This is a genomic window from Serratia sp. AKBS12, assembly GCF_024793895.1.
In the GTDB taxonomy this organism is placed as follows: Bacteria; Pseudomonadota; Gammaproteobacteria; order Enterobacterales; family Enterobacteriaceae; genus Serratia_F.
The window spans coordinates 1,431,745-1,546,607 of the sequence record NZ_JANUSB010000015.1; the positions used below are offsets into that span (position 1 = coordinate 1,431,745).

Consider the following 114,863-nt stretch of genomic DNA (forward strand, 5'->3'; position numbering starts at 1 on the left):
ATGGTCAGTTCACCTGACTCTCCCCGTTCCAAACGCGCCGCTTTTTCCGCAGCGCGATTCACCTGATCGACCACCTGCCAGGCTTCCTTGAGAAACATTTCTCCGGCCTGCGTCAGGCTGACGTTGCGATTATTGCGGGCCAGCAGCCGTGCGCCGACCATGTCTTCCAGCGCCTGAATCTGTTGGCTCAAGGGCGGTTGCGAGATCCGCAGCCGCTGTGCCGCACGGCCAAAATGCAGCTCTTCTGCAACGGCAATAAAATAGCGCAAATGGCGTAGCTCAATATTCATATGTTTAACGTCTTAATTGGAATTATTAATATATTAGACAAAAAACTGGCTTCTCCCTATGATTTTATAAAGCAACGATATGCTTGTTAAATCACCCGCTCCCCGGTAAGGAATATCTGTGAACACCCCGATGCGTTCAGCGGCCGATACGCCGTCGACGCGGGCGGCCAACGATTCGCTGGCCGCCGCTGCGCCTAAAAACCAACCCTCTACTTTAAATAAACGCCCTTATATCGAACGCGGTACGCCGCAATTCATGCGCGTCACGCTGGCACTGTTTACTGCTGGGCTGGCCACCTTTGCGCTGCTGTATTGCGTGCAGCCGATCCTGCCGGTGCTGTCGCAGGACTTTGGCGTATCACCGGCGCAAAGCAGCCTGTCATTGTCCTTTTCAACCGGTTTGCTGGCGATTGGTCTGTTATTTACCGGCCCGCTGTCCGACGCCATCGGCCGCAAATCGGTGATGGTAATCTCATTGTTGCTGGCAGCGGTCTGCACGCTGATCTGCGTATTTATGACCAGCTGGCACGGCATTCTATTGATGCGCGCACTGATCGGTCTTTCCCTTAGCGGCCTTGCCGCCGTCGGCATGACTTATCTGAGTGAAGAGATCCACCCCAGCTTTGTGGCGTTCTCAATGGGGCTGTATATCAGTGGCAACTCGATCGGCGGCATGAGCGGCCGCTTGGTCACCGGCGTATTAACCGACTTCTTTTCCTGGCGCGTTTCACTGGCGGTAATCGGTTTGTTCGCGCTGATAGCGGCATTCGTGTTCTGGCGTATCCTGCCGGCGTCAAGGCACTTCCGCGCCAGTTCGCTGCGACCGCGCACCCTGCTGATCAACTTCAAACTGCATTGGCACGACCAGGGACTGCCATTACTGTTTGCCGAGGGTTTCCTGCTGATGGGCAGTTTTGTCACCATGTTCAACTACATCGGTTACCGCCTGCTGGCCGACCCCTACCATCTTAGCCAGGCAATTGTCGGTTTATTGTCAGTGGTCTACCTCACCGGTTCTTACAGTTCGCCAAAAGCCGGAGCCATGACGTCACGTTTCGGTCGCGGGCCGGTACTGCTGTTTGCCATTATGATTATGCTGACCGGGATTCTTATTACTCTCCTGGCTCCGGTCACGCTGATTTTCATCGGCATGATGCTGTTCACCGGCGGTTTTTTTGCCGCACATTCGGTCGCCAGCAGCTGGATCGGCCGCCGCGCACGGCGTGCCAAAGGGCAAGCGTCCTCACTCTACCTGTTCTGCTATTACGCCGGTTCCAGCGTTGCCGGCACGCTCGGCGGCGTATTTTGGCACAGCTTTGGCTGGACTGGCGTCGTCGCCTTTATCAGCACCATGCTGTTGTTGGCGCTGTGGGTAGTACGTACGCTGAAACAGTTGCCGGAAGCGACACGCCTGTAATCCTCAACTCAGACGCGGCAACCTGCCGCGCCTGTTCCCCTGCCAGGCCTGGACTGCGATTGACTGTCAGGGTCCACCGTTGCTGATGTTGTCCCCCTGGTTGTTCTGCACTACAATGTATGTTGTAACTAAAATACGAGGTTGCGATGAACAGATACGATCTGATTGGCCGAATGAACCAGCGTTTTAACCAGCTAGAAGCCGAACTGGGACAACTCCAGCAGCAAATTCTACCGTTGCGGCTACTAGCGGCGCGGGTATTCAGCCTGCCTGACATCGCCAAAGGCAACGAACATCAGCCGATTGAACAGATCGCCGTGCAGCAGCATCTCGGCCAGGCGGCACGCGATATGGCGCTGGAACATTATCAACGACTGTTCATTCACCATAACAGGCAGCACGTCAGCAGCAAGGCGGCGGTACGCCTGCCCGGCGTGATTTGCCTGGCGGTTGAGCGCCAGCAGTACCTGGCGCTGCAACGGCAGGTGCAGCAAATCAATCAATTGAAAGCGGAACTGGAGCATATTATTACCGTGGAATCCGGCCTGGCGCCGGAACAGCGCTTTGAATTCGTGCACGCCCAGCTGCATGGCCTGATTACCCTGAGCGCCTATCGCGCCATCACCCTGCTGACCAACCCCGATTCGGTACGCTTTGGCTGGGCGAACAAACACATCATCAAAAACGTCAAGCGCGACGATATTCTGCAGGCGCTGGAAAAAAGCCTGAAGGCCGGCCGCGCGGTGCCGCCCTATAACCGCCAGCAGTGGGCCGAGCTGGTGAGTCGGGAAATTGATGACGTTAGCCGCCTGCCGCAGGCGGCTACCTTGAAAATCAAGCGACCGGTCAAAGTGCAACCCATCGCTCGGGTGTGGTATCAGCAACAGCAAAAGCAGGTGCAGCACCCCTGCCCACTGCCGCTGATGGCGCTATGTCAGATCGAGAGCGGCGCGCAGGTACCAAAGATTGGCGAGCTGCTTAACTATGACGCCAGCGCGGTGAAGCATAAATACAAGCCGCAGGCCAAACCGCTGCGTCTATTGGTGAAACGGCTGCATCTGTATACCGACGCGCCTAGCGATTGAGGGTATACACCCGCAGTCGATGCCCGTCGGGATCGCATGCCACAAACGAGTAGCCGAACGCCAACTGCAACGGCCGCTGGCAAATCTCGAACTGCCAGTCACGCCACTGACGGTATAATGCATCAACCTGTTCTGGCTGTTCGCACAGAAATCCCAATTCGCCTCCCCCTCCGCTGGCCGCGGGGGCCGGCTGTACGCTGTGTTTCGACCACAAGGCCAGCCTGAAGCCGTTATGGCCCACCCAGAGGGCAAAGGTGGCGGAGAGTTCGACCGGCGGTATCCCGAGCAAACGGCTGTAAAACTGCGCGCTCGATTCTGGTTGGTCAACATATAGTATGGTGATGTCTGGTGCGATCATGGCTAGCTCCCGGTGATGAGGAACCTCGATAGGTTCCGATGACCACAGCCTAACCGCCACCACTGTCAGATTTTGGCAGTAGCATCGCCAATACCGGTACTGTCCCGCCACTGTTTTATCAACGCCCGGCGACCACGCGGATAACGCTGTGCCAGGGGAGAAATAGCGCTGATACGATCGAGACGAAAATGGCGCAATCCCTGACGCAGTTCGCACCAGGCCAGCAACACCTGCACCTGTTCAAAGTAGCCGAGACCAAACGGCCACAGCCTGCGCTGTGAAACCACACCGGCGGCATCCTGGTAGGCAATGTCGATTTTGCATTCGCTACGGATGGTGTCGCGTATCGTCGAGCGCAACGCGTCGGACACCGGCACGCTATCCACCGGGCCGATCAGTAGCGTGTTGGCCTCCAGTTCCTCGCGCAGCGCGGCGGGCAGCACCGCGGCAATTTTTGCCAACGCCCGATCTGCCGCAGCGACCAGTTGGCTGTCGCCACGCCGTGTCACCCAGCGCATTCCCAATACCAGAGCCTCGATTTCCTGCGTTGAAAACATCAGCGGCGGCAACGTGAATCCCGGCCGTAACACATAGCCGACGCCCGCTTCGCCGACAATTTCGGCGCCCTGCAGCTGTAAGGTGGCAATATCGCGATATAGCGTGCGCATGCTGATACCCAGCCGTTGCGCCAGTGCGTGCCCGGCAAGCGGATAACGATGCTGACGCAGGATCTGCATCAGTTCCAACAGCCGTTGAGTGCGTGACATAACGCGATTTTCCTTATAAAAAAGGGCCTACCTGCGTAAGCCCCAGCGCTGACCAACAGGTAACGCTTATTTCTTCATACTACCAACCATATCTTCCGGTCGAACCCATTCGTCAAATTGCTGTTCCGTCAGGTAGCCCAATTTCAGCGCCGATGCCTTCAGCGTCAACCCTTGCTTGTGCGCCTGCTTGGCGATTTCCGCCGCCTTGTCGTAGCCAATATGGGTATTCAAGGCGGTAACCAACATCAGCGATTCATTCAGCAGTTGCGAAATACGATCGCGATTCGGTTCGATGCCTACCGCACAATGCGCGTTGAAGCCGTTGATACCGTCCGCCAGCAGGCGAATCGATTGCAGATAGTTATGGATCACCATCGGGCGGAATACGTTCAGTTCAAAGTTGCCGGAAGCGCCGCCGATATTCAGCGCCACGTCGTTGCCCAGCACCTGTGCGCAGAGCATGGTCATCGCCTCACATTGCGTCGGATTGACCTTGCCCGGCATGATCGAACTGCCCGGCTCGTTTTCCGGAATGGAGATTTCACCGATACCGCAGCGCGGACCTGAGGCCAGCCAGCGCACATCGTTGGCGATTTTCATCAGCGACGCCGCCAGCCCCTTCAGCGCGCCGTGGCCATGCACCAGCGCGTCACAGGTAGCCAGCGCTTCAAATTTGTTCGGTGCCGTCACGAACGGCTGGCCGGTTGAATCCGCCAACGCTTTTGCTACCCGCACCGCGTATTCCGGGTGAGTATTCAGGCCGGTGCCGACCGCGGTGCCACCCAACGCCAGTTCACACAGGTGCGGTACGCTGGCCTCGATATGGCGCAGGCTGTGTTGCAACATTGCCGCCCAGCCGGAAATTTCCTGGCCCAGCGTCAGCGGCGTAGCATCCTGCAAATGGGTGCGGCCGATTTTCACGATGTCACGGAAGGCGTCGGCTTTTTCGTTCAGCGTCTGGTGCAGCTGGTGCAGTTCGGGGATCAGGTGCTGGCGCAGCGCAATCACCGCCGCCACGTGCATGGCGGTCGGGAATACGTCATTGGAGCTCTGGCTTTTGTTGACGTCGTCGTTCGGATGCACCAGGCGCCCTTCGCCACGCTCGCCGCCCAGCAGCTCACTGGCGCGGTTGGCCAACACCTCGTTGATATTCATGTTGGTCTGGGTGCCAGAGCCGGTTTGCCAGACCGAAAGAGGGAATTCGTTGGCGTGTTTATCCGCCAGCACTTCATCTGCCGCCTGAATAATCGCCTTGCCCCGCTCCGCCGGCAGCAGGCCAAGATCGACATTGACGCTAGCGGCGGCGCGCTTGGTCAGCGCCAACGCGTGGATCAGCGCGGTCGGCATTTTTTCGCTGGAAATACGGAAGTGTTCGAGGGAGCGCTGCGTTTGCGCCCCCCACAACCGATCGGCCGGTACTTCGATGGGGCCCATAGAGTCTTTTTCAATACGAATGGCTGCCATCACTGTCTCCTTAGCACAATTCCTAAAAGTAAGATGTCCACGCCGCCACGGCGCGAACCTGTTTACAGGCACATCCAGTATAGTGACATAATAACTATTCGCATTAAGAGTCTGCGTTTATCCCTGCCGGCACCGGTTTCACCTGGCGGCAAACGGCGGGTGCCGCAGAACCGCCCGCCGTGCGCCGGGTGGCAAGATGGCGACACGCCCACTGTCAAGGATAATGACATTTTTAGATTTCTCCGCTTGCAAGCACCCTCGGTGCATTGTTTACTTGGCGGTAATTCCTTTATAAAGCAGGTAGTAATCATGCAAAAAATGACCAATGCGGTGCAAAATTACGCATGGGGTAGCCACGAGGCACTAACCAAACTGTACGGCATCGCCAATCCGCATGGAAAACCCATGGCAGAACTGTGGATGGGCGCTCATCCCAAAAGCAGTTCACAGGTGCCTGACGCCAATGGCGATCTGCATTCATTGCGCGACGTGATTAATCAGGATCAGCCAAAACAGCTCGGGCAGGACGTCGCCGCTCGCTTTGGCGAGCTGCCGTTTCTGTTCAAAGTGCTGTGCGCCGATCAGCCGCTGTCGATTCAGGTTCACCCAAGCAAGTCCGCAGCAGAAGTGGGTTATGCCCGGGAAAATGCCGCCGGTATCCCGCTGGACGCCGCCGAGCGCAATTACAAGGATCCCAACCACAAGCCGGAACTGGTGTTTGCCCTCACGCCGTTCCTGGCAATGAACGGCTTCCGTGAGCTGGCCGACATCGTGTCGTTACTGCAACCGATCGCCGGCGCGCATCACGACATCGCCGCCTTCTTGCAGCAGCCGGATACCGAACGCCTGGCAAAACTGTTTGCCAGCCTGCTCGGCATGAGCGGCGAACAGAAATCTCTGGCGCTCGGCGTTCTGAAGGCAGCGTTGAATAACCAACAGGGTGAGCCATGGGACACCGTACGCTTCATTGCCGGTTTCTACCCGGAAGACAGCGGCCTGTTCTCACCGCTGCTGCTCAACGTGGTAAAACTGGCTCCGGGCGAAGCGATGTTCCTGTACGCCGAAACCCCGCACGCCTATCTGAAAGGCGTTGCGCTGGAGGTTATGGCCAACTCGGACAACGTGCTGCGCGCCGGCCTGACACCGAAGTTCATCGATATCCCTGAACTGCTGGCCAACCTGCAATTCCGCCCGCAGCCGGCGTCCGGTTTGCTGACACAGCCGGAAAAGCGTGGCGATGAGCTGTTCTTCCCCATCCCGGTAGAGGATTTCGCCTTCTCGCTGCATGACCTTTCCAGCGCAGCGCAAAGTCTGGCACAACAGAGCGCGGCCATCGTGTTCTGCGTAGAGGGCGAAGCCCGACTGGAGAAACAGGGCCAGCAGATTACGCTGCATCCGGGCGAGTCCTGCTTTATCGGCGCGTTTGAATCGCCGGTCAGCGTCAGCGGCAGCGGCCGTATCGCACGGGTCTACAATCAACTGTCGTAACGCGGTGCATCGCTGAACTGCGCAAGCTGTGACAAGGAGTCGCGGCTTGCGCGATATGAGTATAAAGTTCAGTAAATTAGTTGCTAAAGTGCCGGGGTTACCGTCACAATTAAACGCCTGCGGGCGTTTTTTGTTGGCCCAATTTGCCTACCCATCTGCCAGCGTCGGATGGTTTATGAAAGGATGATAGAACGATGAAAAAATCATTAGTCGCCGTTGGCGTCATTGTGGTTCTAGGCGCAGCATGGACCGGGGCTTCATGGTATACCGGCAAACTGATCGAACAGCGGATGGGCGAAGTGGTAGCGAACGCCAACACGCAATTGAAAGCCTATCTGCCAAAAGCCGGCGTCAAGCTGGGTTACGAAAACTACCAACGTGGCCTGTTCAGCAGCCAGGTACGTTACGTTTTGCGTGCTGACGGCACCATTACCGGCGACGATGCCGCATTACAGCCGGGTGACGAATTGGCATTCCTGGAAACCATCGATCACGGTCCCTTCCCGTTCGCCCAGTTGAAGAAGTTCAATCTGATACCCAGTATGGCGTCGGTGCATACCGAACTGGAAAACACCCCGGCGGCCAAAACCCTGTTTGACATCACCAAAGGCAAGTCGCTGTTCAGCGCCGATTCGCGCATTGCCTATAATGGCGACACCTCCAGCGCCATCGAGGTGATCCCGGTCGACTACCAGAAAGACGGTTCTTCGCTGAAGTTCTCCGGCGCAACCATCAATGCCGACATTGCCCGCGATCTGAAAGCAATACAGCTCGACGGCAGCAGCGACAGTGCGGTGATTACCGGCCCGAACCAGTTTGGCCAGAACGAGCAGATTTCCCTGCAGGGCCTAAGCCTGAAAACCGATACCCACGCCGGCAAGTTCGATCTTAGCCTGGGCAATCAGACGCTGGCGGTGAAACAGTTGAAAGTAACGGTGGACCAGAAGGACACCCTGACGCTGGACGGTTTCAACCTGGCGAGCCAGTTTGGCGAAACCGACAGTAACCTGAACGGCCAGATTGACTACACCATGGACGCACTGAAAATTCAGGATCGCGATTTTGGTGCCGGCAAACTGTCGCTGAAGATCGACAAGCTGGACGCGCAGTCGCTGAAGGAGTTCGCCGACCGCTACAACCAGCAGGTCATGGCCATGATGCAGCAAGGAGAAACACTGGATGCCGAAGCCTATCAACAGCAGACCACGGAAATTCTGCTGCAAAACCTGCCATTGCTACTCAAAGGCAATCCAACCATCAGCATCGCGCCGCTGAGCTGGAAAAACGCCAAAGGCGAAAGTACCTTTACGCTGAATCTGGATCTGCTTGATCCGGCCAAGGCCGGCACACCGGCTGAATCGGTTGATCAACTGCTGTCCCGTTCGGTGAAGCAACTGGATGCCAACCTGAGCATTCCAGTACCAATGGCGATGGAAACCACCGCACAAACCGCCATGCTGCAGGGCTACAACGCCGAAGAAGCGCAAAAACTGGCGCAGCAGCAAGTGCAGGGCCTGGCGGCCATGGGCCAGATGTTCAAACTGACCACCATGAAAGACAACGTGATTGGCACCCGCTTCCACTATGCCGACAACCAGGTTGATCTGAACGGGAACAAAATGAGCCTGCAGGAGTTCCTTGGCCTGTTCGGCATGCTGGCCGGTCCGGCAGAGCAAGGCGTTCCGCCAGCCCCGACGCCAATGCCGGCTCCGGTGCCTGCACCGGCGCAATAACGCCGTCATCAGGGGCGCCTTTAGCGCCCCTCAGACTGATGACCAACCTCATTTCTGCTCAGAACCAGCAGAGGTCAATAAATAAAAAATCAGGAAAATCAATTTATTGCTTTTCGGCTGCTCGCCACAAAGCAGGCAAAACCACGCTTTTTCCTGCTTTGTCAGCAATCTGCGCCCCTTTCTATGCCGCGCCAAGGCAGCTCAGGCCCGGTACACCGCGTCGCGGATTTCGCCCGGAAATACCCCACTCATGCCCTCATACGCCGTGTTGGTCAATGCCACCACGCTCAGCGCCGATTGTCGATCGCAGAACCAGCTGTGACCGTAGGCACCGCCCCATTGCAGCGTACCGTTGCACTGCGGCGTCGCCGCCAAGGTCGCATCCAGCAATAATGCTCCGCCAAAACCGAAGCCCCAGCCCGGCCCCTGCGTTTCAGCTGCGGCGCTGACGTGTGGCTGATGCATCAGCGCCACCGTTTCCGGGCGCAGGTAACCGTTGGCACCGCCACGCATCGCCTCCAGCAGTTTCAGCACATCATCGGCACTGCCGACCATGCCGGCACCGCCGGAAGGGTAAGCGTCGACGTCCAGCGCGCGCGTTGGCGCGAAATCGATTTGGTAGCCGAATTCCGGCGGCAGCGTTAACTGCAAACCATCGTACATCGGTTCAGGCCGCGTTGCGCCGTTATAATAGGCCGTCGCCAGGTTGTCGGGGGTGGCGCTGCCGAAGCCGGTGGCACACAAACCGAGCGGCTGTGCCACCAAGTGGTCAAACAGTTGCGGTAATGGCCGTTCGGCGACCTGCTCCAGCACCGCCCCCAGTACGTCGATCGACAGCGAGTAATTGAATCTGCTGCCCGGCTCGGCGATCAGCGGCGCGTCCGCCAGCCGACGCAGATTCTGCTGCAGCGTGCCGCTGGCGCGTTCCAGTCCATCCTGGATCCCCAGGCGATGATAGGGTTGCGACGGCCGTTGCTTGAAACGGTAATCCAGGCCAGCGCTATGCGTCAGTAATTGCCGCAGGGTTATCGGCGGTATCCGCCCGTCGGCCAGCGCCGGCGTAAACCATGGCAACCAGCGGCTGACCGTATCATCCAATTGCAGCTTGCCTTGCTCCAGCAGGCGCATTGCCGCCAGCGTAACAAAGGGTTTGGATACCGAAGCCAGCCTGAATTGCGTAGTGCGCCGCATCGGTTTGCGCCACTCGCGGTCGGCATCTCCGCCCGTTTCGGCACAGATTAGCTCGCCGCCGTGCGCCACCAATACCACGCTGCCGACGATCCTTTTCTGCTCTATTGCCCGCTGTATCACTGCCTGCACACGCTTTGCTACTGACTGATTCACTGCTGCCATGTTCTGCTGCTCCAGTATTTATGAGTGAAATCAGTCTAAAGCGCCAATCGTGAAATAAAATAGGCTAAAATTTAATGCACCATTAAGTCAGGGTTAACGATAAATGAGTTCACTGTTGCAGCTATTGCCCTTTTTCGAAGCGGTCGCCCGGCTTGGCAGTTTTACCCGCGCAGCCAGCCAACTGGGCGTCACGCCACCGGCGGTATCACAGAATATCCAGACCCTGGAGGCCCGGTTGGGTATTCGTCTGTTCAACCGCACCAGTCGTTCGGTGCGGCTGAGTGACGAAGGCAAGCTGTTCTATCAGAGCGTGGCCCCGGCGATGAACCAGATCGATGTCGCAGCCGAAAATATCCGCGCGCTGCGCAGTCGCCCCTCGGGTCAGTTACGCATCACCCTGCCACAGCTGGCCGCTTCGCTGCTGGTGATGCCTTTTTTAACCGACTTCCATGCACGCTATCCGGAAATTCAGCTGGAGCTGTTTACCGACGATCGCTTCGCCGATCTGGTGCTGGATCATTTTGATGCTGGCATCCGCATGCATGCGGTGCTGCAAAAGGACATGATCGCGGTACCTATCGACAACGGCCAGCAACGGGTGATCGTCGCCGCCCCGCGCTATCTGGCACAGCACGGTGTGCCGACCACGCCGGAGGCGTTGCGCCAGCATAACTGCCTGCGCTATCGCTTTCCCGGCAGTGGCAAACTCGAACCGTGGTTTTTGACCCACGGCGGCCGGCATTTGGCGCTGGAGGTGAGCGGCTCGATGATTTTTAATGAGGATCTGCTGCTGAAGGGGGCCGCGCTGGCCGGTCTGGGGCTGACGCAGCGTTTTCGCGGTACCGTAGAACAAGAGTTGGCCAATGGAAGCCTGGTTGAAGTAATGGCGGATCACACCAGCGACGCCGCCGGCTTCTTTATCTATTTCCCCGCCAATCGACACATGCCGCTAAAGCTGCGGGTCTTTATCGATTTCCTGCAACAACAACGCCAGCGCGCCAATGCGCTTAAACCGAACCGCGCGGGATCAGGCTCGGCGGCAAAATGACGTCCTGCGGCGGCAGATCCCTGTGCTGGATGCGTTGCAACAGTCGCGACGCCGCGCTGCGCCCCACTTCGCGTGCGGAGCTGGAAACGAAGGTCAGCGGCGGCTGCGTTAACGCCGCTTCGGGCACATCGCCGAAACCAATCAGGGCCACCTGCTGGCCATAAAAGCTGTCCATCCCCTCAGAACCGATACTACGCCCACTGCGCACGATGCCAAAGTAGGCGCCAAGTGCCACCGAGGCTTTATGACAGACCAATGCGCTGATGTTCGGATGTTGTCGCAATAGCTGCTCCGCCGCCTGTGCCGCCGCCTGCTGTTGGCAGTCGCATTCGACTATCCATTCGGAACGAAACGGTAAACCGTATTGCACCAGGGTGGCGCAAAAACCGCCAAGTCGTTCTGCGCGGGTCAGCGAGTCACCTTGGCCGCCAAGATAGGCAATCTGGCTATGGCCGCGCTTAATCAGCAGTTCGGTGGCCATTTTTGCCGCCTGCATGTTATCCGGCCGCACCACGTCCACCCCTTCCAGACCATTGGAGCGAGCGGCACACACCAGCGGCACCCCCTGTTCGTCGGCCTTCTCGCGCAAACCGCTGACCGAACGCAGGCCGCCGGCCAAGACCATGCCGTCAACGCCGTGTTGCAGCAAGGTGTCAAAACAACGCATCAACCCCTGGCCATCGCGACCGCTTTGCGTCAGAAACAGCACCTTGCCGTTGGCCTCCAGCACTTCGCTCAGCCCGGCGGTCATTTCCGCATAAAACGGCTCGCAAATATCACGCAAGATCAGGCCAATCACCCCGGAATCGCCACCGCGCAGCGTTGCCGCCTGGCGATTGCGTACGTAGCCAAGCCGTTCGATCGCCCGATTGACCCGCTCCACGGTAGTGGCCGAAATGCGCCCTTTGCCGCTGAGAACCAGGGACACCGTAGTGACAGAAACGCCAGCCTGTAGCGCGACATCGGTAATGGTGATCTTTTTGATTGTTTTAACCTCGGTGCGATAAAGCGCCGCGGTAGCGGCAAGGCAAATGTTATACCGAATGTGGTTATTCAGTAAAACGTTTTACTGTCTCAGCTATTGTTGCGGAAAAAGCTGCATGTAAATTGTGATAAACGGCGCATTTTTCATAGGTAAAACGTTTTATCTTATTTTTACCTTAGATCGGTACATTCCTTTTTTGTTCGCCTTTTCGCCAGGAGTTCCCGTTTATGCCAGCGGTTAAAAAACCAAAAATCACGCTTTGGGAGTTTTTCCAGAGTCTGGGCAAAACCTTTATGTTGCCCGTCGCGCTCCTCTCTTTCTGCGGCATTATGCTGGGGATCGGCAGCTCGCTCAGCAGTCGCGATGTCATTACCCTGCTGCCGTTCCTCGGCCAGCCGATTTTTCAGTTGCTGTTCACCTGGATGAGCAAGATCGGCTCGTTTGCCTTCAGCTTTTTGCCGGTGATGTTCGCCATTGCCATCCCACTTGGCATGGCACGCGAGAATAAAGGCGTCGCGGCCTTCTCCGGCTTTGTCGGCTTTGCGGTGCTGAATCTGGCGACCAATTTTTATCTCACCAGCGCCGCTATCTTGCCAACCGTCGATCCGGTGGTGTTGAAGGCCAACAATATTCAGAACATTCTCGGCATTCAGTCGATCGATACCGGTATTCTCGGCGCGGTGATCGTCGGCATTATCGTCTATTTGCTACATGAGCGTTTTAACACCATCCGTCTGCCGGACGCACTGGCGTTCTTTGGCGGTACGCGTTTCGTGCCGATCGTTACCACCGTGGTACTCGGGCTGTGCGGGCTGGTGATCCCGCTGATTTGGCCGTGGTTTGCCGCTGGTATCAATGGCCTCGGCTGGGTTATCAACGGTGCCGGCGCCTTTGGCCCGATGATTTTCGGCACTGGCGAACGCCTGCTGTTGCCGTTTGGCTTACATCATATTCTGGTGGCGCTGATCCGTTTTACTGAAGCAGGCGGTACCCTGGATGTCTGCGGCCACAGCGTCAGCGGCGCGTTGACCATCTTCCAGGCACAGCTCTCCTGCCCGACCACCCACGGCTTTGCGGAAAGCGCCACGCGCTTCCTGTCACAGGGTAAAATGCCGGCGTTTCTCGGTGGTCTGCCGGGGGCAGCACTGGCGATGTACCACTGCGCCAAACCAGAAAATCGGCATAAGATCAAAGGGCTGTTGATTTCTGGCGTGGTAGCCTGCGTGGTGGGCGGCACCACCGAACCGATTGAATTCCTGTTCCTGTTTGTCGCACCATTCCTGTATCTGATCCACGCGGTCCTCACCGGATTGGGCTTCACCGTGATGGCGTTGCTGGGGGTCACCATCGGCAATACCGACGGCAATATCATTGATTTCGTGGTCTTTGGCATATTGCACGGCACCGCCACCAAATGGTATCTGGTACCGTTGGTGGCCGCCGTCTGGTTTGCCGCCTACTATGCCATTTTCCGCTTTTCCATTCTGCGCTTTAATATCAAAACACCGGGTCGCGAGAACGACAGCCCGGTTCCCTCCGGCACGCCTATCGGTGCCGTCGGCAAGTCCGGCTACAACGTACCGGCCATTCTGGCGGCGCTGGGCGGCGGCGAGAATATCGTCTCGCTGGATAACTGTATCACCCGTCTGCGCCTGTCGGTCAACGACATGAGCAAGGTGGACGATGCCGTGCTGAAGGCCAACCGTGCCATTGGCGTCGTGCATCTGAATGAACATAATCTGCAAGTGGTTATCGGACCGCAGGTGCAATCGGTGAAGGATGAATTAGACTCACTGATAAACCGTATCCCCCCCGTTACGCCATTGCAGGGAGCGTCTCATGTTTGATTTTTCTACCCCAGTCGATCGCCACGGCACCTGGTGCACTCAATGGGATTACATTGCCGACCGCTTTGGCGCCGCCGATTTACTGCCGTTCACCATCTCGGATATGGACTTTGCCACCGCCCCCTGCATTCTGGATGCCTTGCAGCAACGTTTGCAGCATGGCGTGCTGGGCTACAGCCGCTGGCAACATGAGGATTTTCTTGGCGCAGTGCGCCATTGGTATCAGCAACGTTTTCAAACGCCGATCGACACGGCTATGGCGGTGTATGGTCCGTCGGTGATTTACATGGCGGCGCAGCTGATCCGCCAGTGGTCGGCGCCGGGCGAGTGCGTGGTCACCCATACGCCGGCCTACGATGCCTTTTACAAAGTGGTGCTGGGCAACCAGCGCCAACTGTTGCCCTGCCCGCTGCAGAAGGTGGATAACCAGTGGCGCTGCGACATGGCACATCTGGAAGCGCTGCTGGCACGACCGCAAACCCGCATCCTGTTGCTGTGCAGCCCGCACAACCCTACCGGCAAAGTGTGGAGCCTCGACGAACTGCGGCAAATGGCCGAATTGTGCGAACGTCATGAGGTGCGGGTGATCAGCGACGAGATCCACATGGACATGACCTGGGACTCGCAGCCGCATGTGCCATGGAGCCAGGTGGCCACTGCGCCGTGGGCTTTGCTGACATCCGCCTCTAAAAGCTTCAATATTCCGGCCTTGACCGGGGCATTCGGCTTTATCAGCGACGACGCGTCGCGTGAAAGCTATCTGCAAACGCTGAAGGGCCGCGACGGGCTCTCCTCCCCGGCAGTGCTGGCGGTGGTAGCGCATATTGCCGCCTATCGTCACGGCGCGCCGTGGCTGGATCAACTGCGCGACTATCTGCGCGCCAACCTGCATTATGTGGCGCAGCGGTTGAATCAGGCCTTCCCCCAGCTCGACTGGCAGCCGCCGCAGGCCACCTATCTGGCCTGGATCGATCTGCGGCCGCTGAACATTGACGATCGTGAATTGCAGCAGGTGCTGATCGAACGCGAAAAGGTAGCGATCATGCCGGGCTTTACCTACGGCGAAGAGGGGCGCGGTTTTGTGCGCTTGAACGCTGGCTGTCCGCGCAGCAAGCTGGAAACCGGCCTTGACCGACTGATCGCCGGCCTGAAATTCACGCTGGGTGACGACTAATGCACCACGGCAGGCCTGCGCCTGCCGTTCGTTTCACCCGGCGTCGGGAATATCTTCAAGACGGTAATAGACCTTCAATCCCAGCGCATGCGCTACTTCGATATCCTTATCCGCTCCGCGCGACGCCCCTTCAATGCGGTAAATACCCTGACAGCGGCCAATCAGCCGATGGGCAACCGGATACAGATAAGCTTCGCCGATCTCATCCCCCAACTGCTGCGACCCTGCCGCTGCCGCCAGTGGCAACGCCAGCCATTCGCCAATCACCGGCAGATGCCCACGCTGATATACTGCCAGCGCCGCCTGTTCCAGGCGCTGCAGATTGGCAGCTATTTTTTCTGCATCACCGTCAGTGCCGCTGCGGTAAGGGCCAGCGATCAAAATCTGTTGTACCGTCATTCTTTGTTCTCCTGAATCGGGTTAAGGGCAATGTATTGCAGTAACATGATGGTTTTGGCGTCGACGATCACCCCCTGGCGGATTGCCAGCAGCGCATCATTCAGCGTCATTTCCAGCACGTCCAGGTCTTCGCCCTCGTCGACAACCCCCCCGCCGGCATGGACACGGTCGGACGCCTGATATTCACCAATAAAGAAATGCAGTTTTTCGGTCACCGAACCGGGACTCATGTACGCTTCGAACACTTTTTGCACTTTTTGCACGATATAGCCGGTTTCTTCTTCGGCTTCTGCACGAATGCGCTGTTCCGGCGAGGCGTTGTCCAACAGGCCGGCCGCCGCTTCTATCAGCATGCCATCATGACCGTTGACGAACGCCGGATAGCGAAATTGCCGCGTCAGAATCACCGTGTTGGCCTGGCGATTCAGCAGCAGGATCGCTGCACCATCGCCACGGTCATAGGTTTCACGGCTTTGCCGTTGCCAGCTGCCATCGCGGCGCAGAAAATCAAAGGTGGTTTTTTTCAGTAGATACCAATCGTCCGACAGCACCTGTGTGCTGACGATACGGACGCGATCCTGAGTGGCGATCATTGATCGGCTCCTAGAGTCAGTGGATAAGCATTGATACTAACGTGCAGTTTCGTGCATTATCAAGATAATTCGTGCAAAATGATTTAATGGGGTTTTATGCTCACCAGTCAACGCAAAAAATTGATCCTCGAAAAACTCGCGCAAGAGGGCCAGGTGCTGGCCAAACAGCTAAGCGAGATGTTTGGGCTGTCAGAAGATACTATCCGGCGGGATTTACGCGAACTGGACAGCGAAGGCTTGCTGCAACGGGTACACGGCGGCGCGCTGCCGGTATCGTCCGCCATTGCGCCGTTTGCCGAACGCAATACGCTGGAATCGGCGGCGAAGCGCGCCATTGCCGGTGCCGCTGCCGCCATGATCCTGCCAGGTCAGGTCGCTATCGTCGATGGCGGCACCACGTCGGCCGCGCTGGTAAAGCAACTGCCCGCTTCGTTGCATGCCACCATCGTTACCCATAGCCCCAGCGTGGCAGTCGATCTGGTGGAACATCCCAATATCGAGGTGATCCTGATCGGTGGCAGGCTGTTCAAGCATTCGATTGTCAGCGTCGGTGCCGCCGCCGTAGAAGCCATGTCACACATCCGAGCCGACATCTACTTTATGGGCGTCACCGGCGTGCACCCCACCGCCGGCCTCAGCACCGGCGATCTGGAAGAGGCCTACATCAAGCGCGCCCTGGCGGCACGCGCCGCGGAAACCGTGGTACTGGCATCCGCCGCCAAGCTGAATGCCGCATCGCAGTATGCCATCGGCGACGTTACGCTGGCGCAAACCATCATTGTCGAGCACGCCACCGACGACGCACTGATCGCGCCTTTGCAACAGGCTGGCGTCAGCGTAATCAAGGCCTGAGTCTCACCCTGACCGCATGCCGTGGGGGGCAAAACGTCCCCCTACGGCGTTGCGACCGCATAACGCCCCAAGAAAATGCGATGAAAATCACATTTACGCCAACTTTTTCCTCCCCGCCGATCGGCGTTTGTCGCCTTTCCCTCCCCTTGGCGGCCATATAGATACAACTCTTTGAATTTAAAACTTAAACGGTTGGCTTTGTCGTTTGTCGCACATCGAGACTTTGTGATTTACTTCGCAAAAAACGACCAATAACAACGGTAGTCAAGGTTATTGGAAACTATTTTTGTGATTATTTTGTGAGGTCTATTGCAAATTTGACCCACACCAAAATTTAACAATGAGCTCACGGCAACCAACGGGAGTCATTGAGATGAAAATCGGTGTGGTGATAAGCGGCGGTGATGTTACAGGCATTAATAACTTTATTTTCCAGATTGCCAATCTGACGCAGGCGGAAATCGTATTGTTTAACGGTGGTATTCCCGGTTTGCTGGAACATCGCCATCAATCGATTAGTCACCGCGATCTGATTGATTATGCCATTGCCGCACTGCCGGTTATTTCCTCTGGCCGCACGGCAAGGAAATTGTCCAGAGTAGAATATGACAAAATCGCCAGGCAGCTTAAATCCCTGCATATCGACGTGCTTATTATGGCGGGTGGCGACGGGTCGCTACAATTTTTAAATACCCTGAGCGAATTCGGTATTAATTGCTTTGGCGTTGGCATGACGATCGATAATGACGTGTTTGGCAGTCATTATACCATCGGATTTTCCACCGCCTGCGAGCAAATATTGAAAGAGGTCGCCAAATTACGTAATACCGGACGTGCGTTACCAGGCCGAGTATTTATGGTCGAACTGCTGGGTGGCTACTGCGGTGAATTAACCTTGCAATCGGCGATTAAATCCAATGCCGACTTTGCATTAATCCCTGAGTGCCAACAGCCATTAAGCAGCCTGGCGGATAAAGTCAAACGGCGGCTTGAACGGCAAAACAGCGTGATCATTTTATGCTCGGAGGGCTACACAAAAGAATATTCTCCGGGTTTTCAAGGTGCTATCGATACCATGATCGCCCAATTGGAACCCCGGATCGGCGTTCGTATTCGTAAAACCATTGTCGGTTACGGGCTGCGCAATGGCGAACCTACCTGTGAGGAAATTTATCAGGGCACCCTGATGGCGAGCGAGGTGGTGCGTTGCATTCAATCCGGAATGAAAAACAAAGCCGTCATTATCAATGCCAGTAATCAGGCTATTCCAATTGATTTAATCAGCATGAAGAAACGGCTGGTTGATCTCGAAGGGCACCATTACAAACTGGCCAAACAGTTAAATATCATTTGAGGAGAATACCCATGTTAAAAATACTCTGTGTATGCGGCTGTGGTTTGGGTTCAAGTTTTGCAATTGAAATGAGTGCCAGGGCGGTACTTAAAAAGCTGGATATTGACGCGGATATTGATCACACCACAATTTCCGAAGCCAGTGCCTTTAAATCCGATATTATTCTGACGCAAAAAACCTTTGCCGACATCCTGAATGCCGATGCCAGCGATGAAGAGAAAAAACGGGTCATTATTCTTAACAAGCTGACGGACAAGGTCGAGATTGAGCAAAAGATCGTCGCCTTTCTGAAAGAACGTAATATGCAAGGGATCCCATCATGAACAGCGTGATAGATTTCATTGTCAGAGACCTGCTCGGACAAGCGTCGATATTAATTGCCTTTATAGCCATGCTGGGATTATTACTGCAAAAGAAATCCACCGGCAAAGTGGCAGAAGGCACCTTCAAGACGCTATTGGGTTTTTTAATCATGATGGCCGGCATTAATATTATTGTCGACACCCTCACCTACCTGAACAGTATTTTCACCCACGGTTTCGGCATGACCGGCTATATCACCGACGTAGCGGCGATCGCCGGGCTGGCAAACCGTGAGCTTGGCTCGGAAGTGGCACTGACGCTGATGGTGATTTTTGCCGTAAACATTCTGATCGCCCGGCTCACGCCGTTCAAATATATCTTTCTTACCGGACAGGCGATGCTGTGGATGGCCACCATTGGCGCGGTAATCGGCTACAAGGCCGGGTTGAGCGGATTGCCGCTGATCCTTACCGGCGGCGTCTTCGGCGGCGTCATGGCGGTGGTGATGCCGGCGCTGGCACAGCCGGCGGTGCGCAGGATCACCGGCTCAGACGAGGTGGCGCTGGGACATTTTTGCACCATCGGCTATCTGGTGCAGGCGGCGGTGGCCAAGGTGATCGGCAAGGGATCGCGCTCCACCGAAGATCTGCAATTGCCGGACAACTTCAAATTCCTGCAAGACACCTATCTGTCGATGGCGGTGGTGATGATCCCGATGTATCTGATCCCGGCGCTGGCGGCTGGCCCGCAGTATATCGCGCAGTACGCCAACGGCATGAACTACCTGATGTACTCCTTTATGCAGGCGATTCAGTTCGTTGCCGGGGTGTTCATTCTGTATAGCGGCGTGCGGTTACTGCTCAACGAGCTGGTGCCGGCGTTTCGCGGCATCGCCATGCGCATCGTGCCAGATGCCAAACCGGCGCTCGATTGTCCGGTGCTGTTCCCCTACGCCCCCAATGCGGTGATCGTCGGCTTCCTGGCCACCACCCTCGGTTCGGTGATCGGCATGATCGTCTTCCCGATGTTTGGCCTGGCGATGATCCTGCCTGGGCTGCTGACCAACTTTTTTGCCGGCGGCACCGCCGGGATCTTTGGCAACGCGCTGGGCGGTCGGCGCGGGGCAATGATCGGCGGCGTGGTGCATGGCCTGTTCATTACCTTCCTGCCGGCGATTCTGGTGCCGATGCTGGAAAGCTACGGCTTCGTCGGCGTGACCTTCAGCGATTCCGATGTCATCAGCAGTGGTTTGGTGCTGGGCCATGCCTTGCAGAACAACTGGCTGTTTGTCGGGCTGTTCATTGCTTTTGTCACGCTTCTGGCGTGGTTCGTCAACGGTAAATCAACCAAGCATCATGAGGAAAAGATCCATGAAACTCTATAATTTCCCCGAACTGTCGCAGGTAGCCAAAGCGCGCGGCTTCAAGGCTATCGGCTCGTTTAACCTGCACTGTCTGGAAATGCTGCCGGCCTTTTTCCGCGCGGCCAAACAGACCAACAGTCCGTTGATGATCCAGATCTCCACCGGTACCGCCGACTATCTCGGCCACAAATTGCTGGTTGACGCCGTCAGCTCGCTGGCGTCCAGCGAACAGGTGCCGACCTGCCTGCACCTGGATCACTGTTCGGATCCGCTGGCCATTCGCACGGCGATTGACGCTGGTTTCAGTTCGGTGATGTACGACGGCTCGCACCTCAATATTGAAGAAAATATTGCCAATACCCGGCAGGTGATCGCTATCGCCCATCCGCGCGGCGTGTCGGTGGAGGCCGAACTGGGCGCCATTGGCGGCGCCGAAGACGGCAAGATGGTGGCGGCAGAAGACATCAGCTTCACCACAGTCGAAGATGCCAAACGATTTGTTGACGAAACCGGCGTCGACATGCTGGCCGTGTCGGTCGGCACAGTGCATGGCCTGTACACCGGCAAGGCGAAGATCCAGCATCGGCGACTGGCGGAAATCACCGCGGCCACCGGCACCCCGCTGGTATTGCATGGCGGCACCGGCGTCAGCGATGAAGACCTGCGGCTGGCAGTGGCTGGCGGTATTGAAAAGGTCAACGTTGGCACCGAAATGAACGTGCAATGGGTCGGTCGCTGCAAGGAGATGTTTGAAAAAGGCAAAGTCAGCGACAGCGTGCGCAAATTCCTGATCCCGGCCAATGATGCGGTCACCCAGGTATTAGCCGAAAAGATCGGTTTATTTAAATAAACGCCATTTTATTCTCACCTGGCAATAATAACCCTGGCGCCCCGGCGCGAGTCGGGGCTGGAGACGATGATGTTTGAATTTATCAAACGCCGTCGGCAGGAAACCCCTGTCGATGCGGCAGAAAACCACGCCGAAGCCGCGCGAGCCGCGGAAACCATTGCCCAATGGGAACAGCGGTTGGCGAATAATCCGCAGGACGGCGAAATACAAAAGCAGTTAATGCTGGAATATAACCGGGCGTTGAAAATATATGCCAAAAGCAAACGACATCGCGACCAGCTTGATTTACTGTTTGTCAAAATCGACGAGTTGCGCAATATCACAAGGAAGACCATCTGAGGGGAATTTATGTCGATAAAACAACTGCTGATCGAAGCAAATGCCATTCAGGTCGGGGTGCGGGAAGACGACTGGCAACGGGTGATAGCCCTGGCGGCGCAGCCGCTGGTCAAGCAGGGATATATCCACCAGTCCTATTATCAGGCAGTGATTGACAACACGCTGACCCACGGCGCGTATTACGTTTTTGACGAAGGTATCGCCATTCCTCATGCACGGCCGGAATGCGGGGTAATTAAAAACTGCTTCAGTCTGGTATTGCTCGAGCAGCCGATTGCCTTTGGCGACGGCGAAAAGGCCGACATCGTTATTTTATTCGGCGCAACCGACGGTCAGGGACATATTCAGGACGGCATTCGCGCCATCGTCGAATTACTGGATAATCCGCAGATCATGCAACAACTGCGCGCAGCAAAACAATGGCAAGACGTGGTGGATATATTATGAATCAGACACTCGGCACGGTTGGCGAAAAAACCGTTATTCTGGTCAACGGCGTACCCGCATCAGGCAAAAGCAGCGTCGCCGTGCGGCTGTCACACCATTTTGCCTTGCCCTACCTGACCGTCGACGGTATCAAAGAGCCATTTATGCACTGTTTTCCCCAGCTTGATCGCCAGCTTAACCGCACGTTGGGGCGTGCAGCCTACCAGGCAATTTGGGCGATCGTCGCCCAGGCACCGGCGCAGTGCGTTTACGTTATTGACGCCTGGTTTGGTTTTCAACCGAAAGATGACCTTCGCCGTTATCTGCAACAGGCCGGCGTTACGCAGGTGGTGGAGATCTGGAACCAGGTTTCCGGTGAACTGGCGGCGGCGCGCTACGCCGCACGGTTGCATCAGCGCGCCAAGGGACACCCCGGCGCAGAATATCTGCCGGAATTGCGTGAGTTGGCCAGACGGGCCACGCCGATGGCGTTGGGGCCGGTGTTGCGGGTCGATCAGTCTCAGCCGCTGGATATGCCGCGGATTATCACCTGGCTGCAAAGCGCGCTGAGCGCCAGCGTCAGCACCGACTCACGCAGTAGCGCCGCGAACTCCACCACCGATAGCTCCTATCGCCTGGCGTCACGCTGAGCGTACAATGGCGGGGAATTACCCTGCCATTACTTGAAATCGCCGCCAACCCGGCATTTAATGTGATCAAAATCACTTTTTTTTGCAACATCATGGATATTTTCATCAGTTTGTTTTTATACTGATATGCACTTTACCTACAACAAAAAGACGAGTGCACATCATGATAGATCCCCGCCTACCGCTTACCGATATCCATCGCCACCTTGACGGCAACATACGTGCGCAAACCATTCTCGACCTGGGTCGCCAGTTCAATCTCCAACTGCCGGCCAACGAGCTCGAAGCGCTGCGTCCGCACGTGCAGATCACCCACGCCGAACCCGATCTGGTCAGCTTCCTGCAAAAACTGGATTGGGGCGTGGCGGTATTGGGCGATCTGGAGGCCTGCCGCCGTGTGGCCTATGAAAACGTTGAAGATGCGGTCAACGCCGGGTTGCATTACGCCGAGCTGCGCTTTTCACCGTATTACATGGCAATGAAGCATGGCTTGCCGGTTGCCGGCGTGGTGGAGGCGGTGGTTGACGGCGTGCGCAGCGGCTGCCGCGATCGTGGCATCGACGTGCGGCTGATTGGCATCATGAGCCGCACCTTTGGTGAAGACGCCTGTCTGAAAGAGCTGGAAGGTCTGTTGGCGCACCGCGACAGCATCACCGCGCTGGATCTGGCCGGCGACGAGCTCGGCTTTCCCGGCAGTCTGTTCCTCAGCCACTTTAACCGCGCGCGCGACGCCGGCCTGCGCATCACCGTGCACGCCGGTGAGGCCGCCGGGCCGGAAAGCATCTGGCAGGCGATTCGCGAACTGGGCGCCGAACGGATCGGCCACGGCGTCAAGGCAGTAGAAGATCCGGCGCTGATGGATTTCCTGGCAGAACATGGCATCGGTATTGAATCCTGTCTGACCTCCAACATCCAGACCAGCACCGTGCCCTCGTTGGCACAGCATCCGCTTGCCACCTTTCTGCGCCACGGCGTACTGGCGTCAATCAACACCGACGATCCGGCGGTTCAGGGCATCGAGATTGCACATGAGTACAACGTGGCGGCGCCACAGGCCGGTTTGACGCCGGACGAGATCCGCCGCGCGCAGCATAACGGCCTGACCATGGCATTTCTTGACGAACGGGAAAAACAGGCGCTGCGCGATAAAGTCGGCGCTTGAACGATACGGGCGCAGTGACTGCGCCCGCAAATATGACGCTATTTGCTCGCCACAACCGCCTGCTGCCGGGCAGTTTTGCGCGCATAGCGCTGCGCCAGCACTGCGCAGACCATCAGCTGAATCTGGTGGAAAATCATCAACGGCAGCACCATCGCCCCGACCGCCGCCGCCGGGAACAGTACGTTGGCCATCGGAATGCCGTTCGCCAGGCTTTTCTTCGAGCCGCAGAACACGATGGTGATCTCATCGGCGGTATCAAAGCCCAGCAGACGCGCGGCGTAGGTGTTGATCACCAGCACCACGGTCAATAGCACCAGCGACATCAGCACAATCACCAACAGCGACCAACCGTCAATCCGCTGCCAAATGCCTTCCACCACCGCCGCACTGAAAGCGGTATACACCACCAGCAGAATCGATGAGCGGTCAGTGAGGTTGATCAGTTTGCGATGGCGATCAACCCATCTGCCGATCAGCGGCCGCGCCAGATGACCGAGGATAAACGGCACCATCAGTTGCACAATGATCGAACCGATGGCGTGCAACACATCGGTATTGCCACCCTGGGTATGCATCAGCGCCCCCACCAGCAATGGCGACAGAAACACCCCGAGAATGCTCGACGCCGACGCGCTGCAAATCGCCGCCGCGACGTTGCCGCCGGCCGCCGAGGTAAATGCGATGGCAGACTGCACGGTAGCCGGCAGCGCACATAAATACAGGAAACCCAGGTAGACGGTCGGCGTCATTACGCCGGGCACCAGCAGGTTCATCGCCAATCCGAGCAGCGGAAACAGCGCAAAGGTGCTGAGGAAAACCAGTAAATGCAGTTTCCAGTGGCTCATGCCGGCGACGATCGCATCGCGCGACAGCTTGGCGCCATGCATAAAGAACAGCAACGCGATGGCGGCGGTGGTCAGACGTTCGAAAAAGACTTTCCACACCCCTTCACACGGCAACAGTGATGCAACGATCACCACCAGAATCAAAACCAGCAAAAATTTATCAATGCGCAGGCGCTGCAACCAGGACATGAGACAGAATTCCTTGCAAAAAAGCGGGTTCAGCGGCTGAACCCGTAATATCAATCAGGATAGTTTTGTCGACCGTAACGCAGGCACTCAAGTCACCGGCAGCGCTTTCTGCTGTGCTGCCGACGCCATGCCCAGTTCGATCATTTCCATCACCGCGATCGCCTCGCTGGCAGGCACCGGGTTTGCTGCGCTGCCGTTGATGGCATCGCGAATGGCGGCATAATAGGCCGGATAGTTGCCCGGCAAGGTCAACAGCGGTTTCTCTGCCAGCAAACCATCACGTGACAACGTCACCACGCCGTCACGCATATCATAGCCCCAATCGGCCTGCGGCAGGCGTTCGCCAGCTTTCAGCCGATCTTCCTGCGGATCCAGCCCGAACTTGACGAAGCTGCCTTGGGTGCCATGCACGATATAACGCGCGCTTTCCGCCGCCGCCAGCACCGTGCCATGCAGTACCACCCGGCGTTTGGCGTAGTGCAATACCGCGTGGAAATAGTCAACGGATTGCGAACCCGGACGCAGCTCGGCCATATCGACAAACAGGGAGTCCGGCTTGCCGAACAGCTGCAGAGCCTGGTCGATCAGATGCGGGCCAAGATCGTACCAGATGCCGCTACCGATGCCACCCTGCTCACGCCAGCGCTGACGCACTTCGGGGCGGTAGCGATCGAAGTGCGATTCAAAGTACACCACCTCGCCAAGCGTTTGTTCCTGCAACAATGCCTTAAGCGTCAGAAAATCGCTGTCCCAGCGGCGGTTATGAAACACCGACAGCAGTAACCCGCTTTGTTTGGCCTGCTGATCGAGCTGCTGTGCCTGTGACAACGTCACGGTAAACGGTTTGTCTACCACCACGTGCTTGCCGGCGGCCAATGCCTGCTGCGCCAGCGGGAAGTGGGTGTCGTTCGGGGTGGGAATGACGATCAGATCGAGTGACGGATCGTTGAACAGCGCCTGTGGATCGCTGACTACCGACAGGGTTGGCCAGTCGGCGTGCACTTTGCCGGCATCGCTGCTCGATACCGCCGCCAGCTCGACGCCGGGCGTGCCGACGATCAACGGCGCATGAAACGTTTTACTGGCATAACCGTAGCCAACCAGTCCAACACGTAATTTTTCAGCCATGGTGTTTCCTCTGACAAGGCTTATCTAGACCTCTCCGATTTGACACCATGACGCCGGCTACCACAAGAAGTAAATTAAATGTTAACGCCACTAGCGAGACGAGGCAGCAGCCTCCTGCACCGGCCACGGCTGCTCGCGCAGGTTCTTCGCCGGGTAGTTTATTTCCAGACTGCGGCGGCGGAAATCACTGGGGCTGACCCCCACGCGTTTGCGGAACACTCGGGAAAAATACAGCTGATCGTCATAGCCGACCACCCGTCCGATGGTGGCGATGGATTCCTGGGTAGTCTGCAACAGCAGCTTGGCGCGGATCACCCGCTGGTCCTCACGCCAGCGCAAGATGTTGATCCCCACCTGTTCGCGAAACAGATGGGCCAACCGCGACGGTGACAGGCAAACGTGGCGCGCCACTTCATCAATGCGCAGCTCGCCGGCCAGATTGCCGGTGATGTACTGACAGGCTTCAATCACTCGCGGATCCATGATTTTCTGCGGGCTGAGCGGATCTTCTTCCATCGCCCGCAGCAGCAGGCGCTCCAGCAGATTCATGCCCATTTCTTCCGCAAAGCGTCGGCCGGAGCGCTGGGTTTGTTCAATGTTGGCAAATAACCGATCAAACTCCAGCAGCAGGTTGTTGTTCGGCAACGACAGGCGCCCAACCTCATGGGTTTTGCTGTGCCACTCCAGCCAGTCGGCCCAATAGGCACGCGGACGGAAGTAGACCCAGCGGTGGTACCAGCAATCGCTTTCCGGCGACCGGCCATAATAGTGCGCCGCTTTTGGCGGAAACAGCAGCAGATCGCCGGGGTTGCAGTAGAAAGTGTCTTCACCGTCAAATACCTTGCCCTGGCCTTTGATGGTGAGGTTGAGTATGTAGCCCTTCATGCCGCCAGGGCGATCGATAAAGAAATCCAGCGGCCCGTCCGCCATGATCGGCGTCAGCCCGGCAACCAGGTAGGCATTAAAGGTGTAACCCGGCAACAGCGGGTTCGGCTGGGGTTCCTGAACCATGCGATGATACATCTAGCCTCCAAAATTCGCGTTCACCCCGCCCGCTTTGCGCCGACGACGCCACTGCGAGGTACCTGTGTTTAGTTTACCGGCCCGCCAGATAACTGCGCGGGCCGGTGGCAGAACTGTGAAGCCGGCGAACTTTTCCCTAGGCCGTACGTTTCGCCTTCTGTTTGTAACGGTCGAAAATCACCGCCGCCAGCAGGATCAGCCCGCGTACCACATACTGTGAGAACGGCGAGATGTTCAACAGGTTCATCGCGTTTTCCACCGTGCCGAGGATGAGAATGCCGGCGATCACATAGGAAATCTTGCCGATACCGCCCTTCAGCGACACACCGCCCAATACGCAGGCGGAAATCACGATCAGTTCATAGCCGATGGAGGTCATCGGCTGGCCGCTGGTCATACGCGAAGCCAGGATGATGCCCGCCGCCGCCGAGACCAGACCGGACAGCACGAAGATGATGATTTTGGTGCGTACCACCGGCACGCCGGCCAGACGCGCCGCCTCTTCGTTGCCACCAATCGCCAGCGTGTTGCGGCCAAAGGTGGTTTTGTTGAGCAAAAAGCCAAACAGCGCCAGACAGCCGATGGTGATCCAGATCGGCGCCGGCAGCCCCCACCAGTTGGCATAGCCGAGGGCGAAGAAACGCTCATCTTCGATGCCCACCGCTTTACCGTCGGAAATGATATACGCCAGCCCACGGAAGATTTGCATGGTCGCAAGCGTAGTGATCAGCGCGTTGATCTTCAGGCGTGCAATGACAAAGCCGTTGATCAGCCCCGAGGCCATGCCCAGCAGCAGACCAGCGCCGACGCCAATCCACAGGCTTTCGCTCATGTTGATCACCACCGCGGTGGTTACCCCAGCACAGGCGATTACCGACGCCACCGACAGGTCGAAGTCACCGGACGCCAGGCAGAACAGCATGCCGCAGGCCACCATGCCGGACATGGAAATTGCCAGCCCCAGCCCTTTCATATTGATGAACGAGCCGAAGTTGGGCACAAACACCATGCAGGCGATAAACAGCACCGCAAACACCACCAGCATGCCGTAGCTGTCCCAGATACGCGTCAGCCCCTGGCCGCCGCGGCTTTTTACAGAATTATTGGTTGTCATGGTCGACATCTCTTTCTCCTTCACAGTCAGGCCACCGCGCTGGCGGCTTCAGGGGCAATTTCGGGGGTGCGTAACATTGCCAGGCTGAGAGCCTTTTCCTCGCTGGCCTGGTCATGCAGCAACTCACCGGAGATGGCGCCTTCGCGCATCACGATGATCCGGTCAGCCAGCCCAAGCACTTCAGGCAGATCGCTGGAGGCAAACAGCACCGCAATGCCCTGCTGCGCCAATTGATAAATGACGTTGTAGATTTCATGTTTGGCGCCAACGTCAATGCCACGCGTTGGCTCATCAAGCATGATCACTTTCATCTCCTCCGACAGCCAACGCCCGAGGATCGCCTTCTGCTGATTGCCGCCGGACAGGTTCATAATCAGCTGTTCGGCGCTCGGGGTTTTGATATTGAGCGCGCGAATATGGTGCGCCGCATTGCTGGTTTCCCAGGCGTTGTTGATCAGGCAACCGGCCTTGATACTTTTACGCCGCGCGCTGATGTTGATATTGTCGCGTACCGAATGCACCGGGATAATGCCATCGGCCTTGCGATCCTCCGGACACAGCATGATGCCGGCGCGAATGGCGTCAATGGGCGACCCAATGCGGATTTTCTCGCCGTCGAGTGACAGCTGACCGCCGGCGATACGCGTGGCGCCGAAGATCCCCTTCATCAATTCGCTGCGCCCGGCTCCCACCAGGCCAAACAGGCCGACGATCTCTCCGGCGCGTACGCTGAGGCTGATCGGCGTTTTCACGCCGCTGGCCTGCAGCTCCTCCAGTTGCAAGCGTACCGCGCCATGCTCACGCGGCTGGTAACCATATACATCACCCAGATCGCGCCCGACCATCGCCTGCACCAGCTGCTCGTTATTCACCTGGCTCATATCGTCGAAAGTGCGCACGTAGCGCCCATCCTTGAACACCGTGATGGCGTCGCTCAGGGCAAAGATTTCCTCCATGCGGTGCGACACGTACAGAATCACCCGGCCCTCGGCACGCAGTTCGCGGATCACACGGAACAGCTGCTCGATTTCACGCGCCGACAGCGAACTGGTCGGCTCGTCAAAGGCAATCACTTTGGCATTGCGCGCCAGCGCCTTGGCGATTTCCACCATCTGCCACTGGCCGATGGACAGGTACTTCAGCGGCGTATCCGGATCAATGTCCAACCCAAGATGCTCAAGCTGCAAACGTGCTTCATAACGCAACAGTTTGCGATCGACCAACCCGCGCTTGGTCGGCAACTGACCGAGATAGATGTTTTCTGCAACCGTCATTTCCGGTACCAGGTGCAGTTCCTGATAAATGATCGCCACGCCGGCGTCCAGCGCGTCGGTGGTGGCATTAAAGCGCACCGGCTGACCCTTGAGATGGATTTCGCCCTTGGTCGGCGCATAGTTGCCGCTGAGGATCTTCAACAGCGTCGATTTACCGGCGCCGTTTTCTCCCATCAGCGCGTGGATCTGCCCGGCCTGGCAGCTAAAACTGATATCGTCCAGCGCCTTGACCCCCGGAAAGGTTTTTCCGATGCCCTTGAAAGCCAGATACGGCGTGGTGGCTGTCATAGTGCTTTCCTCATGCTTGTCTGAAAACGCCGCTCGCCGGCAAACGCCGTGGCAACCGATGGCTGTCACGGCATTCGCACTGGGCGAGCGGGCAATGCAAAGGGTTACATCAAGCCTTTTTTCTGCAGTTCGGCTTTGAAGTTGTCACGAGTGATCAGCACCACGTCGGTAACTTCGGTGAATTTCGGCGGTTCGGCGCCCTTTTCAACCCAGTCATGCAGCATCTGAATGCTCTTGTAGCCATGGATGTCCGGGCTTGGCAGCAGCGAGCCGTAGAAGCCGGTGGCCTGCCCCTTGGACAGTTCGCTCACCGCGTCAACGCCGTTGATGCCGATGCCGATCACGTTCGGTGCTTTAAAGCCCTGGCCTTCGGTGGCACGCACGCCGCCCAGCACGGTGTTGTCGTTCATGCCGACAATCAGCCAGTTCTTCACCCCGGGATGCTGCACCAGCATCGAGTTGGCGGCGTCAAACGCCCCTGGAATGTCGTTGGATTTGGTGGGTACCTTATAGATTTGCTTTTCCGGGAAGCCGGCGGCCTTCAGTGCATCCATCGAACCGCTGGTGCGGCGGCGGGCGGTGTCCAGCTCATCGGCGGTGATCGCCATTACGCCGGTTTCTTCCACTTTCCAGCCGCGCTTGGTCATTTCCTTCCACAGCTCTTGCCCCTGACGCTCGCCGATTTTGGTCGCCGCCATCATCACCAGTGGCACGCTGTCCATCGGTTTGCCTTTGGCGGTGACGAACTGATCGTCAACCGCAATCACTTTCAGATCGTAACTGCGCGCCTTGGCGACGATCGCCGAGCCGAGTTTCGGATCCGGCGTACAGATAACAAAGCCTTTGGCGCCGCTGGCCGCCAGGCTGTCGATGGCGTTGAGGGTTTTTTCGCCGTCCGGCACGGCGATTTTGATCACTTCAAAGCCGAGGTCTTTACCGGCCTTGTCTGCAAACTTCCATTCGGTCTGGAACCAGGGCTCCTCCGGTTGCTTGACCAGAAAACCCAGCTTCATGGTTTCGGCGATAGCCGATTGTGACATAACCGCTGCCAGGCCAATCGCCGCCAGTGCCTTAGTGAATTTATGCATGATGCTCTCCGCTGTGTTGTTCTCCCCGGCGCTAAAACCACCGCGCAGTGAAAACGCTTTCATTAGGGTAGTGATACGGTTTTCGATAAAGAGAAACGCTTATTTATGCGCCTTCGTTCCTCATCGACTTTCAGACCGGGTTAGTTTTAGCGGGTATTTGTTGCTGAAATGTAGAGCGCTATCACATCCAGAGATTACAGCAGATATGTACATATATTTAGCAAATTTAGCCAATGATTAACTTTTGACTGCCATCACAAAATCACTGCAGGAAGCAGGAAAGTGCATACTTCCAGCTAACCGCTCCTCACTGCCCCGCAACACACGCTCCTATGGTTATAGCCATCTTTCACGATGCAGATGCGTTGACGGCGCGTGCTCGCCCGTCAGTGGCCGGGGCTGTCCCCGGCAACCGGCCCAGCTCGGCGCCTGCACCCTGAAACCTATCGGGAATCCGCCATAACAGATTAATAATGAGGGTCAACATCATGACGGCAGGCGCAATCGCCCTGGGATTGGACTTCGGCAGCGACTCGGTGAGGGTACTGGCGGTGGAGTGCCATAACGGCAATGAGCTGGACACCGAGGTGGTTTACTACCCCCGCTGGCAACGCGGCGAATTTTGCCATGCGGCTGAAAACCAGTTCCGCCACCATCCGCTCGATTATATCGAGGCGATGGAACAGGCGATCGTGGCGGTGGTGCAGCGTATGAGCGAGCAACAGCGCCAGCAGGTAATTGGCATCGGCGTGGATTCCACCGGCTCAACGCCGGCGCCAATTGATGAAAACGGCGATGTACTGGCGTTGCGTCCCGAGTTCGCCAATAACCCGAACGCCATGTTCGTGTTATGGAAAGATCACACCGCCATTGAAGAAGCCGAAGAGATCAATCGCCTGTGCCATAGCGGCAACGCGACCGATTACTCACGTTATATCGGCGGCGTTTATTCCTCTGAGTGGTTCTGGGCCAAAATCCTGCACGTGTCGCGTGCCGACGATGCGGTACGCCACGCCGCCGCTTCCTGGGTTGAACTGTGCGACTGGGTGCCGGCATTGCTGTCGGGAACCACTGCGCCGGCGCGGTTAAAGCGCGGGCGTTGCAGCGTTGGCCATAAAACGCTGTGGCACCCGGACTGGGGCGGCCTGCCGCCAAAAGAGTTCTTTGCCGCGCTCGACCCGCTGCTGGTGGAAGACTTGCCCTATCCCCTGTTCGAACAGTCGCATACCGCCGATCTACCGGTCGGCACGCTGACTGCCGAATGGGCACAGCGCCTGGGCCTGCCGCAGCACGTAGTGCTGTCCGGCGGCGCGTTCGACTGCCATATGGGCGCGGTCGGTGCCGGCGCCCAGCCGTATACCCTGGTCAAGGTTATCGGCACTTCCACCTGCGACATTCTGATTGCCGATCGTGAACGGGTTGGCGATCGCGCCATTGCCGGCATCTGCGGCCAGGTCGACGGCAGCGTTATGCCGGGTCTGATCGGCATGGAAGCGGGCCAGTCGGCGTTCGGCGACATGTACGCCTGGTTCAGCCGCCTGCTGAGCTGGCCGCTGCGCGAAGCGGCAACGCGCCAACCGGAGCTGGAACCCCAGCTCCGGCAGATTGAAAACCAGCTGCTGGCGTCGCTTACCGACGCCTGGGCTAGCAATCCTTCGCTCGATCACCTGCCGGTGGTATTGGACTGGTTCAATGGTCGCCGCACGCCATACGCCAATCAGCGCCTCAAAGGGGTAATTACCGACCTCAATCTCGGTACCGATGCACCGACGCTGTTCGGTGGCTTTATCGCCGCCACCGGCTTTGGCGCACGCGCCATCATGGAATGCTTTGAACAGCAGGATATCCCGGTCGAGAACGTACTGGCCTTGGGCGGCATTGCGCGTAAATCACCGACCATCATGCAGGTTTGCGCCGACGTGATGAATCGCCCGCTGCAGATCGTCGCCTCCGATCAGTGCTGTGCGCTCGGCGCTGCGATCTTCGCCGCCGTCGCCGCCGGACAGTTCGCCGACGTCCCGACCGCGCAACAGCACATGGCCTGTGGACTGGAACGCACGCTGCAACCGGATCCGCAGCGAGTAGCGCGCTTTCAGCAGCTCTACCAGCGTTATCGGCAGTGGTGCGACGCCGCCGAGCCGCGCTATGCCGCTGAACGTCACGCATAACGATCCACAGCCACTGAACTTTCGGGTGCCGCCTGCGGCGGCGTCCTCTCTTTTATCACCCAGTCAACATGTCAGGAGTTACTGATGGACGCATTCAAACAACGCGAAGTATGGTTCGTGATCGGCAGCCAACATCTGTATGGCCCGCAAACGCTGCAACAGGTCAAAGAACATGCCGAGCAGGTGGTCAATAGCCTGAACCGCGACGCCGGCCTGCCGGTCAAGCTGGTGCTCAAACCGCTGGTGACCACGCCAGATGAAATCACCACCGTGTGTCGCGACGCCAATTATCAGCAGCAGTGCATCGGCATTCTGACCTGGCTCCATACCTTCTCGCCGGCAAAAATGTGGATCGCCGGACTGTCGATCCTCAACAAACCGCTGCTGCAGTTCCATACCCAGTTCAACGCCGAAGTGCCGTGGGACAGCATGGATATGGACTTTATGAATCTCAACCAGACCGCCCACGGCGGCCGTGAGTTCGGCTTTATTGGCGCACGCATGCGTCAGCAGCACAGCGTGATTACCGGCCATTGGCAGGATCGCAATGCGCACCAGCGCATCGCACAATGGATGCGCGTTGCCGCCGCCCGCCAGGAAAGCCAGCAGCTGAAAGTGGCGCGCTTTGGCGACAATATGCGCCAGGTGGCGGTAACCGAAGGCGATAAAGTCGGCGCGCAGATCCAGTTTGGCTATGCGGTAAACGCTTACGGCATCGGCGATCTGGTCAGCGTGATCAACGAAGTCAGCCGTGGCGACGTCGATACGCTGATTGAAGAATACGAAGCCAGCTACGTGCTGAGCGAAGCGGTAAAAAGCAACGGCGCCAAACGCGAAAACCTGATCGACGCGGCACGTATCGAGCTGGGTATGAAACGCTTCCTTGAGCAGGGAGATTTTCACGCCTTTACCACCAACTTTGAAGATCTGCACGGCATGAAGCAGCTGCCGGGGCTGGCGGTACAGCGCCTTATGCAGCAAGGCTACGGCTTTGGTGGCGAAGGCGACTGGAAGACCGCCGCGCTGCTGCGCATTCTGAAAGTGATGGCCGGCGGCCTGGACGGCGGTACCTCGTTTATGGAGGATTACACCTACCACTTCCAGCCGGGTAACGATCTGGTGGTGGGCTCGCACATGCTCGAAGTGTGCCCGTCAATTGCCAAGGAGCAAAAACCGCTGCTGGACATTCAACCGCTGGGCATCGGCGGCAAGGCAGATCCGGCACGCCTGATCTTCTCTACCCCGGCCGGCCCGGCGGTCAACGCCAGTCTGATCGATATGGGCGATCGCTTCCGTCTGCTGGTCAACCAGGTGGATACCGTGGAACAGCCGCACCCACTGCCGAAATTGCCGGTGGCGCGCGCTATCTGGCAGGCGCAGCCGACGCTGGCTACTGCCGCCGAAGCCTGGATTTTAGCCGGCGGCGCGCACCACACGGTGTTTTCGCAGGCGCTGAACGCCGATTACCTGCGTCTCTATGCCGAAATGCACAATATCGAGTTCCTGCTGATCGATAACGACACCACGCTGCCAGCGTTCAAGAATGAAATCCGCTGGAACGAGGCCTACTATCAGTTGAACCGCCGTTAATCTCGCACTCTCTGCCAGACATTAAAACTGCAACCGGTTTCAGAAACCGGTTGCAAAGCTATTCCCATTCCCCCTAGACTACGCTGATACTGATTCAATCATTCATCTGACAGAGAGAGTTGTTTATGTCTGCTTTCCCGAAAGATTTCCTCTGGGGCGCGGCTACTGCGGCGTATCAGGTTGAAGGCGCCCATGACGCCGACGGCAAGGGCCCGTCCATCTGGGACGTGTTTTCCCACCTGCCCGGTACCACCTATCAAGGCACCAACGGCGATGTGGCGGTCGATCACTATCATCGCTTCCGCGAAGACGTGGCGCTGATGGCTGAAATGGGCATGAAGAGCTACCGCTTTTCCATCTCCTGGCCGCGCCTGCTGCCGCAGGGCCGTGGCCAGGTCAATGAGGCCGGGGTGGCGTTTTACAGCGATTTGATCGACGCATTGCTGGAACACGGTATCGAACCGATGATCACGCTTTATCACTGGGATCTGCCGCAGGCGCTGCAGGACGAAGGCGGCTGGGAAGCGCGTGCCACCACCGAGGCGTTCGAAGCCTATGCCCGGCTGTGTTATGAGCGTTACGGCGACCGCGTCAAGCTGTGGTCGACCTTTAATGAAACCATCTGCTTTATTGGTTTTGGCTATATCACCGGCGGCCATCCACCGGGCGTGCAAAGCCCGGCGCGCGCGGTGCAGGCCTGCCACCACGTTTTTGTCGCCCACGCCAAAGCGGTGGCGGCATTCCGTACCAGCGGCATCGACGGCAAGATCGGCTTCGTCAATGTGTTGCAGACCAATACCCCACTCAGCCAGTCACCGGAAGATCTCGCCGCCTGCCAGTTGGCCGATGGCATTTTTACCCACTGGCTGTACGACCCGGTGCTGAAAGGCGAATACCCGGCAGAACTGCTGGCACAGACTCAGGCACTGTGGGGCGTTCCACAGTTCGCTGAAGGCGATCGGCAACTGTTGCGTGACAATATCTGCGATTTCATCGGCCTGAATTACTACAAGCGCGAAACCATTGCCGCCAACCATCAGGAGTCCCACCTGACCATCAACACCACCGGCGAAAAAGGCAAAGGTCACCAACAGGGCAATGAGTTCGGCTTCAAGGGTCTGTTCAAGTTCGTGCGCAATCCGAACGGCGTCTACACCGATTGGGACTGGGAGATTTATCCGCAGGGCCTGACCGAAGGCATCATGAATATCAAGGCGCGCTACGGTGACATTCCGATTTACATCACCGAAAACGGCCTCGGCGCCAAAGACCCGATTATCGATGGCGAAGTGGTGGACGACGACCGCATTGACTATCTCAACCAGCATATCGGCGCGATCGAAGATGCAATCGCTCAGGGCGCTGACGTACGCGGTTATTATCCGTGGTCATTTATCGACTTGCTGAGCTGGCTGAACGGCTTCCAGAAGCAATACGGTTTTGTTTATGTCGATCACCAGAAAGATCTGGCGCGCCAGCGCAAGAAGAGCTTCTTCTGGTATCAGAAACTGATCGCCAGCAACGGCGCAGAGCGTTAATTTAGCCGGTACTCTCTTCAGCCCGTCCTGCTACGGGGCGGGTGCTGCCTATCATCCGGCACCTAGCCACTGAAACTTGAGAGTTCCAGTGGCTAGGTGCCGGTTGCTTTAGCAAACCTCTTTGGTCTATCTCGTGCCATATACGCCGAGCCGGTCATGCTTAAATATTGATATTAAATTCTTTGAAAATATGACCTACCTCCGTCATGCGTTATCTCCATATCCAATGGCAGTATGAGATGCTGGTTTTTGCTGACATCATACCGATGGCAATAATGATAAAAGTGCCACGCTGCGCACATCCTGGTCGACAGCACGCATGGGGATGACGAGGCGGTAATTACCCGCTACTCTATGCCGCTTGTTACCTTGACCGTCTCAGGAAGCCGTTATGTCCTCTATAGAATACAATCGCATTGGTGGTTGGCTGCTGGCCCCGATGGCCTATCTGATCGTTACCCTGCTGAGCGCCAGCCTGATGCTTATCCTGTACGGCATGGCGATCGTCGCCCCGGAGTCACGCGAATATCTGATGACCAATGCCCAGGCCTTCAGCCTGCAATGGTACTTTTCGGTGTTCACCACTCTTGCCATGTGGGCGTTTACCCTGTGGCTGTTGTGGCTGTTCTGCCACCGCGCACGTCGCTTCCCGAAACTGTTCCTGGTGTGGCTGTTGATTACCGTGCTGCTGGCGATCAAGGCATTCGCCTTTTCGCCTATCCCCGACGAACTGGCGGTACGCAGCCTCGGCTGGCCTCTGCTGATGGCGGCACTATTGGTGCCCTATATCAAGCGCTCGCAGCGGGTCAAGGGAACCTTTACCCAATAAACGCGCGGGCAAAGGCACGATTTGCACGTCATGGCGTGCAAATTTTGACCAATTCGTAGCAAAAAGGGTATTATCCCTGCGATTCATATGTTGTCGTTATACCGCTGATTCCCGATAATAAGCGGCTTTTCTTTTTTTAGGCGTTGCAATGACCGAATACCTGCTCCTTTTTGTCGGCACCGTACTGGTGAACAACTTTGTCCTGGTGAAGTTTCTTGGCCTGTGTCCGTTTATGGGCGTATCCAAAAAACTGGAAAGCGCCATTGGCATGGGCATGGCGACCACCTTCGTCATGACGATGGCCTCGATCAGCTCCTGGGTCATCAATACCTTTATTCTGGTGCCGCTGGATCTGGTATACCTGCGCACGCTGTCCTTTATTCTGGTCATCGCCGTGGTGGTGCAGTTCACCGAAATGGTGGTGCGTAAAACCAGCCCGGCGCTGTACCGGCTGCTTGGCATTTTCCTGCCGTTGATCACCACCAACTGTGCGGTGCTTGGCGTGGCGTTGCTAAACATCAACCTTGGCTATAACTTCCTGCAATCTGCGGTATACGGCTTTAGTGCCGCCGCGGGTTTCTCGCTGGTAATGGTGCTGTTTGCCGCCATCCGCGAACGGCTGGCGGTGGCTGACGTACCGGCGCCGTTCCGTGGTTCGTCTATCGCCCTGATCACCGCCGGACTGATGTCGTTGGCCTTTATGGGCTTTACCGGGCTGGTGAAATTCTAATGAGTGCGTTGTGGATTGCCGTTGCGGCACTGGGCGCCCTTGGGCTGCTGTTTGGTCTGGTGCTCGGTTTCGCCGCGCGCCGATTTGAGGTGGAAGAAGATCCGATCGCCGAACAGGTGGACGAAATCCTGCCGCAGAGCCAGTGTGGACAATGTGGCTATCCCGGCTGCCGACCGTATGCCGAAGCGGTGGCCAATGGCGAAATGATCAACAAATGCGCGCCGGGCGGCGAGCAGGTGATGCTGAAGCTGGCCGAGCTGCTCAACGTCGAGCCACAGCCGCTGGACGGCGGCGAAGAGGTGGCGCAACCGACGCGCAAAGTAGCGTTTATCGACGAAGCCAACTGCATCGGCTGCACCAAGTGCATCCAGGCTTGCCCGGTGGATGCCATCGTCGGCGCTACCCGTGCCATGCATACCGTGATTACCGATCTGTGCACCGGCTGCGATCTGTGCGTTGCGCCCTGCCCGACGGACTGTATTGAAATGAAACCGGTCGCCACCACCACCGCCAATTGGAAATGGGATATGAACACCATCCCTGTGCAAGTCATTCACGTGGAGCAACATGTTTAATCTGTTCGCCGCCTTCAAAAAAGATCGGATTTGGGATTTCGACGGCGGGATCCATCCACCTGAAATGAAAACGCAGTCCAGCGGGGTACCGCTGCGTACGGCACCGCTGCCCGACATATTCATCATTCCGCTGCAACAGCATCTGGGGCCGGAAGGTGAACCGATCGTGCAGGTCGGCGATGCGGTGCTGAAAGGCCAGCCGCTGACCATTGGCCGTGGGCGAACGCTGCCGGTACATGCGCCGACCTCCGGCACGGTGATTGCCATCAAACCGCATATTACCGCCCACCCGTCCGGGCTGGCGGAAATGTGCGTGATGATCCGCCCTGACGGCGAGGACCAGTGGTGCGAACGCACGCCTCTGGCCGACTATCGCCAGCAGTCACCGGCCGAGATCGTTGCGCGCATCCATCAGGCCGGCATTGCCGGTCTGGGCGGCGCCGGTTTCCCCACCGCCAGCAAATTGCAGGGCGGCGCGCACGGCGTAGAGACGCTGATCCTCAACGCCGCCGAGTGTGAACCCTATATCACCGCCGACGATCGTCTGATGCAGGAGCATGCCGACCAGATACTGCAAGGTACCGAGATCCTGCGCCATCTGCTCAAGCCCAAAACCACGCTGATCGGCATTGAAGATAACAAACCGCAGGCCATCGCCGCGCTGGAACTGGCGCTACGCCAACACCCGCACGTCACACTGCGGGTGATCCCGACCAAATACCCGTCCGGCGGCGCCAAGCAGTTGACCAAGATTCTGACAGGCAAAGAGGTGCCGCACGGTAAACACTCTTCCGCTATCGGTGTGTTGATGCAAAACGTCGGCACCGCCTTTGCCATCAAGCGCGCCATCATTGACGGCGAACCGTTGATTGAACGCGTTGTCACGCTGACCGGCGACGCGCTGAGCCAGCCCGGCAACCTGTGGGCACGCATCGGCACCCCGGTCGAGCATCTGTTGGCATTTGCCGGCTTCCAGCCGCAGCCGCAGCAGATGGTGGTGATGGGTGGGCCGCTGATGGGCTTCACCCTGCCGGCGCTCAACGTGCCAATTGTCAAAATCAGCAACTGTCTGCTGGCACCGACGGTGGACGAAATGGCGCCACAGGAGCCAGAGCAGTCTTGCATCCGCTGCGGGTTATGCGTTGACGCCTGCCCCGCCGGTTTGCTGCCGCAGCAGCTCTATTGGTTCAGCCGCGGGCAGGAACACGACAAAGCGCGCAATCACAACCTGTTTGACTGTATTGAATGTGGCGCCTGCGCCTACGTTTGCCCAAGCAATATTCCGTTGGTGCAGTATTACCGACAGGAAAAAGCCGAGATCAAGGCCATCGATCAGGAAGCAGCACGCGCCGCCGAAGCCAAGGCGCGTTATGAGGCCAAACTGGCGCGGATGGAACGCGAGAAACTGGCGCGTGAAGAACGCCACAAAAAAGCGGCGGTGAAACTGACCGATGACGATCAGAGTGCCGTGCAGGCTGCGCTGAAGCGAGTTCGCAGCAACAGCACCGCCGCCGAAGGTAGTGCGCATAACGGGCAGGAGCCGGATAATAGTGCGGTGATTGCCGCCCGTGAAGCGCGTAAAGCGCTGGCACGGGAACGCAAGGCACAGCAGCAGACCGATGTCGCAGCGCCGCCAGTAGCCAAGGTTACCGCCCCGGAGCAAGACGATCCACGCAAGGCCGCGGTGGCCGCAGCGCTGGCACGCGTCAAGGCCAAAAAGGCCGCGCAGCAGACGCCAGAGGCCGCCCCGGCTGAAGCCGAGGCCGCCGCGCCGGAACAAGACGATCCGCGCAAGGCCGCGGTGGCCGCCGCCATCGCCCGCGTCAAGGCCAAAAAGGCCGCGCAGCAGACGCCAGAGGCCACCCCGGCTGAAGCCGAGGCCGCCGCGCCGGAACAAGACGATCCGCGCAAGGCCGCGGTAGCCGCCGCCATCGCCCGCGTCAAGGCCAAAAAGGCCGCACAGCAGACGCCAGAGGCCACCCCGGCTGAAGCCGAGGCCGCCGCGCCGGAACAAGACGATCCGCGCAAGGCCGCGGTGGCCGCCGCCATCGCCCGCGTCAAGGCCAAAAAGGCCGCGCAGCAAACGCCAGAGGCCACCCAGGCTGAAGCCGAGGCCGCCGCGCCGGAACAAGACGATCCACGCAAGGCCGCGGTGGCCGCCGCCATCGCCCGCGTCAAGGCCAAAAAGGCCGCGCAGCAAACGCCAGAGGCCACCCCGGCTGAAGCCGAGGCCGCCGCGCCGGAACAAGACGATCCGCGCAAGGCCGCGGTAGCCGCCGCCATCGCCCGCGTCAAGGCCAAAAAGGCCGCGCAGCAAACGCCAGAGGCCACCCCGGCTGAAGCCGAGGCCGCCACGCCGGAACAAGACGATCCGCGCAAGGCCGCGGTGGCTGCCGCCATCGCCCGCGTCAAGGCCAAAAAGGCCGCGCAGCAAACGCCAGAGGCCACTCCGGCTGAAGCCGAGGCCGCCGCGCCGGAACAAGACGATCCGCGCAAGGCCGCGGTGGCCGCCGCCATCGCCCGCGTCAAGGCCAAAAAGGCCGCGCAGCAGACGCAAACCGAGAAAGAGAGCTGAAATAACGCCTTGCAGGATGCAAGGCGCTTATTAGTCGATAGAAATCAGGTAGGTGTAGTTGACGTTAATCTGGCGCATTTTGGCATCCTGCTGCCACTGCGCAATATCAATGATTTCCATCTCAATGCTGCCCTTCACTTTATGGCGCAGGCCAGGCATCACATGGGTAATCAAATAGGAAAAAAACTGCACGCACTCTTTGGCAGTTCCTTGATGGGTAATCGAAATATACTCACGCTCGGGCAGATGAATGTTATCAATCTGATGGCCGGAAAGAATATCCTTACGATGCAGTTGCTCAACCGCCATGGTATGCACCGCAGAAAACTCGCCATAATCACAGCTGCGAGCAGAATGAATGCTGTAGACCTTATGGCAGTCCACGCTTAACCCTTTGAAGAAGTCGTTGAAAATTTCATCTTTCATCGCCATGCAGGAAGCATGTTCCATGCCTTCCATCACGTCAAAATCCAGCCGCCGCGAAAAACCCGCCAGCTGCATTTCCGGCAACGTCAGTCGCTTTACTTCCGGGTAATAGCCCTTTTCATACTGCGCGTCGAAATTAAAGCGCGGCATCAGGTTTTTTACGTCCCATTTGTCCATTGAGCGATAGCGGTTTGGCGTGGTACCAAAACGCTGCTTGAACATGCGGGTAAAGGTTTGTTGTGAGTCGAAGCCCAACTCATCAGAAATATCAATAATTGAACGACGCGTAATACGCAGTGCCACGGCCGCGCGCGTCAGAATACGCGAGCGGATGTAGGTCGCCAGTTGGATGCCGGTGATCCGTTTGAACTTGCGTTGCAGATGCCACTTGGAATAACCGGATATCCGCGCCACTTCGTCAAGATTTGGCCGTGTTTCCAGATGTATTTCGACCCACTCAATCAGCTCTTCAATAAAAAAAACGTCTTCATTTGTCATTATTATTCATTCACTAACTTAATAATACTCGGGATAATAACCTAGATGGATTATGCAAAAGTTGTTATTTTGTGCGAATAAATGTACCAAAATGTACATGTTATCATTAGGGATATTGCGCATTGGGCGTGATTTTAACGCCGATCTGCTCGCTTTATCATCAAGCTAACGCAAAACACTGACGGAAAAAACCACACAATTTTCTCGCTCACGCCACAATGCGTGCTAAAAACTCGATAACCCCAATATCATTGCGTATTACCCCATCGGTGAATGAGGTAGAATGCTGCGCTATCATTTTCCCTGCGCCCGTTGAGCGGCGTGTTGAATCTGCCGTTGACGCGGCAAAGACAGGTGTAGTTACTCTATGAAGTTCAGGCCGATAAAACAGACAGCTGCCAAAGGCTTACATATCGCCAGTTCCCCTTTCACCCATAATCAGCAAAGCACCAGCCGCATCATGCTATGGGTGATGCTGGCCTGCATCCCAGGTTTGGCCGCGCAGCTATGGTTCTTCGGCTATGGCAGCCTGATTCAGATAGCACTGGCCATGATCGCCGCTCTGCTGGCTGAAAGCGCCATACTGGCGCTGCGCAAGCAGCCGGTGCGTGCGCGCCTGGCCGACAACTCGGCCTTACTGACCGCGTTGCTGCTCGGTATCAGCCTGCCGCCGCTGGCGCCATGGTGGATGATCGTCATCGGCACCCTGTTCGCCATCGTTATTGCCAAGCAACTCTATGGCGGTCTGGGACAAAACCCGTTCAACCCGGCGATGGTCGGTTACGTGGTGCTACTGATTTCCTTCCCGGTGCAAATGACCAGTTGGCTGCCACCGGAGACGCTGCGCGCCACCGCGTTATCATTGCCTGACCTGTTGCTGACCATTTTCGGCGGCCATACCAGCCAGGGCGCCACCCTGCACGAACTGCAAATGGGCGTAGACGGCATCAGCCAGGCGACGCCATTGGACGGTTTCAAAACCGGTCTGCGCAGCGGACATTCGGTTGAACAAGTATTGCAAACGCCGATCTTCGGTGCTGCGCTGGCGGGCATCGGCTGGCAATGGGTCAACCTCGGCTTTCTGGCCGGCGGGCTGTTTATGCTGGGACGCAGGTTGATCCACTGGCAAATCCCCTTCAGCATGCTGGCAATGCTGGCACTGTGCTCCGGCGTCGCCTATCTGCTGGATCCCGCCCATCAGGCGTCACCGCTGATCCATCTGTTGTCCGGTGCAACGATGCTGGGTGCCTTCTTTATTGCCACCGATCCGGTCAGCGCCTCCACCACTCCTCGCGGCCGCTTGATTTACGGCGCGCTGATCGGCCTGCTGGTATGGTTGATTCGCGTCTACGGTGGTTATCCGGACGGCGTCGCGTTCGCCGTACTGCTGGCCAATATCACCGTGCCGCTGATCGATCACTACACGCAGCCGCGCGTTTACGGTCATCGTTAAGGAGCCATGATGCTGCAATCAATGAGAAAGCATGGCACGACGCTGGCGCTGTTCGCCGCCGTGACCACCGGCCTGACCGCGGTAGTCAACACGCTGACGCAAAAAACCATCGCCCATCAGGCCGCCCTGCAACAGAAAAGCCTGCTGGACCAGGTAGTACCGCCCGACAGCTATGATAATGATATGCAGTCCGAGTGTTACCTGGTGAGCGATCCGGCCCTTGGCAACGCCCTTGCGCACCGCTTGTATCTGGCGCGTAAACAGGGGCAGCCGGTAGCTGCCGCGCTGGAAACTACCGCACCGGACGGCTATTCCGGTGCCATCAAACTGCTGGTTGGCGCTGACTTCAGCGGCAATGTATTTGGCAGCCGGGTGATCGAGCATCACGAAACGCCGGGGCTGGGCGACAAGATCGAACTGCGTATCAGCAACTGGATCACCTTTTTCAGCGGCAAGAAAATTACAGGCCCGGACGATAAACGCTGGGCGGTGAAGAAAGACGGCGGTATGTTCGATCAGTTTACCGGTGCTACCATCACCCCGCGCGCGGTGGTCAATTCGGTGCGCCGCACTGCGTTGTATATGGAAACATTGCCGCCTAAACTAGCCACATTACCTGCCTGTGGAGCCGGCGAATGAGCGAAGCAAAAGAGTTAATGATTCAAGGGTTGTGGAAAAACAACTCGGCGCTGGTGCAGCTGCTCGGGCTGTGCCCGCTGCTGGCGGTCACCTCCACCGCCACCAACGCCCTGGGACTGGGACTGGCGACCACGCTGGTATTGGTTATCACCAATGGCTCCATCTCCGCCCTGCGTCGCTGGGTGCCAGGTGAAGTACGTATTCCGATCTACGTGATGATCATCGCCGCGGCGGTCAGCATCGTGCAAATGCTGATCAACGCCTATGCCTTTGGTCTTTATCAATCGCTGGGGATCTTTATCCCGCTTATCGTCACCAACTGCATCGTGGTCGGCCGCGCAGAAGCGGTCGCGGCACGCAAGCCGGTCGGGCTGGCGCTGATTGACGGCCTGTTCATCGGCCTGGGCGCGACCGGCGCCATGTTCGTGCTGGGTTCGATGCGCGAACTGATTGGCAACGGCACGCTGTTTGACGGTGCCGACATGCTGTTAGGCAGTTGGGCCAAAGTGTTGCGTATCGAAGTCGTGCATTTCGACAGCCCGTTCCTGCTGGCCATGTTGCCGCCCGGGGCGTTTATCGGGCTGGGGCTGATGCTGGCGGTCAAATATGTAATTGATGAAAAAATGAAGGCGCGCAAAGCCCAAGCCGTAGCTCACCAGCCGACGCTGGAAAAAGGACAGCCAGAGAAAGCCTGATGAATAAACAAAAACGCCTGGAAATTCTGACCCGTTTACGCGACAACAACCCGCACCCGACCACCGAACTGGTATTTACCACACCGTTTGAACTATTGATTGCCGTGCTGTTGTCGGCACAGGCGACCGACGTCAGCGTCAACAAGGCCACCGCCAAGCTGTATCCGGTGGCCAATACGCCGGCGGCGATGCTGGCGCTAGGGGTCGACGGCGTCAAGGACTACATCAAAACCATCGGCCTGTTCAATAGCAAGGCCGAGAATGTGATCAAAACCTGCCGCATTTTGTTGGAACAGCATGGCGGCGAGGTGCCCGAGGATCGCGCGGCGCTGGAGGCACTGCCCGGCGTTGGCCGCAAGACGGCAAACGTAGTGTTGAACACCGCCTTTGGCTGGCCAACCATTGCGGTAGATACCCACATCTTCCGCGTCAGCAATCGGACGCGCTTCGCGCCGGGCAATACCGTCGAACAGGTGGAAGACAAGCTGCTGAAGGTGGTGCCGGCGGAATTCAAGGTCGACTGCCACCACTGGCTGATCCTGCATGGCCGCTACACCTGTATCGCGCGCAAGCCGCGCTGCGGTTCCTGCATTATCGAAGATCTGTGCGAATACAAAGAAAAGGTCTATCCCGACGCCTGATGCTGCCGGGCGTCGTACTCGCCAGCATCATGCCGGCTATTAGCGGCTCTTTTTTATTAAAAATGTGATGTTGCTCAGCAGTAACCACGGTATTTTTACGGATTTCCGCCTGAAACCACGATTCCACTTAATTTCAAGCGGAAATTTAGTCGAAAATTGCGCATTGCCTCACAGTTTTCCATTCACAATATATTAACAGCTGTATAACCCTCCCCTCACTGTTTCACTAATATTGCATATTGGCACTTAGACACCAGATAGCAACGCCTATTGAACAACATGCAATGGCATGAACCATGAAACTTAAAAATAGCAGAACATATCACTATTCCGATGGCGTATATCTTTTAGACAAAACAAAAAATCGGCAAATGAAATAATTGCGAACGTTAATTCTGCATAACATTTGCAACATCACATTATAATGCCAAATACGTTATATGTAACCGAATATGTCAAACTGCTTGCCACGCCGTTTAAGATAGTGAACATTAACCGCCGTCATCCCATCCTATAACAACGCACAAGGATGCAGTCCTGCATCAACTTGTGCATTTCCCGTCCTTTCTGACGGGCTGTGAAAAAAGAGGTACCAGTGTCAACAGCAAACAACCAACATCAGGAAGGCGTCAGCTTAAACGCCTTTAAACAACCCAAGGCGTTCTATTTGATCTTCTCGATCGAATTGTGGGAGCGTTTCGGTTATTACGGCCTGCAAGGCATCATGGCGGTTTATCTGGTCAAGATGCTTGGCCTGAGCGAAGCCGATTCAATTACACTGTTTTCATCTTTCAGCGCGCTGGTGTATGGCTTTGTCGCCATCGGCGGCTGGCTGGGAGATAAAGTGCTCGGCACCAAACGCGTGATCGTCCTCGGCGCGCTGGTATTGGCGGTTGGTTACGCCATGGTGGCCTACTCCGGCCATGATATTTTCTGGGTCTATCTCGGCATGGCAACCATCGCCGTCGGTAGCGGCCTGTTCAAGGCCAACCCGTCCTCCTTGCTGTCCACCTGCTACGAAAAAGACGACCCGCGTCTTGATGGCGCCTTCACCATGTACTATATGTCGGTGAATATCGGCTCTTTCATGTCGATGCTGGCAACGCCCTGGCTGGCAGCAAAATACGGCTGGAGCGTCGCGTTCTCGCTGAGCGTGGTCGGGATGCTGATCACGCTGGTCAACTTTATGCTGTGTCACCGCTGGGTTAAACAGCACGGCTCCAAACCAGACTTTAAACCATTGCATCTGCAAAAGCTGCTGATGGTACTGGTTGGTATTGTCGCTCTGATCGCCCTGTCCAGCTGGCTGCTGCACAATCAGGTCATTGCCCGTTGGGCGCTGGCGATTATCTCTGCCGGCATTGTGATCGTGTTTGCCAAGGAAACCTTCGCCATGCACGGCGCAGCGCGTCGCAAAATGATCGTGGCGTTCCTGCTGATGCTGGAGGCGGTGGTGTTCTTCGTGCTGTATAGCCAGATGCCAACTTCACTGAACTTCTTTGCCATCCATAACGTTGAACATAACATTCTGGGCCTGGCGTTCGAGCCCGAGCAGTACCAGGCGCTGAACCCGTTCTGGATCATGCTGGCCAGCCCGATTCTGGCGGCACTGTACAATAAAATGGGCGATCGCCTGCCAATGCCGCACAAGTTCGCGTTCGGGATGTTCCTGTGCTCCGGTGCGTTTCTGGTGCTGCCGTGGGGCGCCAGCTTCGCCAACGAACAGGGTATCGTTTCCGTCAACTGGCTGATCCTGAGCTACGCGCTGCAAAGCGTCGGTGAGCTGATGATCTCGGGTCTGGGGCTGGCAATGGTGGCCCAACTGGTGCCGCAACGCCTGATGGGCTTCATTATGGGTTCCTGGTTCCTGACCACCGCGGCTGCGGCGCTGATTGCCGGCAAAGTGGCAGGCCTGACCGCCGTACCAAGCGACGTGAACGATGCGCATGCTTCATTGGCAATTTACAGCCATGTGTTTATGCAGATTGGCATCGCTACCGGCGTTATCGCCATTCTGATGATGCTCACCGCGCCAAAGCTGTACCGCATGACGCTGGACACCGCAGAAGACACCGAACAGAAGGCGCAACAGGCGACCACCGCCGCGCGTTAATCGGCATTACGCAACCAACGTCGACGGGGCCATGATTGGCCCCGTTTTTTTTGCCGCCGCCAGCGTTTAGCCCGCCGGCCCAGCCTGCAGGGTCTGCCAGATAAACTCGCTCACCAGCGCGGCATGAAACGCCGACTGCTTTTTGTCGGCCGCTGCACTATGCCCCCCGGCTGTATTCTCGTAAAAATAGGCTTGCTGGTATCCCATTTGTTGCATCCGTGCCGCCATCTTGCGCGCATGCGACGGATTGACCCGGTCGTCACTGGTGGCGGTAAGAAATAACGTCGGAGGATATGCCACACCCGCCTTGATATTGTGATACGGCGAAAAGGCCTGCAGGTATGCCCATTGTTGCGCGTCACGCGGATCGCCATATTCGGCAATCCACGACGCCCCGGCGGAAAGCTGGGTATAGCGCTGCATGTCCAGTAACGGCACTTCACACACGATACAGCCGAACAGTTCTGGGTACTGCGTCAGCATATTGCCCACCAGCAGCCCGCCGTTGCTACCGCCGCGCGCAGCCAATTTTTGTGACGATGTCACTTTTCTGGCAATCAGGTCCTGCGCTACTGCGGCAAAATCTTCATAGGCACGGTGGCGGTTTTGTTTCAACGCCGCCTGATGCCAGGCCGGACCGTATTCGCCACCGCCGCGAATATTGGCCACCACGTATACCCCGCCACGCTCCAGCCAGGTTGGCGCTTTGGCACCGAGATAGCCGGGTTGCAGCGAAACCTCAAAGCCGCCATAACCGTACAGCAACGTCGGGTTGTTACCCCCCAACTTGAGGTTGCCGGCAGCAATCTGAAAGTACGGGATCCGCGTTCCGTCTTTTGAACGTGCAAAATGCTGGCTGACCTGATAGCCACTGGCATCAAAGTCCTGCGGCCCCTGCTTGAGCAATTCTGGCTCACCCGCATCCAGGTTGCCGAGATACAGTGAGGTTGGTTGCAAAAAGCCGCTAACGGTCAGGAAGTAGTCGTTGGTTTTGTCGTCAATTCCGCCAGCCGACAGCGTGCTGAGCTTGCCAGGCGTGCCCAGCGGACGCGTCTGCCAGCCATTGCCTTGCGGCGTCAGCACTTCCAGCCGGTTAACCACGTCGTCCATGATGCTGACGATCAGATGGTCGCGCGTGGTAGCGTAGCCACTGAGCGCCATGCGTTCGCTCGGCGTAAACAGCACGCTCAACTGGCGTTTGCCCGCCAGATAATCGGCAAAATTCGCCGCCAGCAACGCACCGCTTGGATAGGTTTTATCTCCCAGTGACCAGTCGCTGCCAAGTTTGATCAGCAACCATTCACGGTGACAGTCCAGTTCGGCATCCGTTGGCACCTCAATCTTGATCTGTCGGCCATTGGCGTCCAGCAGGAAGGTTTCCTGATGATAAAAGTCCATCATGCGCACGATAAAGTCACGTTCAAAGCCCGGCGTATCATCGTGATAGGCGTAAGCGCGCATATCCTCCGCCCGTGCCTGATACAGCGTTTCCGCGCTGTCAAGCGGCGTGCCGCGCCGCCAGCGCTTAACCACCCGTGGATAACCGGACTGGGTCAGGGAATCCGGACCGAAATAGGTGGCGACAAACAGATGCTGATAATCCGCCCATGACACCACGCTTTTGGCCACCGGCAGCGTAAAACCGTCGCTGACAAAGCGTTTCTGTTGCAGATCGAATTCCCGCACCGTCACCGCATCGCCGCCGTCCGGTGAGAGTTTCAACAAGGCGTAACGGTAATCCGGTGCCAATGGCGTTGCACCATGGAACACCCATTCCTGTCCTTCTGTCTTGCCCAACGCATCGATATCCAGCACCGTTTCCCAGGTCGGCTGTGCCTTGCGGTATTCTTGCAGTGTGGTACGTCGCCACAGGCCGCGTGGGTTATCCCGATCCTGCCAAAAGTTGTAGTAGTTCTCGCCGTATTTAGCGACCCAGGGGATTTGGGTGTCTTTATTCAGAATATCCAGCACCTGCTGTTCCAGCCGTGGGAAATCCGTGCCCTGCGCGTAACGCGACAACGTGCGCTGGTTTTGCTGGGTTACCCATTCCAGCGCCGGTTGGCTGTGCAACTGCTCCAGCCACAGGAATTGATCGGCGTTGGACTGGTCTGCCGCCATGGCCAGGCGGATACTGTTTGGCAATGTCGTCATGGCAATTACGGCTCCTGCGGTTTGCGCGCTGAGTTTAATAAACTGGCGTCGATTGGTGACTGGCATTTCAAGCTCCTTTTGCTGCCCGTTCGCTGTTGATTAGCCGCTGCATGCCCAGCGACAGAAATGAGAGTGGTTATCAACAAATTAAGCGTTTCCCCACTCGCTGTCAAAACCGCCGCAGCATGATGAACTCTGGGAATTAATGCACCGGATAATGGATCAGATCGTGAAAACGCACCGGCCATTGGCTGCTATTGCGGTAAACATGCGGGCAATCCGCCTGAAAACGAATCGCCTCACCGGCCGCCAGGCGTGTCCACTGACCGTCGATCGCCAGATCCAGCTGGCCGTCAATCACCACCACATGCTCTATCACTCCAGGCTCATGGGGCGAGGAAGCGCTGGTGGCACCCGCAGCCAGTACAATGTCGAACATGTCAAAACCCAACTGCCTATCATAAGGAAACAGCGGCACCACCCGCATGCTGGCGTTGGCCTGATCGAAAGCCGGCAACTTTCCCTGACGCTGTAACGTAGGCTGCGACGCCGCTTGCGCCCCTTCAAGAAACACTGAGAACGCTACGTTGAAACCGGTGGCGATTTTCCATAGCGTGGCCACCGTCGGGCTGGACTCGCCACGTTCAATCTGCCCAAGCATCGCTTTGCTGACGCCGGTGTGTTCCGCTGCCTGCGACAAACTCCAGCTGCGCTCAGCGCGCAGCTGCTTCAAGGTTTGCGCCAGATGACTGGTCAATTCCTGCATGATTAGCTCCTGTTTTTCGCTGATTATAGCCTCTTGTACGCTATAACGCACGATGCTATCATCGGCCATCCGTGCGTTATAGCGCACAATCATGGAGGCGGTAATGCGGCAAAAAATTTCGTTAGGTGATGTCAGCGTGCCGGCGTTAATCGCCGGTTTTGTGGCGGTGCTGGTAGGCTATACCAGTTCGGCGGCGATCATTTTTCAAGCCGCAGCGGCGGCTGGTGCCACGCCGCTACAGATCGGTGGCTGGTTGAGTATGCTAGGACTGGGCATGGGCGTCACTTCGATCGGGCTGTCGCTGTATTATCGCGCGCCGATCCTCACCGCCTGGTCGACGCCCGGAGCGGCGCTGCTAGTAACCAGCCTGCCCGGCACCAGCATCAATGAAGCCATTGGGGTATTTGTTTTCGCCTCCGGCTTGATCCTGCTATGTGGCGTTACCGGGCTATTTGCCCGCATGATGAATTACATTCCCCAGGCAATTTCTTCCGCAATGCTGGCCGGCATCCTGCTGCGTTTCGGTTTGGACGCGTTTGGTGCCTTGCAAAGCAACTTTACGCTCAGCGGCGCCATGTGCCTGGTCTATCTGCTTTCTCGGCGCTACCTGCCACGGTATGCCATTGTACTGACGCTGTTGGCCGGGCTGGCGGTGGCCGCCGTTCAGGGAAATATGTCATTCTCCCATCAGAGCTGGAGCTTTGCCCTGCCAACATTTATCGCACCGCATTTTACTCTGGCTACGCTGCTGGGCATTGGCGTACCGTTTTTTGTGGTGACCATGGCGTCGCAAAACGCTCCCGGCATCGCCACGCTGAAAGCGGCCGGTTACCAGGTACCCACCTCTCCGCTCATCAGTTGGACTGCGCTTACCGCGCTGCTGCTGGCGCCGTTTGGCGGATTTTCGGTGTGCATTGCCGCCATTACCGCAGCAATCTGCATGGGCCAGGATGTACACCCCGATCCCAAACGGCGTTATATGGCAGCGGTCGCCGCCGGTGGGTTCTATCTGCTGGCCGGGGTGTTCGGCGCAGCCATTGGCCTGTTATTCAGCGCCCTGCCGACGGCGCTGATTCATACCATCGCCGGACTGGCGTTGCTTGGCACGATTGCCGGCAGCCTGCAACGCGCCCTGCATGAGGAAAAACAGCGCGATGCCGCCCTGATCGCCTTCCTTATTACCGCCTCTGGCATCAGCCTGTTAGGCGTTGGCGCGGCGTTTTGGGGGCTTATCGGCGGCGTGATTGCGCACCTGATTTTCTCGCTACCGCAACGCGCAGCGCGTTAATCTCCACCTTCGAGGAACGGCAGAGCATGCTGTAGCAGCAACTGCGGCTGCTGTTCCGCGATATAGTGGCCACACGGCAAGGCGCTGCCACGTACGTTGCTCGCCACCTTGCGCCACTCTTCCAGCGGTTCGAAACATTGCCCCACTGTCCCCTGTTCGCCCCACAGCACCAACAGTGGGCACGCCAGTCGGCGTCCGGCATCCATATCGGCGCTATCATGTTGCAAGTCAATACCTGCCGACGCACGATAGTCTTCACAAATTCCACGTGCGGTTCCCGGCAATTGCAGACAGCGCAGATAATCCGCCATGGCCGGTTCGCTGAACGGCTGTAGACCGGCGCTGCGACTGCCCATCACGCTACGCAGGTACAGTTCGGGATTGCTTTCGATCAGGGCTTCCGGCAGCGGCGCTGGACGGATCAGGAAAAACCAGTGCCAATAGGCACGTGCAAAACGTTCGTCGGTTTGCCGATACATCGCCAACGTCGGTGCTATATCCAGCAGTACCATGCGCTCTACCGCCTGCGGCCAATCAAGTGCCAGGCGATGTGCCACCCGTGCGCCGCGATCGTGCGCCATGACGCTAAAGCGCGTAAAGCCCAGCGCCGCCATTAATTCCAGCTGATCGCGCGCCATTTCGCGCTTGGCGTAATGATGGCTGTCTGCGCTGGCCGGGGGTTTACCGCTGTCGCCGTAACCCCGCAAGTCCGCCAGAACCACGGTAAAATGTTCCAGCAGCGACGGCGCCACCTTATGCCAGATAAACTGCGTTTGCGGGTGGCCGTGCAGCAACAGTAACGGTGCGCCCTGTCCGGCGATACGATAGGCAATGTCGGTGCCGTTGACCGCCAATCGCCCTTGAGTAAATGAATTCAGCATCCGATCCTCCTTTACTCCATCTTAACCGTTTGCTGACGCACCACAATGCGGTTGCCGTGCAGCCGGCGTTTACATTCCGTGTTTAACCGGCCGGCACGCGACGATAAGGATAAGATGGTGCAGGGCATTATTTCTGCTTAACTTGAGAAGAGGCCTTTTTCATGGTCAACACCACCAATAAGTGACAGGTACTAATGCTATGAACCAGAAAGCCAATGCGTTGCAGCAAAAACTGATTCGCAACTTCAATCGGGCAGAAAAACGTCACGATCTGCGCCCGCCGCTGTATGACAGCCAGTCGGCGCGGCTGGGCGTCGGCACGGCCGCCAGCCAGTTGGGTGCCTCGGTGGACGTAGTGGCACCGGGCAAACGTTCTTGTCCCTATCATTTTCATCATGGCCAGGAGGAAATGTTTATCATTGTGGAAGGCCAAGGCATGCTGCGCGTCGCTGGAGAAATGCTGCCGATCGCCAACGGCGACATCCTGTTTATTCCTGCCGGGCCGGAGTACCCACATCAAATCATCAATACCTCCGATGCACCGCTAAAGTACCTTTCCATCAGCACGCGTCAAATGCCGGATTTGGTTGAATACCCAGACTCGGGCAAGTTTCAGGCAATGGCACTGAACGACGGTCAGCGCACCAGTTATATCCAGCGGCCTTCAGCCTCGCTCGATTACTGGCAGGATGAACCCTGAATCACCGGCTGGCGGCGACAGGCCCAGCGCCTGCGCTGCCAACGCCGCCACGCGCCGATCGATGTCGGCGCTTTCCCCCTCTTCCAGAAACCAGGCGGCAGACAGTCCCGCCCAGGCCAGGATCCATTGCAACAAGCGCTGACGTTCAAGCCCGGCCAGTTGGCAGACCTGTTCAACCCGTTGCAGGAATAACTCAGGATCGGTCGCAACGCCGTAATTTGGATTACAGAAGATATTGGCGTAGTCGAAACCACGTTCGCCGTAAAGTCGTTTGGGATCGATAGCCAGCCAACCACGCTCGCCAAAGTCCAATACGTTGTCGTGATGAATATCACCGTGCAGCACGCCCTGATCCCTGGCGCTGCCAAGCAGCTCGGCAGCCACCGACGCACTCAGGCGCAGCCAGCCACCGTGGGCCTGTGCCGCAGGCCACAGCGCAGCAAACCAGCGTTCAAGCGGGATCAGGGTTGGCGGAGCCTGGCGGCGCGGCGCATGCAGTTTGTTCACCACCTGGCACAGGATGGCGATGGCCTGCGCATCGTTACCGTCACGCACCAGTTGGCTCAGGGAACCCTCTCCCTGGGCGCGCTCCAGCAGCAACGCATCCTGATGCCAGGCAAGTACGCGGGCAGCACCGTCGCCTTGCCACCAGCGCATCAGGTGGGCACCGAATTTTTCTTCTTCTTCCTGGGCAACTTTCAGCATGGCTGCCCGCCCGCGGTAACGCACCGGCACTAACAGACTGCTGTGGGTTGCAAACGCCCGACCATCCGGCGTGAGCGCCCAGCGTTGCAGATAGGGAATCAATACAGGGTTCATTATCCACGCGCATCCTTATTGCGGTTGGAAATTAACGCAATCGGCTATGATGCTAATGGCAGTTTCACCGCTGCCCGCACCTACCTACCCCAGTGTAGGCATTTTTGACACCAGATGAAGAGGAATAACTGATGAGTGGCATAAAACGCAATAATTATTCGGCACTGCCGACGCCGGGCGGTCCGTATGTCCATGCGGTGCGCCACCGTGACGTGATGTATGTTTCCGGGCTGACGGCATTCGCCACCGCTGCGCAGGGTCAATCTGCCGAGATCCAGGCACAGACCATTCTTGAGCAGTTGGCCGCCATTGCCGCAGCGGAGGGGGGCGATTTGACGTCGGTGCTCAAACTCAGCGTGTTTTTGACCGACATTGCAGATTTGCCGGCGCTACGGCCAATCCTGTTCAACTCTTTTGATGGCGCGCTGCCGGCCTATTCATTGATGGCCGTCAGCGCGTTGTTCTCGCCCGAAGTCAAGGTTGAAATCGAGGCGATTCTAGCGTTGTAACGGGTTACAACGCCCCTTCATCCAGCACGCAGGGACCGATTTTAAACCAGGCACGGGTAATTTTGCCCTGTTCGACTTCGTAAATGGCGATGACGTCCATGCTGCCGCGCCCCTGCGGGAAGTTGCGCGTGACCACTTCTTGATCAACCACCATGTTGCCCACCGCCATGCGCTTGATGCGATCACCATACAGACTGGGTTCTTTGAAACGGGCGATGTGGCGTTCACGAATTTCTGCCTTGCCGCTGGCCAACAGCGTGTCCGGGTGTTGGTAATACAGCGCGTCTTCTGCCCAGCAGGCCATAAATGCCTCGATATCGCGGGCGTTATAGGCATCGAGCTGCTGCTGGACGACATCTTCCGGACGTAGTGATTTCGGGTTCATTGCATCCTCCTGAGCGAGATAAACGGTCATTACAACGCGGTAATTTCATCAACCCGATGCTGAAAGACATAAGGATCCGACAGCAATTCAAACGATTGGTCATCCGGGTAGGTCACCGCTGTATGATAGTCTTCACCGGCAAACTGTTTGATGGGATCCAGCGAATGCCAATAGGTCGCCAGGAAGAAATGGGCATACTCCCCCTGTATTTCCTGGCGAACAAACGCGCCACAGTTCCCCGCCGTTGCTTTAGCATGCTGCACGCCTGTGACATTCAGATGATCGGCAAATCCTTGCCGATGCCGTAGCGGTACGCAGCCATGCCAGGTACGAACGATCATTCTCAGCCTCACAAAGTGAATAAAAAGTCATAAAAGTGGAATAAATAACCTATCACGCAGCCAGTATTATTCAATACGCCGCAGCGTTTTTCTCTGCCGCCGCGCGGTCGCGGAAAAACCGCACTTTCCCCTTTGTGATAATTGCGACAATTCTGCTAATTTACGCTGCTGATAATCAGTAGTATTGGATGACTATGCAAAAAAAACCGGTGCTGCACGAAGCCAGACAGTTGAAACGCCTCAACGCCGCGACGCGACGGCAATCCCATCTGTATAAATGGATTGCGTTTATCGCCGCGCTCGACGTGCTGCTGGTGTATTACTATGACCGGGATATGCGTAACATCACCTTTTCTGCCGCCGTGGCGGCAGTCTGTGGCTATTTATGGATCCGCGATCGCAACAAGGCACGACGCTATCGGCGCGAATTCGACGAGAAATTCGGCAAAGACGCTGAAGATTAATCCTGCGCAGCGCAGATATGCGCTACACTGAACCTCGACTTCACCTACCCAGGCTGCCACGATGAAAAAACTGACGCTGAAAGACATGACTGAAAGCGAGCAACGTGAAGTAAAAACCGAACTGGATAAAGCGCGCAAAAGCCACGGACGCCCTTTGACCAACGCCGAGCAGAACAAAGTCAAAGACGAAGCCGTGGCGCGGATCGCCGCCGCCAGAGAGAAAATCGCCAAGGCCGCACGCGCCGAACGCAAGGCCAATCGCGTCAAACCCAGCGGGGAAACCTTCAATTGGTCCTCCTCGATCGGTAGCCGTCCTCATCGTTAAATACCGGCCGCAACACGCGGCCTGCTTCTTTATTTCCTCGCCCTGTGCTTTAGCGATCGCAGATAAAAACCGTTTATAATTATCCTGTCTGGATATGATAATCTCGCGTTCTTCGCTGATTGAGACAACAGATGAGATAATGGAATAATGAACAACGACACGGTATTTTGCCGCGCCTGCGGCAAACAGTTGCACATAACCGCCACCAGTTGCCCGAACTGTGGCGCGCCGCAGCGCGTCAGTGGCGAGAAAAACCGCATTGCTGCCGCCCTGTTGGCGTTTTTCCTCGGCAGCTTTGGCGTACACAAATTCTATTTAGGCAAAATTGGCCAAGGTTTTTTATATCTGATTTTTTGTTGGGCCTTTATTCCGTCGATCATCTCCTTTATCGAATTTATTATTTACCTGTGCCAGTCAGATCAAAAATTCGCCGAAAAATATGGCTGAAGCAACACTCCCCGCAATGCGGGGTTTTTTATTGCCCTATTAAGACCATTAGCGAAACTCATCTGTGCGCTAACGTCATGAATAACAATGTTATCAATCTGTTATAAATTGACAGCATGATGAACACTATTCATCATCAAACCACTTATTCTGTCAGGCACACAAGGATTCTTCTATGGCCGCTTTTTCTGGGATTTGGGTTGCGCTGGTTACTCCTTTCAAGCACGACGATGTCGACTTTCCGGCAGTCAGGCATCTGGCGCGGCATTTGATTGCCTCTGGCGTTGACGGACTGGTAGTCTGCGGTTCGACTGGCGAAGCTGCCGCACTCAGCAAGGACGAGCAGTTGGCAGTACTGGATGCGGTACTGGAAGTGGTGCCGGCACATCAGGTGGTGATGGGTCTGTCAGGCAACAATATGGCCGCAACCCTACAGATGCAACAGGCAATCCAGCAGCGTGATATTGCCGGCATTCTGGTGCCTGCCCCTTATTATATTCGTCCTTCCCAATCAGGCCTGCTGGAGTATTTCACCACGCTGGCCAATGCCTCGCGCGTGCCGGTAATTATCTATAACGTACCATACCGCACCGGTATCGCCATCGAACTGGACACCCTGCGGCAGATTGCCCGCCACCCGCAGGTGAAAGCGATTAAAGACTGTGGCGGCAACCTGGATGCCACCATGGCGCTGATTAACGACGGCGTGATAGACGTGCTGACCGGAGAGGACAATCTGATCCTCACTACGCTGTGCCTGGGCGGCAGCGGTGCCATCTCGGCCTCTGCGCATCTGCATCCGCAACGCTTCGTGCAGTTGGTACGGCAAGTCGCCGCGGGCGATCTGCCGGCGGCGCGCGCCAATTTTTATGCCTTGTTGCCATTGATCCAGCAGTTATTCAGCTTCCCCAATCCGGCACCGGTCAAGGCCGCATTGGCGCATGAGGGGCATATTGACAACGCCTTGCGTTCGCCGATGCAAACCGCGCCGCAGGCGCTGCAACAGCAAATTGCCGCCACGCTGGCGCAATTACAGCCGGCTGCCGAGCCGGTTAGCTAAATTATGTTAGCCAAGCCGCTGTAATTTTGGCTGTATGGAACTAGGATGAGGGGTTGGGCATGCCTGTCATTATTCATTATCAAGGAGTTCACGATGAAACTGTTCTATAAAGCCGGCGCCTGTTCGTTGTCTCCGCATATCGTATTGCGCGAAGCAGGGCTGGATTTTACTGCGGAAAAAGTCGACCTGGCAGCAAAGAAAACCGAAAGCGGTGCCGACTATCTGACCATCAATCCCAAGGGACAGGTACCTGCCTTGCTGCTCGATGATGGCAGCCTGCTGACCGAAGGCGTGGCAATTGTGCAATATCTGGCGGATCGCGTTCCCGATCGCAACCTGATCCCGGCAGCCGGCACGCTATCTCGCTACCACGCCATCGAATGGCTGAATTTTGTCGCCACCGAGCTGCACAAGGGTTTCAGCCCGCTGTTCAACCCGAAAACACCGGATGAATACAAGGCGGTGGCGCGCAGCAAGCTGGAACAGCAATTCAGTTATCTCGAAGGCGTACTGGCGCAGCAGCAATATTTGTTGGGTAACCGCTTCAGCGTGGCCGACGCCTATCTGTTTACCGTTCTGCGCTGGGCGCTGGCCTTGCAGTTCGATCTGCAACAGCACGCCAGCCTGTCCGCCTATATGGCGCGCGTGGCGGCACGCCCGGCGGTTGATGCCGCGCTCAATGCGGAAGGCTTGAAATAATCCTCATTGCCCCCGTTTAAGGGGGCAATGACGCTACAGTTTCAGCGCGGCAAAATGACAGCGCGGTGCGACAATCCCTTCCTGTGCCGCCACCACCTGTAATTCGTACTCTCCCATTTCTTGCGTTGTCAGCATCACTTCATATACCGCCGCAGTGACGTGTTCAAGCGCCTGCGCCAACCCGCCCCCCTTCAGCAGATTCACCAGCAGCAGGCCGCTGGTCAAATCACCGACGCCCACCGGCTGGCGTGCGCCAAAGTCCACCAGCGGCCGGCTGATATGCCATGCGTCGTCGGCGGTTACCAGCAGCATTTCGAAACAGTCCAGATGGTAACCGGCACGACTGAGATGTTTCACCAGCACCATCTTCGGTCCTTTGGCGATCAATGCGCGCGCCGCGTCGACCGCCTGTGCCACATTGGCGATCTCTCGCTGAGCCAACAGCTCCAGTTCCAGCACGTTCGGGGCGATCATGTCGCTGCACGGCAGCGCCTGCTGACACAGGAACTCCGCCACGCCCGGTGCCACGATACAACCCTTTTCCGGATGCCCCATCACCGGGTCGCAGAAATACCAGGCTGCTGGATTAGCCTGCTTCACCTGCCGCACTATATCGAGGATATGGTTGCCCTGCTCCGGTGAACCAATGTAGCCACTCAGCACCGCGTCACAGTTTTTTAATTGATCGATAGACGCAATGCCTTGCGCGATGTCGCTCAGATGACTGGCGGGCATCACGCAGCCGGTCCACTGACCGTACTGGGTATGGTTGGAAAACTGCACGGTATTGAGAGGCCAGACGTTGACCCCCATGCGACGCATGGGGAACTCCGCCGCACTGTTACCCGCATGGCCGAAAACCACATGCGACTGGATTGATAAAATATTTTTCATGTTAATTTTGTTACAACCTTGCCAAAAGTCGATCGGGGGTAATTAAACGAAACAAACGCTACGACTATACAGACTCCACATCATACTCCAAAGCTTGTAACTTCAAATAATAAGCTAACGATACACCGATCATGACGCTGTTAAGTCTTGGCGGTTGCAGCCTGGCAAGAGGTGAACCTGCGCAAAATATCCCCTAACCCTTTGTTAGTGCAATAAAAAAACAAACCCCATCATAACTTTGAAAAAGTCCATTACTTAAACTATGTTTAGATTCGTTATTGATTCATATGCTTAACTTATCAACATATCAAAAGTCCCTTAAGTTTTTTTAACTATAATAGTTAGATTTTCAATAGTTCGTTTATTAACAATTACAATTCTAAATTACAGCATTGCCAAAAGACAAACAAATCATCAGCATACCAATTATCAATCAAATAAATTTCACAAGGTTAAATGCATAAGGAAAACTTAATGAGTATATTACAATCTCAATATAGTCTTGCCGCAATTTATCTCGCTACATTGGGTAAAAAAGCAGACTCCGCGACGTTAGATTATTTCGGCAGAAAACTGAATAGTAATGCAACCAATCCAACCTCGTTGGCGAATGCTTTTATCAACTCTCCCGATGGGCACAATCGTTACGATGGACTGAGTAACAGTGAAAAAATCAGCTACATATATAAAAACATTACCGGCATGGAGCCTGATAGTAGTACGCTTTCAACGTTAACGTCGGAGCTGTCTAATGGGAGGACGCTAGGCTCCATTACGATGTCAATCATAAACACCACGGAGAGTTACAATGGAACAGACCCAATAGCATTACAACAACGCGACCATTTGGAAGCATCGGTAGATACAACTCTCTACCCTTCGTTTGATAAAAATGTTGAATATTCAACTTATGCATCAGATATTCAAGCCGTCTATTATTCCATTGGTGGTACCATGGTATCAAGCGGCATCAATTTTTGGGCAAATGAACTCATAAACGCCCCTGAAAAACTCAACAAGATCGCACAAAATTTTATTACATCCCGCCCAAAGATAGACAGTTTGAGTAATGATGATTTTGTAAAATTCATATTCGAGAATGTTTTTAACAAAACGCCTTCCTCGCAAGAGATGGAAAATTACCTGTCTGGTTTGGAAAATGGTCAGGAAACCCGAGGAGATATCGTTGTGAGAATGATTAACGACATCCGCAGTGACGATAGCGGCTCCCAGGCCAATATAAAATTCAATCAAGCAACAAAGGTGTATCTTGCGGGTGAACTACCTGAGTTGAAATATCAGGAGATCGTAGCCTCTTTCTACCTCGCCATTGCAAAAAGCACTGTCCCTGCCTCAGCTTTGGACACCTATAGTAAATATCTTGCCAGCGGTAATACCGAGGCTGACTTGCTAAAAATACTGTCGAACTCAGATCAATTTAAATTGGCAGATAACTATGGCGCGGTGTATCAATATCTGTACGGCGTTAACCTTACGCAGGCTGAATCACAGGCAATCCTGTTAAAAGCGGGCAATGACAATTATCAAGCGACTAACTTAATCATTGCAGCCTTTCGTGCCGGCAACTACCCTTTAGATAACCATAGCACCCCGCTTGACAAGAATTTGGTCATCGACTTTGAGCGCGAAATCAATACTTCCCTGAACTATACCTCAGGTCCGGCAACATTAGAGATTTCTGCGAATGGTGGCAACCCTTCGGGCATTATTAATACTGGTGAACTGCATCAACTGACCAATGCCGAGTTAACAAAAATCACCGAAATCACCCTTAATGCAAACGTAGAGAAAAGCGTTGATCTTTCGTTCAGCAAGGCAACAAAAATAACAGTAACTGGGGAGTATGCTGCAAGTAACTTAGTGTTGGGCTCACTTAATTCATACGGTAAAAACATCACTTTATTACTCGATAATCAAGGCATTAACAATATAGACTCCGCCGTCAACCTTGGCCATGGGAATATTGATGTCGTTATAAAACCAGATACTGACGTCACCCATGCAAATGCCCAACTGTTATTTTATCCCGGCACGGACAAGTCGAGCAAACAAGGTCTTTATTGGGAAGGTAACGGGGAAAATGGTGGTGCGAACCAAATCAGCACGCTTTTCACCGCTAAAACCAATGGGTCTACCTCCACTACGACCACCCTTTCCGCTAATTTCATCACTAAAGATATTTTCCTCACCAGCCAGCAAGACGGTTCAGTAAACGCGGAAATAAACAGTAGTTATGACCAATTCTTCGGATTCCAATACATAGACCTGACAAATTATAAAGGAACAGGGAGTATTTATCTTGATGGAGCATTAGTAAGCACTGAAGGAAAGAATGTTTTTGACTTTGGGGTTACCAACAAAAACGCCAGTATCTACAACACGCAATATGCGGACGTTGAGCATTTGACGCAGGCTCCAGTTAGCGATGGGAACTATACCGGCAACCTCGGACTGACTATATCTGCCTATTCTGGTGAAATAAACGTTATAAACCTTTCCCCGGGGCAATACAGTTACACACCTTACAGCCTTATTTTTAATGGTGATGTTACCTCTGAGAGTAAGGTACACCTTAATTATCTGCAAAATAATTCAACCACGACAGGGCTTCAGGGCTTTGGTATTCGTCTTGCAGCTCCAGAATTAAAAGCTATGAATGCAGGTACTGTGGATATTTCAGCCAAAGGAAATTATATCGGTGCGCTGGTTATTGTTGCCGAAGGAAACGGTAGCGAAAAGACACTTACCCTAACAGGCGCTGATAATCATATACAACGAATTGAATTAGACGGCATGTCATCTAATATACTCAATCTGACCATTGCGCACAACTTCAGCGATTCGCTCAAAACCATTAGCGCAATTCTATACGTTGACCATCGTGCTTCAGATACTATATTGAATTTAAATGCAGAGAAAGGGGGAACAGGCGGTGGCAGTTTTTATAATACATTATTAAGTCTGGACAACTCTTCATCGTTCACGGCAATAACTACACAACTCGCGGGAGAACAGCTCAGCGTGGGGAATGTGCAGGATCCAGGCGGCTTCAGCAATGCAAACATACATATAAATAATGCCAGCGTACAAGGAAATACAACGCTTGAGGAGGCTGTTAACCTCAGGTTCTCTGATAGCCATGTAGATAGTTTGGTATCTTTATTGACATTGTCGTCCAAAACACAAATACATATTGGAGACAATGAACAACAATGGAGTTTTTCGTCAAGCGGCGATAAAGTCATGCAAGTCTATGGCAGCGTTACAAAACCGTCTGAACTAAACGCGTTGTTCGACAGTATTGATATGTCGAATGTAAACACGGCAAATGATTTGTTCTCAGAGTTACTGGCCAGCATTTCGGATGGTGCAAGTCAGGGAGCTTTAGCTGAGGTGGGTGCGATAAAACTAGACCATACCGTTTATGTCATTATCGATAAAAACCATAATCAGTCCTTCGACAATCAAGATATCGTATTTGCACTAGGTAACCAAAACGCAGAATTAGACGTTTACCAAACTGCCGTTAGTCTTCATTACCAGTCACCCAATATATCGCTGATAGGCCAGGATGCTATCAGCCATGAGGCGGTTGCTTAAGGCCCTAAACGAGGGGGCTGATGCCCCCTTCTTTACAAGCTAACCTGCATGGTAGCCTTGCTCACAACCGCGTTGTCTGCACAACTTATTGCCAGTCGATCAGACAGTAATGCTTTTTACCGCGACGCAACAGCGTGTAGCGGCCAAACAGGCGGTCGGCGTTGGTAAAGGTGTATTCCGCATTAGACTGTTTTTCGCCATTGACGGTTACCGCATTGGAACCAATCATGGTACGTGCCTGCCCACGTGATGGTACCAGTTCGGCATTGACCAGCGCCTGTTGCAGATCGGCCTCCTTGTCCAACTTGATGGTTGGCATGCCGTCCTGCGCCAACTGCGCGAAGTCCGCTTCGGTCATCTCATGCAGCGCGCCAGAGAACAGGCTCTGCGTGATACGCTGAGCGGCAGCCAGCCCCTCTTCACCATGCACCATGCGCGTCACTTCTTCTGCCAGTACGTACTGGGCGCGTGGCGCTTTGCCGCTGCTGCGGTCTTCGGCTTCCAGCGCATTGATCTCTTCCAGACTCATAAAGGTGAAAAACTTCAGGAAGCGATACACATCGGCATCCGCAGTATTGATCCAGAACTGGTAGAATTTGTACGGGCTGGTTTTTTCTGGCGCCAGCCATACCGCGCCGCCTTCGGTCTTGCCGAATTTAGTGCCGTCGGATTTGGTGATCAACGGTACAGTCAGGCCAAACACCTGCTGCTGATGCATGCGGCGCGTCAGATCGATACCAGAGGTGATGTTACCCCATTGGTCGGAGCCACCGATTTGCAACACCACCTGGTGGCGATGATTCAGTTCGGCAAAATCATAGCCCTGCAGCAGGTTGTAGGAGAATTCGGTAAACGAGATGCCGACATCGTCACGGTTCAGACGCTGTTTGACTGCTTCTTTGTTGATCATCTGGTTAACGGAGAAGTGCTTGCCGATGTCGCGCAGGAAGGTCAGCACGTTCATGCCGCCAAACCAGTCATAGTTGTTGGCGGCAATGGCGCTGTTGCTGCCGCAGTCGAAATCGAGGAACGGCGACACCTGCTTGCGGATTTTGTCGACCCATTCGTTGACGGTTTCGCTGGTATTCAATTTGCGTTCTGCCGCCTTGAAGCTCGGATCGCCGATCAGGCCGGTCGCTCCGCCCACCAGCGCCACCGGTTTGTGGCCGGCCAGTTGGAAACGCTTCAGGCACAGCAGAGGTACCAGATGGCCCAAATGCAAGCTGTCAGCGGTCGGATCGAAGCCGCAATACAGTGCAATTGGCCCTTGCGCCAGTCGCTCTGCTAACGCTTCCTCGTCCGTCACCTGGGCCACCAGGCCCCGCTCTTGCAGTTGTTGAATCAGGTTGATGCTAGCCATCAAGTTCTCCATGTATAAACGAATGCACCTTTGCCGGTACACGGCCTTTCGCCCGCTGGCGAAATAATAAATGTGGATTGACCTGGAATAATTGACGTTGCATCAAGGCAGCGAATGGATTGCGCCGACGCCCGGTCGCGCAACGGCAGCCCGCACAGATGCAGCGTCAATTATTCCGGGCGTATAGAATAAAGCGCCAGCGTCAACTGTGCCAGCGCTTAAAGGGATTTTCCGTCTGTCAGGGCGCCAGTCGGTCAATTTTCCAGTCATTACCATCGCGTTGGTAAAGGAAACGGTCATGCAGACGGTGCTCACCACCCTGCCAAAACTCAACCGAATCAAATCTGACGCGGAACCCGCCCCAGAAACTCGGTAACGGCACCTCGCCAGACTGGAACTTTTGCTTGAGCTCGAGGAATTTGCTTTCCAGCACGCCGCGGGCGGAAATGCGTGAAGACTGCTGGGAAACCCAGGCGCCGATTTGGCTGTCTTTTGGCCGGCTGCTGAAATATTTCATGACTTCCAGCGTCGATAGCCGCTCGGCACTGCCGAGGAAGCTGACCTGACGATCCAGCATGTGCCACGGGAAATGCAGGCTGATCTTGGGGTTATGTGCCAGTTGCTGTGCCTTGCGGCTGCCAAGGTTGGTGTAAAACACCAGGCCTTTGTCGTCGAAGTGCTTGAGCAGCACGATACGCTGATATGGTTGGCCGGTGTCGTCCACCGTAGCCACGCACATGGCGGTGGGATCGGCCAGCCGCGCTTCGCAGGCCTGCTTTAGCCAGCGTTCGAACAACTCCAACGGGTTGGCCGTCAGATCCTGACGGCGCAGGCCGCCTCGGGTATATTCACGGCGCAGGTCCGCAACATCAAATTCATTATTATCAGTCATCTGATTCATTAACCCAGCGAAAAAACGTAAGGGCCATTTTGCGCCTGCCGCGCCAGAATCACAATCTTTGCGGCGCGGCATGCGCCGAATCAGTTCACCAAGGTGCAATCACTCATCACCACTTTGCCATTACGTTCCACAAACGCGTTTTGTCCCTTCGACCAGAACGTGTATTTGTCGTCACCGTATTTGGCCCCCGACGCTGCCAGTTGCTGTTTCAGCGTTAACTGCTGGCCATCCATCAGGAAGCTGGCTGTGCTGTCTGCACCGTTCAACGACACGGTCAGCGGTGTGGTACCGCATTGATAATGCAGGATTTGGCTTTTTTGTGGCAGGAAGTAGCTGCAACCACCCAGCATTAACGCCATGCCGGTAATCATTATTTTCTTCATTGGAAGTTCCTTTTTTAACGCAAGCTCTTCCCTATCCTAACAGAGCTAACGGGCACCCGATGGGAAAACCGGATAAATCCCACCGAGCAGCGTTTCGCGACTGGCACCGGTGACCGACGGCAGGTTACCGGGTTGGCCTGACAGGGTTCGAAAGGCCAGCCAGGCGAAGGCCAGCGCCTCCATATCATCACCGCTGATGCCAAATTCGTCGGTCGTAGACACTTCGGTACCCGGCAGCAGCGCCGACATGCGCGCCATCAGCAACGGGTTGCGCGCGCCACCGCCGCACACCAGCAGACGTTCGCAACCGCCGGCCAGCAAAACCTGCTCGCTGATGGTAGTGGCGGTCAGTTCCACCAGCGTAGTCATGACGTCAACCGCATTAATGGCCGGGATTGCCGCCAACTGCTGTTCCAGCCAGCTGATATTGAAATATTCGCGGCCGGTGCTTTTCGGTGCCGGCAGCGCAAAATACGGATCGGCCAACATCTGCTGTAACAGCGGCAGGCAGACGCGCCCTTCCATCGCCCAGGCCCCGTCTTTGTCATAGGCTCGTTGACAATGACGCCACACCCAGGCATCCAGCAGCATATTGCCCGGCCCGGTATCAAAGCCGCGTACCGGCATCCCCGGCAGCAGCAATGAAAGATTGGCGATACCGCCGATATTGAGCACCATGCGTCGTTCGCCAGGATGCGCCAGCAGCGCCTGATGGAACGCCGGTACCAGCGGTGCACCCTGACCGCCGTAGGCCATATCGCGCCGGCGAAAATCGCCGATGGTGGTGATATTGGTCAACGCGGCAATACGGTTGTTATCACCGAGCTGCATGGAAAAGCGCATCTCACCGTCCGGTTCATGCCAGACGGTCTGACCATGGCAACCGATGGCAGTGATCTCATGCGCCGGCACGCCAGTTTGCTTCAGCAGTCCCAGCACCGCTTCGCCGAATAGCGTGCCGAGCTGCGCATCAAGCCGGCCGACGGCAGACAGCGTAGTAGCCTGGCCCTGACACATGGCGAGAATATCCTTCTTCAGTTGGATAGGCATCGGATGGCTATAACTTGCCTGCTGCGCCACCATGCGTTCATCGATAGCGGCCAGCACCACATCGACCCCATCCAGACTGGTGCCAGACATAACCCCTATATAGCGGCCTGACTTCATAAAGCGATCCTCTTAGCCATCACGGGCATACAACGTTTTTGACTAGATAAATAAACCAGAATTGTGCTATTAACGCCATGAATTATGTTGTATTTTTTCAAGGTTGTGAACAGTACGCCTATTTTCAGCCGACCGCCGCCCAACTGCTTTATTGCTAAACCCAACCTCAACCTTTCGTCTATTATGCGTCAACGCCGTATTAAACCTAAACCACCGTTTAATATTGGTTGAATGGTATAAAGATATGCTTAACACCGAAATCCAACGTGGTGGGACACGCCTCTTTGAGCCATACTTTGGCTAACTTTTGTTGAAGCAGCCTGGGGCGATAGCCAGGTTATGGAATTTTAAATCAGGAGTTTTATATGATTAAACGTCTTATCGTTGTTGCTTTTGCCGGGCTTTCTCTGGTGGGTTGTGCCAATGATTCCATGTCCGGTGACGTCTACTCGGCGTCCCAGGCCAAACAGGTGCAACAGGCGAGCTATGGCACCCTGGTTTCGGTTCGTCCGGTGAAAATCTCGGGCGAAGGCGGTTCTAACATGCTCGGCACCATCGGCGGCGCGGTGATCGGCGGTTTCCTGGGTAACACCATTGGTGGCGGCACCGGGCGTAGCCTGGCTACCGCTGCGGGCGCCGTCGCCGGTGGCGTCGCTGGCGATCAGATTGGCGAAGCCGCAGGCCGCACCTCCGGCGTTGAGCTGGAAATTCGTCCGGACACCAAGGGTGACAATATCATCGTGGTGCAGAAGGCCGGCACCACCAAGTTCAGCCCGGGTCAACGGGTGCGTATGGCACGCTCCGGCAGCACCATCACGGTGTCGCCGCTGTAATTACGCCGACAACAATGAAAAACCGGAGGCCAAGGCCTCCGGTTTGATAACTGATGCTGTAAATGTAATCGTTCAAAAGACAAAATCTATTGTTTGCTTTGTAGTTCTGTAATGTTCTGCTCAAGTTTGCCAATCAGGTTCACCAGCAGTTGGATTTCGTCTGGCGAAATGCCGCTCAAAATTTCATGACGTGTCGATGTAATCACACTGTCTACTTCACGGATAATCGGCTCTGCGGCTTCGGTCAACTTTATGCGCTTTGCTCGCCGATCGTTGGCACAGGTATGGCGACTAATCAACCCCTTCTCTTCCAGTTGGTCCAGCGTCCGAACCAAAGACGGTTGTTCAATGCCGATCGCTTTCGCCAGTTGAATCTGTGACTGTTCAGGCGGCAGGCGATTGATATTGTGCAACGTGACCCAGTGCGTTTGAGTGAGCGCCAACGGCTTGAGCCGATGGTCGATAAGCGCACGCCAAACACGAACCAATCGTGCTAAATCCGCACCTAATGTTGACTCCACTTAACCCTCCTTATAATTAGCATGCTAACATTACCTCCCAGATTGTAGCCTATTTTGAGTAACTCATATTAAAAACACAAATGTATATAATATATATTGTAGAATTCGCCACTAAAACTATCAGTAATTGCGTAACCAGGGTGCAAATATCCAACCTGTTCTGCTCTGGAGATTGTTAATGTGAATACTTCATGGTTACACATTGGATCGCCCCTCACCGATTTGGTGTTAGGTGCATCGCTTTATTTTCCACCAATATTTAGCGCTTTTTTGCTTGGCCTGCTTTTTTGGCTGCTAGCTCATCATCTGTTGCGAGACTGGATTTATTCGGGAGACATTTGGCACCCGATGTTGATGGACCTGTCCATTTTTGTCATCGCCGTTAGCGGCGCCTTATGGATTTTAGCAAGTTGGTAACCTATGAAACGCCAAACCTTAAAATATTTTTCCACGGTGCTGATCTGCGCCATAGCCATTTGCGCCGGCTGGTGGAGCTGGAATTATTATATGCAATCCCCCTGGACGCGCGACGGTAAAATCCGCGCCGAGTTAGTGTCGGTCACGCCCGAAGTTTCTGGCAGATTAGAGAAAATAACCGTGCATGACAATCAGTACGTGGCTGCGGGGAGTCTGATTTTCAGCCTCGATCCGGTTCCCTACCAGCTGGCGTTGGATAACGCCGAGGCCATGCTGGCCAAGGCTGGCTCTGATTTGGCCAAAGCCGAACATGAGTCCTCACGTCGTCGCCATCTGCCACGCAACGTTATTTCTACCGAGGATCTGGATGCGGCGAATTTATCCGCACAGGCAATGAAAGCGGCTTATAAAGCCGCGCAGGCCAACGTCGAACAGGCAAAATGGAATTTAAGCAAAACGCGAATCTATGCGCCAACGGACGGTTATATCACCAATTTACAGGCGCGTATCGGTAACTATGCCCATGCCGGCACCCCACTGGTGGCATTGGTCGATGCGCATTCCTTTTACGCGCTCGGCTATTTTGAAGAAACCAAGTTGAAGAATATTAAGGTTGGCAGCAAGGCCGATATTGTTTTATATAACGGCAACATTCCCTTGCAAGGTCAGGTCGAGAGCATTGGCCGCGCTATTTACGATCAGAGCGTCGAAAGCGGTGGCGATTTATTAATGGACGTCAAACCCAATGTCCCCTGGGTGCGTTTAGCACAACGCGTACCGGTGCGGGTAAAACTGCTGAACGTACCGGCCGATCTTCCCCTGGTAGCCGGTACCACTTGCACCCTCTCGATACATAAGAAAGGTTAATTGGTGAAGCTGTCATTTCCGCAATGGCGCCACACGCCGTGGGGACAGGCGACGCGTGGCCAATGGCGCTACGCGCTGCGTAATTCCATTGCCATGTGCCTGTCGCTGTGGGTGGCGTTTACGCTCAATCTTGATGAGCCATACTGGGCGCTAACCTCGGCGGCGGTGGTGAGTTTCCCTACCGTTGGCGGCGTTATCAGCAAAAGTATCGGCCGCATCATTGGCAGTCTGGTTGGCGCAGCGGCAGCCATGGCGATCGCCGGTCACTGCCTGAACGACCCTTGGCTGTTCACGCTGTTTATCGCCGGTTGGCTCGGTGGCTGCACCTATATTTCCAATCATTATCAAAATAACGTTTCTTATGCTTTCGCCTTGGCGGGCTATACCGCCGCCATCATCGCCTTCAGTACCGTCAACGTGACCGATACGCTGCAAATATTCGATATCGCCCAGGCGCGAGTGTGTGAAGTGATCACCGGCATTCTGTGCGGCGGCTTAATGATGATGATGCTGCCGAGTACCTCGGATGGTGAAGCACTGCTCACCTCGCTGCGCCGCATGCATTTACGGCTGTTGGAGCACGCGGCGATGTTATGGCAATCCGATGTCACCCTACAAATGCGCACCTCGCACGAAAGCGTCATCGGCCAGATCCTGACCATGAATGTGCTACGCATCCAGGCCTTCTGGAGCCATTACCGACTGCGGCGGCAAAATAACCTGCTGAACTATATGTTGCATCAACAGTTGCGCATCACCAGCGTGATTTCCAGCCTGAGGCGCATGCTGCTCAATTGGCCGGATCGTCCGGCCAACCTGCCTGCGGTACTGGAGCAATTGCTGAGCGAGCTGCACGATGCTCAGACCGACAAATATCGTCTGGCAAAGATCCTGCAGCAAATCGCCCCCCACAACGACGCAGACTATCACCACCGCGCTTTCTGGCTACGGCTGCGCCATTTTTGCTGGCTGTATCTTGATGCCAGCCGCTGGCTGCAACGCCTGGAAAGCGCCACACCGATCACTCAGATGCAGCCACCGCACGTCACCGCACTGGCGCGCCATACCGACAGTTACGAAGCGGCATACAACGGGTTGCGTACCTTCCTGTGCATCGTGATCGGCTGTACCTTCTGGATCCATACCCAATGGCAATCCGGCAGCTCGGCATTAACGCTGACCGCCATCAGCTGTGTGCTCTATTCTGCCTCGCCTTCGCCGATAAAAAGCGTCATTACCCTGCTGAAAGCCCTCGTGCTGTTGTCATTCGGCTGCTTTATCGTCAAATTCGGTCTGATGATCCAAATCGACGATTTTTGGGTTTTCTGCGCCTTTTTATGCCCGGTGCTAATCACCATGCAAATGCTGAAGCTGCAAAACCCACCCTACGCGGCGCTGTGGGGGCAATTAATCGTCTTCATGGGGTCATTCCTCAGCGTCACCAATCCGCCGAGCTATGACTATCAGGCCTTCATTAACGACAATCTCGGCAAGCTGGTTGGCGTACTGCTGGCCGGATTGGCATTCCAAGTGTTGCAGCCCAGCTCGGACAAACGCAAAAGCCGGCGAATTATCCGCGCTCTGCGGCGTGATTTTATCGATCAATTAAGCAATAAACCGCAGCAAAGTGAGAGCCGCTTTGAATCGTTGATTTATCACCGCATCAGCCAGCTTAATCAGAGCCAGGATCAGGAGTCGCGCAGCTGGCTGCTACGCTGGGGCGTAGTGCTATTGAACTGCAGTCATATAGTCTGGCAACTGCGCGACTGGCAAACCCGTTCCGATCCGCTGGTGGCGGTGCGAGACGTCTGTATCCACAGTTTGCGCGGTATCATGACCGAAAAGGGAGTGCAGCACCGCTCTCTGGCCGCGTCGCTACAGGAATTACAGCGGATCAGCGGCACCTTGGCACAGCACCCTGAGCCGGCGGCACGCGATCTGGCAGGGTTGATTTGGCGGCTTTATTGCTCACTGCAACAGTTACAGCAGGCAATAACGCCGCCAGAAGACGATGGCACAGCCGAGCCGGCTGGCCAACACTAGAGGTTACTTGATCACGCCACAGGCAAAGCGATCGCCGCCACCGCCCAGAGGTTTTGGATGATCGGCGTGGTTATCGCCGCCGACGTGTACCATTAACGCCTTGCCTTCAATTTCACTGATTTTCTTCAGCCGTGGCGCCAATACCGGATAATCGGCGACGCCGGCGGCAGTCACGTAGATGGCAGGTAAATCGCCCAAATGACCGTCAGCATAGGGCCCCAGGTGCTTACCGGTCTTTTGCGGATCCAGGTGGCCGCCGGCGGCCTGCGCCGCCACCGCCTTGCCCTCTTTCATTGCCGGCTCGCAACTGCCGTTTTCATGCACGTGAAAGCCATGTATTCCGGCCGGCAAGGCTTTCAACTGGGGGGTAAACACCAGGCCGTACGGCGTTTCACTGATGCTCACCTTGCCAATATCCTGGCCAATTCCCTGCGCCGTTACCAAATGCATATCTACCTCTTCCGTCGCCGCCTGGGCAACGCCGCAGGCCATCAGACCAAGGGCAGCACACCAAAAACGTTTCATAAATCAACCTCCAGAGAGTTCCATTGCGGAAGTTTCAGTATAGGCGAAGGCGCGCCGCAACGGCCAGACGATCGGATTGTTATTCAATGGATTCGCATAATAAGAGTTTTCGGTTAATACTTTTTTACCGCCCGTGGTCATCCGACCAGTTGTCGTTCGGCTTATTTTGTATAACCTCCCGCTGCCCAGATTACCGACTATCGCCGGTGCCGGCAGCGAACGTCATAAGGAACTGATATGGGCATCTTTGATTATCGCAATCTCGATGAAGCAGACTCCAAAGCGCTATTTTCCGACGCAATGGCAATTTCCACCTATGCCTACCACAATATCGATAACGGTTTTGCCGCCGGTTATCAGAGCAGCGGCTTTGGTCTGGGTCTGCCGTTAACCCTGGTCACCGCGCTGATCGGCAACGCCAGTTCCCAGGGCGGTTTGCCCGGCATTCCGTGGAACCCTGATTCGGAACAGGCCGCCTTGGCGGAGGTGAACAACGCTGGCTGGTCGCTAGTCAGCGCTGAACAATTGGCCTATCACGGTAAAACGGACGTCCGTGGCACCTATTACGGTGAGGCCAAAGGCTATGAAACCGCCCAGGCCGAAGTGTTAGCGAAGTATGACGCCGCAGGCAAACTCAGCTCGATAGGCATCGCTTTTCGCGGCACCAGCGGCCCGCGAGAATCACTGGTCACCGACACTATTGGCGATGTGATCAACGATCTGCTGGCCGGCTTCGGCCCCGACGGCTATGCCGAAGGCTATACCCAGCACGCCTTCGGTACCTTACTGGGCGATGTGGCTGAATTCGCGCTGGCCAACGGCCTGAGCGGCGATGATATCGTAGTCAGTGGTCATAGCCTTGGCGGACTGGCAGTCAACAGCATGGCCGCGCTGAGCGACAGCCAGTGGGGTGGGTTTTATTCGCAAGCCAACTATCTGGCGTTCGCCTCACCAAGCCAGTTTAAATTCGACAACCGGGTGGCCAATATCGGTTATGAGAACGATCCGGTCTTCCGTGCACTCAACGGCAGCAAATTGACTGCGGCATCGTTGGGCGTGCACGATGCCGCAAAAGCGTCCGCCACCGATAATATCGTCAATTTCAATGACCACTACGCATCCGACATCTGGAACGTGCTGCCGTTTTCCATTTTAAATGTGCCCACCTGGCTGTCGCATTTGCCCTTCGCCTATCAGGATGGCTTGCTGCGCGTGCTGAATTCCGAGTTTTACTCCCTTACGCAGCAGGATTCGACGGTGATCGTCTCCAACCTGTCCGACGTCACCCGCGGCAATACCTGGGTACAAGACTTGAATCGCAATGCCCAGTCGCACAGCGGTCCGACCTTTATTATTGGCAGCGACGGCGACGATTTAATCAAAGGTGGCAGAGGCAATGATTTTCTTGAAGGGCGTGCCGGCGATGACACCTTCCGCGATGACGGTGGCTTCAACCTTATTCTGGCAGGTGAAGGAAAAAACACTCTGGATCTGCAACGCTCACTGCAAACGCAAGAAATCGCTTACGACGGTGAAACGCTGTACCTGCGCGATGGCGGCGGCGAAAACCTGACGTTGGCGCAAGGAATTGGCACGCTGAGCACCAAAGAGTCACACCCCTGGTGGCCGCTGAGCAAACAGATGAATTATCAGGTCAGCGACGACGGACTGCACGCTGAGCATGACGTCAAGAGCTATGCCGTTTCAGAACGCGGTGACGCTGCGGATAATATCCTTACCGCTCAGGTCGCCAATGGCTGGCTGTTTGGTATGGCGGGCAACGATAAACTGGTTGGTTCGAGCGGCGATGATACTCTGGTCGGCGGTGCCGGCAACGATCATTTGCACGGCAACGGCGGCAACAATACCTTCCTGTTCAGCGGCGAGTTCGGCCATGACACGCTGTATGGCCTGCAGAGCAATGACCGGCTGGTATTTATCGGTAGCGGCGCCAGCGGCGATTATCGCAACTATCTCAGCGAAGTAGACAACAATCTGGTGTTGACGCTGGGCGACAACAGCGTAACGCTGGTCGGCATCACTACGCAGGCGCTAAGTGGCGATCAACTGATACTGGCCTAGACACCCATGCCGGGCAGCGCAGGCTGCTCGGCACACGCGCAATATTATGGAACGTCGTACCCCAGTGCCGCTTTACGAATACGGAACCACTGTTCGCGGCTCAATGCCAGTTTCTGTGCTTTCAACGCCGAACGCACCCGTTCGATTTTGCCAGAGCCGACGATCGGCAGCGGCATCGACGGCAGACGCATCACCCAGGCGTAAACCACCTGCTCGATGGTTTCGGCGCTAATTTCGCCGGCCACGGCCTGCAGCTCATCGCGCAGCGGCTGGAATTCGGCATCGCTGAACAGACGCCCGCCCCCAAGGCAAGACCAGGCCATCGGCTTGATACGCAATTGCTGGCACTGATCGAGCGTACCGTCGAGGATCGCCGGCTGGTGAATCGGCGAAATCTCGACCTGATTGGTGACCAGGGAAAACGGCAGGCGGGATTGCAGCAGGGTAAACTGCGCCGGGGTGAAGTTGGACACGCCGAAGTGGCGTACCTTGCCGCTCTTGTGCAGCGCCACGAACGCTTCGGCCACGTCGTCGGCATCCATCAGCGGATCGGGACGGTGGATCAACAGCAGGTCAAGGTAATCGGTGTGCAGATGTTTTAGCGACTGTTCCGCACTGCTGACGATATGGTCACGATCGGTGATGTAGTGGCCGATCGGATTACCCGGTCTGGCGGTGGTGGCAATACCGCATTTGCTGACCAATTCCATGCTGTGACGCAGCGACGGTTTTAACCGCATCGCCTCACCAAAAGCCTGCTCACAGGCATAGCCGCCATAAATATCCGCATGATCGGCGGTCGTAACGCCCAGCTCAACGTGTTGTTCGATAAACCCCAGCAACTGCTGCGGCGACATTCCCCACTCCATTAAACGCCAATAACCGCAAATCATACGTGAGAATTCCGGCCCTTGCGGTGCAAGTTGAACGCGATTAACCATCATAAAACCTCATAAAATTGTTTGCCCTTAGCATACACAAGCCATTTGGACAGGGAAACGCACGGCAGCACCGGAACGTGCGTCAGATCGTCAAACGGGCAAATAAATAAAGTGACTTAAAACAGCGAGGGTTGTTCGGGGTGCGGCTCGTCGGGCTGTTTGTGCGCGCGTTGCAGACGCAGCAGGCGTTGGCGACACAGGCGCAGCACGTCGCGCTTTTGCGCGTCGCTCATTTGCATCCAGCCAAACCGTTCCTCGCGGCTGCGCAGGCAGCCACGGCAAAAACCGCGCTCGTCAGCCTGACAGATGCCGCGACACGGGCTGGGAATGTCGAAGAACTCTAATTGCTGCGCCACACGCCCTCCTGAATCATCCTTTAATTGAAGACGTCATCACCGTCAATGGCAAGCGGCTTTTCCGCCATACGGCGAAAATAATCACGCAAATAGCGCAGCGCCTGGCGCGTTTTTTCCGGCATGGCACGTTCCAGCGTCAAGGCATGCAGTCGAAACGCCGAGGGTCGCCAGGCCGGCAACAGCGCAATCAGCTCCCCGCGCCGCAGTTCGTCGCCGATTTCGTACAGCGGCTGGCCGGAAATTCCCAGCCCCATGCGGGTAAAGGCGCGCATCACATTCATGCTGCCGCTGATAATCTGCCCTTCGGCCTTACGCAGCTTGAACACCTCGCCGGACTGATGGTGCAAATCAAGATGAACGCCGGCATGGCCGCCGGTGATCCAGCGATGATGCACCAGCTGCTGCGGCGTTTCCGGCACGCCGTACTGACTGAGATAACGCGGTGCGGCGCACAGTACTATCGGCCATTCGCTGAGCGGATGCGCAATCATCGTGGCGTCGGCCAGTTGCCGATTGACGCGCAGCGAAATATCCACCCGCTGTTCAATCATATTCACGACCTGGTCGTCCGCCAGTACCCGCAGTGTCAGTTTGGGATGCGCCAGCAGCAGCGGTGACAACGCCTCCGCCAGCGGCCCACCGCCAATGCCGACGGCGGTGGCAATACGCAGTTCGCCGACCAGCGTATCGCGCAGCTCCGCCAGCCGCTGCTCCGCCTGCTGTGCCTGTTGCAACATCGCTTCGCAACCGGGGTAAAAGGCTTCGCCCGCTTCGGTCAGCGCCAGACTGCGCGTGGAGCGGTGCAATAGCGGCACCCCGAGCGCCTTTTCCAGTGAACGCATATGCTGACTGACTGCCGACGGCGACATGCCCAGCCGCCGCGCCGCGCCGGTCAGCGATCCTTCGGCTACCACCATGGCAAATATTGCCATCCGATTGAGCTTATCCATCATTATGAAGTTTTACTTAATCTAGAAAGTATGAATATGCCACTAATCACCAAGATTGTTAAGGTCTACAGTATATTCATCACCACGAGCGTTGCCGCTCACCCCTTATCACTGACCGGTTAATTGCCACAGGAGCAAATCAGATGAAGATTACCGTTATTGGAGCAACAGGTTTTGTTGGTCGTCGCGTTGTCGATGAAGCACTGGCACGTGGGCTGGAGGTCACCGCCATCGCTCGTCAGAAAAAAGATCTGCCGGATAATGCCAATTTGCATATCGCGCTTGGCGATATTGCCGATACGGCCTGGCTGAGCCAGCAGTTGCACGGTCAGGATGCGGCGATCAGCGCCTATAACCCAGGTTGGGGCGAAGATGATCTGTATGAAAAAACCGCCACGGGTCTGCAACAAATCATCAGCGCGGTGGAGCAATCCGGCGTCAAGCGTCTGTTGGTGGTCGGCGGTGCCGGTAGTCTGGAAGTCGCGCCAGGCGTCGAGCTGGTCGATACGCCGGAGTTCCCGGAAAATATCCGCCCTGGCGCTAAAGCCGTGCGCGAACTTCGCAATAGACTGCGGCAGCAAAGCACGCTTGACTGGACCTATCTGTCACCAGCCGCACTGCTGGAACCCGGCCAACGCACCGGTCAATTCCGCCTTGGCACCACGTCGCTGTTGATGAATGGCTCGGCGCCTGCCAGCATTTCGGTCGAAGACCTGGCCGTAGCCATCCTTGACGAAATCGAACATCCGCAGTTTATCAAAGCGCAATTCACCGCCGCCTATTAATAGCTCGCCGGCTACGCATAGCCGTAGCCGGCCCCCGTTAAATCAATCCTCACCCTCCTCCGTCAGACTGAATCTCTAAGGTTATCTTAAGTTTCATGGTGTAGATTTCTTGCCATTACCCCCTTTAGGATAGCAATGCAGCAATGTGGTTACGTCAGCGGTTACACTGTAACAGTCTGGGATTTATTCTCGCCAGCGCCCTGTTTTTCACCGTCTTTCAGAACGCGCTATTTTTGCATCAGGCGTGGTCGTACATTCACTTTGAAAATCTGAACAGCGTTATTTTTGCCGCCAGTATGCCGGTGGTAATTTTCTGTGCGCTCAATATGATTTTCAGCATATTGACCGTACCTTATCTGCGCAAACCACTGATTATCCTGTTGTTGCTTGGCAGCGCAACGGCCAACTATTTCATGTTCAGCTACGGCGTGGTGATCGACGGCAACATGATGCAAAACGCCTTTGAAACCAACCCGCAGGAGGCCACCGCCCTGCTGACTCCGCGCATGGGGCTGTGGCTGATGCTGCTGGGGGTGCTGCCGGCGGTAGTGGTATGTTTTGTCACTATTCGCCAAACCCGCCCATGGTGGTACATGTTCGGCTTGCGCGCTGCCAACATCATGCTGTCTGTGGTGGTGATTCTGCTGATCGCCGCGTTCTTCTATAAAGACTATGCCTCGTTGATTCGCAACAATAAGAGCGTGGTCAAGATGCTGACACCATCCGATTTTATTGCCGGTACTCTGAAGTTTACCGAACAGCGCTACTTCACCCGCAACCTGCCGCTGGTCACCATCGGTGAAGATGCGCACAAAGGCCCGGCCATTGCCGCCGAGCAAAAGAAAACGCTGGTGATTCTGGTGGTTGGCGAAACGGCGCGTGCAGAAAATTTCTCGCTGGGAGGCTACGCGCGCGAAACCAACCCGCGGCTCAAACAGGACAAGGTGATTTACTTCCAACACGCCAGCTCTTGCGGTACTGAAACTGCCATCTCGGTGCCGTGCATGTTTTCCAATATGCCGCGCAGCGATTACGACGCCACGCTGGCCAGCCACCAGGAAGGTATGCTGGATGTGCTGGCACACGCGGGTGTCAATGTACTGTGGCGTGAAAACGATGGCGGTTGCAAAGGCGCGTGCGACCGCGTGCCGCATATCGACATGACCCAGTTGAAACTGCCGCAGGATTGCGACGGCGAGGTGTGCATGGACAACGTACTGCTATACAGGCTGAATGATTACCTCAACGGCCTGAAAGGCGACGGCGTGATCGTGCTGCACCAGATGGGCAGCCATGGTCCGGCCTATTACCGCCGCAGCAGCGCCGAATTTCATCGCTTCACGCCAACCTGCGACAGCAATCAGATTCAGGATTGCAGCCATCAGCAACTGGTCAATACCTATGACAACTCGTTGCTATACACCGACGCCATGCTGGATAAAACGATCAAGCTGCTGCAACAATACGATAGCCGCTTTAACACGGCGATGGTCTATCTGTCCGATCACGGCGAATCGCTGGGGGAAAACGGCATGTATCTGCACGGCACGCCGTATATGTTTGCGCCAAGCCAACAGACTCATATACCGATGCTGCTGTGGATGTCGGAGGATTATCAGCGCAACTTCGCCATCAACCGTCAGTGTCTGCAAACGCAGGCGCAGCAAGGTGAAGTTTCGCAGGACAACCTGTTCCATACCCTGCTCGGCATGTTAAACGTCCAGACTCGTCAATATCAGCCGCAACTGGATATTCTGCAACGCTGCCGCAATGGCAACGCTTAACGTCGGTGCGGCGCTGAGGCACAATAGAGTCGATCCTGACCGGTGTTTATACACCGGTTTTTTTACCCCCTACTTGACCTAGACCAATCGGTCTATTATTCTCTGCCACATTATGACAAAACATACGCATTGCAACACCGATACACGTGAACACCTGCTGGCCACCGGCGAGTGCCTGAGCTTACGTCTGGGCTTTACCGGCATGGGACTGAGCGAACTGCTGACCACCGCCGGCGTGCCAAAAGGCTCGTTCTATCACTATTTTCGCTCGAAGGAAGCCTTCGGCGAAGCGATGTTGCAACGCTATTTTGAACATTACGATGTGGAAATGCAGGCGCTGTTTAACGACAACAGCAGCGATGCGCGCCACCAGTTGTTGAGCTACTACGCACAGGCCATTAGCTACCATTGCCGCAGCGAATGCCATAACTCCTGTCTGGCGGTGAAACTGTCCGCCGAGGTCAGCGATCTGTCGGAACCAATGCGTCACGCGTTGGAAACCGGCAGCGCACAGGTAATTAGCCGCTTGCAGAATGCCATTGAGCGCGGCATCGCCGAAGGTTCGCTGATGGTCGCCATGAGCCCGGCCACCACCGCAGAAACGCTGTACGCGCTGTGGCTAGGGGCATCGTTACGCGCCAAGATCCGCCGTTCGGTCGCGCCGTTGACCAGCGCGCTGGAAAGCATAGAGTTATTACTGCGTTCGCCGTAGCCTTAATCACCATCCCATAACAGAAGATTTTTAAACCTGTATTTTTATTAGCCATTAACTAGTCGACCGGTCTATTAAATAGGATGCATTATGAAGATTGAAAAATTGTTCACCCCGATCCAGGTTGGCGCTCATACGCTGCCAAACCGCGTATTTATGGCTCCGCTGACCCGTCTGCGTAGCATTGAACCGGGTGATATTCCTACCCCACTCATGGCCGAGTACTATGCACAACGCGCCGGCGCCGGTCTGGTGATCACCGAAGCGACTCAGATTTCTTTCCAGGCAAAAGGCTATGCCGGCGCACCAGGGCTGCACACCCCGGAGCAGATTGCTGCGTGGAAAAAAATTACCCAGGCGGTGCATGATAAAAACGGTCATATCGCCGTACAGCTGTGGCACGTAGGTCGTATTTCCCATGACAGCCTGCAACCAGGCCAACAGGCACCGGTTGCGCCTTCGGCGATCAATGCCGACACCCGTACTACCGTGCGTGATGAAACCGGCGCCTGGGTCCGTGTGCCAACCTCCACGCCACGCGCGCTGGAAACCGCCGAGATCCCGGGCATCGTCAACGATTTCCGCCAGGCTACCGCCAACGCACGCGAAGCGGGCTTTGACTATATTGAGCTGCACGCGGCGCACGGTTATCTGCTGCATCAATTTATGGCGCCGGCTTCCAATCAGCGTACCGATCAATACGGCGGCAGCATTGAAAATCGTACCCGCCTGACGCTGGAAGTGGTTGACGCCAGCATTGATGAATGGGGCGCCGAGCACGTCGGCATCCGCATTTCACCGCTCGGTCCGTTCAACGGACTGGATAACGGCGAAGATCAGGAAGAAGCGGCGTTGTATCTGATAACAGAGCTGAACAAACGCAATATTGCCTTCCTGCATATTTCCGAACCGGATTGGGCCGGTGGCAAACCTTACTCCGATGCCTTCCGCGATGCGGTGCGCGCCCGCTTCAAAGGGGTGATTGTTGGCGCCGGTGCCTATACCGCCGAAAAAGCCGAAACCCTGATCGAAAAAGGCTTTATCGACGCGGTGGCGTTTGGCCGTGCCTACATCGCCAACCCGGATCTGGCGGAGCGCCTGCAACAAAACGCCCCGCTGAATGAACCGCAACCGGAAACCTTTTACGGTGGCGGTGCGCAAGGTTATACCGATTACCCTTTTCTATCTAAAAGTTAATTAATAAAGCATTGAAATTCAACCGGTTGAAGTTATTTCCCAACCGGTTTTTATTTTTGTGGCGACAAAATGGCGACACAAAAATACGCCGCCAATTTGTTATCGCTCCCCACGCAGCCATGCAATCGCCAGGGTGATTAAGTACCCCACAACGAAGAAGCCAACAAATCCTGCGACTTTCATCACGGCCCCATCAAGTAAGAAAAGCGACATGAAAGCAGCAATCGCGCAAACCCCGGTTACTATCGCTTCCAAAACGTGAGAAGCACCTAACCCCACATACTTAGTTAGTTTTCTGGTCAGAGAGGATTTTGCAGAGTTCATTCTGAATACCTTTACATATCATTGGATGGCTATTAATAAATTGGAGATACGGCTCTAATTGTTCCTCAACCAAGAAATATGCCATATCTAAATTTAGTACTGACACCTTCCGGTATGTTTGAGGGAATTTAACCTGCATTCGTCTGGATGCCTGCGATGCTTCCTCTATAAGCCCCTGTATCATCACAAGGTTAAGGGTGAACGAAGCGCCAAAACGAACAAACTGTTTATACGCTAATGCAGAAGTCGCTTTCCTGAGCATCATGTGAGCCGCAAATTGCGCCAATGCAAATTGGCCTCCAGTTCGCCCACCAAGACGACCGGCACCATATGCTAATTTGTTATTGATTGACTCTTTGCCTGTGGCATCCAATTTCTGATAGAAATCTGTGATCACTATAGTGATGAGGCGGCGCAAGGGTTCTTCGCTATTACCCATCGACTTGACCATTCGGGCGAAACGTTCGGTTTCATTTTGGTTTCTGGTTTTGAGGCTACTACCAGCCAATCCAGAGCCTTGCCAAGTTCGAACAACGCCATGATACATACCACTGGGGATGGTCGAAATACCATCCAAAATCCCATGTGCAATTTGCTTTGCGTCCATAAATTTTCCTTAAGCACACGTTGTTCAGGCCAGAGAATAACCAAACAACAAATCGATTACCAATTCACGCGTTTTTCAGTTCTCTCGGCACGTCCTAAATGCCTCCCAACCCTTGCCGCGCTTGGTGTCACGAACTTTTCTCCAAAACTCTAACGATCCTTACCAGCAAGCATAAAGCCCACGCAAAAAAACTTTTCCCTTAATTTTCAATCAACTGACTTTTTACCGAGGTCCTGCCGAGATCGTCAAAACTGAAAAAAGCTGAAATCCGTTTCAACGTTTTCAGTTTCGCCTTGTTCGCAAAACCCCAGCAGCGGCGCGGCCTGGCGGGGTGATTTGTAGAAAAATAAAACTGAAAAATTTTTATGATCCAAATTGCGCAGGCGGGTGCGGTGTAGTGCCGTTTCCGTGGCAGATACGTTGATTTCGTGGCGATTATGCCACGCTGGCGGCTCATTACGCTGGCGATCGTTTTTGTTAGCGGGGATTGTAGATGCAGAACTGAAGGGCGCAGAGGGACGTACAGGACGCCAGATTACAGGCATAAAAAAGCCCGCGCGAGGCGGGCCGGTTTTCCCTGGTGTTATTATGTACTGCTGCTTAATTAGTACACCGTTACGCCCAGGATTAACAATTGGTTGTGCAGATCAATTAATCACTATTGATCGGCACGAGCGATCAATTTAGGTAACAACCCAATAATAGGGGAATATTTGCGGTTCAGTACATCCGAACGGGCACCAGTGGCACTTATATCTGCTGCGTTTTGTGGTGCTCCTGTGTTGCTGTGCGTATGCGCTGCCGTCTGCTGTGCAAGCATTTTCACCACGTCCAGAGTTTCCAGCATTAACGCCATCACGTTGATTTGTTGATTGCCAACCCACACAACGGGGGCGATCACGTCCTGGCGAACGGCGGCTATGCTACTGCGTATTTTTCCTATCTTTTCCGCCAAATTGCCCGCTACCGCCGTGGTAACATCTTGCCCCACACTGGCCACTAGATTGCCCTGCGTAGCCAGGCTGTAATCCCCCTCTGCCATATATTGCACCGCACCGGCCAGCAACCGAGCCGTACCTAACACCGTCGTTTTATCATCAGCCTGCACCGTTGTGGTTCTGGCCGCTACCGTGCGCGTTTCCATATCGGCCACAATGTCCCGATGCATCGAATCTTCACGGATCGCCTGGTCGGTTTTCCGTTCCCAATCGCCTGCCTGCGTAACGCGCTGTGACACTTCCGCCCGTTGCTGTTGTAGCTGTTCACCGGGCTTCACATCCGGCAGCGTATTGCCCTCGGCCAGGATTAGGTTATACCGATTACCCAACGCTGTAAGCGATCGCGCGCGTGGCCGGTGCTGTTGCCGGCCACGCGCCAATCAACGCACCACGTCGTTATACCGGCCCTCATTGAATTCCCTTATACGACAACGCTATACTATTTTTTGCTTCACATTCTCTGCCGCCAAGCACGGCAAAACCTGCAATCAGAGGAAATTATGCGCTTACTCCATACCATGCTGCGTGTCGGCGATCTGCAACGCTCCATCGACTTCTACACCAAGGTATTAGGCATGCGCTTGCTGCGTACCAGCGAAAATACCGAATACAAATATTCGCTGGCGTTTGTCGGCTATACCGATGAAAGCGAAGGCGCCGTGATTGAACTGACCTATAACTGGGGTGTCGACAGCTACGAAATGGGTAGCGCATTCGGCCACCTGGCGTTGGGCGTCGATGACGTTGCTGCTACCTGTGACAACATTCGCCGCGCCGGCGGCAACGTGACCCGCGAAGCTGGCCCGGTAAAAGGCGGCACCACGGTCATCGCTTTTGTTGAAGATCCGGACGGTTACAAAATCGAGCTGATCGAAAACAAGCACGCCGGTCACGGCCTCGGCAACTGAGTTTCAGGGCGCTTGCAGCGCCCTTTTTTATCCCTGCATGATAACCGCCTGCAACGCGGCACAAAATTTGTCATAATGCGCGCTGCATTCGATGAAGATAAGAAACTGATGGCCGAAAAAAGTGATCTTAACGCCCTGTGTGGTCGTTTTCGTGGGTTTTATCCCGTAGTAATAGATATTGAGACCGCCGGCTTCAACGCCCGCACCGACGCGCTGCTGGAAATCGCCGCCGTCACGCTGAAAATGGACCAGGACGGCTGGTTGCAGCAGGACGAAACGCTGCATTTCCACGTTGAACCGTTCGAAGGCGCCAACCTGCAACCGGAAGCGCTGGCCTTCAACGGTATCGATCCGCATAACCCGCTGCGCGGTGCGGTCAGCGAATACGATGCGTTACACGCCATTTTCAAGGCGGTGCGCAAAGGCATTAAAGATCAGGGCTGCAACCGGGCGATTATCGTGGCGCACAACGCCAATTTCGATCACAGTTTCCTGATGGCCGCCGCAGAACGCGCCGGGTTGAAACGCAACCCGTTCCATCCGTTCGCCACCTTTGACACTGCTGCGTTAAGCGGGCTGGTGCTCGGACAAACCGTGCTGGCCAAAGCCTGCATCGCCGCCGGCATCGCATTTGACAGCAGCCAGGCACACTCCGCACTGTATGATACCGAGCAAACCGCCCTGCTGTTTTGCGAACTGGTCAATCGCTGGAAACGCCTCGGCGGCTGGCCGCTGGCCGTCGGTAACGTTGACTGACCGATAAAAAAACGGGCGGCGTATGTCACATACGCCGCCCGTTGTCATTACAGGAAACCGCCGTTATGGCTGCTGGTCTTCCTGCTCTTTGTATTTTTCTGCCGTTTCCTTGATCAACTGCTGCAATTCACCACGCTGATACATTTCGATGATGATATCGCAACCGCCAACCAGTTCGCCGTCTACCCACAGCTGTGGGAAGGTTGGCCAGTTGGCGTATTTTGGCAGTTCGGCACGGATGTCAGGATTTTGCAGAATATCAACGTAGGCAAAACGCTCGCCACAGGCAGATAACGCCTGAACGGCCTGAGCAGAGAAGCCACAGCTTGGCAATTTTGGTGAACCCTTCATGTACAGCAGGATCGGATTCTCAGCGATTTGTTGCTGAACTTTTTCAATCGTCGTCATTTTATTGCTTCCTCAAGCCATCTCAGGCTACAACATGCATCACACCCGCTATTGTAGCGGCTGGGCGGCTGGCAAAAAAACGCCATCTTTTGCAAGGGTATTCCGCCAGCGCCGACCGCGCTACGTCGGCAACGCCATTTCGTTCAAACATACACTCAGAATAACATTTTTAATCCGACCATTTCACTAATATATTTTTCCGCTTGGCGCAACGATAATCACTGGCAAGCCGCGCCGCAGACTATTTTTCATCCATTCGGCAACGGTTTTGGCTTTGATTAAAAATGCCATTAACGTTTTCTCACAATATGGATTATTATTTATAAGTTCTCCGCTGTTTTATATGGCGTATTTGGGGAATACTGTCATTCTTTCGTACTTTGTTTCGGGGCCAAGGTTGGTAACGTCAACATGCGTTTAATTATTACGCTCTTTGTGCTGTTGTTTACACAGCTGTTTCTAAATCTGGCGCATGCCGCGCCACAGGCTCGCGTTGCCGCTGAGCAGCGTAAAACCCATGTTAATGAAGCGCGCCCGGACGACCGCAAGAAAAAGAAAGCGCTCAAGGCAGCCAAGAAAGTCAAAGTCAGCACACCACAAAAAACTACCGCATTAAAAACCGCCAAAACAACCACCATAAAAACGGCGAAGAAAACCAGTCGAATTAAATCGTCGCGTAAAACTACCCAGGTCGCCAAAATTCGCGTCACACCGCCGAAGAAAGGCTATAAAAAAGGCTATGGCCGTCACCGCACTGCGGGTCTGGCAACCACCAGGCGGCTACGTAATGAAAAGCTGCAGTATGATGAAAAACCGCTAAAACTCAGCGCGGCGCATAAAAAACGTTATCAGCACGCCAAGCAAACCGCCATGGCCAAACTGATGAATCAAATGGGCAAGCCCTACCGCTGGGGCGGCACCTCGCCGCGCACCGGCTTTGATTGCAGCGGACTGATTTATTATGCCTATAAGGACGTAATGAAAATCAAGATGCCGCGTACCGCTAATGAAATGTTCCACCTGCGGGATGCGGCGCCGATCAAGAAGAACGAACTCGAAAGCGGCGACCTGGTGTTCTTCCGCATCAATAACCGCGGTGCCGCTGACCACGTCGGGGTTTACCTCGGCAATGGCAAGTTTATCCAGTCACCGCGCACTGGGGAAGAGATCCGTATCAGCCAGCTTGATAATGATTACTGGCAAAATCATTACGTCGGCGCCCGCCGCGTGATGACGCCAAAGACCATTCGCTAACGCCGCAAGATGATGGCTGCCGAGCGAGGCAGCCATCGTGCCGCTCCCTTCTCGCTTGCCATACTTGTTTCGCCACGATTTAGCACGCTTTAACTCCTTTTCCTGTCGGGAAATTGCTACCATTAATAACCATTACAAAAGAGTGGTTATTGGCGATCCGTTCGCCAAAATCCCCGGATGAGAACGCCAGATTGGCGCCATATATAAAAAAGGAGAAAGCAATGTCGTTTAAATTACCTGCATTACCGTATGCCAAAGATGCGCTTGAGCCGCATATCTCGGCAGAAACGCTGGAATATCACTATGGCAAGCATCACAACGCCTATGTAGTTAACCTGAATGCGCTGATCGACGGCAGCGAATATCAGGACAAATCATTGGAAGAGATCGTTAAAACCGCCAGCGGCGGTATCTTCAACAACGCCGCGCAGGTGTGGAACCACACCTTTTACTGGCACTGCCTGTCGCCACAGGGCGGCGGTGAGCCAAACGGCGAACTGGCGGAGGCCATCAATCGTGCCTTCGGTAGTTTCGATAAGTTTAAGCAGGCGTTCACGCAATCAGCGGTAGGCAATTTTGGTGCCGGCTGGACCTGGCTGGTGAAGAAAAACGACGGTTCGCTGGCTATCGTTAATACCTCGAACGCAGCAACCCCGCTGACCGGCGATGACAAGCCGCTGCTGACGGTAGACGTGTGGGAGCATGCTTATTATATCGACTACCGCAATGCGCGGCCGAACTATCTGGAAAACTTCTGGGCGCTGGTTAACTGGGCGTTCGTCGCGGAAAATCTGGCGTAATTCACCAATACGCCGCAACAGGTAAAAAGGCGCAGTTCATATTGAGCTGCGCCTTTATTGATTACGTCGGGATCAGTTCAGTGCGGCGGTGAAGCTGAAGGCAATAATCATAGCCAATGCACCCAGAGTGGTGAACAATGACATTTTTAAATCGGTATCCATCAAAAACTCCTTATCAGGTAATCTGCGCCAAGCATAAAATCCACAGTATTGGTGCGTCAAATCATTTTCCCACAGTTCCACAATAAAATCTTGTTATCATTCCAAGCTTATAATGTTGATTAGCACTTCCACTTTTGCTCAATATGCGACAAAATTCGCAGTTCACTGCTGCGCACCGGCAAATGAGTCCCTCCAGGTCAAGTGGCTGACGATTTCCACACTAAAAACCAAGTTTTCGTGACTCTGGAGAAGGATCTGCGTAGGCAAACGATTAACAACATGCTTACATGCTAAATACATGTGGGTTTAGGAGTCATTCTTTACATGGCAACGATTAAAGATGTGGCCAAACGCGCGGGCGTTTCCACCACCACCGTTTCGCACGTCATCAATAAGACCCGTTTCGTCGCCGAAGAGACCAAAGCGGCCGTTTGGGCTGCCATTAAAGAGCTGCATTACTCGCCGAGCGCCGTTGCTCGCAGTTTGAAGGTCAATCACACCAAATCCATTGGCCTGCTGGCAACCTCCAGCGAAGCGCCCTATTTCGCCGAAGTTATTGAAGCAGTGGAAAATAGCTGTTACAGCAAAGGCTACACGCTGATTCTGTGCAACTCGCATAACAACCTGGACAAACAGCGCGCCTACCTGGCGATGCTGGCGCAAAAACGCGTCGACGGCCTGCTGGTGATGTGCTCCGAATATCCCGATCAACTGCTCGGCATGCTGGAAGATTATCGCAACATCCCGATGGTGGTGATGGACTGGGGCGCCGCGCGCGGTGACTTTACCGACACCATCATCGACAATGCCTTCGAAGGCGGCTATCTGGCCGGCCGTTATCTGATTGAACGCGGTCACCGTGACATCGGCGCCATTCCCGGCCAACTGTCGCGTAACACCGGTGGCGGCCGCCATCAGGGGTTCCTCAAGGCATTGCAGGAAGCCAATATCGATATCCGCAACCAGTGGATCGTCCAGGGCGACTTTGAGCCGGAGTCCGGTTATAAGGCAATGCACCAGATCCTGTCACAAAAGCAGCGCCCGACTGCCGTGTTCTGCGGCGGCGATATTATGGCCATGGGGGCAATTTGCGCTGCCGACGAGCTGGGGTTGCGCGTACCGCAGGATATTTCCGTGATCGGCTATGACAACGTGCGCAATGCGCGTTACTTCACCCCGGCGCTGACCACCATCCATCAGCCAAAAGAGCGCCTTGGGGAAATGGCATTCACCATGCTGCTGGATCGCATCATCAGCAAACGTGAAGAATCGCAGGTCATAGAAGTACATCCCAAATTGATCGAACGCCGCTCGGTCGCCGACGGCCCGTTCGTCGATTATCGCCGCTAAACGTACCGGCCGGAGAACGCTATCGGGCTACTCCGGCAACACCGCCTCGCTCAGCCATTCCTGATTGAGCGTTTCACTGTCGCCGAGATAATCCAGCAACCACGCCATCGCCGGCGACTGCGCGTTCTGCTGCCAGGTCAGGCAACAGGCGCTGGGCGGGAACGGTTCAGGCAACTGCAGCGCCACCAGCTCCCCCTGCTCAATCAACGGCAACACGCGATGCGCCGGTACCATGCCGACGCACAGCCCAGCACGCAGACAGTCCACTGCCGACACCCAGTCCGGTACCAGCAACCGCCGTTGGTTATCCAAAGACCAGGTCACTCGCTTGGGCAGGGTGCGTGAGGTGTCCTCCAGCACCAGAGAGGGAAATGGCCGTAGCCGATCGTCATCCAGCGGCCCGGGCAAAGCCACCAGCGGATGACTGGCGCTGACCACGCACAACCAGTTCATAAAACCCATGTCGCGAAATGCAAAGCCGCCGCCGGTCGGCACCGCGCGCGTTGCGCCAATTGCCATATCGGCACGCCCGTCCACCAGCGCATCCCACACGCCGTTGAACACTTCCGGCTGTACCAACAGTTCGACGTCCGGGAAATGACGATAGAAATCCAGCACCAACTGCCGGCTACGCTGTGGCTTGACGATGATATCGACCGCGATCTTCAACTGGCCGCGCCAGCCGTTGGCCACCTGCTGACATTGACGGCGGGTGTCGAGCATTTTTTTGATGACAGCGCGCGATTCCTGCACAAACAATGCGCCGGCAGGCGTCAGTTCCACGTCGCGATGGCGCCGTTCAAACAACGGCACCGCCAGCCACTGCTCCAGCTGACGCACGGTATAACTCACCGCAGACGGCACACGATGCAGTTCCTGCGCCGCCGCACTGAAACTGCCGGTGCGCGCCACGGCATCGACCACATCAAGAGAATATTCAGACCACATCACTTTGCCTTCAATTTTTTTAACAGCATCTTGCAAATATTACCGTTTCACAAGCAGAGATCCAGCCAGATACACTTGCGACGCTAAAAAACCTGCATAACAGCATCAACGAGAAATACCATGCGAAACTTTGGATTCATGTTTTATCTCGCCGGGCTCAGCATGCTCGGCTACCTGGCCACCGATATGTATCTGCCTGCCTTTGGCGCCATGCAGCAAGAATTGCAGATTTCCGCCGGCGCCATCAGCGCCAGCCTCAGTATCTTCCTGGCCGGTTTTGCCTTTGCTCAATTACTCTGGGGCCCACTCTCCGATCGTCTCGGCCGCAAGCCGGTATTGCTGATGGGTCTGGCGCTGTTTGGCATCGGTTGCCTGGGCATGCTGTGGGCGGATAACGCGCTGCAACTGTGGTCATTGCGCTTTGTTCAGGCGGTCGGCGTCTGTTCTGCTGCGGTCACCTGGCAGGCGATCGTCATCGATCGCTATCGCGAAGGCGCCGCCCAGCGCGTGTTCGCCACCATCATGCCGCTGGTGGCGCTATCGCCGGCTCTGGCGCCGTTGCTCGGAGCCTGGCTGCTGAACCACATGGGTTGGCGTGCCATTTTTGCCGTGCTGCTGGCGATCAGCGCCCTGCTGCTGGTGCCAACGCTGCTGCTCAAAGACAGCTCTCGCCTTGCTCCGGCCGCCGCCAACAACAACGGTATCGGCTTCCTGCACCTGCTGAAGTCGTCAGTGTTTGGCGGTAACGTCATGGTGTTCGCCGCCTGTTCAGCCGGCTTCTTTGCCTGGCTGACCGGCTCGCCATTTATCCTGGGTGACATGGGTTACAGCCCCAATGACATCGGTCTGAGCTACGTGCCGCAGACCCTGGCTTTCCTGCTCGGCGGCTTCGGTTGCCGCACCGCGCTAAACCGCATTAATGGCAACACCTTGCTGCCATGGCTGCTGATAGCGTATGGCGTCAGTATGGTAGCGTTGTACCTGGTCGCCACCCTGACCACGCCAACCTTGACTACCCTGCTGATCCCGTTCTGCCTGATGGCGTTGGTCAACGGCGCTGTCTATCCGATCGTGGTGGCCAATGCCTTGACACCGTTCCCGGAAAGCACCGGCAAAGCGGCGGCATTGCAAAATACCTTGCAACTGGGTTTATGCTTTGTTGCCAGTATGCTGGTGTCGGCATTTATCGCACAACCGCTGTTGGCGACGGTAACGGTGATGGTGGCTACCGTGGTCTTGGCCGCGATAGGCTATCTGGTACAGCGTGGCAAAACGGTCGAGCAATCGCAGTCAACGCAGCGTGAGCATGCTAACTCTGCGTCATAATTTCCTTTGGCAATAATCACTTAAAGAATATTTTTGCCGAGTGCGATTTACAGTTGAGTAAGCGCCTCGGCAAGCCTATACTCAAAAATAACCTTTTAAAATACCATAGCTAAAAGCGCTTTATTACACGTAGTTGTTGCGTACGAGTATGGCGTCACAGTTTATTTTTTGATGAGTTGCCCCACGCCGTTTGGTATCAGGGTTCTCTTGGAATTTTCCTCTGTTCATGTCGGATATCAAACCCTGCGGTAAAATTTGCCGTAGGGATACGTATATGCCCGCAGAAATTGGCTAAGCTTTTTCCCAACGGGCCATAAGTCAGAAGAAAGGTGATGGAGAAGCTATGAGTTCATCGTGTATAGAAGATCTGAGCATCCAGGATAACCAATGGTATCGTATTGCCCATGAAATGCTCAGCATGGCGGGGATTGAAATAAACGGCTCCCGTCCTTTCGATATTCAGGTTAAAAACCCCGAGTTTTTTAAACGCGTCCTGCAGGAAGGCTCATTGGGGCTGGGTGAAAGTTATATGGACGGCTGGTGGGAATGCGAACGGCTGGACTGTTTCTTTCACCGCGTCGTTGCCGCCGGTCTGGAAAAGAAACTCCCCCACCATTTTAAAGACACGCTGCGCATTGCCGCCGCGCGGCTGACCAATCTGCAATCCAAAAAGCGCGCCTGGATTGTCGGCAAGGAACATTACGATCTGGGTAATGACTTATTTACCCTGATGCTCGATCCCTATATGCAATATTCCTGCGGTTATTGGAAAGACGCGGCTACGCTTGAACAGGCGCAGGAAGGCAAATTGCGCATCATCTGCGAAAAACTGCAATTGCAGCCGGGCATGCGTCTGCTGGATATCGGCTGCGGCTGGGGTGGTCTGTCCGCCTTTGCCGCCAAGCATTACGGCGTCTCGGTGGTGGGTGTGACCATTTCCGCCGAACAGCAAAAACTGGCTCAGGCGCGCTGTGAAGGGCTGGATGTGCAAATCCTGCTGCAAGACTACCGGGATCTCGATCAGCAATTTGATCGCATCGCCTCGGTTGGTATGTTTGAACACGTCGGACCTAAGAATTACCGCACCTATTTCGAGGTGGTCGAGCGTAATTTAAAACCGAACGGGTTATTCCTGCTGCATACCATCGGATCGAATCGCACGGATATGAATGTTGACCCCTGGATCAACAAATATATCTTCCCGAACGGTTGTCTGCCGTCAGTCAAACATATTGCCCAAGCCAGCGAAGGCCATTTCGTGATGGAAGACTGGCATAATTTTGGTGCCGATTACGATCGTACCCTGATGGCATGGCATGAGCGCTTTAAACAGGCCTGGCCACAGCTGGCCCAGCGTTATTCCGAACGATTCGAACGCATGTTCAGCTATTACCTCAACGCCTGCGCCGGAGCGTTTCGCGCCCGCGATATTCAGCTATGGCAGGTTGTTTTCAGCCCGAAAGGCGTTGAAGGCGGAATACGCGTACCACGCTAATCCTGCCCGCAAATCATCGGCGCATAAAAAATGCCGGTCAGACATTGCTGACCGGCATCGCCGATTAACTGCTGGTTATCTTACGGTATCAGCCGCAATAAACCCGAATAATCTTATCATCCTGATCCGCCAGGAAATTAAGCCGACTCAGATTGAAATCCATGGTAACGGCAGAATTGTAAGGAATGGTACGCACCTGCCGCGCGTCGATCTGCACCCCATCCAGCGAAGAGAGCGGTTTACCCACATAGTTCTGGTACTGCGCAGCGCCGCAGGTATCATCTGCCGTCTTCTCCGACGGTGAGGCCGCGCTATTTTCTGACGTGCTGCTACAGGCAGCCAGCGCCATCAGCGCCGCCAACATCAACGTTTTCCGATAAAACTTCACGTTTTTGCTCCTCTGGTTTTGGGTATTTATTATTACGCCGCTCCGATCAAGGCTTCGGCGCCAGCTCGGCCGCCACCGCCATCGCGGCCTCGCGGCTGGCCAGCACGCGCTCGACGGTATCGACCACCGCCTGCGTTTGCGGATCGATTTCGATATTCACCTTGTCACCCAGACGCTTCTTGCCAAGCGTCGTGCGATCGAGGGTTTCTGGGATTAAATGCACGCAGAAACGGTTGTTTACCACTTCGCCAATGGTCAGGCTAATCCCGTCAATACCAATGAAACCTTTATGTAACACATATTTCATTAATTCGGCATCGGGCATACGCAACCACACCTGGCGGTTATTTTCCGAGGTATAAATCTTGGCAACCTCAGCGGTACAAATAATATGGCCGGACATCAGATGCCCGCCGATTTCATCGTTGAACTTCGCTGCCCGTTCGATGTTGACCACATCCCCCAGCGCCAAATCACCCAGGTTGGTGAGGCGCAAGGTTTCCTTGATCAGATCAAAACTGACGCGGTTGCCCTCCACGGCGGTAACCGTCAGGCAGCAGCCGTTATGCGCCACCGACGCCCCCAGCTCCAGCCCCGGCAGCAACGCTGGCGGCATTTCAATTACATGGGTGCGAAAATTGGGTTTTTCTTCTATTGCAACGAGCGGCGCGGTGCCTTGTACAATACCGGTAAACATAGATGCCTCTTCAGTATATCCTCGCGATGCGCGACGGAGCCGCTCTGGCACCGCACAACGCAGCTTGAGTACAGATGTAAAACGCTTCGGGCAGTTTGCCCCAGATGTGGCAGAAATCCAAACCCGCAGCGGCAAAAAATCTGTTGCTGCGCATTTAATAACTATTTGATCATGGCATTTGCTAAAGCGGCATCAGCAGGTACAATCATTTTGACCAAATTCCGCTATTTTTAATTGTTGTCTTTTTGCGGCAACCCTCCTTCATCGTTAAATAATCAAAAAGGTGTATGCGTGCAGAAGTACTTTATTGAAGCGCGTAGTTTATTGGCTCTCGCTATTCCGGTAATTATCGCGCAAATATCCCAGACGGCAATGGGCGTGGTGGATACCATTATGGCCGGGGCCTACAGCGCCACGGATATGGCCGCAGTCGCGGTTGGCACCTCGATCTGGCTACCGGCTATCCTGTTCGGTCACGGCCTGCTGCTGGCATTGACACCGGTCATCGCCCAATTGAACGGCGCTGGCCGCCGCGACCGCATCGCACATCAGGTGCGTCAAGGATTCTGGCTGGCCTGCGGCGTTTCACTGCTGATCATCGCGGTGCTGTACAACAGCAAGTATCTGATCGACATGATGCATAATATCGATCCGCAGCTGGCCGACAAGGCCGTCGGTTATTTGCATGCCATCATGTGGGGCGCGCCGGGCTATCTGTTCTTTCAGGTGTTGCGTAACCAGTGCGAAGGCCTGTCAAAAACCAAACCGGGCATGGTCATCGGTTTTATCGGCCTGCTGGTGAATATTCCGATTAACTATATTTTCATTTACGGCAAGTTCGGTATGCCGGAATTGGGCGGCGTAGGCTGCGGCGTCGCTACCGGCAGCGTGTATTGGATCATGTTCCTGCTGATGCGCTGGTACGCCACCCGCGCGCCGTCGCAGCGCGACATCAAGCTGGCGGAAAATTATTCTCCGCCGGACTGGCCGGCGTTGAAACGCCTGGTCGGCATCGGTATACCTGTGGCACTGGCGCTGTTCTTTGAAGTGACGCTGTTTGCCGTAGTAGCGCTATTGGTTTCACCGCTCGGCATCGTCGCGGTTGCCGGCCACCAGATTGCCCTCAACTTCAGCGCGCTGATGTTCGTGATGCCGCTGTCGCTCGGCGTGGGCGCCACCATCCGCGTTGGTCACCGCCTGGGGGAAGGCAGCGTAGACGGCGCCCGCGTGGCGGCCTATGCGGCGATCGGCGTCGGCATTGCCATGGCCTGCTGCACCGCGCTGTTCACCGCAGCGCTGCGCGAGCCGATCGCCCTGCTGTATAACGACAATCCCGCCGTGGTGGCGATGGCGTCGCATCTGATGCTGCTGGCAGCCATTTACCAGATTTCCGACTCGATTCAGGTGATCGGTAGCGGCATTCTGCGCGGCTATAAAGATACCCGTTCGATTTTCTTTATCACCTTTATTGCCTATTGGGTGCTGTGTAGCAGCTCAGTGCGTCCGTAGCTCAGTTGGTTAGAGCACCACCTTGACATGGTGGGGGTCGGTGGTTCGAGTCCACTCGGACGCACCATATCACGCTGCATTCCACACCTTGCGCTCCCCCTCTGCTTGCTGAAACCACAGGTCCTACGCTTTGTCATTGCCGTCCATTTGCTTTTGGAACCTGGCCGCTCTATCGACTATCATAAGCGCCAATGGGTTATAAGGATCGCCATATGTTGAATTTTATCGCGGCAACGCCGTTTCACTCACTGGATAATGGCCTTGCCCGTCGCGAAGGCAAAATGAGCGATGGCACGGCCGCCGCCGAAGTACGCTATGACGCAGGCGCATTCGGCCAACTGCAAAAACGTCCCCATGCGCTGCTCACTCAAGTGCTGTCCGGCGAATTTGAATTCACCGTCGGCAGTGACATCTTTGTAGCGATTGCTGGCGAATCGCTGAACATCCCGGCCGAGGTAGCCAGCGGCTGTTTTTGCCTGGCCGCCGGCACGTTGCTGGAAATCACCCTCGCCCCCTGAACCAAAACAGCGTTTTATTCACAGCAGGTTTATTTGCGCAACAAACTGTCGCCAGAGATTTGCATTTGCGCCACATTTGCTGCTGTTTTGACTAAACCTGCGCCACGCATCGGTTTTTTATTTTGTTTCCGGCGGCGATGGCTTTATAATGCGCAACGTCTTTCAGTTGAATGGTTTCAGCCCTTGATCTGCGAAAACGCAATAACTACAACGCCACTTCCCATCACTTTTCGCATCATTTCCGTTCGCCGGTGCGGGCTGAATTTTTCCGCCCCATTTCTACTGTGGTCACCTATTCTTAACTATGTTTTTCAACGTCAGGTACGTATCAGATCCCTTATCGGCGACTTAAACGCCGGTTTTATTCGTTTTCTTATCCATCACAACTTGTAGAAAAAACCGTCATGAAAAAGACCAAAATCGTTTGTACCATCGGTCCAAAAACCGAATCGGAAGAAATGCTGACCGACCTGCTAAACGCAGGCATGAACGTAATGCGCCTCAACTTCTCTCACGGCGATTACCAAGAGCACGGCAACCGCATCAAGAACATGCGTGCGGTCATGGCCAAAACAGGTAAAACCGCCGGCATTCTGCTTGATACCAAAGGCCCGGAAATCCGTACCATGAAACTGGAAGGTGGCAAGGACGCGGCGCTGGTTGCCGGCCAGACATTCACCTTTACCACTGACCAAAGCGTCATTGGTAACAATGAACGCGTCGCGGTGACTTATGCCGGCTTCGCCGCCGATCTCAAGATCGGCAATATCGTTCTGGTCGATGACGGCTTGATTGGCATGGAAGTCACCAACGTCAGCGAAAACGAAGTAATCTGCAAGGTGCTGAACAACGGCGATCTGGGTGAAAACAAGGGCGTTAACCTGCCAGGCGTTTCCATCCAGCTGCCGGCACTGGCTGAAAAAGACAAGCGCGACCTGATCTTCGGCTGCGAACAGGGCGTTGATTTTGTTGCTGCCTCCTTTATTCGCAAGCGTTCGGACGTGCTGGAAATTCGTGAGCATCTGAAAGCCCACGGTGGCGAGCAGATTCAAATCATCTCCAAAATCGAAAACCAGGAAGGACTGAACAACTTCGACGAAATCCTCGAAGCGTCGGACGGCATCATGGTAGCTCGCGGCGATCTGGGCGTTGAAATCCCGGTTGAAGAAGTGATCTTTGCGCAGAAGATGATGATCGAAAAATGCAACCGCGCGCGCAAAGTGGTGATTACCGCCACCCAAATGCTCGATTCGATGATCAAAAACCCACGTCCTACCCGTGCGGAAGCCGGTGACGTGGCCAACGCCATTCTCGATGGCACCGATGCCGTGATGCTGTCCGGTGAAAGTGCCAAGGGCAAATACCCGCTGGAAGCGGTGACCATCATGGCCACCATCTGCGAGCGCACTGACCGCGTAATGCCGAGCCGTATCGACGGCCTGAACGACAGCCGCAAGCTGCGCATCACCGAAGCCGTCTGCCGCGGCGCGGTTGAAACGGCTGAAAAACTGGATGCACCGCTGATCGTGGTTGCCACCAGCGGCGGCAAATCCGCCAAGTCGGTGCGCAAATACTTCCCGGATGCCAATATCCTGGCGTTGACCACCAACGAAGTCACGGCACACCAGCTGGTGCTCAGCAAAGGGGTCATCCCGCAGATTGTCAAAGAAATTGCCTCTACCGACGACTTCTACCGCATCGGTAAAGAAGCCGCGCTGGCAAGCGGCCTGGCACAGAAAGGCGATGTGGTGGTGATGGTATCCGGTGCATTAGTGCCAAGCGGCACCACCAATACCGCCTCGGTACACGTGCTATAATTAAAAGTGACAAAAATTTAATCAAAAAAAACGTCGCCATGCGGCGTTTTTTTATTGCCAGTAAACTATTTTCTCAAAAACGCAACCATCATTAGAGCATTATTTCACCTATGGCAAATCGGAGCAGTCCGATGGAATCCGGCTGTTTTGCCTCGTTTTTTTAACTATTCTGTAAAACAAGATGCAAGTTTGAGCGAACGATCAAAATAAAGAGCTCTAACACAAAAAAATTATTCTCTTTCGAAAAAAGTTTGTGTAATACTTGTAACGCTACATGGAGATTAACTCAATCTAGAGGGTGTTATAATGAATCGTACTAAACTGGTACTGGGCGCAGTAATCCTGGGTTCCACTCTGCTGGCAGGCTGCTCTAGCAATGCTAAAATCGATCAACTGTCCTCTGACGTTCAGACTCTGAACGCTAAAGTTGATCAGCTGAGCAACGACGTGAACGCAATCCGTTCTGACGTTCAAGCAGCTAAAGACGACGCAGCACGTGCTAACCAGCGTCTGGACAACCAAGCTCACGCTTACAAAAAGTAAGTTAGCTTCGGTAATTAAAAACGGCGCACATTGTGCGCCGTTTTTTTTGCCTTAGACAATGCCTCCCCTTTCCTGCTTCAACTCGACCATTCCACTGGATTAACGGCACCAAACCGCAGCCATAAAAAAGCCCGGCGCATCGGCCAGGCTTGGGATATCAGCAGGTCAGGTTACTTCGCTTGTGAAATCGGCGCGCCTTCGGTGGCCGGAGCATTGCTTTTATCGCCGCCAAACAGCCTCAGAGAAGGCAGAGCAACTTCCGAAGGGTTCTGCCCTACGCTGACCAGCACCGGCATGCCAGAACGCCGTGTGATGGCGCTGTCGAACTCGACCTTGTCGGTGGCCGCATCGTTGACGAACTTCTGCTGGCCTTTGGACAGGTGAATCGGCATGGTCTGCGGATCGTCACTCTCGACTTTCGACAGCGGTTGATGCACTTCAACATAACGCTTGCCGTCCGGCTCAACCGACACTTTCACCGGTTCGTTGATAATCTGCACTCGCGTCCCCTTCGGCACCATGTTGAATAGCGCTTCGATATCGTTCGGACGCAGGCGGATACAGCCGGAGCTGACGCGCATGCCAATACCGAAGTTGGCGTTGGTGCCGTGAATCAGGTACTCGCCGTGTCCCATGGACAAACGCATGGCGAACAGACCCATCGGATTTTCCGGACCTGCCGGCACCACGCCCGGCAATTTCACGCCCTGCGCGGCATAGCGCTTGCGGATGTTGGCTGTTGGCGTCCAGGTCGGGTTCGGTATTTTCTGGCTGACAGAGGTGACCTTGAGCGGCGTATGCATGCCGGTCTGGCCAATACCGATCGGGTAGACGATCACTTTATTTTCACCTTTCGGGTAATAATACAGGCGCAGTTCGGCCAGGTTCACCACGATCCCTTCACGCGGCGTGTCAGGCAACAGCATCTGGGTTGGAATAGTCAGCACCGAGCCTGGCTTCGGCAAGTAAGGGTCGGTACCCGGATTGGCCTCCAACATGCCTAGCAGGCCGATTTGATAATCAGCGGCGATTGCCTCCAGCGAACGACCGTCGTTCGGCACGGTGTAAATCGTGTTTTCGCCAATCAGACGGCTATCAGCCGGTGGCAGCGGGTATTCGGTCGCGCTGGCGGCTTGCGTGCCGGCCAGAACGGTGGCGAATAACACGCCCATTAAAGTCAACGCACGTTTCATGCTCTTCCCTTTTTTGTACGGTTCGGCCACAAGGCTATCTAGCGGTTGTCGGCAGGTAAATCAGACAATTACCCGTTTAATACTAGCAACTCTAGGTACAAAGGCAATAAACGACATAAAATCAAGACGTTATAACGTTATCGCTGGCACGACACCTCGCCGCGGCAATAGCAGCCAACTTATTGATATATCGATTTATTTGTTGCGAGATTGGGCCAGCAACGCTGATTGTAAAGACTCATTGACAAATGGCTGCTATCAATGAGTCGATTATGCGGGGTTACAGCAACTGAGACGCTTTCAGGCGAATTGCACGGATCATCGCTTCCAGACCTTGCGAACGCGAAGGGGTCAAATGCTGGCTGAGCGCCAGTTCAGCAAAAAAAGGCCGCACGTCGAGATCGACGATTTGCTGAGGCGTCAAATCACGATACAGGATGAAGACCACGGTCATCAGCCCCTTGACGATGGCGGCATCACTGTCGCCGTGGAATTCAACCTGCCCTTGCGGATTCTGCTGCATCACGATCCACACCTGGCTCTGACAGCCTGAAATCAGGTTCTCCGGCTGACGTTCGGCGTCGTCAAGCGGCGGCAAGCGCCCCCCCAGTTCGATCACATACAGGTACTTGTCTTCCCAATCCAGGCAACGCGAAAAATTGCGCACCAGTTTGTCTTTATCCGGCAAATTTGCCATGAGGCTTCCTATAAAAGTTCCGCCGCGGGCTATCAGCCCAGCAGCTGCTGAATTCGCTGCAGGCCGGCCACCAGCCGATCCACTTCTTCCCGGGTATTGTACAACGCCAGTGAAGCACGGCACATGCTCGGTACCTGATAAAATGCCATCAGCGGCATGGCACAGTGGTGACCAGTACGAATGGCGATACCGTAGCGATCGAGGAAGCTGCCTACATCATAGGCATGATGCCGACCGAGGTTAAAGGCAATCACCCCGGCGCGCTCGCTCGGGCCGTAGATCTGCAGCTGTGGCACCTGTTGCAGCGCTTCCAGCGCGTAGTGCATCAGCGATTGTTCATATTCATGGATCCGATCCAGTCCCAGTTGCGAAACATACTCCAGCGCCGCGCCCAGCCCCATCATGCCGGCGGTGTTGGGCGAACCGGCCTCAAAACGCCACGGTGGCTCGGCATAGGTGGTGCCACTGGTCAGACTAACCTGCTGGATCATTGAACCGCCGCCTTCCCACGGTGGCATCTGTTGCAACAGCGCCTGTTTGGCATATAACACGCCGATGCCGGTAGGACCATACAGCTTGTGACCCGAAAAGACATAGAAGTCGCAGTCCAGCGCCTGCACGTCAAGCTGCTGATGCATCACCGCCTGGGCCCCGTCCACCAACACCTTGACGCCGGCGGCATGCGCTTGCGCGATGATATCGCCTAGCGGGTTGACGGTGCCCAGCACGTTGGATACGTGCGTCAGCGCCAGCAGTCGTGTGGTACCGTCCAACAGCGCAGGCAACTGGTCCATGTCCAGCGTGCCGTCCTGCTGCAATGGCCAGATGCGCAGCGTCAGACCCTGTTCCTGCGCCAGCATCTGCCACGGTACGATGTTGGCATGGTGCTCCATCTCGCTAATGACGATGCTGTCGCCCGGCTGCAACAGATGACGTCCATAGCTGTTAGCCACCAGATTGATGCCTTCGGTGGTGCCTTTGACAAACACGATCTCTTCCGCCGAGGCGGCATTGATAAACTGTGCTACCTGTGCACGCACCGCTTCCATCTGCTGCGTCGCTTCGGCGCTGAGCGTATGAATGCCACGGTGCACTGCGGCATAGCCATGGCGATAAAAGTCGGCTTCACGATCGATGACCACATGCGGTTTCTGCGCGCTGGCCGCGCTGTCGAGATAAGCCAGCGGTTTGCCGTTGACCTCGCGCGCCAATAGCGGGAAATCACTGCGCACACGTTCTATTGGATAGCTCATGCTGCCTCCCGCGGCAAACGCCGGGTGATCTGCGCCAGCACCTGTTCACGAATGACATCGTCTTTAATGCCTTCGGTCAATTCGGCGGCAAAGGCGAAGATAATCATTTGCTGCGCGTCGTGCCGACTGATGCCGCGCGACTGCAGGTAGAAGATCTGTTCCTGGTCAATACGACCGACCGTTGCGCCGTGGCTGCATTTGACGTCATCGGCGTAGATTTCCAGCTGCGGCTTGGTATCCACTTCCGCCACGTTACCCAGCAACAGATTGTGGTTGGTCATCTGTCCGTCGGTTTTGATGGCGTGCTTTGCCACTTTTATCATGCCATTGAACACCGCTTTGGCACGATCGCTGACTACGGTTTTATGCAGTTGCCGACTCTCGCAAAAACCCTTGTTGTGCTCCAGATAGGTACGCGTATCACATACCTCCTTGCCTATCGGCAAGATCAGGCTGTTGATCACCAGGTTGCTGCCTTCGCCGTTGAGCTGGGCGCTGGTGTTGTGCCGCGTCAGCCCTGCGCCAAGCAGGAAACTGTCACTCTTCACCCGCGCATCGCGGCCAATAACCAGATCGTTATGCGAGAAGTGGTAACTCGGCTGGCTTTCAAACGCCAGTTTACAGTGCTGCAGTTCCGCATTGTCGCCAACGTTGGCCGTCAGACGCGCACCAGTAAAATGGGCGCTATCATTCAGGCTGACGTAATGTTCGATAATGCTGGCCTGCGCTCCCCGCGCGATATCCAGATGGTGGCGGTGGTGAACGGTATTGATTTCCCCTGCTTCGCCGCGACCGCTGCTGATGTGCAGCAGATACAGCGGGCGTACGCCGACTTTACCGGCCGGCAAGCGAATCAGGCTGGTTTCCTGCGCCAGGCTTTCGGTCAGATGCAGGAAGATTTCCGGCTGAATCGGCTCCGGCAGCGTCTGCGGCTCCTCATAACTCGCCACTTCAAACTGATAATCGCCCAGATCGGCGTCGCTCAGCTGCGCGCTGTATCGGCCGTCGACAAACACCAGGCGATAGGCATCAATATCCAGCGCCAGCGCATCTCGCTGCGCAGTGCTGATGTCGCTGGCGGTCGGAGCAACGAATTGCCGTTCGAGCAGCCCTTCCAGCGGCGTGTACTTCCAGTTTTCATGCTTGCGCGTCGGCCAGCCCAGTCGCAACGCCTGCTGCCAGTGTGCCAGAGCATAGGGCGATTGCTCGCCACCGTGCGCTTCAAACAGGCTATAGAGCGTTTGCAGCGCACGAGAATTATTATTGGTCGGAAAGCCAGCCATAGCCCTGCTCCTCCAACTGTTTCACCAGAGAAAAATCACCAGATTTCACGATGCGCCCCTGAGAAAGCACGTGAACGTAATCCGGTTTGATGTAATCCAGAATACGCTGATAATGCGTCACGATAATAAACGCCCGCTTACCGTCGCGCAGCGAGTTGACGCCGTTGGCGACGATTTTCAATGCGTCGATGTCCAGCCCTGAGTCGGTCTCGTCCAGAATGCACAGATCCGGCTCCAGCGCTGCCATTTGCAAAATGTCGTTGCGTTTTTTCTCGCCGCCGGAAAACCCGACGTTGACCGAGCGCGTCAGCAGGTCGGCCGGCATGTTCAGCAGCTCAATCTTCTCTTCGATAAAGTCGGCGAAGTCGAAACGGTCCAGCGGCTCCAGGCCTCGGTACTTGCGTACCGCGTTCACCGAGGTTTGCAAGAAGAAATGGTTGCTGACGCCGGGGATCTCCACCGGGTACTGGAAGGCCAGAAACACCCCTTCGCCGGCGCGGTCTTCCGGATCCAGCGCCAGTAAATCCTTGCCTTTGAACATGACTTCGCCAGCGGTGACCTCGTATTCCTCGCGTCCCGCCAGCGTAGCGGAAAGGGTACTTTTACCCGAGCCGTTCGGCCCCATGATGGCGTGAACCTCACCCGGCTTGATGTCCAGGCTCAGACCCTTGAGAATTTCACTGCCTTCCGCACTGACTTTCAACTCTTTGATACTTAACATGCTGTGTCCTCTGGTGGCGTTTGTCCGCCCAAAAATCAACCGACGCTGTGTTCCAGGCTGATTGCAAGAAGTTTTTGTGCCTCGACCGCGAATTCCAACGGTAGCTCGGAGAATACGTCCTTGCAAAAACCGTTGACGATCATGGATATGGCATCATCTTCGCTGATGCCGCGCTGCAGGCAATAGAACAGTTGGTCGTCACCGATCTTCGAGGTGGTGGCTTCATGCTCCAGTTGCGCGCTGTTATTACGTGCTTCCACGTACGGGAAGGTATGCGCCCCGCTGTCAGGACCGATCAGCATCGAGTCACACTGGGTAAAGTTGCGCGCGTTTTCCGCCCCCGGCAGGATTTTTACCAGACCGCGATAGGTATTTTCGCTGTGACCGGCGGAAATACCCTTGGCAATAATGGTTGACTTGGTGTTTTTGCCAATGTGGATCATTTTGGTACCGGTATCTGCCTGCTGATGACCGCTGGTCAGCGCGACCGAGAAGAATTCACCGATCGAATTGTCGCCCTGCAAGATCACGCTCGGATATTTCCAGGTGATGGCCGAGCCGGTTTCCGACTGGGTCCAGGACATTTTCGAATTGGCCCCTTCACACAAGGCGCGCTTGGTGACGAAGTTAAGAATACCGCCCTTGCTGTCGCCGCCGGAGAACCAGTTCTGTACCGTCGAATACTTCACTTCGGCGTCTTTGTGCAGGATCACTTCAACCACCGCCGCATGCAGTTGATAGCTGTCGCGCACCGGAGCGGAACAGCCTTCGATATAGCTGACATAGCTGCCTTCGTCGGCGATCAGAATGGTTCGCTCGAACTGGCCGGTCTTTGCAGCGTTGATGCGGAAGTAGGTTGACAGCTCCATCGGGCAACGCACGCCTTTCGGCACGTAGACAAACGTGCCATCAGAGGCCACCGCCGCGTTCAGCGCGGCAAAAAAGTTATCGTTGGACGGCACGACGCGCCCCAGGTATTTGCGCACCAGATCCGGATATTCCTGAATTGCCTCCCCGAACGAGCAGAAAATCACCCCGCTTTCGGCCAGTTTCTCGCGATAGGTGGTGGCCACCGAGACCGAGTCAAAAATGGCGTCCACCGCCACTTCGCTGCCCTCGCGCACCGGCACGCCCAACTGGTTGAACGCCAGCTCCACTTCGCTGGTCAGATAGCTGTTTTCCGCCAGTTGAGCTCCCGGCTGCTGTTCCGCTCCCGGCTGCGAACCGCAGGCGTCATCGCAGCTGCCGCAGGACGGCGCCGAGTAATAACTGTAATCCTGATAGTTCAGCCGGTCGTAATTGGCTTTCAGCCAATGCGGCTCCTCCATTTGCAGCCACGCGCGGTAGGCTTCCAACCGAAACGCCAACATCCACTCAGGTTCGTTGCGCTTGGCCGAAATGGCGCGAACCACCTCTTCGTTAATGCCGGTGGCCAACTCGTCGGTAGCCACCTGGGTAAAGAAGCCTTCCTTGTAACGACCTTCACTGACCCAAGCCTGTACATCATTTGGTACTTCTACATTGCTTCGTGTCATGTTGATTACATCGCTCAAACGCCAAAACTCTCGCCACACCCACAGGCATGCTGAGCTTTAGGGTTGTTGAATTTGAATATCTGATTCAGCCCTTCGCGGACAAAATCGACCGTCGTGCCATCGATAAAGGGCATCGCTTTCAGCGGCACGTAAAGCTTTGCGCCGTCGCGTTCAAACAGCAGGTCATCGTCTGCCGGTTCCCGGGTCAGATCCAGTACATAGGCAAACCCGGCGCAGCCGGACTGTTTTACCCCGAGCTGTAACCCTTTGACCTGCGGATCCTGCTGCATCAGCTTGATGATTTGCTTGACGGCGCTGTCGCTTAGGGAAATGCCTTGCCAGACATTCTCTTCCAACGAGAAAGTGCCGACATTTTCTGTTTGCATATCGCCTACCTCATGTTTTCTCTATCACAGCCAAATCAGGCTATATCGACTATGTTAGTGATAATGATTATCACTTCAACCGTTTGTTTTGCGAGGGTATCGGCTGGAAACCCGGTTTTTCACCTCAGCCGGTGGAAAGCGCGCTGGAGATTTCGCTGTCTCCACGCTCGGGGATGGGGAATGAACCTGTTTACTCATTTGAATTTTAATCACTTTACCCATTACCGTACCGCTCGTCCCGGCGACGCCAACGCTCAACCACCTCGAGCATTTTTGCCATTTTAAACATTCATAGAAAATACCTATTTCTGTGAATTGTCTGTCTGAAAAATGCGTTTAACGCTAATTGATGCTGTTTTGCCACGTTGGTGTACTACTGTTCTGTATAAAGTTTAGTCGCTACTGAGTAAATGGGGCCGCTGCGCACCAAGTAAAGGGCCCTCCTGTTTTCGATCGCCAGGGACACGAGAAAAATTTCAACCAGGTGATTGATCGTTACGGCACCAATCAATATGATAATGATTATCATTACTATCAATGGTGCGAATATATGAACATCTCAATAACCGCCTGGCTGTTCGGAAAAATCGATGAGTACAAGTTCAGCATTCGCGATGCAACGGTGGATTTCTTTATGGCGGAAGCCGCACTGAAGCGCCCGGAATGCAACATCGACACCCTGAAACGTTTCAACAGCATCAGCCTGAATATCGCCAATCTGTGTCTGGAAAACGGCGACGACGAGAGTTACCTGCACGCATTGAGCAAGCTGCATAACCGTCTGATCGTGGAAATCAACAATCCACAACGTTGTCAGTTGTTTCGTGTGCAAAGCTACCATTTTGCCCGCCATACCCTGACGCTGATCTGCCAGAAGTATGCAATGGAAGGCACCTGGGAAAAGGCCAATGCGTTTCAGAAGGATTTCGTCAAGCGGGTACCGTTCCGGTTATGATCTCGCGCGGACGCAAGGCGCGATGACTATACTTGGCATAGGGGTATTGCATGCGAGGGTGTTATGGCCAGCTTGCGTTATGGCATGCTATTGGCAGTCTGCGGCTGGTTCGCCGCCTTGCCTGCCACCGCCGAACCGCCGTTAACATTGCAAACGCAGATCCAGGTGCATATGGGCGATCTGGACATGATGCAACGGCGGCGGATCGTCAGGGTGTTGGTCCCCTATAGCAAAACGTTTTATTTCCTCAGCGCCAATACCACCCAGCGCGGCATGATGGTTGACTTGATGCTGGCATTGGAAAAGCAGCTCAACCAGCATCACAAAAACCCGGCGGACAAGATTCGTCTGGTATTCATCCCCACCGCCCGCGATCGGTTAATCCCGGAGCTGCTGGCAGGACGTGGCGATATCATTGCCGCCGATCTGACCATCACGCCGCAGCGCCAGGCGCTGGTCGACTTCAGCACGCCGTTAGCCCGCCAGGTGCATGAAGTGGTGGTGCGCCACCGCCATGCGCCGGCGGTGACGTCCCTGACGGAGCTGGCAGGCAAAGCCGTTTTTGTCAATCCCACCAGCAGCTACTATCAAAGCCTCGAGCAATTGAACCGGACGCTAAAACAGCAACGGCACCCGCCGGTCGAGATACAACGCGCGCCAGGCAACTTTGAGCCAGAGGATGTGCTGGAAATGCTCAACGCCGGCCTGGTGGATTACAGCGTTACCGATCGTTATCTGGCACTGTTCTGGCAGCAGATATTTGCCGATATCGTCATTGAACCGCAGCTGTTCTTACACCAGGACCGCCAGATTGCGCTGGCAATGCGCAAGCATTCACCGCTCTTGAAAGCCCAGCTCGACCTGTTTTGCGAACGGCACAAAATCGGCAGCACCTTCGGCAATATGCAACTCAAAAAGTACCTGAAGAGCACCCAATGGGTGAAAAACGCCACCCAGCACGATGAAATGCAAAAATTCATTCAGGTGCGCGATCTGTTTCATAAATACGGTAATCAGTATGGCATCGATTGGTTGCTGATGGTTGCACAGGGTTATCAGGAGTCGCGACTCGATCAGCGGGTGCGCAGTAAGACGGGCGCCATTGGCGTGATGCAGGTGATGCCGGCGACCGGCCGGGAGTTGAACGTCGGCGATATTCGCCAATTGGAGCCCAATATCAATGCCGGGATAAAATACATCCGTTTTATGATGGATCGTTATTATGCCGACCAACCCATGACTCATCTGGACAAACTGCTGTTCACCTTTGCCTCCTATAACGCCGGCCCACGCCGCATCGCCCTGCTACGCAAGGAGGCGGCACGGCTCGGCTTGGATCACAACGTGTGGTTCAATAACGTCGAACGGGTTGCGGCGGCGCGTATCGGCCGGGAAACGGTACAGTATGTCAGTAATATTTATAAGTATTATGTGGCGTATGCGCTGATCCAGCAACAAACCCGGTTGCGGCAAACTGCCCTGCAGGCCGAAGCGCCCGCAGGGCCGGTAGTTATTCAATCACCGCGGTAGTCAGGCGCGAAATGCAGCACAGTTTGTCACGGGCATCGAAGATTTCAATCTGCCAGACCTGATTACGCCGGCCGGCATGCAGCGCACGGCATACGCCGCGCACCTGGCCTTCAAATACCGCGCGCAGATGATTGGCATTGATCTCCACCCCAACCACTTTCTGTTCGCCTTCGGTGCACAAATAGCCCGCCATCGACCCCATAGATTCCGCCAACACTACCGACGCGCCGCCGTGCAGCAGGCCAAACGGCTGGGTGGTGCGGCTATCTACTGGCATGGTGGCCTCAAGGTAATCGTCGCCAATGTGGGTGAATTCAATGCCAATATGGCTCACCATGCAGCCGGTGCTGGAATGGTTAAGCTGTTCCAGAGTCGTGTGTCGTTTCCATAGCTTCACGCTATCATCTCCAACAGGGCCTGTAGTGGATGCCGCACGCCATTGCCCTCAATACGCTTGACCTGGCTGCGGCAGGAATAGCCAGTCGCCAGACAACGTTGACGTGGCAAGCGTTGCAGCGCCTGGTGCCATGATAATTCATAAATGCCGAGCGAATTTTGCAGATTTTTACTTTCATGCCCGTAGGTGCCGGCCATGCCGCAACAACCGACGCTGACATTTTCCAGTTTGGCGCCAAAACGGGCAAAGATATCGGCCCATTGCTGACTGCTGGCCGGCAGCGCGGTGGTTTCGGTGCAATGGCCGAACAGATACCAGGCTTCGCCGGTGGTCGGCTGTTCGGCACGATCCATCAGCCGCTGCCGCAGCCATTCATGTACCAGCAGCACCTGGAAGTTACCGCGCGACTCGCCGAGTATTTCATGGTATTCGTCGCGATAGCACAGCACCAGGGCCGGATCGACTCCCACCAGCGGCATGTCAAGTTTGGCGACACGGTTAAGGAAATCGGCAGTCTTGCGCGCGGTTTTGGCGAACCGCGTCAGGAAGCCTTTAACGTGCTGTGCCTTGCCGTTGGGTGAAAATGGCAGCAGTACCGGTTTATAACCCAGTTTTTCCGCCAGCCGTACGAAATCGGCAACCACTTTGGCATCGTAATAACTGGTGAACGGATCCTGGACGATCAGCACATAGTGCTCGCGATCGGCCGGCGCTAGCGCTTCCAACTGCTCCAGCGTCATGGCGGTAGCCTGATGCCCACTGAGTTGCTGGCGCAGCGTCGGGCTCGACAGCATCGGCAAGTCGACCATGCCGATCGCATTGCGACTCAGTTCACGCACCCACGGCTGCTTGAAGAAAAAGTTGAACACCTTCGGCGCTTTCGCCATCAGCGGCGTGTAGCTTTCAACCCCGGCCACCATGTAATCTCGCGCCGGACGCAGATAACGGGTGTGGTACAGCTGCAGGAAACGCGAGCGGAAGCCCGGCACGTCAATCTTGATCGGGCATTGAGTGGAGCAGGCTTTGCAGGCCAGACAGCCGGACATTGCCTCTTTTACCTCATGCGAAAAATCATACTCGCCCTTGCCGGCATACCAGCTGTTGCGAGTTTTTTCGATCAGGGCGCGGAAGCTCAGTCGCTGTTGTGGCAGAGCCTTCTCCAGCGCCAGCGGATCTACCCCCTGCTCGCTCAACAGGCGCAGCCATTCACGCACCAGCGCCGCCCGCCCCTTTGGCGAATGAATGCGACTGCCGGTGATTTTCATCGATGGGCACATCGGGCTGCGCACGTCAAAGTTGAAACACAGGCCATTACCGTTGCAATCCATGGCGCCACGGAACGAACTGCGCACCGCGATCGGGATGCGGCGGTCGAGGGTGCCGCGCTTTTCGGCGTCGACTTGCATCATTGGCGCATCCACGCCAAGCGGTGAACAGATCTTGCCCGGATTCAGCCGGTTGTCCGGATCGAACGCTGCCTTGATACGGCGCAGCTCTTCGAACAGCGTTTCGCCAAAGAATGCCGGGCTGTATTCTGCACGGAAACCTTTACCGTGCTCCCCCCACAGCAAACCGCCGTATTTGGCGGTCAGCGCCACCACCTGGTCGGAAATCTGCTTCATCAGCATTTCCTGCTGCGGATCGCACATGTCCAACGCCGGGCGCACGTGCAATACGCCAGCGTCAACATGGCCGAACATGCCGTAGCTGAGATTATGGCTATCAAGCAATTGGCGGAATTCGGCGATATAATCAGCCAGATGCTGCGGCGGTACGCAGGTATCTTCGGCAAACGGGATCGGTTTGGCCTGCCCTTTGGCGTTGCCCAGCAGCCCAACCGCCTTTTTGCGCATATTGTAAATACGCTCGATACCGTTGAGATCGCCACAGACCTGATAGCCGATCACCCCGGCCTGACGATCGGCGATCAGCGCATCCAGCCGTTGGCACAGGCTATCCAGCTGCTGCTCAATCAGCGGTTCATCGTCGCCGGCAAATTCAACGATATTCAACCCCAGCATCTGCTTGTCCGGCACGTTGGTGATCAACTCGCTGACCGAATGCCAGACAATATCTTCCCGCGCCAGATTCAACACCTTGGAGTCGATGGTTTCTACCGACAGCGCCTTGGCCTCCACCATAAACGGCGCGTTGCGCAATGCCGAATCGAACGAGTCGTATTTGACGTTCACCAACCGCCGTACTTTCGGCAACGGCGTAATGTTCAGCCGGGCTTCGGTGATAAACGCCAGCGTTCCTTCGGCACCGGTCAGGATGCGCGTCAGATCGAAGGTTTGCAGATCGTCACTCAGCACATGCCGCAGATCGTAGCCAGTCAGGAAGCGGTTTAGTTTGGGGAATTTATCCAGAATCAGCGCGCGCTGCTCGCGACAGCGATGCAATACGGTGTGATAAATACGCCCTTCCTGGGTATGCTCCAAGGCAATCGTTTCCGCCAGCGTCGTCGGCATGGCGCGCGTGTCGAGCATTTCTCCACCCAGCAATACTGCGCGCAGCCCCAGTACGTGATCGGATGTTTTGCCATACACCAGCGAGCCCTGCCCAGAAGCATCGGTGTTGATCATGCCGCCCAGGGTAGCGCGGTTGCTGGTTGACAGTTCCGGCGAGAAAAAGTAGCCGAACGGCTTGAGATATTGGTTGAGCTGATCCTTGATCACCCCGGCCTCAACCCGTACCCAGCCTTGTTCCAGATTGATATCCAGAATGCGATTCATATGGCGCGACATGTCTACCACGATGCCGCTGTTGAGCGACTGGCCGTTGGTGCCGGTGCCGCCGCCGCGTGGGCTAAAGGTCAGTGAGCTGAACTTTTCGTCTGCAGCCAGCCGGGCAAGCAGCGCCACGTCGCTGGTTGAACGCGGGAACACCACCGCATCGGGCAGTAGTTGATAAATACTGTTATCGGTCGCCATGGTCAGGCGATCGGCGTAGCTGGTGGCAATATCGCCATTGAATCCGTGTTGTTTTAACGCTGCCAAAAAATCGAGCACCCGTTGAACGAGGCCGGGAGCCTGAGAAATCTGTGGGATCATTGCTTTTTATGCGCCTGTCTGTCTAATTTGAACGCCTGGCCGAGCCTGGAGCCAGACCCATCCTGTTTTGGTTATCGTTAAAAACTATCATACTTCTCAGTAGCAGATAACCAATTAATCGCGCGGCATTTCCCCCCTGCTCCTCGGTGTTCAACAACGGCAACCGGCGTGACCCTGCGCGGCAAATTGTGCGCCGCACTGTGAAATTTGGCAAAAATGCATCATGATTATCAGACGCAGCAAAGGAATTTACCTAACAGGATGAGAACCCTTTCATGACAGTCCCACAACCGCGATATGATTTGCCAAGAATTATCTTTGGCGTGATGTTCATTGCCATAATGATCGTTGCCTGCTTTTGGGTGGTTCAACCTTTTATACTTGGCTTCGCCTGGGCCAGCATGGTGGTCATCGCCACCTGGCCATTATTGATTAAATTACAGAACCTGCTGTGGGGACGTCGTTCACTGGCGGTCTTGGTCATGACGCTGATTCTGATCGTGCTGTTCGTCATGCCGATTGCGCTACTGGTGAACAGCGTGGTGGATAACAGCGCGCCGATCGTCGCCTGGGCCAGTACGCCAGGCAAAGTGCATATTCCCGATCTGGCATGGTTGAACTCTATTCCAATGATCGGCGATAAGATCTACAACAGTTACCACACGTTGATTAACAGCGGTGGCGGTGCACTGATTGCCAAGGTACAACCCTATTTCGGCCAGACAGCCACCTGGTTCGCAGCTCAGGCCGCGCACATTGGCCGTTTCCTGATGCACTGCTCGCTGATGGTGTTGTTTAGCGTACTGCTTTACGCACGCGGCGAACAGGTGGCATTGGGTATCCGCCACTTTGCGGTACGTCTCGGTGCCGAACGCGGTGACGCGGCGGTTCTGCTGGGTGGACAAGCCATCCGTGCCGTCGCTTTAGGCGTGGTGGTGACTGCGCTGGTGCAGTCGGTGCTGGGCGCGATTGGTCTGGCGATCACCGGTATCCCGGCCGCGACCCTGCTGGCGGTACTGATGTTTATCTTCTGCGTCGCGCAACTGGGGCCATTACCGGTGCTGATCCCGGCAATTATCTGGCTGTATTGGAGCGGCGACACCACCTGGGGCACGGTATTGCTGGTGTGGAGCTGCGTGGTCGGCACCCTGGACAACTTCCTGCGTCCGGTGTTGATTCGCATGGGCGCCGACTTGCCGATGATTCTGATTCTGTCCGGCGTGATTGGCGGCCTGCTGGCGTTTGGCATGATCGGGCTGTTCATCGGACCGGTAGTATTAGCGGTGTCATACCGTTTACTGACCGCCTGGATGAACGAAGCCCCCGAGCCAACGGCCGATCTCGAAGAGGTCGCCAAGGATTTGGAACAGCTGTAAGCCGTTTGGCATCTGCCCGCTCATGGGCAGGTGCCTGATACAATTATTCCGCCGCAGCCGCTCATTGAGTAAATCAGCAAAATATATTCTGCGATCCTGACTAAATTGCTGAGAGGCGATTAAACATGCCGAATAAATGCAGCTTATATTTGTCTGTAATTTGACGACATAAATGACAAACTTGGGGTTAATTGGCTTATTAGGACGATTCTTAATGACTAATTTAAGCCAAGTACCTAGTATTATTGCCATATCTTGCTTTAACCCCCTAATTTCAAGCAAGTTTCCCAAACAATGTAATGCCATACATGTAAATTGCTGTGTGTAGTCTTTGCCCGTCTTTGGATGGGCTTTTTTTTGTCCCTTTCCCCTGCATTATTATTTATTGCCATATTCACTTACATCTGGAAATAAAAAAGCCGCATAACTACTGCGGCTTTTAGCAATGAATTATATTTTATTGGCGCAATTTATTTTTACTTGGCCAAATTAATCCAGGTTTGCACCACGGTGTCCGGATTAAGCGACAGGCTATCGATCCCCTGCTCCATTAACCATTCGGCAAAATCCTCATGGTCCGACGGACCCTGTCCGCAGATCCCGACATATTTACCATGGCGCTTGGCTGCCTGGATCGCCATTGACAGCAGCGCTTTCACCGCGTCGTTACGCTCGTCAAACAGTTCGGAAACCACGCCGGAATCGCGATCCAGCCCCAGCGCCAGCTGCGTCATGTCATTGGAGCCAATCGAGAAGCCATCGAAGTGCTCAAGGAACTGATCCGCCAGCAGCGCGTTGGATGGGATCTCGCACATCATGATCACTTTAAGCCCGTTCTCGCCACGCTTTAGCCCCTGGCGCGCCAGTTCCGCGACTACCGCTTCCGCCTGCGCCACGGTACGCACAAACGGCACCATGATTTCCACGTTGGTCAGCCCCATGTCGTTGCGCACCCGTTTCACCGCCTCGCATTCCAGTGCGAAGCAATCACGGAAACTGTCCGAAACATAGCGACCGGCGCCGCGGAAGCCCAGCATCGGGTTTTCTTCATGCGGTTCGTATTTTTCACCACCGACCAGGTTGGCGTACTCGTTGGATTTGAAATCGGACAGCCGCACAATAACGCGTTTTGGCCAGAACGCCGCACCCAGCGTCGCGATCCCTTCGGTCAGACGACCGACATAAAACTCCACCGGATGGTCATAGCCCTGCATCAACTCCTTGATTTCACGCTGCAACTCTGGCGTTTGTTGATCGAACTCCAGCAGCGCGCGTGGGTGCACACCGATCATCCGGTTGATGATGAACTCCAAACGCGCCAGACCGACACCTTCGTTCGGCAGACAGGCAAAGTCAAAGGCGCGATCCGGGTTACCGACGTTCATCATGATCTTCAACGGCAGTTCCGGCAGTTCGTTCACTTCTGAACTCTGCACGGTAAAGTCCAGCATGTCTTGGTAAACGTAACCGGTATCGCCTTCGGCACAGGATATCGTCACCTTCTGGCCGTCTTTCAGCACGTCGGTGGCATGGCCGCAGCCCACGACCGCAGGAATACCCAGCTCCCGAGCAATGATCGCCGCATGGCAGGTACGACCGCCACGGTTGGTAACGATTGCCGCCGCCTTCTTCATGATCGGTTCCCAGTCCGGGTCGGTCATGTCGGTCACCAGCACGTCGCCCGGCTGGATGCGATCCATTTCGCTGATGTCATGGATCACCTTTACCGGGCCGGCACCGATACGATGGCCAATGGCGCGGCCTTCTACCAGTACCTTGCTGCTGCCGTTGAGCTGATAACGCTCCATCACCTGCCCGTTGGAGCGCACGGTTTCCGGACGCGCCTGAACGATCAGCAGCTTACCGGTGTGGCCGTCTTTCGCCCACTCGATATCCATCGGGCGGCCGTAGTGTTTTTCAATCAGCAGTGCCTGGTGCGCCAGCGCCTGTACTTCATCGTCGCTCAGAGAGAAACGATTGCGTTGCGCCTCTGGCACGTCTTCAATCGCCACCTGCTTACCGTGGTCTTGCGACGGCGCGTACACCATGCGGATCTTTTTGGAACCGATATTACGGCGCACGATAGCCGGTTTACCGTTCAGCAGCGTTGGCTTGTGCACATAGAACTCGTCCGGGTTGACCGCGCCCTGCACCACCATTTCACCCAGACCGTATGCCGAGGTGATAAACACCACCTGATCAAAACCGGATTCGGTATCGATGGTGAACATCACGCCGGACGAGGCCAGATCGGAACGCACCATGCGTTGCACGCCGGCGGACAACGCCACGCCGCGGTGATCGTAGCCCTGATGCACGCGATAGGAAATGGCGCGATCGTTGAACAGCGAGGCAAATACGTGCTTGATGGCAATCATCACGGCATCAATGCCCTGCACGTTCAGGAAGGTTTCCTGCTGGCCGGCAAACGAGGCATCGGGCATATCTTCTGCGGTAGCGGAAGAGCGCACGGCAAAGGAGGCTTCCGGTTCGCCATCGGCCAGTTGCTGATAAGCCAGGTTGATTTCGCGTTCGAACTCCGCATGGAACGGGGTATCGATAATCCATTGGCGAATCTGCGCACCGGCCCTGGCCAGTTGGGCGACGTCATCAACGTCAGTTTGATCCAGTAACTGATAAATGCGCTGGTTGACACCGCTTTGTTCGAGGAAATCGTTAAACGCCTGGGCGGTGGTGGCAAAGCCATTTGGCACGGCCACGCCCAAATCGGACAGATTGGTGATCATTTCACCGAGCGATGCATTTTTGCCGCCAACACGGTCAACGTCGTGCATGCCAAGCTGGTTGTACCAAAGCACATTACGCAAGTCTGGGCCATTATTGGACATCGAGACAATCCTTATTGCTATCAGTAGGGTATAGACGGATTTAATTCAATTGCGTTGTTCGCCCTTATTTTGAGCCGAACCAGACTAGCACAATCATCCATAAGAATTGGAAAGGTGAATCGATCAACCCGATGAAGAAAATGGATTTTAAGAGAATTACCTAAACGCCCTTTTTCCGCGCAAACCACCCTGCCGCACGTTAAAGTGCGTAAATTCAACAAATTACGTATATTTTAAATTCTTGTTTGAAAAGAAAGTCAATTGCGCACCTTTGTAGAAATTATCGTCAATAAGCCGCTAAATCGATTGAAAATAATTGATTTCTATTTTTTATAAAAATCAAAACTACATTTTAAAAATGTCGCCTGACCGGAATGTTCTTATTTTTGCGCTTTTCGGCCGGCTAACCGTTGGGGAATCCGTTGGCGTCACACTTTTTTTGCTAGCCTCTTTACCGCCGAATACTCTGGAGCCCATTATGTTTGAACGACAGGCCATCGCCTTGCCGCAGCAGGAATTGTATTTTTCAGTTAAGGAGTCACGGGTGGAAAGAAGCGTATTTTATATTTCAGACGGCACGGCGATCACCGCAGAGGTTCTGGGACACGCGGTACTGTCGCAATTTCCGGTCAAAGCCACCACCTTTACCCTGCCGTTTGTCGAAACCGAAGCGCGCGCGCGCGCCGTCAGCCAGCAAATCAATGACATCTACCAGCAGACCGGCGTGCGGCCACTGGTGTTTTATTCCATCATTTCGCCAGAAGTGCGTAATGTGATCACCCAAAGCGAAGGATTCTGCCAGGATATCGTGCAGGCGCTGGTCGGCCCGTTGCAGGGTGAACTGGACGTCGAACCTACACCGGTCCCCAACCGTACCCATGGGCTGACGGCAAGCAACCTGGGCAAATATGACGCGCGCATCGCGGCCATTGAC

The 114,863-nt window shown here is 55.4% G+C and carries 107 protein-coding genes, 1 tRNA gene and 3 pseudogenes (2 of these 111 only partly in view); 62 read left to right on the top strand and 49 right to left on the bottom strand.

Translation table 11 applies throughout. The features are described from left to right. Positions 1–290, bottom strand: partial view of a LysR family transcriptional regulator gene (locus NYE85_RS16565; RefSeq protein WP_259005824.1) — the beginning only. It extends 631 nt beyond the left edge of the window; 290 of the gene's 921 nt are visible here — the first part of the coding sequence; the start codon lies at positions 288–290; the stop codon falls past the left edge of the window. 130 nt (positions 291–420) lie between these two features. Between NYE85_RS16565 and NYE85_RS16570 the strand changes: the two genes are divergently transcribed. Together NYE85_RS16570 and tus are read left to right on the top strand one after the other, a co-directional pair. Continuing rightward, entirely contained in the window at positions 421–1,707 is a 1,287-nt protein-coding gene (locus NYE85_RS16570; RefSeq protein ID WP_259006353.1) for an MFS transporter, read from the top strand. Between the two features lie 146 nt (positions 1,708–1,853). After that, positions 1,854–2,792: a DNA replication terminus site-binding protein gene (gene tus / locus NYE85_RS16575; RefSeq protein ID WP_259005825.1), complete on the top strand. Its 939-nt coding sequence runs from the start codon at positions 1,854–1,856 to the stop codon at positions 2,790–2,792. Here the strand turns inward: tus and NYE85_RS16580 are convergent. The 3 genes from NYE85_RS16580 to fumC form a co-directional block, all read right to left on the bottom strand. Beyond that, positions 2,782–3,150, bottom strand: a complete 369-nt coding sequence (locus NYE85_RS16580) for a VOC family protein (protein ID WP_259005826.1) — start codon at positions 3,148–3,150, stop codon at positions 2,782–2,784. The genes tus and NYE85_RS16580 overlap by 11 nt on opposite strands. Positions 3,151–3,215: 65 nt before the next feature. Next, positions 3,216–3,917, bottom strand: a complete 702-nt coding sequence (locus tag NYE85_RS16585; protein WP_259005827.1) for a YafY family protein — start codon at positions 3,915–3,917, stop codon at positions 3,216–3,218. 66 nt (positions 3,918–3,983) lie between these two features. Then, positions 3,984–5,381 carry a class II fumarate hydratase gene (gene fumC / locus NYE85_RS16590; protein ID WP_259005828.1) on the bottom strand — a complete coding sequence of 466 codons (1,398 nt, stop codon included), beginning with the start codon at positions 5,379–5,381 and terminating at the stop codon, positions 3,984–3,986. Positions 5,382–5,690: 309 nt separating this feature from the next. Between fumC and manA the strand changes: the two genes are divergently transcribed. Further along, complete coding sequence (manA, locus tag NYE85_RS16595) at positions 5,691–6,869, top strand: mannose-6-phosphate isomerase (protein WP_259005829.1); 1,179 nt, start codon at positions 5,691–5,693, stop codon at positions 6,867–6,869. A 194-nt stretch (positions 6,870–7,063) separates the two neighbouring features. Beyond that, complete coding sequence (locus tag NYE85_RS16600) at positions 7,064–8,602, top strand: YdgA family protein (protein WP_259005830.1); 1,539 nt, start codon at positions 7,064–7,066, stop codon at positions 8,600–8,602. 201 nt (positions 8,603–8,803) lie between these two features. On the opposite strand, the gene NYE85_RS16605 is transcribed toward NYE85_RS16600, so the two are convergent. Continuing rightward, positions 8,804–9,955 carry a serine hydrolase gene (locus NYE85_RS16605; RefSeq protein ID WP_259005831.1) on the bottom strand — a complete coding sequence of 384 codons (1,152 nt, stop codon included), beginning with the start codon at positions 9,953–9,955 and terminating at the stop codon, positions 8,804–8,806. 103 nt (positions 9,956–10,058) lie between these two features. On the opposite strand from NYE85_RS16605, the gene NYE85_RS16610 reads away from it, so the two are divergent. Then, positions 10,059–11,003, top strand: a complete 945-nt coding sequence (locus NYE85_RS16610) for a LysR family transcriptional regulator (RefSeq protein ID WP_259005832.1) — start codon at positions 10,059–10,061, stop codon at positions 11,001–11,003. On the opposite strand, the gene NYE85_RS16615 is transcribed toward NYE85_RS16610, so the two are convergent. Further along, entirely contained in the window at positions 10,963–12,036 is a 1,074-nt protein-coding gene (locus tag NYE85_RS16615; RefSeq protein WP_259006354.1) for a Mal regulon transcriptional regulator MalI, read from the bottom strand. The genes NYE85_RS16610 and NYE85_RS16615 overlap by 41 nt on opposite strands. 179 nt (positions 12,037–12,215) lie before the next feature. Between NYE85_RS16615 and malX the strand changes: the two genes are divergently transcribed. Further along, a complete protein-coding gene (malX, locus tag NYE85_RS16620; protein WP_259005833.1) occupies positions 12,216–13,835 on the top strand; it encodes a maltose/glucose-specific PTS transporter subunit IIBC in 1,620 nt (539 codons plus the stop codon). Then, the gene (locus tag NYE85_RS16625; RefSeq protein WP_259005835.1) at positions 13,828–15,009 is read left to right on the top strand and encodes a MalY/PatB family protein; all 1,182 of its coding nucleotides are present in this window, start codon (positions 13,828–13,830) and stop codon (positions 15,007–15,009) included. Before malX ends, NYE85_RS16625 begins: the two co-directional genes overlap by 8 nt. Positions 15,010–15,042: 33 nt before the next feature. Here NYE85_RS16625 and NYE85_RS16630 read toward each other — a convergent pair whose 3' ends face one another. Continuing rightward, positions 15,043–15,408, bottom strand: a complete 366-nt coding sequence (locus NYE85_RS16630; RefSeq protein ID WP_259005836.1) for an NUDIX hydrolase — start codon at positions 15,406–15,408, stop codon at positions 15,043–15,045. Beyond that, positions 15,405–16,001: an NUDIX domain-containing protein gene (locus NYE85_RS16635; protein WP_259005837.1), complete on the bottom strand. Its 597-nt coding sequence runs from the start codon at positions 15,999–16,001 to the stop codon at positions 15,405–15,407. Before NYE85_RS16635 ends, NYE85_RS16630 begins: the two co-directional genes overlap by 4 nt. Before the next feature lie 96 nt (positions 16,002–16,097). On the opposite strand from NYE85_RS16635, the gene NYE85_RS16640 reads away from it, so the two are divergent. The 9 genes from NYE85_RS16640 to add all read left to right on the top strand — a co-directional run bounded on the left by NYE85_RS16640 (position 16,098) and on the right by add (position 23,300). Next, positions 16,098–16,853: a DeoR/GlpR family DNA-binding transcription regulator gene (locus NYE85_RS16640; RefSeq protein ID WP_259005838.1), complete on the top strand. Its 756-nt coding sequence runs from the start codon at positions 16,098–16,100 to the stop codon at positions 16,851–16,853. A gap of 373 nt (positions 16,854–17,226) precedes the next feature. Next, positions 17,227–18,207: a 6-phosphofructokinase gene (locus tag NYE85_RS16645; RefSeq protein WP_259005839.1), complete on the top strand. Its 981-nt coding sequence runs from the start codon at positions 17,227–17,229 to the stop codon at positions 18,205–18,207. Positions 18,208–18,218: 11 nt separating this feature from the next. Continuing rightward, positions 18,219–18,530 carry a PTS sugar transporter subunit IIB gene (locus tag NYE85_RS16650; protein WP_259005840.1) on the top strand — a complete coding sequence of 104 codons (312 nt, stop codon included), beginning with the start codon at positions 18,219–18,221 and terminating at the stop codon, positions 18,528–18,530. Further along, complete coding sequence (locus tag NYE85_RS16655) at positions 18,527–19,894, top strand: PTS sugar transporter subunit IIC (protein WP_259005841.1); 1,368 nt, start codon at positions 18,527–18,529, stop codon at positions 19,892–19,894. The genes NYE85_RS16650 and NYE85_RS16655 overlap by 4 nt, the downstream gene beginning before the upstream one ends. Beyond that, positions 19,881–20,723 carry a class II fructose-bisphosphate aldolase gene (locus tag NYE85_RS16660; RefSeq protein ID WP_259005842.1) on the top strand — a complete coding sequence of 281 codons (843 nt, stop codon included), beginning with the start codon at positions 19,881–19,883 and terminating at the stop codon, positions 20,721–20,723. The genes NYE85_RS16655 and NYE85_RS16660 overlap by 14 nt, the downstream gene beginning before the upstream one ends. A 69-nt stretch (positions 20,724–20,792) precedes the next feature. Next, entirely contained in the window at positions 20,793–21,062 is a 270-nt protein-coding gene (locus NYE85_RS16665) for a hypothetical protein (protein ID WP_259005843.1), read from the top strand. Positions 21,063–21,071: 9 nt separating this feature from the next. After that, entirely contained in the window at positions 21,072–21,509 is a 438-nt protein-coding gene (locus tag NYE85_RS16670) for a PTS sugar transporter subunit IIA (protein WP_259005844.1), read from the top strand. After that, positions 21,506–22,138 carry an AAA family ATPase gene (locus NYE85_RS16675; protein WP_259005845.1) on the top strand — a complete coding sequence of 211 codons (633 nt, stop codon included), beginning with the start codon at positions 21,506–21,508 and terminating at the stop codon, positions 22,136–22,138. The genes NYE85_RS16670 and NYE85_RS16675 overlap by 4 nt, the downstream gene beginning before the upstream one ends. A gap of 163 nt (positions 22,139–22,301) precedes the next feature. Then, on the top strand, positions 22,302–23,300 hold the full coding sequence (gene add, locus NYE85_RS16680) for an adenosine deaminase (protein WP_259005846.1): 999 nt from the start codon (positions 22,302–22,304) through the stop codon (positions 23,298–23,300). Positions 23,301–23,338: 38 nt separating this feature from the next. Here add and NYE85_RS16685 read toward each other — a convergent pair whose 3' ends face one another. The 6 genes from NYE85_RS16685 to NYE85_RS16710 form a co-directional block, all read right to left on the bottom strand. Then, positions 23,339–24,334 carry a bile acid:sodium symporter family protein gene (locus NYE85_RS16685; RefSeq protein WP_259005847.1) on the bottom strand — a complete coding sequence of 332 codons (996 nt, stop codon included), beginning with the start codon at positions 24,332–24,334 and terminating at the stop codon, positions 23,339–23,341. Between the two features lie 87 nt (positions 24,335–24,421). Continuing rightward, the gene (locus NYE85_RS16690; RefSeq protein ID WP_259005848.1) at positions 24,422–25,462 is read right to left on the bottom strand and encodes an oxidoreductase; all 1,041 of its coding nucleotides are present in this window, start codon (positions 25,460–25,462) and stop codon (positions 24,422–24,424) included. 90 nt (positions 25,463–25,552) lie between these two features. Further along, a complete protein-coding gene (gene araC, locus NYE85_RS16695) occupies positions 25,553–26,485 on the bottom strand; it encodes an arabinose operon transcriptional regulator AraC (RefSeq protein ID WP_259005849.1) in 933 nt (310 codons plus the stop codon). Between the two features lie 136 nt (positions 26,486–26,621). Then, a complete protein-coding gene (araH, locus tag NYE85_RS16700; RefSeq protein ID WP_259005850.1) occupies positions 26,622–27,608 on the bottom strand; it encodes an L-arabinose ABC transporter permease AraH in 987 nt (328 codons plus the stop codon). Between the two features lie 17 nt (positions 27,609–27,625). Then, entirely contained in the window at positions 27,626–29,161 is a 1,536-nt protein-coding gene (gene araG / locus NYE85_RS16705; RefSeq protein WP_259005851.1) for an L-arabinose ABC transporter ATP-binding protein AraG, read from the bottom strand. A 104-nt stretch (positions 29,162–29,265) separates the two neighbouring features. Beyond that, entirely contained in the window at positions 29,266–30,249 is a 984-nt protein-coding gene (locus NYE85_RS16710) for an arabinose ABC transporter substrate-binding protein (RefSeq protein ID WP_039992744.1), read from the bottom strand. Positions 30,250–30,737: 488 nt separating this feature from the next. Here NYE85_RS16710 and NYE85_RS16715 point away from each other — a divergent pair, with 488 nt between their 5' ends. The 7 genes from NYE85_RS16715 (at position 30,738) to rsxC (ending at position 40,254) form a co-directional block, all read left to right on the top strand. After that, entirely contained in the window at positions 30,738–32,417 is a 1,680-nt protein-coding gene (locus NYE85_RS16715; RefSeq protein ID WP_405050680.1) for a ribulokinase, read from the top strand. 84 nt (positions 32,418–32,501) lie between these two features. Continuing rightward, entirely contained in the window at positions 32,502–34,007 is a 1,506-nt protein-coding gene (gene araA, locus NYE85_RS16720; RefSeq protein WP_259005854.1) for an L-arabinose isomerase, read from the top strand. Positions 34,008–34,132: 125 nt separating this feature from the next. After that, on the top strand, positions 34,133–35,545 hold the full coding sequence (locus tag NYE85_RS16725) for a glycoside hydrolase family 1 protein (RefSeq protein ID WP_259005855.1): 1,413 nt from the start codon (positions 34,133–34,135) through the stop codon (positions 35,543–35,545). 391 nt (positions 35,546–35,936) lie between these two features. Further along, complete coding sequence (locus NYE85_RS16730; protein WP_259005856.1) at positions 35,937–36,374, top strand: DUF2569 domain-containing protein; 438 nt, start codon at positions 35,937–35,939, stop codon at positions 36,372–36,374. 148 nt (positions 36,375–36,522) lie between these two features. Beyond that, positions 36,523–37,104: an electron transport complex subunit RsxA gene (gene rsxA, locus NYE85_RS16735; protein WP_004963360.1), complete on the top strand. Its 582-nt coding sequence runs from the start codon at positions 36,523–36,525 to the stop codon at positions 37,102–37,104. Further along, entirely contained in the window at positions 37,104–37,679 is a 576-nt protein-coding gene (rsxB, locus tag NYE85_RS16740) for an electron transport complex subunit RsxB (protein ID WP_259005857.1), read from the top strand. Before rsxA ends, rsxB begins: the two co-directional genes overlap by 1 nt. Further along, the gene (gene rsxC / locus NYE85_RS16745) at positions 37,672–40,254 is read left to right on the top strand and encodes an electron transport complex subunit RsxC (protein WP_259005858.1); all 2,583 of its coding nucleotides are present in this window, start codon (positions 37,672–37,674) and stop codon (positions 40,252–40,254) included. The genes rsxB and rsxC overlap by 8 nt, the downstream gene beginning before the upstream one ends. A 30-nt stretch (positions 40,255–40,284) precedes the next feature. Here rsxC and NYE85_RS16750 read toward each other — a convergent pair whose 3' ends face one another. Further along, positions 40,285–41,178 (bottom strand): helix-turn-helix domain-containing protein, encoded by an 894-nt coding sequence (locus tag NYE85_RS16750; protein WP_259005859.1) that lies wholly within the window; start codon positions 41,176–41,178, stop codon positions 40,285–40,287. A gap of 367 nt (positions 41,179–41,545) precedes the next feature. Between NYE85_RS16750 and rsxD the strand changes: the two genes are divergently transcribed. The 5 genes from rsxD (at position 41,546) to dtpA (ending at position 46,719) form a co-directional block, all read left to right on the top strand. Further along, the gene (gene rsxD / locus NYE85_RS16755; protein ID WP_259005860.1) at positions 41,546–42,631 is read left to right on the top strand and encodes an electron transport complex subunit RsxD; all 1,086 of its coding nucleotides are present in this window, start codon (positions 41,546–41,548) and stop codon (positions 42,629–42,631) included. A gap of 9 nt (positions 42,632–42,640) precedes the next feature. Beyond that, positions 42,641–43,270, top strand: a complete 630-nt coding sequence (gene rsxG / locus NYE85_RS16760) for an electron transport complex subunit RsxG (RefSeq protein WP_259006355.1) — start codon at positions 42,641–42,643, stop codon at positions 43,268–43,270. After that, the gene (locus tag NYE85_RS16765) at positions 43,267–43,965 is read left to right on the top strand and encodes an electron transport complex subunit E (protein ID WP_259005861.1); all 699 of its coding nucleotides are present in this window, start codon (positions 43,267–43,269) and stop codon (positions 43,963–43,965) included. Before rsxG ends, NYE85_RS16765 begins: the two co-directional genes overlap by 4 nt. Further along, on the top strand, positions 43,965–44,606 hold the full coding sequence (nth, locus tag NYE85_RS16770; RefSeq protein ID WP_259005862.1) for an endonuclease III: 642 nt from the start codon (positions 43,965–43,967) through the stop codon (positions 44,604–44,606). The genes NYE85_RS16765 and nth overlap by 1 nt, the downstream gene beginning before the upstream one ends. 595 nt (positions 44,607–45,201) lie before the next feature. Next, the gene (gene dtpA / locus NYE85_RS16775; protein ID WP_259005863.1) at positions 45,202–46,719 is read left to right on the top strand and encodes a dipeptide/tripeptide permease DtpA; all 1,518 of its coding nucleotides are present in this window, start codon (positions 45,202–45,204) and stop codon (positions 46,717–46,719) included. Between the two features lie 66 nt (positions 46,720–46,785). Here dtpA and NYE85_RS16780 read toward each other — a convergent pair whose 3' ends face one another. Next, positions 46,786–48,870, bottom strand: a complete 2,085-nt coding sequence (locus NYE85_RS16780) for a prolyl oligopeptidase family protein (protein ID WP_259006356.1) — start codon at positions 48,868–48,870, stop codon at positions 46,786–46,788. 202 nt (positions 48,871–49,072) lie between these two features. Next, positions 49,073–49,636 carry a helix-turn-helix domain-containing protein gene (locus NYE85_RS16785; protein ID WP_259005864.1) on the bottom strand — a complete coding sequence of 188 codons (564 nt, stop codon included), beginning with the start codon at positions 49,634–49,636 and terminating at the stop codon, positions 49,073–49,075. A 103-nt stretch (positions 49,637–49,739) separates the two neighbouring features. Here NYE85_RS16785 and NYE85_RS16790 point away from each other — a divergent pair, with 103 nt between their 5' ends. Beyond that, on the top strand, positions 49,740–50,924 hold the full coding sequence (locus NYE85_RS16790; protein ID WP_259005865.1) for a benzoate/H(+) symporter BenE family transporter: 1,185 nt from the start codon (positions 49,740–49,742) through the stop codon (positions 50,922–50,924). Here the strand turns inward: NYE85_RS16790 and NYE85_RS16795 are convergent. Further along, positions 50,921–51,805 carry an alpha/beta fold hydrolase gene (locus NYE85_RS16795; RefSeq protein ID WP_259005866.1) on the bottom strand — a complete coding sequence of 295 codons (885 nt, stop codon included), beginning with the start codon at positions 51,803–51,805 and terminating at the stop codon, positions 50,921–50,923. The two genes, NYE85_RS16790 and NYE85_RS16795, sit on opposite strands and share 4 nt — an antisense overlap. Before the next feature lie 199 nt (positions 51,806–52,004). Here NYE85_RS16795 and NYE85_RS16800 point away from each other — a divergent pair, with 199 nt between their 5' ends. After that, entirely contained in the window at positions 52,005–52,505 is a 501-nt protein-coding gene (locus NYE85_RS16800; protein WP_259005867.1) for a cupin domain-containing protein, read from the top strand. Here NYE85_RS16800 and NYE85_RS16805 read toward each other — a convergent pair. Further along, complete coding sequence (locus NYE85_RS16805) at positions 52,470–53,324, bottom strand: aminoglycoside phosphotransferase family protein (RefSeq protein ID WP_259005868.1); 855 nt, start codon at positions 53,322–53,324, stop codon at positions 52,470–52,472. The genes NYE85_RS16800 and NYE85_RS16805 overlap by 36 nt on opposite strands. A gap of 131 nt (positions 53,325–53,455) precedes the next feature. Here NYE85_RS16805 and NYE85_RS16810 point away from each other — a divergent pair, with 131 nt between their 5' ends. Continuing rightward, positions 53,456–53,833 (top strand): RidA family protein, encoded by a 378-nt coding sequence (locus NYE85_RS16810; protein WP_259005869.1) that lies wholly within the window; start codon positions 53,456–53,458, stop codon positions 53,831–53,833. A gap of 4 nt (positions 53,834–53,837) precedes the next feature. Here the strand turns inward: NYE85_RS16810 and NYE85_RS16815 are convergent, their stop codons facing one another. Next, positions 53,838–54,218 (bottom strand): nuclear transport factor 2 family protein, encoded by a 381-nt coding sequence (locus NYE85_RS16815; protein WP_259005870.1) that lies wholly within the window; start codon positions 54,216–54,218, stop codon positions 53,838–53,840. A gap of 29 nt (positions 54,219–54,247) precedes the next feature. Further along, positions 54,248–54,559, bottom strand: a complete 312-nt coding sequence (locus NYE85_RS16820; RefSeq protein WP_259005871.1) for a hypothetical protein — start codon at positions 54,557–54,559, stop codon at positions 54,248–54,250. Positions 54,560–54,753: 194 nt separating this feature from the next. On the opposite strand from NYE85_RS16820, the gene NYE85_RS16825 reads away from it, so the two are divergent. The 5 genes from NYE85_RS16825 to gstA all read left to right on the top strand — a co-directional run bounded on the left by NYE85_RS16825 (position 54,754) and on the right by gstA (position 57,554). Further along, positions 54,754–55,023 carry a hypothetical protein gene (locus tag NYE85_RS16825; RefSeq protein WP_039992140.1) on the top strand — a complete coding sequence of 90 codons (270 nt, stop codon included), beginning with the start codon at positions 54,754–54,756 and terminating at the stop codon, positions 55,021–55,023. Positions 55,024–55,084: 61 nt separating this feature from the next. Next, positions 55,085–55,348, top strand: a complete 264-nt coding sequence (locus NYE85_RS16830) for a DUF3811 domain-containing protein (protein WP_259005872.1) — start codon at positions 55,085–55,087, stop codon at positions 55,346–55,348. Between the two features lie 147 nt (positions 55,349–55,495). Beyond that, entirely contained in the window at positions 55,496–55,795 is a 300-nt protein-coding gene (locus NYE85_RS16835) for a TM2 domain-containing protein (RefSeq protein WP_259005873.1), read from the top strand. A 175-nt stretch (positions 55,796–55,970) separates the two neighbouring features. After that, complete coding sequence (gene dapA / locus NYE85_RS16840; protein WP_259005874.1) at positions 55,971–56,855, top strand: 4-hydroxy-tetrahydrodipicolinate synthase; 885 nt, start codon at positions 55,971–55,973, stop codon at positions 56,853–56,855. A gap of 93 nt (positions 56,856–56,948) precedes the next feature. Continuing rightward, the gene (gene gstA / locus NYE85_RS16845; protein WP_259005875.1) at positions 56,949–57,554 is read left to right on the top strand and encodes a glutathione transferase GstA; all 606 of its coding nucleotides are present in this window, start codon (positions 56,949–56,951) and stop codon (positions 57,552–57,554) included. 33 nt (positions 57,555–57,587) lie between these two features. Here the strand turns inward: gstA and pdxY are convergent, their stop codons facing one another. Continuing rightward, complete coding sequence (gene pdxY / locus NYE85_RS16850; protein ID WP_259005876.1) at positions 57,588–58,448, bottom strand: pyridoxal kinase PdxY; 861 nt, start codon at positions 58,446–58,448, stop codon at positions 57,588–57,590. A gap of 474 nt (positions 58,449–58,922) precedes the next feature. Here pdxY and NYE85_RS16855 point away from each other — a divergent pair, with 474 nt between their 5' ends. Then, positions 58,923–62,069, top strand: coding sequence for a DUF4214 domain-containing protein (locus NYE85_RS16855; RefSeq protein ID WP_259005877.1), 3,147 nt, complete (start codon positions 58,923–58,925; stop codon positions 62,067–62,069). An 85-nt stretch (positions 62,070–62,154) separates the two neighbouring features. Here NYE85_RS16855 and tyrS read toward each other — a convergent pair whose 3' ends face one another. The 4 genes from tyrS to anmK form a co-directional block, all read right to left on the bottom strand. Beyond that, a complete protein-coding gene (gene tyrS, locus NYE85_RS16860) occupies positions 62,155–63,429 on the bottom strand; it encodes a tyrosine--tRNA ligase (RefSeq protein WP_259005878.1) in 1,275 nt (424 codons plus the stop codon). A 238-nt stretch (positions 63,430–63,667) separates the two neighbouring features. Continuing rightward, entirely contained in the window at positions 63,668–64,321 is a 654-nt protein-coding gene (gene pdxH / locus NYE85_RS16865) for a pyridoxamine 5'-phosphate oxidase (protein ID WP_259005879.1), read from the bottom strand. A gap of 89 nt (positions 64,322–64,410) precedes the next feature. Beyond that, positions 64,411–64,713 (bottom strand): MliC family protein, encoded by a 303-nt coding sequence (locus tag NYE85_RS16870; protein WP_259005880.1) that lies wholly within the window; start codon positions 64,711–64,713, stop codon positions 64,411–64,413. A gap of 45 nt (positions 64,714–64,758) precedes the next feature. Continuing rightward, positions 64,759–65,880 (bottom strand): anhydro-N-acetylmuramic acid kinase, encoded by a 1,122-nt coding sequence (anmK, locus tag NYE85_RS16875; RefSeq protein ID WP_259005881.1) that lies wholly within the window; start codon positions 65,878–65,880, stop codon positions 64,759–64,761. 365 nt (positions 65,881–66,245) lie between these two features. On the opposite strand from anmK, the gene NYE85_RS16880 reads away from it, so the two are divergent. Beyond that, positions 66,246–66,713 carry a glycine zipper 2TM domain-containing protein gene (locus NYE85_RS16880; RefSeq protein WP_004963455.1) on the top strand — a complete coding sequence of 156 codons (468 nt, stop codon included), beginning with the start codon at positions 66,246–66,248 and terminating at the stop codon, positions 66,711–66,713. Between the two features lie 86 nt (positions 66,714–66,799). Here NYE85_RS16880 and slyA read toward each other — a convergent pair whose 3' ends face one another. Further along, a complete protein-coding gene (slyA, locus tag NYE85_RS16885; RefSeq protein ID WP_259005882.1) occupies positions 66,800–67,234 on the bottom strand; it encodes a transcriptional regulator SlyA in 435 nt (144 codons plus the stop codon). 180 nt (positions 67,235–67,414) lie between these two features. On the opposite strand from slyA, the gene NYE85_RS16890 reads away from it, so the two are divergent. From NYE85_RS16890 to NYE85_RS16900, 3 genes are read left to right on the top strand one after another with little or no spacing between them, the layout of a single operon-like run. Next, positions 67,415–67,651, top strand: coding sequence for a DUF1656 domain-containing protein (locus tag NYE85_RS16890; protein WP_259005883.1), 237 nt, complete (start codon positions 67,415–67,417; stop codon positions 67,649–67,651). A 3-nt stretch (positions 67,652–67,654) separates the two neighbouring features. Next, the gene (locus NYE85_RS16895; protein ID WP_259005884.1) at positions 67,655–68,518 is read left to right on the top strand and encodes an HlyD family secretion protein; all 864 of its coding nucleotides are present in this window, start codon (positions 67,655–67,657) and stop codon (positions 68,516–68,518) included. A 3-nt stretch (positions 68,519–68,521) separates the two neighbouring features. Beyond that, positions 68,522–70,561, top strand: coding sequence for an FUSC family protein (locus tag NYE85_RS16900; protein WP_259005885.1), 2,040 nt, complete (start codon positions 68,522–68,524; stop codon positions 70,559–70,561). Positions 70,562–70,564: 3 nt separating this feature from the next. Here NYE85_RS16900 and sodC read toward each other — a convergent pair whose 3' ends face one another. Then, positions 70,565–71,086 (bottom strand): superoxide dismutase [Cu-Zn] SodC, encoded by a 522-nt coding sequence (gene sodC / locus NYE85_RS16905; RefSeq protein WP_259005886.1) that lies wholly within the window; start codon positions 71,084–71,086, stop codon positions 70,565–70,567. A 237-nt stretch (positions 71,087–71,323) separates the two neighbouring features. On the opposite strand from sodC, the gene NYE85_RS16910 reads away from it, so the two are divergent. Continuing rightward, complete coding sequence (locus tag NYE85_RS16910; protein WP_259005887.1) at positions 71,324–73,168, top strand: polyurethanase; 1,845 nt, start codon at positions 71,324–71,326, stop codon at positions 73,166–73,168. Positions 73,169–73,212: 44 nt separating this feature from the next. Here NYE85_RS16910 and NYE85_RS16915 read toward each other — a convergent pair whose 3' ends face one another. The 3 genes from NYE85_RS16915 to NYE85_RS16925 all read right to left on the bottom strand — a co-directional run bounded on the left by NYE85_RS16915 (position 73,213) and on the right by NYE85_RS16925 (position 75,415). Continuing rightward, positions 73,213–74,109: an aldo/keto reductase family oxidoreductase gene (locus tag NYE85_RS16915; protein ID WP_259006357.1), complete on the bottom strand. Its 897-nt coding sequence runs from the start codon at positions 74,107–74,109 to the stop codon at positions 73,213–73,215. 116 nt (positions 74,110–74,225) lie between these two features. Further along, complete coding sequence (locus NYE85_RS16920) at positions 74,226–74,465, bottom strand: DUF1289 domain-containing protein (protein WP_259005888.1); 240 nt, start codon at positions 74,463–74,465, stop codon at positions 74,226–74,228. Positions 74,466–74,485: 20 nt separating this feature from the next. Then, positions 74,486–75,415: a LysR substrate-binding domain-containing protein gene (locus NYE85_RS16925; RefSeq protein ID WP_259006358.1), complete on the bottom strand. Its 930-nt coding sequence runs from the start codon at positions 75,413–75,415 to the stop codon at positions 74,486–74,488. Positions 75,416–75,558: 143 nt separating this feature from the next. Here NYE85_RS16925 and NYE85_RS16930 point away from each other — a divergent pair, with 143 nt between their 5' ends. The 4 genes from NYE85_RS16930 (at position 75,559) to NYE85_RS16945 (ending at position 79,893) form a co-directional block, all read left to right on the top strand. Continuing rightward, positions 75,559–76,200 (top strand): NAD(P)-dependent oxidoreductase, encoded by a 642-nt coding sequence (locus NYE85_RS16930; RefSeq protein ID WP_259005889.1) that lies wholly within the window; start codon positions 75,559–75,561, stop codon positions 76,198–76,200. A gap of 143 nt (positions 76,201–76,343) precedes the next feature. After that, the gene (gene eptA, locus NYE85_RS16935) at positions 76,344–77,984 is read left to right on the top strand and encodes a phosphoethanolamine transferase EptA (protein ID WP_259005890.1); all 1,641 of its coding nucleotides are present in this window, start codon (positions 76,344–76,346) and stop codon (positions 77,982–77,984) included. A 112-nt stretch (positions 77,985–78,096) separates the two neighbouring features. Continuing rightward, positions 78,097–78,696 carry a TetR/AcrR family transcriptional regulator gene (locus NYE85_RS16940; protein ID WP_259005891.1) on the top strand — a complete coding sequence of 200 codons (600 nt, stop codon included), beginning with the start codon at positions 78,097–78,099 and terminating at the stop codon, positions 78,694–78,696. Between the two features lie 90 nt (positions 78,697–78,786). Next, positions 78,787–79,893, top strand: a complete 1,107-nt coding sequence (locus tag NYE85_RS16945; protein WP_259005892.1) for an alkene reductase — start codon at positions 78,787–78,789, stop codon at positions 79,891–79,893. Between the two features lie 283 nt (positions 79,894–80,176). On the opposite strand, the gene NYE85_RS16950 is transcribed toward NYE85_RS16945, so the two are convergent. The 3 genes and pseudogenes from NYE85_RS16950 to NYE85_RS16960 form a co-directional block, all read right to left on the bottom strand. Beyond that, a complete protein-coding gene (locus NYE85_RS16950) occupies positions 80,177–80,824 on the bottom strand; it encodes a hypothetical protein (RefSeq protein ID WP_259005893.1) in 648 nt (215 codons plus the stop codon). A gap of 245 nt (positions 80,825–81,069) precedes the next feature. Further along, positions 81,070–81,369, bottom strand: a complete 300-nt coding sequence (locus tag NYE85_RS16955) for a hypothetical protein (protein WP_259005894.1) — start codon at positions 81,367–81,369, stop codon at positions 81,070–81,072. A 113-nt stretch (positions 81,370–81,482) separates the two neighbouring features. Beyond that, positions 81,483–82,127 (bottom strand): annotated as a pseudogene (locus tag NYE85_RS16960) (hypothetical protein); the annotation flags it as partial. Between the two features lie 195 nt (positions 82,128–82,322). Between NYE85_RS16960 and gloA the strand changes: the two are divergent. Continuing rightward, entirely contained in the window at positions 82,323–82,730 is a 408-nt protein-coding gene (gloA, locus tag NYE85_RS16965; protein ID WP_259005895.1) for a lactoylglutathione lyase, read from the top strand. A gap of 75 nt (positions 82,731–82,805) precedes the next feature. Next, positions 82,806–83,486, top strand: coding sequence for a ribonuclease T (gene rnt, locus NYE85_RS16970; RefSeq protein ID WP_259005896.1), 681 nt, complete (start codon positions 82,806–82,808; stop codon positions 83,484–83,486). A 63-nt stretch (positions 83,487–83,549) separates the two neighbouring features. On the opposite strand, the gene NYE85_RS16975 is transcribed toward rnt, so the two are convergent. Beyond that, entirely contained in the window at positions 83,550–83,894 is a 345-nt protein-coding gene (locus NYE85_RS16975) for a Grx4 family monothiol glutaredoxin (RefSeq protein ID WP_004963504.1), read from the bottom strand. A gap of 411 nt (positions 83,895–84,305) precedes the next feature. On the opposite strand from NYE85_RS16975, the gene NYE85_RS16980 reads away from it, so the two are divergent. After that, positions 84,306–85,148, top strand: coding sequence for a C40 family peptidase (locus NYE85_RS16980; protein WP_259005897.1), 843 nt, complete (start codon positions 84,306–84,308; stop codon positions 85,146–85,148). 221 nt (positions 85,149–85,369) lie between these two features. After that, a complete protein-coding gene (gene sodB / locus NYE85_RS16985) occupies positions 85,370–85,948 on the top strand; it encodes a superoxide dismutase [Fe] (RefSeq protein ID WP_259005898.1) in 579 nt (192 codons plus the stop codon). A 72-nt stretch (positions 85,949–86,020) separates the two neighbouring features. On the opposite strand, the gene NYE85_RS16990 is transcribed toward sodB, so the two are convergent. Beyond that, a complete protein-coding gene (locus NYE85_RS16990) occupies positions 86,021–86,110 on the bottom strand; it encodes a YnhF family membrane protein (RefSeq protein WP_102991009.1) in 90 nt (29 codons plus the stop codon). Between the two features lie 324 nt (positions 86,111–86,434). Between NYE85_RS16990 and purR the strand changes: the two genes are divergently transcribed. Then, the gene (gene purR / locus NYE85_RS16995) at positions 86,435–87,460 is read left to right on the top strand and encodes an HTH-type transcriptional repressor PurR (RefSeq protein ID WP_259005900.1); all 1,026 of its coding nucleotides are present in this window, start codon (positions 86,435–86,437) and stop codon (positions 87,458–87,460) included. 27 nt (positions 87,461–87,487) lie between these two features. Here the strand turns inward: purR and punR are convergent, their stop codons facing one another. Next, entirely contained in the window at positions 87,488–88,408 is a 921-nt protein-coding gene (gene punR / locus NYE85_RS17000) for a DNA-binding transcriptional activator PunR (RefSeq protein ID WP_259005901.1), read from the bottom strand. A 120-nt stretch (positions 88,409–88,528) separates the two neighbouring features. Here punR and punC point away from each other — a divergent pair, with 120 nt between their 5' ends. Both punC and cfa read left to right on the top strand, forming a co-directional pair. Then, the gene (punC, locus tag NYE85_RS17005; protein ID WP_259005902.1) at positions 88,529–89,734 is read left to right on the top strand and encodes a purine nucleoside transporter PunC; all 1,206 of its coding nucleotides are present in this window, start codon (positions 88,529–88,531) and stop codon (positions 89,732–89,734) included. Positions 89,735–90,077: 343 nt separating this feature from the next. Beyond that, positions 90,078–91,229, top strand: coding sequence for a cyclopropane fatty acyl phospholipid synthase (gene cfa, locus NYE85_RS17010; RefSeq protein WP_259005904.1), 1,152 nt, complete (start codon positions 90,078–90,080; stop codon positions 91,227–91,229). A gap of 88 nt (positions 91,230–91,317) precedes the next feature. Here the strand turns inward: cfa and NYE85_RS17015 are convergent, their stop codons facing one another. Beyond that, the gene (locus tag NYE85_RS17015) at positions 91,318–91,617 is read right to left on the bottom strand and encodes an I78 family peptidase inhibitor (protein WP_259005905.1); all 300 of its coding nucleotides are present in this window, start codon (positions 91,615–91,617) and stop codon (positions 91,318–91,320) included. Positions 91,618–91,663: 46 nt separating this feature from the next. Next, positions 91,664–92,314 (bottom strand): riboflavin synthase subunit alpha, encoded by a 651-nt coding sequence (locus NYE85_RS17020; protein ID WP_259005906.1) that lies wholly within the window; start codon positions 92,312–92,314, stop codon positions 91,664–91,666. A gap of 291 nt (positions 92,315–92,605) precedes the next feature. On the opposite strand from NYE85_RS17020, the pseudogene NYE85_RS17025 reads away from it, so the two are divergent. From NYE85_RS17025 to NYE85_RS17045, 5 genes and pseudogenes are all read left to right on the top strand, one after another. Further along, a pseudogene (locus NYE85_RS17025) lies at positions 92,606–93,799 on the top strand (MATE family efflux transporter); the annotation flags it as partial. 14 nt (positions 93,800–93,813) lie between these two features. Continuing rightward, a tRNA-Val gene (locus NYE85_RS17030) sits at positions 93,814–93,890 on the top strand. A gap of 145 nt (positions 93,891–94,035) precedes the next feature. Beyond that, positions 94,036–94,341: a cupin gene (locus NYE85_RS17035; RefSeq protein ID WP_259005907.1), complete on the top strand. Its 306-nt coding sequence runs from the start codon at positions 94,036–94,038 to the stop codon at positions 94,339–94,341. Positions 94,342–94,745: 404 nt separating this feature from the next. Further along, entirely contained in the window at positions 94,746–96,158 is a 1,413-nt protein-coding gene (pykF, locus tag NYE85_RS17040; protein WP_259005908.1) for a pyruvate kinase PykF, read from the top strand. A gap of 306 nt (positions 96,159–96,464) precedes the next feature. Next, positions 96,465–96,701 (top strand): major outer membrane lipoprotein, encoded by a 237-nt coding sequence (locus NYE85_RS17045; protein WP_004943717.1) that lies wholly within the window; start codon positions 96,465–96,467, stop codon positions 96,699–96,701. Between the two features lie 251 nt (positions 96,702–96,952). On the opposite strand, the pseudogene NYE85_RS17050 reads toward NYE85_RS17045, so the two are convergent. The 7 genes and pseudogenes from NYE85_RS17050 to sufA all read right to left on the bottom strand — a co-directional run. Further along, a pseudogene (locus tag NYE85_RS17050) lies at positions 96,953–97,894 on the bottom strand (L,D-transpeptidase family protein); the annotation flags it as partial. A gap of 280 nt (positions 97,895–98,174) precedes the next feature. Further along, positions 98,175–98,591: a cysteine desulfuration protein SufE gene (gene sufE / locus NYE85_RS17055; RefSeq protein WP_259005910.1), complete on the bottom strand. Its 417-nt coding sequence runs from the start codon at positions 98,589–98,591 to the stop codon at positions 98,175–98,177. Positions 98,592–98,623: 32 nt separating this feature from the next. Further along, entirely contained in the window at positions 98,624–99,844 is a 1,221-nt protein-coding gene (sufS, locus tag NYE85_RS17060) for a cysteine desulfurase SufS (protein ID WP_259005911.1), read from the bottom strand. Next, complete coding sequence (sufD, locus tag NYE85_RS17065) at positions 99,841–101,127, bottom strand: Fe-S cluster assembly protein SufD (protein ID WP_259005912.1); 1,287 nt, start codon at positions 101,125–101,127, stop codon at positions 99,841–99,843. Before sufD ends, sufS begins: the two co-directional genes overlap by 4 nt. Then, on the bottom strand, positions 101,105–101,848 hold the full coding sequence (sufC, locus tag NYE85_RS17070; RefSeq protein WP_259005914.1) for a Fe-S cluster assembly ATPase SufC: 744 nt from the start codon (positions 101,846–101,848) through the stop codon (positions 101,105–101,107). The genes sufD and sufC overlap by 23 nt, the downstream gene beginning before the upstream one ends. A 35-nt stretch (positions 101,849–101,883) precedes the next feature. Beyond that, positions 101,884–103,383 (bottom strand): Fe-S cluster assembly protein SufB, encoded by a 1,500-nt coding sequence (sufB, locus tag NYE85_RS17075; protein WP_259005915.1) that lies wholly within the window; start codon positions 103,381–103,383, stop codon positions 101,884–101,886. 14 nt (positions 103,384–103,397) lie between these two features. Beyond that, on the bottom strand, positions 103,398–103,769 hold the full coding sequence (sufA, locus tag NYE85_RS17080; RefSeq protein WP_259005916.1) for a Fe-S cluster assembly scaffold SufA: 372 nt from the start codon (positions 103,767–103,769) through the stop codon (positions 103,398–103,400). Positions 103,770–104,319: 550 nt separating this feature from the next. Between sufA and NYE85_RS17085 the strand changes: the two genes are divergently transcribed. Both NYE85_RS17085 and NYE85_RS17090 read left to right on the top strand, forming a co-directional pair. After that, positions 104,320–104,724, top strand: coding sequence for a hypothetical protein (locus NYE85_RS17085; RefSeq protein ID WP_259005917.1), 405 nt, complete (start codon positions 104,320–104,322; stop codon positions 104,722–104,724). A gap of 63 nt (positions 104,725–104,787) precedes the next feature. Beyond that, positions 104,788–106,254 (top strand): lytic transglycosylase F, encoded by a 1,467-nt coding sequence (locus NYE85_RS17090; protein WP_259005918.1) that lies wholly within the window; start codon positions 104,788–104,790, stop codon positions 106,252–106,254. On the opposite strand, the gene NYE85_RS17095 is transcribed toward NYE85_RS17090, so the two are convergent. Further along, a complete protein-coding gene (locus NYE85_RS17095; protein ID WP_259005919.1) occupies positions 106,235–106,651 on the bottom strand; it encodes a hotdog fold thioesterase in 417 nt (138 codons plus the stop codon). The two genes, NYE85_RS17090 and NYE85_RS17095, sit on opposite strands and share 20 nt — an antisense overlap. Next, positions 106,648–109,704: an FAD-binding and (Fe-S)-binding domain-containing protein gene (locus NYE85_RS17100; RefSeq protein WP_259005920.1), complete on the bottom strand. Its 3,057-nt coding sequence runs from the start codon at positions 109,702–109,704 to the stop codon at positions 106,648–106,650. The genes NYE85_RS17095 and NYE85_RS17100 overlap by 4 nt, the downstream gene beginning before the upstream one ends. A 275-nt stretch (positions 109,705–109,979) precedes the next feature. On the opposite strand from NYE85_RS17100, the gene ydiK reads away from it, so the two are divergent. Beyond that, positions 109,980–111,080 (top strand): AI-2E family transporter YdiK, encoded by a 1,101-nt coding sequence (ydiK, locus tag NYE85_RS17105; protein WP_259005921.1) that lies wholly within the window; start codon positions 109,980–109,982, stop codon positions 111,078–111,080. 476 nt (positions 111,081–111,556) lie between these two features. On the opposite strand, the gene ppsA is transcribed toward ydiK, so the two are convergent. Beyond that, complete coding sequence (gene ppsA / locus NYE85_RS17110) at positions 111,557–113,929, bottom strand: phosphoenolpyruvate synthase (protein WP_259005922.1); 2,373 nt, start codon at positions 113,927–113,929, stop codon at positions 111,557–111,559. A gap of 544 nt (positions 113,930–114,473) precedes the next feature. On the opposite strand from ppsA, the gene NYE85_RS17115 reads away from it, so the two are divergent. Then, on the top strand, positions 114,474–114,863 hold the start of the coding sequence (locus NYE85_RS17115; RefSeq protein ID WP_259006359.1) for a pyruvate, water dikinase regulatory protein. The gene runs 432 nt beyond the window's last position; the window shows 390 of its 822 coding nt (coding positions 1–390); it begins with the start codon at positions 114,474–114,476; the stop codon falls past the right edge of the window.

What these genes read in the sequence shown, in the direction of transcription:
- NYE85_RS16570 (WP_259006353.1), top strand. Translation starts at nt 421, where the DNA reads ATGCGTTCAGCGGCCGATACGCCGTCGACGCGGGCGGCCAACGATTCG.
- tus (WP_259005825.1), top strand. Translation starts at nt 1,854, where the DNA reads ATGAACAGATACGATCTGATTGGCCGAATGAACCAGCGTTTTAACCAG.
- NYE85_RS16580 (WP_259005826.1), bottom strand. Translation starts at nt 3,150, where the DNA reads ATGATCGCACCAGACATCACCATACTATATGTTGACCAACCAGAATCG.
- NYE85_RS16585 (WP_259005827.1), bottom strand. Translation starts at nt 3,917, where the DNA reads ATGTCACGCACTCAACGGCTGTTGGAACTGATGCAGATCCTGCGTCAG.
- fumC (WP_259005828.1), bottom strand. Translation starts at nt 5,381, where the DNA reads ATGGCAGCCATTCGTATTGAAAAAGACTCTATGGGCCCCATCGAAGTA.
- manA (WP_259005829.1), top strand. Translation starts at nt 5,691, where the DNA reads ATGCAAAAAATGACCAATGCGGTGCAAAATTACGCATGGGGTAGCCAC.
- NYE85_RS16600 (WP_259005830.1), top strand. Translation starts at nt 7,064, where the DNA reads ATGAAAAAATCATTAGTCGCCGTTGGCGTCATTGTGGTTCTAGGCGCA.
- NYE85_RS16605 (WP_259005831.1), bottom strand. Translation starts at nt 9,955, where the DNA reads ATGGCAGCAGTGAATCAGTCAGTAGCAAAGCGTGTGCAGGCAGTGATA.
- NYE85_RS16610 (WP_259005832.1), top strand. Translation starts at nt 10,059, where the DNA reads ATGAGTTCACTGTTGCAGCTATTGCCCTTTTTCGAAGCGGTCGCCCGG.
- malX (WP_259005833.1), top strand. Translation starts at nt 12,216, where the DNA reads ATGCCAGCGGTTAAAAAACCAAAAATCACGCTTTGGGAGTTTTTCCAG.
- NYE85_RS16625 (WP_259005835.1), top strand. Translation starts at nt 13,828, where the DNA reads ATGTTTGATTTTTCTACCCCAGTCGATCGCCACGGCACCTGGTGCACT.
- NYE85_RS16630 (WP_259005836.1), bottom strand. Translation starts at nt 15,408, where the DNA reads ATGACGGTACAACAGATTTTGATCGCTGGCCCTTACCGCAGCGGCACT.
- NYE85_RS16635 (WP_259005837.1), bottom strand. Translation starts at nt 16,001, where the DNA reads ATGATCGCCACTCAGGATCGCGTCCGTATCGTCAGCACACAGGTGCTG.
- NYE85_RS16640 (WP_259005838.1), top strand. Translation starts at nt 16,098, where the DNA reads ATGCTCACCAGTCAACGCAAAAAATTGATCCTCGAAAAACTCGCGCAA.
- NYE85_RS16645 (WP_259005839.1), top strand. Translation starts at nt 17,227, where the DNA reads ATGAAAATCGGTGTGGTGATAAGCGGCGGTGATGTTACAGGCATTAAT.
- NYE85_RS16650 (WP_259005840.1), top strand. Translation starts at nt 18,219, where the DNA reads ATGTTAAAAATACTCTGTGTATGCGGCTGTGGTTTGGGTTCAAGTTTT.
- NYE85_RS16655 (WP_259005841.1), top strand. Translation starts at nt 18,527, where the DNA reads ATGAACAGCGTGATAGATTTCATTGTCAGAGACCTGCTCGGACAAGCG.
- NYE85_RS16660 (WP_259005842.1), top strand. Translation starts at nt 19,881, where the DNA reads ATGAAACTCTATAATTTCCCCGAACTGTCGCAGGTAGCCAAAGCGCGC.
- NYE85_RS16665 (WP_259005843.1), top strand. Translation starts at nt 20,793, where the DNA reads ATGTTTGAATTTATCAAACGCCGTCGGCAGGAAACCCCTGTCGATGCG.
- NYE85_RS16670 (WP_259005844.1), top strand. Translation starts at nt 21,072, where the DNA reads ATGTCGATAAAACAACTGCTGATCGAAGCAAATGCCATTCAGGTCGGG.
- NYE85_RS16675 (WP_259005845.1), top strand. Translation starts at nt 21,506, where the DNA reads ATGAATCAGACACTCGGCACGGTTGGCGAAAAAACCGTTATTCTGGTC.
- add (WP_259005846.1), top strand. Translation starts at nt 22,302, where the DNA reads ATGATAGATCCCCGCCTACCGCTTACCGATATCCATCGCCACCTTGAC.
- NYE85_RS16685 (WP_259005847.1), bottom strand. Translation starts at nt 24,334, where the DNA reads ATGTCCTGGTTGCAGCGCCTGCGCATTGATAAATTTTTGCTGGTTTTG.
- NYE85_RS16690 (WP_259005848.1), bottom strand. Translation starts at nt 25,462, where the DNA reads ATGGCTGAAAAATTACGTGTTGGACTGGTTGGCTACGGTTATGCCAGT.
- araC (WP_259005849.1), bottom strand. Translation starts at nt 26,485, where the DNA reads ATGTATCATCGCATGGTTCAGGAACCCCAGCCGAACCCGCTGTTGCCG.
- araH (WP_259005850.1), bottom strand. Translation starts at nt 27,608, where the DNA reads ATGTCGACCATGACAACCAATAATTCTGTAAAAAGCCGCGGCGGCCAG.
- araG (WP_259005851.1), bottom strand. Translation starts at nt 29,161, where the DNA reads ATGACAGCCACCACGCCGTATCTGGCTTTCAAGGGCATCGGAAAAACC.
- NYE85_RS16710 (WP_039992744.1), bottom strand. Translation starts at nt 30,249, where the DNA reads ATGCATAAATTCACTAAGGCACTGGCGGCGATTGGCCTGGCAGCGGTT.
- NYE85_RS16715 (WP_405050680.1), top strand. Translation starts at nt 30,738, where the DNA reads ATGACGGCAGGCGCAATCGCCCTGGGATTGGACTTCGGCAGCGACTCG.
- araA (WP_259005854.1), top strand. Translation starts at nt 32,502, where the DNA reads ATGGACGCATTCAAACAACGCGAAGTATGGTTCGTGATCGGCAGCCAA.
- NYE85_RS16725 (WP_259005855.1), top strand. Translation starts at nt 34,133, where the DNA reads ATGTCTGCTTTCCCGAAAGATTTCCTCTGGGGCGCGGCTACTGCGGCG.
- NYE85_RS16730 (WP_259005856.1), top strand. Translation starts at nt 35,937, where the DNA reads ATGTCCTCTATAGAATACAATCGCATTGGTGGTTGGCTGCTGGCCCCG.
- rsxA (WP_004963360.1), top strand. Translation starts at nt 36,523, where the DNA reads ATGACCGAATACCTGCTCCTTTTTGTCGGCACCGTACTGGTGAACAAC.
- rsxB (WP_259005857.1), top strand. Translation starts at nt 37,104, where the DNA reads ATGAGTGCGTTGTGGATTGCCGTTGCGGCACTGGGCGCCCTTGGGCTG.
- rsxC (WP_259005858.1), top strand. Translation starts at nt 37,672, where the DNA reads ATGTTTAATCTGTTCGCCGCCTTCAAAAAAGATCGGATTTGGGATTTC.
- NYE85_RS16750 (WP_259005859.1), bottom strand. Translation starts at nt 41,178, where the DNA reads ATGACAAATGAAGACGTTTTTTTTATTGAAGAGCTGATTGAGTGGGTC.
- rsxD (WP_259005860.1), top strand. Translation starts at nt 41,546, where the DNA reads ATGAAGTTCAGGCCGATAAAACAGACAGCTGCCAAAGGCTTACATATC.
- rsxG (WP_259006355.1), top strand. Translation starts at nt 42,641, where the DNA reads ATGCTGCAATCAATGAGAAAGCATGGCACGACGCTGGCGCTGTTCGCC.
- NYE85_RS16765 (WP_259005861.1), top strand. Translation starts at nt 43,267, where the DNA reads ATGAGCGAAGCAAAAGAGTTAATGATTCAAGGGTTGTGGAAAAACAAC.
- nth (WP_259005862.1), top strand. Translation starts at nt 43,965, where the DNA reads ATGAATAAACAAAAACGCCTGGAAATTCTGACCCGTTTACGCGACAAC.
- NYE85_RS16780 (WP_259006356.1), bottom strand. Translation starts at nt 48,870, where the DNA reads ATGACGACATTGCCAAACAGTATCCGCCTGGCCATGGCGGCAGACCAG.
- NYE85_RS16785 (WP_259005864.1), bottom strand. Translation starts at nt 49,636, where the DNA reads ATGCAGGAATTGACCAGTCATCTGGCGCAAACCTTGAAGCAGCTGCGC.
- NYE85_RS16790 (WP_259005865.1), top strand. Translation starts at nt 49,740, where the DNA reads ATGCGGCAAAAAATTTCGTTAGGTGATGTCAGCGTGCCGGCGTTAATC.
- NYE85_RS16795 (WP_259005866.1), bottom strand. Translation starts at nt 51,805, where the DNA reads ATGCTGAATTCATTTACTCAAGGGCGATTGGCGGTCAACGGCACCGAC.
- NYE85_RS16800 (WP_259005867.1), top strand. Translation starts at nt 52,005, where the DNA reads ATGAACCAGAAAGCCAATGCGTTGCAGCAAAAACTGATTCGCAACTTC.
- NYE85_RS16805 (WP_259005868.1), bottom strand. Translation starts at nt 53,324, where the DNA reads ATGAACCCTGTATTGATTCCCTATCTGCAACGCTGGGCGCTCACGCCG.
- NYE85_RS16810 (WP_259005869.1), top strand. Translation starts at nt 53,456, where the DNA reads ATGAGTGGCATAAAACGCAATAATTATTCGGCACTGCCGACGCCGGGC.
- NYE85_RS16815 (WP_259005870.1), bottom strand. Translation starts at nt 54,218, where the DNA reads ATGAACCCGAAATCACTACGTCCGGAAGATGTCGTCCAGCAGCAGCTC.
- NYE85_RS16820 (WP_259005871.1), bottom strand. Translation starts at nt 54,559, where the DNA reads ATGATCGTTCGTACCTGGCATGGCTGCGTACCGCTACGGCATCGGCAA.
- NYE85_RS16825 (WP_039992140.1), top strand. Translation starts at nt 54,754, where the DNA reads ATGCAAAAAAAACCGGTGCTGCACGAAGCCAGACAGTTGAAACGCCTC.
- NYE85_RS16830 (WP_259005872.1), top strand. Translation starts at nt 55,085, where the DNA reads ATGAAAAAACTGACGCTGAAAGACATGACTGAAAGCGAGCAACGTGAA.
- NYE85_RS16835 (WP_259005873.1), top strand. Translation starts at nt 55,496, where the DNA reads ATGAACAACGACACGGTATTTTGCCGCGCCTGCGGCAAACAGTTGCAC.
- dapA (WP_259005874.1), top strand. Translation starts at nt 55,971, where the DNA reads ATGGCCGCTTTTTCTGGGATTTGGGTTGCGCTGGTTACTCCTTTCAAG.
- gstA (WP_259005875.1), top strand. Translation starts at nt 56,949, where the DNA reads ATGAAACTGTTCTATAAAGCCGGCGCCTGTTCGTTGTCTCCGCATATC.
- pdxY (WP_259005876.1), bottom strand. Translation starts at nt 58,448, where the DNA reads ATGAAAAATATTTTATCAATCCAGTCGCATGTGGTTTTCGGCCATGCG.
- NYE85_RS16855 (WP_259005877.1), top strand. Translation starts at nt 58,923, where the DNA reads ATGAGTATATTACAATCTCAATATAGTCTTGCCGCAATTTATCTCGCT.
- tyrS (WP_259005878.1), bottom strand. Translation starts at nt 63,429, where the DNA reads ATGGCTAGCATCAACCTGATTCAACAACTGCAAGAGCGGGGCCTGGTG.
- pdxH (WP_259005879.1), bottom strand. Translation starts at nt 64,321, where the DNA reads ATGACTGATAATAATGAATTTGATGTTGCGGACCTGCGCCGTGAATAT.
- NYE85_RS16870 (WP_259005880.1), bottom strand. Translation starts at nt 64,713, where the DNA reads ATGAAGAAAATAATGATTACCGGCATGGCGTTAATGCTGGGTGGTTGC.
- anmK (WP_259005881.1), bottom strand. Translation starts at nt 65,880, where the DNA reads ATGAAGTCAGGCCGCTATATAGGGGTTATGTCTGGCACCAGTCTGGAT.
- NYE85_RS16880 (WP_004963455.1), top strand. Translation starts at nt 66,246, where the DNA reads ATGATTAAACGTCTTATCGTTGTTGCTTTTGCCGGGCTTTCTCTGGTG.
- NYE85_RS16895 (WP_259005884.1), top strand. Translation starts at nt 67,655, where the DNA reads ATGAAACGCCAAACCTTAAAATATTTTTCCACGGTGCTGATCTGCGCC.
- sodC (WP_259005886.1), bottom strand. Translation starts at nt 71,086, where the DNA reads ATGAAACGTTTTTGGTGTGCTGCCCTTGGTCTGATGGCCTGCGGCGTT.
- NYE85_RS16910 (WP_259005887.1), top strand. Translation starts at nt 71,324, where the DNA reads ATGGGCATCTTTGATTATCGCAATCTCGATGAAGCAGACTCCAAAGCG.
- NYE85_RS16915 (WP_259006357.1), bottom strand. Translation starts at nt 74,109, where the DNA reads ATGGTTAATCGCGTTCAACTTGCACCGCAAGGGCCGGAATTCTCACGT.
- NYE85_RS16925 (WP_259006358.1), bottom strand. Translation starts at nt 75,415, where the DNA reads ATGGATAAGCTCAATCGGATGGCAATATTTGCCATGGTGGTAGCCGAA.
- NYE85_RS16930 (WP_259005889.1), top strand. Translation starts at nt 75,559, where the DNA reads ATGAAGATTACCGTTATTGGAGCAACAGGTTTTGTTGGTCGTCGCGTT.
- eptA (WP_259005890.1), top strand. Translation starts at nt 76,344, where the DNA reads ATGTGGTTACGTCAGCGGTTACACTGTAACAGTCTGGGATTTATTCTC.
- NYE85_RS16940 (WP_259005891.1), top strand. Translation starts at nt 78,097, where the DNA reads ATGACAAAACATACGCATTGCAACACCGATACACGTGAACACCTGCTG.
- NYE85_RS16945 (WP_259005892.1), top strand. Translation starts at nt 78,787, where the DNA reads ATGAAGATTGAAAAATTGTTCACCCCGATCCAGGTTGGCGCTCATACG.
- NYE85_RS16950 (WP_259005893.1), bottom strand. Translation starts at nt 80,824, where the DNA reads ATGGACGCAAAGCAAATTGCACATGGGATTTTGGATGGTATTTCGACC.
- NYE85_RS16955 (WP_259005894.1), bottom strand. Translation starts at nt 81,369, where the DNA reads ATGCCTGTAATCTGGCGTCCTGTACGTCCCTCTGCGCCCTTCAGTTCT.
- gloA (WP_259005895.1), top strand. Translation starts at nt 82,323, where the DNA reads ATGCGCTTACTCCATACCATGCTGCGTGTCGGCGATCTGCAACGCTCC.
- rnt (WP_259005896.1), top strand. Translation starts at nt 82,806, where the DNA reads ATGCGCGCTGCATTCGATGAAGATAAGAAACTGATGGCCGAAAAAAGT.
- NYE85_RS16975 (WP_004963504.1), bottom strand. Translation starts at nt 83,894, where the DNA reads ATGACGACGATTGAAAAAGTTCAGCAACAAATCGCTGAGAATCCGATC.
- NYE85_RS16980 (WP_259005897.1), top strand. Translation starts at nt 84,306, where the DNA reads ATGCGTTTAATTATTACGCTCTTTGTGCTGTTGTTTACACAGCTGTTT.
- sodB (WP_259005898.1), top strand. Translation starts at nt 85,370, where the DNA reads ATGTCGTTTAAATTACCTGCATTACCGTATGCCAAAGATGCGCTTGAG.
- NYE85_RS16990 (WP_102991009.1), bottom strand. Translation starts at nt 86,110, where the DNA reads ATGGATACCGATTTAAAAATGTCATTGTTCACCACTCTGGGTGCATTG.
- purR (WP_259005900.1), top strand. Translation starts at nt 86,435, where the DNA reads ATGGCAACGATTAAAGATGTGGCCAAACGCGCGGGCGTTTCCACCACC.
- punR (WP_259005901.1), bottom strand. Translation starts at nt 88,408, where the DNA reads ATGTGGTCTGAATATTCTCTTGATGTGGTCGATGCCGTGGCGCGCACC.
- punC (WP_259005902.1), top strand. Translation starts at nt 88,529, where the DNA reads ATGCGAAACTTTGGATTCATGTTTTATCTCGCCGGGCTCAGCATGCTC.
- cfa (WP_259005904.1), top strand. Translation starts at nt 90,078, where the DNA reads ATGAGTTCATCGTGTATAGAAGATCTGAGCATCCAGGATAACCAATGG.
- NYE85_RS17020 (WP_259005906.1), bottom strand. Translation starts at nt 92,314, where the DNA reads ATGTTTACCGGTATTGTACAAGGCACCGCGCCGCTCGTTGCAATAGAA.
- NYE85_RS17035 (WP_259005907.1), top strand. Translation starts at nt 94,036, where the DNA reads ATGTTGAATTTTATCGCGGCAACGCCGTTTCACTCACTGGATAATGGC.
- pykF (WP_259005908.1), top strand. Translation starts at nt 94,746, where the DNA reads ATGAAAAAGACCAAAATCGTTTGTACCATCGGTCCAAAAACCGAATCG.
- NYE85_RS17045 (WP_004943717.1), top strand. Translation starts at nt 96,465, where the DNA reads ATGAATCGTACTAAACTGGTACTGGGCGCAGTAATCCTGGGTTCCACT.
- sufE (WP_259005910.1), bottom strand. Translation starts at nt 98,591, where the DNA reads ATGGCAAATTTGCCGGATAAAGACAAACTGGTGCGCAATTTTTCGCGT.
- sufS (WP_259005911.1), bottom strand. Translation starts at nt 99,844, where the DNA reads ATGAGCTATCCAATAGAACGTGTGCGCAGTGATTTCCCGCTATTGGCG.
- sufD (WP_259005912.1), bottom strand. Translation starts at nt 101,127, where the DNA reads ATGGCTGGCTTTCCGACCAATAATAATTCTCGTGCGCTGCAAACGCTC.
- sufC (WP_259005914.1), bottom strand. Translation starts at nt 101,848, where the DNA reads ATGTTAAGTATCAAAGAGTTGAAAGTCAGTGCGGAAGGCAGTGAAATT.
- sufB (WP_259005915.1), bottom strand. Translation starts at nt 103,383, where the DNA reads ATGACACGAAGCAATGTAGAAGTACCAAATGATGTACAGGCTTGGGTC.
- sufA (WP_259005916.1), bottom strand. Translation starts at nt 103,769, where the DNA reads ATGCAAACAGAAAATGTCGGCACTTTCTCGTTGGAAGAGAATGTCTGG.
- NYE85_RS17085 (WP_259005917.1), top strand. Translation starts at nt 104,320, where the DNA reads ATGAACATCTCAATAACCGCCTGGCTGTTCGGAAAAATCGATGAGTAC.
- NYE85_RS17090 (WP_259005918.1), top strand. Translation starts at nt 104,788, where the DNA reads ATGGCCAGCTTGCGTTATGGCATGCTATTGGCAGTCTGCGGCTGGTTC.
- NYE85_RS17100 (WP_259005920.1), bottom strand. Translation starts at nt 109,704, where the DNA reads ATGATCCCACAGATTTCTCAGGCTCCCGGCCTCGTTCAACGGGTGCTC.
- ydiK (WP_259005921.1), top strand. Translation starts at nt 109,980, where the DNA reads ATGACAGTCCCACAACCGCGATATGATTTGCCAAGAATTATCTTTGGC.
- ppsA (WP_259005922.1), bottom strand. Translation starts at nt 113,929, where the DNA reads ATGTCCAATAATGGCCCAGACTTGCGTAATGTGCTTTGGTACAACCAG.